Origin of the sequence: Herbidospora cretacea, from assembly GCF_001570605.1 — a bacterium.
Lineage (GTDB): Bacteria > Actinomycetota > Actinomycetes > Streptosporangiales > Streptosporangiaceae > Herbidospora > Herbidospora cretacea.
The window spans coordinates 113,002-217,099 of the sequence record NZ_BBXG01000012.1 but is presented as its reverse complement, the minus strand read 5'-3'; the positions used below and the strand labels follow the sequence as shown (position 1 = coordinate 217,099).

89 protein-coding genes (1 of these 89 cut by a window edge) are annotated in these 104,098 nt (G+C 71.4%); 38 read left to right on the top strand and 51 right to left on the bottom strand.

Going from position 1 to position 104,098, the window contains the following annotated elements; genetic code table 11:
- Positions 1 to 67: 67 nt before the first annotated feature.
- The gene (locus AW270_RS24035) at positions 68 to 1,651 is read left to right on the top strand and encodes an IS1182 family transposase (protein ID WP_061297594.1); all 1,584 of its coding nucleotides are present in this window, start codon (positions 68 to 70) and stop codon (positions 1,649 to 1,651) included.
- 54 nt (positions 1,652 to 1,705) lie between these two features.
- On the opposite strand, the gene AW270_RS24030 is transcribed toward AW270_RS24035, so the two are convergent.
- The 7 genes from AW270_RS24030 to AW270_RS24005 all read right to left on the bottom strand — a co-directional run bounded on the left by AW270_RS24030 (position 1,706) and on the right by AW270_RS24005 (position 9,328).
- Positions 1,706 to 2,992: a GH1 family beta-glucosidase gene (locus AW270_RS24030; RefSeq protein ID WP_061297592.1), complete on the bottom strand. Its 1,287-nt coding sequence runs from the start codon at positions 2,990 to 2,992 to the stop codon at positions 1,706 to 1,708.
- Positions 2,989 to 3,972 carry a LacI family DNA-binding transcriptional regulator gene (locus tag AW270_RS24025; RefSeq protein ID WP_218009321.1) on the bottom strand — a complete coding sequence of 328 codons (984 nt, stop codon included), beginning with the start codon at positions 3,970 to 3,972 and terminating at the stop codon, positions 2,989 to 2,991. The genes AW270_RS24030 and AW270_RS24025 overlap by 4 nt, the downstream gene beginning before the upstream one ends.
- A gap of 5 nt (positions 3,973 to 3,977) precedes the next feature.
- Positions 3,978 to 6,746, bottom strand: a complete 2,769-nt coding sequence (locus tag AW270_RS24020) for a glycoside hydrolase family 3 protein (RefSeq protein ID WP_061297586.1) — start codon at positions 6,744 to 6,746, stop codon at positions 3,978 to 3,980.
- 171 nt (positions 6,747 to 6,917) lie between these two features.
- Positions 6,918 to 7,127 carry a hypothetical protein gene (locus AW270_RS38975; RefSeq protein ID WP_157522491.1) on the bottom strand — a complete coding sequence of 70 codons (210 nt, stop codon included), beginning with the start codon at positions 7,125 to 7,127 and terminating at the stop codon, positions 6,918 to 6,920.
- Positions 7,128 to 7,180: 53 nt separating this feature from the next.
- Entirely contained in the window at positions 7,181 to 7,630 is a 450-nt protein-coding gene (locus tag AW270_RS24015; RefSeq protein WP_061297584.1) for a nuclear transport factor 2 family protein, read from the bottom strand.
- A 23-nt stretch (positions 7,631 to 7,653) separates the two neighbouring features.
- The gene (locus AW270_RS24010) at positions 7,654 to 8,106 is read right to left on the bottom strand and encodes a hypothetical protein (protein ID WP_061297583.1); all 453 of its coding nucleotides are present in this window, start codon (positions 8,104 to 8,106) and stop codon (positions 7,654 to 7,656) included.
- 61 nt (positions 8,107 to 8,167) lie between these two features.
- Positions 8,168 to 9,328, bottom strand: coding sequence for an FAD-dependent monooxygenase (locus AW270_RS24005; protein ID WP_061297581.1), 1,161 nt, complete (start codon positions 9,326 to 9,328; stop codon positions 8,168 to 8,170).
- A gap of 119 nt (positions 9,329 to 9,447) precedes the next feature.
- Here AW270_RS24005 and AW270_RS24000 point away from each other — a divergent pair, with 119 nt between their 5' ends.
- Both AW270_RS24000 and AW270_RS23995 read left to right on the top strand, forming a co-directional pair.
- Positions 9,448 to 9,933, top strand: a complete 486-nt coding sequence (locus AW270_RS24000) for a MarR family winged helix-turn-helix transcriptional regulator (protein WP_061297579.1) — start codon at positions 9,448 to 9,450, stop codon at positions 9,931 to 9,933.
- Between the two features lie 70 nt (positions 9,934 to 10,003).
- A complete protein-coding gene (locus AW270_RS23995; RefSeq protein WP_061297577.1) occupies positions 10,004 to 11,539 on the top strand; it encodes a trypsin-like serine protease in 1,536 nt (511 codons plus the stop codon).
- Here the strand turns inward: AW270_RS23995 and AW270_RS23990 are convergent.
- Positions 11,536 to 12,747, bottom strand: a complete 1,212-nt coding sequence (locus AW270_RS23990; RefSeq protein ID WP_061297574.1) for an ROK family transcriptional regulator — start codon at positions 12,745 to 12,747, stop codon at positions 11,536 to 11,538. The two genes, AW270_RS23995 and AW270_RS23990, sit on opposite strands and share 4 nt — an antisense overlap.
- Positions 12,748 to 12,858: 111 nt before the next feature.
- On the opposite strand from AW270_RS23990, the gene AW270_RS23985 reads away from it, so the two are divergent.
- From AW270_RS23985 to AW270_RS23970, 4 genes are read left to right on the top strand one after another with little or no spacing between them, the layout of a single operon-like run.
- Positions 12,859 to 14,505 (top strand): type 2 periplasmic-binding domain-containing protein, encoded by a 1,647-nt coding sequence (locus AW270_RS23985; protein WP_061297572.1) that lies wholly within the window; start codon positions 12,859 to 12,861, stop codon positions 14,503 to 14,505.
- Positions 14,498 to 15,463, top strand: a complete 966-nt coding sequence (locus AW270_RS23980) for an ABC transporter permease (RefSeq protein ID WP_061297570.1) — start codon at positions 14,498 to 14,500, stop codon at positions 15,461 to 15,463. The genes AW270_RS23985 and AW270_RS23980 overlap by 8 nt, the downstream gene beginning before the upstream one ends.
- On the top strand, positions 15,460 to 16,359 hold the full coding sequence (locus AW270_RS23975; protein WP_061297567.1) for a carbohydrate ABC transporter permease: 900 nt from the start codon (positions 15,460 to 15,462) through the stop codon (positions 16,357 to 16,359). Before AW270_RS23980 ends, AW270_RS23975 begins: the two co-directional genes overlap by 4 nt.
- Positions 16,360 to 16,393: 34 nt before the next feature.
- The gene (locus AW270_RS23970) at positions 16,394 to 17,725 is read left to right on the top strand and encodes a glucose/sorbosone family PQQ-dependent dehydrogenase (RefSeq protein ID WP_082801790.1); all 1,332 of its coding nucleotides are present in this window, start codon (positions 16,394 to 16,396) and stop codon (positions 17,723 to 17,725) included.
- Between the two features lie 20 nt (positions 17,726 to 17,745).
- On the opposite strand, the gene sthA is transcribed toward AW270_RS23970, so the two are convergent.
- Positions 17,746 to 19,149 (bottom strand): Si-specific NAD(P)(+) transhydrogenase, encoded by a 1,404-nt coding sequence (gene sthA / locus AW270_RS23965; RefSeq protein ID WP_061297632.1) that lies wholly within the window; start codon positions 19,147 to 19,149, stop codon positions 17,746 to 17,748.
- A gap of 159 nt (positions 19,150 to 19,308) precedes the next feature.
- Here sthA and AW270_RS23960 point away from each other — a divergent pair, with 159 nt between their 5' ends.
- From AW270_RS23960 to AW270_RS23935, 6 genes are all read left to right on the top strand, one after another.
- Positions 19,309 to 19,656, top strand: a complete 348-nt coding sequence (locus tag AW270_RS23960; protein WP_061297565.1) for a peptidylprolyl isomerase — start codon at positions 19,309 to 19,311, stop codon at positions 19,654 to 19,656.
- Between the two features lie 71 nt (positions 19,657 to 19,727).
- Positions 19,728 to 21,701, top strand: a complete 1,974-nt coding sequence (locus AW270_RS23955; RefSeq protein ID WP_061297563.1) for a protein kinase domain-containing protein — start codon at positions 19,728 to 19,730, stop codon at positions 21,699 to 21,701.
- A 6-nt stretch (positions 21,702 to 21,707) separates the two neighbouring features.
- Positions 21,708 to 23,612, top strand: a complete 1,905-nt coding sequence (locus AW270_RS23950) for a PD40 domain-containing protein (protein WP_061297561.1) — start codon at positions 21,708 to 21,710, stop codon at positions 23,610 to 23,612.
- A 6-nt stretch (positions 23,613 to 23,618) separates the two neighbouring features.
- The gene (locus AW270_RS23945; protein ID WP_061297559.1) at positions 23,619 to 25,286 is read left to right on the top strand and encodes a serine/threonine-protein kinase; all 1,668 of its coding nucleotides are present in this window, start codon (positions 23,619 to 23,621) and stop codon (positions 25,284 to 25,286) included.
- 70 nt (positions 25,287 to 25,356) lie between these two features.
- Positions 25,357 to 26,037: a hypothetical protein gene (locus tag AW270_RS23940; RefSeq protein ID WP_157522488.1), complete on the top strand. Its 681-nt coding sequence runs from the start codon at positions 25,357 to 25,359 to the stop codon at positions 26,035 to 26,037.
- A complete protein-coding gene (locus AW270_RS23935; RefSeq protein ID WP_061297554.1) occupies positions 26,034 to 28,034 on the top strand; it encodes a hypothetical protein in 2,001 nt (666 codons plus the stop codon). Before AW270_RS23940 ends, AW270_RS23935 begins: the two co-directional genes overlap by 4 nt.
- A 3-nt stretch (positions 28,035 to 28,037) precedes the next feature.
- On the opposite strand, the gene AW270_RS23930 is transcribed toward AW270_RS23935, so the two are convergent.
- From AW270_RS23930 to AW270_RS23920, 3 genes are read right to left on the bottom strand one after another with little or no spacing between them, the layout of a single operon-like run.
- Complete coding sequence (locus AW270_RS23930; RefSeq protein ID WP_082801788.1) at positions 28,038 to 28,277, bottom strand: metallothionein; 240 nt, start codon at positions 28,275 to 28,277, stop codon at positions 28,038 to 28,040.
- 53 nt (positions 28,278 to 28,330) lie between these two features.
- The gene (locus AW270_RS23925) at positions 28,331 to 31,246 is read right to left on the bottom strand and encodes a hypothetical protein (RefSeq protein ID WP_157522485.1); all 2,916 of its coding nucleotides are present in this window, start codon (positions 31,244 to 31,246) and stop codon (positions 28,331 to 28,333) included.
- Positions 31,243 to 31,527, bottom strand: coding sequence for a hypothetical protein (locus tag AW270_RS23920; protein ID WP_157522482.1), 285 nt, complete (start codon positions 31,525 to 31,527; stop codon positions 31,243 to 31,245). The genes AW270_RS23925 and AW270_RS23920 overlap by 4 nt, the downstream gene beginning before the upstream one ends.
- A gap of 278 nt (positions 31,528 to 31,805) precedes the next feature.
- Here AW270_RS23920 and AW270_RS41860 point away from each other — a divergent pair, with 278 nt between their 5' ends.
- Positions 31,806 to 31,937 carry a hypothetical protein gene (locus tag AW270_RS41860; protein ID WP_275477769.1) on the top strand — a complete coding sequence of 44 codons (132 nt, stop codon included), beginning with the start codon at positions 31,806 to 31,808 and terminating at the stop codon, positions 31,935 to 31,937.
- A gap of 140 nt (positions 31,938 to 32,077) precedes the next feature.
- On the opposite strand, the gene AW270_RS23915 is transcribed toward AW270_RS41860, so the two are convergent.
- The 4 genes from AW270_RS23915 to AW270_RS23900 form a co-directional block, all read right to left on the bottom strand.
- Positions 32,078 to 33,349 carry a serine/threonine-protein kinase gene (locus AW270_RS23915; RefSeq protein WP_061297544.1) on the bottom strand — a complete coding sequence of 424 codons (1,272 nt, stop codon included), beginning with the start codon at positions 33,347 to 33,349 and terminating at the stop codon, positions 32,078 to 32,080.
- Positions 33,346 to 34,836: a serine/threonine-protein kinase gene (locus AW270_RS23910; protein ID WP_061297542.1), complete on the bottom strand. Its 1,491-nt coding sequence runs from the start codon at positions 34,834 to 34,836 to the stop codon at positions 33,346 to 33,348. Before AW270_RS23910 ends, AW270_RS23915 begins: the two co-directional genes overlap by 4 nt.
- Positions 34,837 to 34,897: 61 nt before the next feature.
- Positions 34,898 to 35,275, bottom strand: a complete 378-nt coding sequence (locus AW270_RS23905; RefSeq protein WP_061297540.1) for a hypothetical protein — start codon at positions 35,273 to 35,275, stop codon at positions 34,898 to 34,900.
- Between the two features lie 50 nt (positions 35,276 to 35,325).
- On the bottom strand, positions 35,326 to 37,605 hold the full coding sequence (locus AW270_RS23900; RefSeq protein ID WP_061297538.1) for a TIM-barrel domain-containing protein: 2,280 nt from the start codon (positions 37,603 to 37,605) through the stop codon (positions 35,326 to 35,328).
- Positions 37,606 to 37,717: 112 nt separating this feature from the next.
- Here AW270_RS23900 and AW270_RS23895 point away from each other — a divergent pair, with 112 nt between their 5' ends.
- Positions 37,718 to 39,430: a beta-galactosidase gene (locus AW270_RS23895; RefSeq protein WP_061297536.1), complete on the top strand. Its 1,713-nt coding sequence runs from the start codon at positions 37,718 to 37,720 to the stop codon at positions 39,428 to 39,430.
- A 339-nt stretch (positions 39,431 to 39,769) separates the two neighbouring features.
- Here AW270_RS23895 and AW270_RS23890 read toward each other — a convergent pair whose 3' ends face one another.
- Genes AW270_RS23890 through AW270_RS23865 form a run of 6 tightly spaced genes read right to left on the bottom strand, consistent with a single transcriptional unit; the run spans position 39,770 to position 45,677 of the window.
- On the bottom strand, positions 39,770 to 40,531 hold the full coding sequence (locus AW270_RS23890; RefSeq protein ID WP_061297534.1) for an HpcH/HpaI aldolase/citrate lyase family protein: 762 nt from the start codon (positions 40,529 to 40,531) through the stop codon (positions 39,770 to 39,772).
- A complete protein-coding gene (locus AW270_RS23885; RefSeq protein WP_061297531.1) occupies positions 40,531 to 42,243 on the bottom strand; it encodes a CocE/NonD family hydrolase in 1,713 nt (570 codons plus the stop codon). Before AW270_RS23885 ends, AW270_RS23890 begins: the two co-directional genes overlap by 1 nt.
- Positions 42,244 to 42,255: 12 nt before the next feature.
- A complete protein-coding gene (locus AW270_RS23880; protein WP_061297527.1) occupies positions 42,256 to 43,056 on the bottom strand; it encodes an ABC transporter permease in 801 nt (266 codons plus the stop codon).
- Complete coding sequence (locus tag AW270_RS23875) at positions 43,053 to 43,826, bottom strand: ABC transporter permease (protein ID WP_061297525.1); 774 nt, start codon at positions 43,824 to 43,826, stop codon at positions 43,053 to 43,055. Before AW270_RS23875 ends, AW270_RS23880 begins: the two co-directional genes overlap by 4 nt.
- Positions 43,807 to 44,820, bottom strand: a complete 1,014-nt coding sequence (locus tag AW270_RS23870; protein WP_061297523.1) for an ABC transporter substrate-binding protein — start codon at positions 44,818 to 44,820, stop codon at positions 43,807 to 43,809. Before AW270_RS23870 ends, AW270_RS23875 begins: the two co-directional genes overlap by 20 nt.
- A gap of 41 nt (positions 44,821 to 44,861) precedes the next feature.
- Positions 44,862 to 45,677, bottom strand: coding sequence for an ABC transporter ATP-binding protein (locus AW270_RS23865; protein WP_082801787.1), 816 nt, complete (start codon positions 45,675 to 45,677; stop codon positions 44,862 to 44,864).
- Between the two features lie 61 nt (positions 45,678 to 45,738).
- Here AW270_RS23865 and AW270_RS23860 point away from each other — a divergent pair, with 61 nt between their 5' ends.
- Both AW270_RS23860 and AW270_RS23855 read left to right on the top strand, forming a co-directional pair.
- Positions 45,739 to 46,437, top strand: a complete 699-nt coding sequence (locus AW270_RS23860; protein WP_061297521.1) for an alpha/beta fold hydrolase — start codon at positions 45,739 to 45,741, stop codon at positions 46,435 to 46,437.
- Positions 46,434 to 47,111 (top strand): GntR family transcriptional regulator, encoded by a 678-nt coding sequence (locus tag AW270_RS23855; protein WP_061297519.1) that lies wholly within the window; start codon positions 46,434 to 46,436, stop codon positions 47,109 to 47,111. Before AW270_RS23860 ends, AW270_RS23855 begins: the two co-directional genes overlap by 4 nt.
- On the opposite strand, the gene AW270_RS23850 is transcribed toward AW270_RS23855, so the two are convergent.
- The 3 genes from AW270_RS23850 to AW270_RS23840 form a co-directional block, all read right to left on the bottom strand.
- On the bottom strand, positions 47,072 to 48,289 hold the full coding sequence (locus AW270_RS23850; RefSeq protein WP_061297516.1) for a CaiB/BaiF CoA transferase family protein: 1,218 nt from the start codon (positions 48,287 to 48,289) through the stop codon (positions 47,072 to 47,074). The genes AW270_RS23855 and AW270_RS23850 overlap by 40 nt on opposite strands.
- Positions 48,283 to 49,248 (bottom strand): MBL fold metallo-hydrolase, encoded by a 966-nt coding sequence (locus AW270_RS23845; protein WP_061297514.1) that lies wholly within the window; start codon positions 49,246 to 49,248, stop codon positions 48,283 to 48,285. Before AW270_RS23845 ends, AW270_RS23850 begins: the two co-directional genes overlap by 7 nt.
- Positions 49,249 to 49,322: 74 nt before the next feature.
- Positions 49,323 to 50,087 (bottom strand): SDR family oxidoreductase, encoded by a 765-nt coding sequence (locus AW270_RS23840; protein ID WP_061297511.1) that lies wholly within the window; start codon positions 50,085 to 50,087, stop codon positions 49,323 to 49,325.
- Positions 50,088 to 50,202: 115 nt separating this feature from the next.
- On the opposite strand from AW270_RS23840, the gene AW270_RS23835 reads away from it, so the two are divergent.
- The gene (locus AW270_RS23835) at positions 50,203 to 50,646 is read left to right on the top strand and encodes a YbjN domain-containing protein (protein WP_169807364.1); all 444 of its coding nucleotides are present in this window, start codon (positions 50,203 to 50,205) and stop codon (positions 50,644 to 50,646) included.
- Here AW270_RS23835 and AW270_RS23830 read toward each other — a convergent pair.
- The 3 genes from AW270_RS23830 to AW270_RS23820 all read right to left on the bottom strand — a co-directional run bounded on the left by AW270_RS23830 (position 50,606) and on the right by AW270_RS23820 (position 52,964).
- Complete coding sequence (locus AW270_RS23830; RefSeq protein ID WP_061297503.1) at positions 50,606 to 51,382, bottom strand: MBL fold metallo-hydrolase; 777 nt, start codon at positions 51,380 to 51,382, stop codon at positions 50,606 to 50,608. The genes AW270_RS23835 and AW270_RS23830 overlap by 41 nt on opposite strands.
- A 104-nt stretch (positions 51,383 to 51,486) precedes the next feature.
- Positions 51,487 to 52,113 (bottom strand): NADPH-dependent F420 reductase, encoded by a 627-nt coding sequence (locus AW270_RS23825; RefSeq protein WP_061297500.1) that lies wholly within the window; start codon positions 52,111 to 52,113, stop codon positions 51,487 to 51,489.
- Positions 52,029 to 52,964 (bottom strand): outer membrane protein assembly factor BamB family protein, encoded by a 936-nt coding sequence (locus AW270_RS23820; RefSeq protein ID WP_061297498.1) that lies wholly within the window; start codon positions 52,962 to 52,964, stop codon positions 52,029 to 52,031. Before AW270_RS23820 ends, AW270_RS23825 begins: the two co-directional genes overlap by 85 nt.
- Before the next feature lie 123 nt (positions 52,965 to 53,087).
- Between AW270_RS23820 and AW270_RS23815 the strand changes: the two genes are divergently transcribed.
- Positions 53,088 to 53,465: a hypothetical protein gene (locus AW270_RS23815; protein ID WP_061297496.1), complete on the top strand. Its 378-nt coding sequence runs from the start codon at positions 53,088 to 53,090 to the stop codon at positions 53,463 to 53,465.
- Between the two features lie 32 nt (positions 53,466 to 53,497).
- A complete protein-coding gene (locus AW270_RS23810; protein WP_061297494.1) occupies positions 53,498 to 54,616 on the top strand; it encodes a serine hydrolase domain-containing protein in 1,119 nt (372 codons plus the stop codon).
- A gap of 148 nt (positions 54,617 to 54,764) precedes the next feature.
- Here the strand turns inward: AW270_RS23810 and AW270_RS23805 are convergent, their stop codons facing one another.
- The 3 genes from AW270_RS23805 to AW270_RS39695 all read right to left on the bottom strand — a co-directional run bounded on the left by AW270_RS23805 (position 54,765) and on the right by AW270_RS39695 (position 58,633).
- On the bottom strand, positions 54,765 to 57,590 hold the full coding sequence (locus AW270_RS23805) for a vitamin B12-dependent ribonucleotide reductase (protein ID WP_061297492.1): 2,826 nt from the start codon (positions 57,588 to 57,590) through the stop codon (positions 54,765 to 54,767).
- A complete protein-coding gene (gene nrdR, locus AW270_RS23800; RefSeq protein ID WP_061297490.1) occupies positions 57,587 to 58,045 on the bottom strand; it encodes a transcriptional regulator NrdR in 459 nt (152 codons plus the stop codon). The genes AW270_RS23805 and nrdR overlap by 4 nt, the downstream gene beginning before the upstream one ends.
- Positions 58,046 to 58,219: 174 nt before the next feature.
- The gene (locus AW270_RS39695) at positions 58,220 to 58,633 is read right to left on the bottom strand and encodes a LysM peptidoglycan-binding domain-containing protein (protein ID WP_169807363.1); all 414 of its coding nucleotides are present in this window, start codon (positions 58,631 to 58,633) and stop codon (positions 58,220 to 58,222) included.
- Positions 58,634 to 59,255: 622 nt separating this feature from the next.
- Here AW270_RS39695 and AW270_RS39690 point away from each other — a divergent pair.
- From AW270_RS39690 to AW270_RS23780, 4 genes are all read left to right on the top strand, one after another.
- The gene (locus tag AW270_RS39690) at positions 59,256 to 59,603 is read left to right on the top strand and encodes a hypothetical protein (protein ID WP_169807362.1); all 348 of its coding nucleotides are present in this window, start codon (positions 59,256 to 59,258) and stop codon (positions 59,601 to 59,603) included.
- An 82-nt stretch (positions 59,604 to 59,685) separates the two neighbouring features.
- Positions 59,686 to 60,390 carry a transcriptional repressor LexA gene (lexA, locus tag AW270_RS23790; protein WP_439649070.1) on the top strand — a complete coding sequence of 235 codons (705 nt, stop codon included), beginning with the start codon at positions 59,686 to 59,688 and terminating at the stop codon, positions 60,388 to 60,390.
- A 344-nt stretch (positions 60,391 to 60,734) separates the two neighbouring features.
- Entirely contained in the window at positions 60,735 to 61,838 is a 1,104-nt protein-coding gene (locus AW270_RS23785; RefSeq protein ID WP_061297484.1) for a MalY/PatB family protein, read from the top strand.
- Entirely contained in the window at positions 61,835 to 62,437 is a 603-nt protein-coding gene (locus AW270_RS23780) for a DUF6461 domain-containing protein (protein WP_061297483.1), read from the top strand. The genes AW270_RS23785 and AW270_RS23780 overlap by 4 nt, the downstream gene beginning before the upstream one ends.
- A gap of 398 nt (positions 62,438 to 62,835) precedes the next feature.
- On the opposite strand, the gene AW270_RS41395 is transcribed toward AW270_RS23780, so the two are convergent.
- Both AW270_RS41395 and leuS read right to left on the bottom strand, forming a co-directional pair.
- Positions 62,836 to 64,494: a cellulase family glycosylhydrolase gene (locus AW270_RS41395; protein WP_157522476.1), complete on the bottom strand. Its 1,659-nt coding sequence runs from the start codon at positions 64,492 to 64,494 to the stop codon at positions 62,836 to 62,838.
- Between the two features lie 128 nt (positions 64,495 to 64,622).
- The gene (leuS, locus tag AW270_RS23770) at positions 64,623 to 67,076 is read right to left on the bottom strand and encodes a leucine--tRNA ligase (RefSeq protein WP_157522473.1); all 2,454 of its coding nucleotides are present in this window, start codon (positions 67,074 to 67,076) and stop codon (positions 64,623 to 64,625) included.
- A 511-nt stretch (positions 67,077 to 67,587) separates the two neighbouring features.
- Here leuS and AW270_RS23765 point away from each other — a divergent pair.
- Positions 67,588 to 69,465 carry a hypothetical protein gene (locus AW270_RS23765; protein ID WP_157522470.1) on the top strand — a complete coding sequence of 626 codons (1,878 nt, stop codon included), beginning with the start codon at positions 67,588 to 67,590 and terminating at the stop codon, positions 69,463 to 69,465.
- Here AW270_RS23765 and AW270_RS23760 read toward each other — a convergent pair.
- Positions 69,462 to 70,712, bottom strand: a complete 1,251-nt coding sequence (locus AW270_RS23760) for a cytochrome P450 (RefSeq protein WP_082801798.1) — start codon at positions 70,710 to 70,712, stop codon at positions 69,462 to 69,464. The two genes, AW270_RS23765 and AW270_RS23760, sit on opposite strands and share 4 nt — an antisense overlap.
- 51 nt (positions 70,713 to 70,763) lie before the next feature.
- Complete coding sequence (locus AW270_RS23755) at positions 70,764 to 72,305, bottom strand: GMC family oxidoreductase (RefSeq protein ID WP_061297475.1); 1,542 nt, start codon at positions 72,303 to 72,305, stop codon at positions 70,764 to 70,766.
- A gap of 93 nt (positions 72,306 to 72,398) precedes the next feature.
- Here AW270_RS23755 and AW270_RS23750 point away from each other — a divergent pair, with 93 nt between their 5' ends.
- Positions 72,399 to 73,922 (top strand): long-chain-fatty-acid--CoA ligase, encoded by a 1,524-nt coding sequence (locus tag AW270_RS23750; protein ID WP_061297472.1) that lies wholly within the window; start codon positions 72,399 to 72,401, stop codon positions 73,920 to 73,922.
- Between the two features lie 250 nt (positions 73,923 to 74,172).
- The gene (locus AW270_RS40640) at positions 74,173 to 76,602 is read left to right on the top strand and encodes a PQQ-dependent sugar dehydrogenase (RefSeq protein WP_061297470.1); all 2,430 of its coding nucleotides are present in this window, start codon (positions 74,173 to 74,175) and stop codon (positions 76,600 to 76,602) included.
- A 55-nt stretch (positions 76,603 to 76,657) separates the two neighbouring features.
- Here AW270_RS40640 and AW270_RS23740 read toward each other — a convergent pair whose 3' ends face one another.
- The 3 genes from AW270_RS23740 to AW270_RS23730 all read right to left on the bottom strand — a co-directional run bounded on the left by AW270_RS23740 (position 76,658) and on the right by AW270_RS23730 (position 80,393).
- On the bottom strand, positions 76,658 to 77,917 hold the full coding sequence (locus tag AW270_RS23740) for an SAM-dependent methyltransferase (RefSeq protein ID WP_061297468.1): 1,260 nt from the start codon (positions 77,915 to 77,917) through the stop codon (positions 76,658 to 76,660).
- 7 nt (positions 77,918 to 77,924) lie between these two features.
- Entirely contained in the window at positions 77,925 to 79,295 is a 1,371-nt protein-coding gene (locus AW270_RS23735; RefSeq protein WP_245674826.1) for an FAD-binding oxidoreductase, read from the bottom strand.
- Between the two features lie 114 nt (positions 79,296 to 79,409).
- Positions 79,410 to 80,393, bottom strand: a complete 984-nt coding sequence (locus AW270_RS23730; RefSeq protein ID WP_061297466.1) for a 2-hydroxyacid dehydrogenase — start codon at positions 80,391 to 80,393, stop codon at positions 79,410 to 79,412.
- Between the two features lie 84 nt (positions 80,394 to 80,477).
- On the opposite strand from AW270_RS23730, the gene AW270_RS23725 reads away from it, so the two are divergent.
- Positions 80,478 to 81,584 carry a CaiB/BaiF CoA transferase family protein gene (locus tag AW270_RS23725; RefSeq protein ID WP_061297464.1) on the top strand — a complete coding sequence of 369 codons (1,107 nt, stop codon included), beginning with the start codon at positions 80,478 to 80,480 and terminating at the stop codon, positions 81,582 to 81,584.
- Positions 81,584 to 82,246 (top strand): nitroreductase family protein, encoded by a 663-nt coding sequence (locus AW270_RS23720; protein WP_061297461.1) that lies wholly within the window; start codon positions 81,584 to 81,586, stop codon positions 82,244 to 82,246. Before AW270_RS23725 ends, AW270_RS23720 begins: the two co-directional genes overlap by 1 nt.
- On the opposite strand, the gene AW270_RS23715 is transcribed toward AW270_RS23720, so the two are convergent.
- On the bottom strand, positions 82,225 to 82,689 hold the full coding sequence (locus AW270_RS23715) for a GyrI-like domain-containing protein (RefSeq protein WP_061297456.1): 465 nt from the start codon (positions 82,687 to 82,689) through the stop codon (positions 82,225 to 82,227). The two genes, AW270_RS23720 and AW270_RS23715, sit on opposite strands and share 22 nt — an antisense overlap.
- 65 nt (positions 82,690 to 82,754) lie before the next feature.
- Here AW270_RS23715 and AW270_RS23710 point away from each other — a divergent pair, with 65 nt between their 5' ends.
- The 4 genes from AW270_RS23710 to AW270_RS23695 all read left to right on the top strand — a co-directional run bounded on the left by AW270_RS23710 (position 82,755) and on the right by AW270_RS23695 (position 87,063).
- Positions 82,755 to 84,194 (top strand): GuaB1 family IMP dehydrogenase-related protein, encoded by a 1,440-nt coding sequence (locus AW270_RS23710; protein WP_061297454.1) that lies wholly within the window; start codon positions 82,755 to 82,757, stop codon positions 84,192 to 84,194.
- Between the two features lie 76 nt (positions 84,195 to 84,270).
- Complete coding sequence (locus AW270_RS23705) at positions 84,271 to 84,891, top strand: YflT domain-containing protein (protein ID WP_063819311.1); 621 nt, start codon at positions 84,271 to 84,273, stop codon at positions 84,889 to 84,891.
- A gap of 194 nt (positions 84,892 to 85,085) precedes the next feature.
- Positions 85,086 to 85,460 carry an FKBP-type peptidyl-prolyl cis-trans isomerase gene (locus AW270_RS23700; protein WP_061297452.1) on the top strand — a complete coding sequence of 125 codons (375 nt, stop codon included), beginning with the start codon at positions 85,086 to 85,088 and terminating at the stop codon, positions 85,458 to 85,460.
- Positions 85,461 to 85,542: 82 nt separating this feature from the next.
- Positions 85,543 to 87,063: an ATP-dependent DNA ligase gene (locus AW270_RS23695; RefSeq protein ID WP_061297450.1), complete on the top strand. Its 1,521-nt coding sequence runs from the start codon at positions 85,543 to 85,545 to the stop codon at positions 87,061 to 87,063.
- Between the two features lie 233 nt (positions 87,064 to 87,296).
- Here the strand turns inward: AW270_RS23695 and AW270_RS23690 are convergent, their stop codons facing one another.
- The gene (locus AW270_RS23690) at positions 87,297 to 87,905 is read right to left on the bottom strand and encodes a DUF1707 and DUF4870 domain-containing protein (RefSeq protein ID WP_061297448.1); all 609 of its coding nucleotides are present in this window, start codon (positions 87,903 to 87,905) and stop codon (positions 87,297 to 87,299) included.
- 156 nt (positions 87,906 to 88,061) lie between these two features.
- Here AW270_RS23690 and AW270_RS23685 point away from each other — a divergent pair, with 156 nt between their 5' ends.
- Positions 88,062 to 88,403, top strand: a complete 342-nt coding sequence (locus tag AW270_RS23685) for a hypothetical protein (RefSeq protein ID WP_061297445.1) — start codon at positions 88,062 to 88,064, stop codon at positions 88,401 to 88,403.
- Positions 88,404 to 88,412: 9 nt separating this feature from the next.
- On the opposite strand, the gene AW270_RS23680 is transcribed toward AW270_RS23685, so the two are convergent.
- Complete coding sequence (locus AW270_RS23680; protein ID WP_245674825.1) at positions 88,413 to 89,477, bottom strand: DUF4192 domain-containing protein; 1,065 nt, start codon at positions 89,475 to 89,477, stop codon at positions 88,413 to 88,415.
- A 109-nt stretch (positions 89,478 to 89,586) separates the two neighbouring features.
- On the opposite strand from AW270_RS23680, the gene AW270_RS40635 reads away from it, so the two are divergent.
- Positions 89,587 to 90,360 carry a DUF4326 domain-containing protein gene (locus AW270_RS40635; RefSeq protein ID WP_218009320.1) on the top strand — a complete coding sequence of 258 codons (774 nt, stop codon included), beginning with the start codon at positions 89,587 to 89,589 and terminating at the stop codon, positions 90,358 to 90,360.
- Here the strand turns inward: AW270_RS40635 and AW270_RS23670 are convergent.
- Positions 90,307 to 91,113: an EI24 domain-containing protein gene (locus AW270_RS23670; RefSeq protein WP_061297440.1), complete on the bottom strand. Its 807-nt coding sequence runs from the start codon at positions 91,111 to 91,113 to the stop codon at positions 90,307 to 90,309. The two genes, AW270_RS40635 and AW270_RS23670, sit on opposite strands and share 54 nt — an antisense overlap.
- 53 nt (positions 91,114 to 91,166) lie before the next feature.
- A complete protein-coding gene (locus AW270_RS23665) occupies positions 91,167 to 91,763 on the bottom strand; it encodes a Maf family protein (protein WP_218009319.1) in 597 nt (198 codons plus the stop codon).
- Between the two features lie 108 nt (positions 91,764 to 91,871).
- Between AW270_RS23665 and AW270_RS23660 the strand changes: the two genes are divergently transcribed.
- Positions 91,872 to 93,725 (top strand): CASTOR/POLLUX-related putative ion channel, encoded by a 1,854-nt coding sequence (locus tag AW270_RS23660; protein WP_061297436.1) that lies wholly within the window; start codon positions 91,872 to 91,874, stop codon positions 93,723 to 93,725.
- Here the strand turns inward: AW270_RS23660 and AW270_RS23655 are convergent.
- The 3 genes from AW270_RS23655 to AW270_RS23645 form a co-directional block, all read right to left on the bottom strand.
- Positions 93,722 to 94,291, bottom strand: coding sequence for a DUF937 domain-containing protein (locus AW270_RS23655; protein ID WP_061297435.1), 570 nt, complete (start codon positions 94,289 to 94,291; stop codon positions 93,722 to 93,724). The two genes, AW270_RS23660 and AW270_RS23655, sit on opposite strands and share 4 nt — an antisense overlap.
- 113 nt (positions 94,292 to 94,404) lie before the next feature.
- Positions 94,405 to 95,034, bottom strand: coding sequence for a response regulator (locus tag AW270_RS23650; RefSeq protein ID WP_061297433.1), 630 nt, complete (start codon positions 95,032 to 95,034; stop codon positions 94,405 to 94,407).
- Positions 95,031 to 96,935 (bottom strand): sensor histidine kinase, encoded by a 1,905-nt coding sequence (locus AW270_RS23645; RefSeq protein WP_061297430.1) that lies wholly within the window; start codon positions 96,933 to 96,935, stop codon positions 95,031 to 95,033. The genes AW270_RS23650 and AW270_RS23645 overlap by 4 nt, the downstream gene beginning before the upstream one ends.
- Positions 96,936 to 97,071: 136 nt before the next feature.
- Here AW270_RS23645 and AW270_RS23640 point away from each other — a divergent pair, with 136 nt between their 5' ends.
- Positions 97,072 to 97,905 carry a CPBP family intramembrane glutamic endopeptidase gene (locus AW270_RS23640; protein WP_061297429.1) on the top strand — a complete coding sequence of 278 codons (834 nt, stop codon included), beginning with the start codon at positions 97,072 to 97,074 and terminating at the stop codon, positions 97,903 to 97,905.
- Here the strand turns inward: AW270_RS23640 and ftsH are convergent.
- From ftsH to AW270_RS23625, 3 genes are read right to left on the bottom strand one after another with little or no spacing between them, the layout of a single operon-like run.
- Entirely contained in the window at positions 97,875 to 99,821 is a 1,947-nt protein-coding gene (ftsH, locus tag AW270_RS23635) for an ATP-dependent zinc metalloprotease FtsH (protein ID WP_061297426.1), read from the bottom strand. The two genes, AW270_RS23640 and ftsH, sit on opposite strands and share 31 nt — an antisense overlap.
- Before the next feature lie 27 nt (positions 99,822 to 99,848).
- A complete protein-coding gene (locus AW270_RS23630; protein ID WP_061297423.1) occupies positions 99,849 to 100,343 on the bottom strand; it encodes a DUF1269 domain-containing protein in 495 nt (164 codons plus the stop codon).
- A 56-nt stretch (positions 100,344 to 100,399) separates the two neighbouring features.
- The gene (locus tag AW270_RS23625) at positions 100,400 to 101,308 is read right to left on the bottom strand and encodes a hypothetical protein (RefSeq protein ID WP_157522467.1); all 909 of its coding nucleotides are present in this window, start codon (positions 101,306 to 101,308) and stop codon (positions 100,400 to 100,402) included.
- 86 nt (positions 101,309 to 101,394) lie between these two features.
- On the opposite strand from AW270_RS23625, the gene AW270_RS23620 reads away from it, so the two are divergent.
- On the top strand, positions 101,395 to 102,381 hold the full coding sequence (locus AW270_RS23620; RefSeq protein WP_061297417.1) for a DUF3616 domain-containing protein: 987 nt from the start codon (positions 101,395 to 101,397) through the stop codon (positions 102,379 to 102,381).
- On the opposite strand, the gene AW270_RS23615 is transcribed toward AW270_RS23620, so the two are convergent.
- Together AW270_RS23615 and AW270_RS23610 are read right to left on the bottom strand one after the other, a co-directional pair.
- Positions 102,378 to 103,070 carry an aminoacyl-tRNA hydrolase gene (locus AW270_RS23615; protein WP_061297414.1) on the bottom strand — a complete coding sequence of 231 codons (693 nt, stop codon included), beginning with the start codon at positions 103,068 to 103,070 and terminating at the stop codon, positions 102,378 to 102,380. The genes AW270_RS23620 and AW270_RS23615 overlap by 4 nt on opposite strands.
- Positions 103,067 to 104,098, bottom strand: the 3' portion of a protein-coding gene (locus AW270_RS23610) for an MFS transporter (RefSeq protein WP_082801781.1). The gene runs 252 nt beyond the window's last position; only the last 1,032 of its 1,284 coding nucleotides appear in the window; its start codon lies beyond the right edge, outside the window; it ends in the stop codon at positions 103,067 to 103,069. The genes AW270_RS23615 and AW270_RS23610 overlap by 4 nt, the downstream gene beginning before the upstream one ends.

Here is a 104,098-nt window from a genome sequence, read left to right as displayed (position 1 = left end):
CTAGAAGGCCGCTGAAGATCTTGTGTTCTGGCCTCGTTCTTTCGGGACTGAGGCCAGAGTGGTTGACATGCAGGGTGAGTGGGCCGGAGAGCTGGTCGGGCCGGATGTGTGGCAGACCTGCCGGGAACTGATCCCGGCCGGGAGCGTGTTCGCGTTCCTGGCCGAGCATCGCCAGGCGCTGTTCCCGGCGGAGATGTTCGCGGACATGTATCCCTCGCGCAACGGGCGTCCGAGCATGCCGCCGGACATCTTGGCGGCCGCGGTGGTGCTGCAGACCTTGCAAGGGTTGTCGGACGTCGACACCGTGCAGGCATTGCGGTGTGACCTGCGGTGGAAGGCGGCCTGTGGGCTGGGGTTGCATGACACCGCGTTCGATCCGTCACTGCTGACCTATTTCCGGCGGCGGCTGGCCCGCTCCCGCAAGCCGAACCGCCTGTTTGAGGCCGTCCGTGAGGTGGTCGCGGCGACCGGAGTACTCAAGGGCAGGCAGCGGCGGGCGCTGGATTCGGCGGTGCTGGATGACGCGGTGGCCACGCAGGACACCGTCACACAGTTGATCGCCGCGATCCGGCGGGTGATCCGTCACGTGCCCGGCGCCGCGCAGGTCGCGGGCATGTCCTGCACCGCGCATGACTACGACGATCCGGGCAAGCCGCGCATCGCCTGGGATGACGGGCAGGCCCGGGCCGCGCTGGTGGACGCGCTGGTCACCGACGCCATCCGCTTGCTGGCCGGCCTGCCCGAACAGCCGCTGGGCGAGCGGGCGGCCACCGCGGTGGGCCTGCTGGCCCTGGTCTGCGGCCAGGACGTCGAACCGGCCGACGACTCCAACGGCCGCGACGGGCGCTGGCGCATCGCCCAGCGCACCGTCCCGGACCGGGTGATCTCCACCGTCGACCCCGAATCACGGCACGTGCACAAGACCCGGACCCACCGCCAGGACGGCTTCAAGGCCCACGTCGCGGTCGAACCCGAGACCGGCCTGTTCACCGCCGTGGCGCTGCGACCCGGATCGGGCGCCGCCCATCACGAGGCCGCCCTCGCGCTGGACCTGCTCGCCGCCGAAGACGGCATCCTGGACGTCTTCGGCGATGCCGCCTACTCCACCGGGCCTTGCCGCCACGCGCTGACCTCGGCAGGGCATCGCGCGGTGATCAAACCCGCGCCGCTACGGCCGGCCGTGCCCGGCGGGTTCGACCTGGACGACTTCGCCATCGACACCAACGGCAACACCGTGACCTGCCCGGCCGGGCACCGGGTCCCGCTGTCGGCGCCCTCCGGCCGCCACCTGCAGCGCAAGGCGTTCTTCGCCAGCCGGTGCGTCGGCTGCCCGCTGCGCCCGCGCTGCACCACAGCCAAAGCCGGGCGCATCCTGACCATCCGCCCCCACCACGACGAACTGGCCGCCGCCCGCCGCCAAGCCGCCACCGATCCGGCCTGGCAGCAGGATTACCGGCGCTGGCGGCCCCCGGTCGAACGCGCCATCGCCTGGATCGTCGCCCGGGGCAACCGCCGATTACGGTATGTCGGCGCCATCAAGAACAACGCCTGGCTCCACACCCGCGCCGCCGCTCTCAACCTGCGAACCCTGATCAACCTCGGACTCACCCACACGAACGGGTCCTGGACGCTGGCCTCAACGACCATCTGAGAAATCGCGAACCGCGCAACGTCGCCGCACGCGAACAAGATTTTCAGTGGTCTTCTAGAGGCCGTTGCGGGCGATGACGTCGCGGTACCACAGGGCGCTCGACCTGGGCGTGCGCTCCAGGGTGTCGTAGTCGACCCGGACCAGGCCGAAGCGCTTGTGGTAGCCGCGGGCCCACTCGAAGTTGTCGAGCAGCGACCAGACGAGGTATCCGCGCAGGTCGGCGCCGCGTTCGATGGCGTTCGCGGCGGCCCTGAAGTGGCCGTCGAGGAAGGCGATGCGGTCCTGGTCGTCGACGGAGTCGGGGTAGGCCGCGCCGTTCTCGGTGATCAGCAACGGGACGCCGGGATACTCGGCCGACAGGCGGACCAGCAGGTCTTCGAGGCCCTGCGGGATGACCTCCCAGTTCATCTCGGTCGGCTCGCCGCGCGGCGGCAGCCAGGCGATGCCCTCGCAGCCGGGGTACTCGTCGTGGCCCTTGGACGCCGGGTCGGCCTCCAGCCGGGCGACGGTGTAGTAGTTCACGCCCAGCAGGTCGATCGGCTCGAAGGGCAGGTCGTCGAGGTCGGTGAACTTGGCGATGTGGGCGGCCACGTCGTCGGGGTAGCGGCCGTCCTTCAGCGCGGGGTCGAGGAACAGGCGGTTGGCCAGGCCGTCGGGGAGCGTGGTCACGTCGGGGTCGCCGACCATCGGGGTCAGGTTGAGCGTCAGGCTGACCTCCTGCGCGCCGCCCGCGCGCAGGGCGCGCACGCCCAGCATGTGGGCCTTGAGCAGGTGGTGGGCGACGGTGAAGGCGGCGGCCGGGTCGGTGACGCCGGGCGCGTGGCGGCCGGAGGCGTGGCCGACGAAGGCGGAGACCCACGGCTCGTTGAGGGTGGTCCAGGTCTGCACGCGGTCGCCGAGGCGGGCGTGCGTGATGGCGGCGTATTCGGCGAAGCGCTCGGGGGTCGCCGGGTCGCGCCAGTCGAGGGCGGCCGGCAGGTCCCAGTGGTAGAGGGTCGCGATCGGTTCGACGTCCCTGGTCAGGAGCTCGTCGACGAGGCGGTCGTAGAAGTCGAGCCCCGCCGGGTTCGCCGGGCCGGCGCCGCCGGGCTGGACGCGGGGCCACGCGATCGAGAAGCGGTAGGCCTTCAGGCCGAGGTCGGCCATGATCGCGACGTCGTCGCGGTAGCGGTGGTAGTGGTCGCAGGCGACGTCGCCGGTGTGGCCGTCGGCGGTCTTGCCGGGGGTGTGGGAGAAGACGTCCCAGATGGAAGGTCCCCGGCCGTCTTCGGTGACCGCCCCTTCGATCTGGTACGACGCCGTCGCCGCACCCCAGCGGAAGCCTTCCGGAAACGTGATCAACGTGTGCTCTCCCTGATCGTGAGACGTGGTTCCAGCAGGAGCGACCCCGCCGGCAGCCCGTCGAGCTTGGCCATCAGCAGGCGGACCGCCTCCCGGCCCAGCTCCTCGGCCGGGATGAGGACCGAGGTGAGCCGGGCCCGCTCGGCGATGTCGTCGGGGCAGATCGCGACGACCGACACGTCCTCCGGCACGGCCCGGCCGAGCGCGCGCAGCGCCCCCAGCACGTGGCCGACGGCCGCTTCGTTGTGCACGACCAGCCCGGTCAGGCCCGGGTGGGCGTCGAACAGCAGCTTCATCGCCGAGGCGACCTCGTCGTAGGTCTCCTCGCAGGGCACCGCTCGCGCGGACAGGTCATGCCGGGTCGCCTCCGCCAGGAACCCTGCCCTCGTCCGTTCGGCGAAACCCGTGCCGCGTTCGTAGACGACCTCGGGGGCGCCCAGCAGCGCGATCTCGCGGTGGCCGCGCTCGGCCAGGTGCTGCGCGCACAGCGCCCCGGCACGGTTGAAGTCGAGGTCGACGCAGGTCAGGCCCTCGGCGTCGGCGGGGAAGCCGATGAGCACGTTCGGCTCGGCCAGGTCTCGCAGCAGCGGGACGCGGGCGTCGTGGACCTCGACGTCCATGAGGAGCAGCCCGTCGACCATGGCGCTGGCGGCCACCCGGCGGATGCCGTCGGTGCCCTCGTCGGCGGTCATCAGCAGGACGTCGTGGTCGTACTGCCGCGCCGTGGCGACCACCGAGGTCGCGAACTGCATCAGGACCGGCAGGTTCATCCCGGCGCGCAGCGGCAGGACCAGGGCGATCACGTTGGCGCGCTTGCTGGCGAGGGCGCGGGCGCCCGCGTTCGGGTGGTAACCGAGCACCCGGACGCTGTCGAGCACCCGCTGCCGGGTGGTGGCCGAGATGGCCCGCTTGCCGCTCAGGACGTACGACACCGTGGACACCGCCACCCCGGCGTGCCGGGCGACGTCGGCGATCGTCACCGTCCTCACCCGCGGAACCCCAGCGTGGTCACGGTCACTCCCTCGTTCTCGCACACGACATAAACATCGCGCACTCCGGTCACCGGCGAAAGGTGCGCCCGGGTCTCGACTGGATCAAAACGCGAGGTCGTGCGGGGCACGGCCACCGTGGCGGCGATCTCGCCCAGCGGGTCGCCGAGCCGGACGGTGACCATCCCGCCGTCGTCGCTGGCCGCCGTCACCACGACCGTCGTCTCCTCGGTGAAGCCGACGTCGCGGAACAGGACCCAGGCCCCCGGCTCGGCCGACCTGACCGCGTCGCCGCTCTCCCTGGCGGCCTCGCAGAGGGTCATGGCGTCGTAGTCGTCGCAGGCCACGGCGTCGAGGCGGGCGGGGTCGCGGGGCGGGACGCTCTCCCCCGGCAGGTCGAACCGCTCGCACAGCCTGATCGCGCCGCTCGACGGGCCTACTTGGGCCTTGCACGGCGCGGCCTCGACGACGAAGCGGCCCCGCGTCACGTCCCAGAACGCGAGGTCGGCCAGCGGCACGGTGACCCCGACCCTGCGCGTCTCGCCGGGCGCGAGCCGGACCTTCGCGAAACCCCGCAGCGACCGCACGGGCTGCTTCACCCGCGACCGGCACTGGTGGGTGTAGAACTGCACGACCTCGACGCCCGGCCGCGACCCGGTGTTGGCGACGGTGACCTCCAGGCGCAGCGTGCCGTCGCCGACGACGGCCGTCAGGTTCGTGTAGCCGAACGTGGTGTAGCTCAGGCCGTGGCCGAACGGGTAGAGCGGCCTGCCGCGGAAGTAGAGGTAGGTCGCGTCGGTGGCGATGATGTCGTAGTCGAACAGCTCGGGCAGCTCGCTCGCCGACCGGTACCACGTCTGGGTGAGCCGCCCGCCCGGGTCGGCGTCGCCGAACAGGACGTCGGCCAGCGCGTGGCCGTACTCCTGGCCGCCGTGCGACGACCACAGGATCGCCGGCACGTGCGCGTCGGCCCAGTTCAGCGCGAACGGATAGCCGCTCGACACGACCAGGACGGTGCTGGGGTTGGCGGCGTGCACCGCCTTGAGCAGGTCCTCCTGGAGCGGCGGCAGGGCGAGGTCGGCGCGGTCCTCGGTCTCGCGGCCGTTGACCAGCGGATGGTCGCCCAGCACCACGATCGCGACGTCGGCCTCGGCGGCCAGCCGCGCGGCGGCGACCGCGCCGCTCTCGACGGTCTCCACGATGAAGACGGCGGCGTTCTCCGCGTCGTCGGCCAGGGTGAGCACGCCCTGACGATCACCCTGGCCGATCCCGACGTAGCGCCCGGTGGCGATGTGACGCAGGACCATGCCCCGGAAACGGTCCTCCATCCGGAAGGTCTGCCGGACCTCCCACCCGCTCGGCCCCGGCTGGTCGTTGACCAGCACGCCGTCGTCGTCGACGCCGACGTGGCGGCCGTTGGCGGCGCTGCGCAGCGCGATCGCGCCGCCGCCCCAGTCGAACAGGTCGAACTCGGCCGACGGCCCGGTGACCAGCGGCCCCCCGGTCGTCTCCGAGCTCGCCGACACGTAGCCCTCGTCGGCGCGCAGCACGATCCGGTCGGCGCCCTCGCAGTAAAGGGTCTCGACGCGGCCGGCCAGCCCGGCTCGGGCGGTGACCTGGTAGGGCAGCGTGCCGCTGTACCAGTCCTCCAGCAGCACGTCGGCCAGCGGGCCGACGACGGCCACCTTCCTGGACGTCAGCGGCAGCAGCCCGTCGTTCTTGAGCAGGGTCATCGACTCGGTGGCGGCCTCGCGGGCCAGCCTCTGGTGCTCGGGCCGGTTGACCACCGCCTCGGTGATCTCCAGGTAGGGCTCGACCGGGTCGAACTCGCCCAGCCGGACCCGGATCGACAGGGCGTGCCGGACGGCGGTCTCGATGTGGCTCTCGTCGATGAGCCCACGCCGGAGGGCGGCGGCGATGTGGCCGAGAGTGGCCTGCGGCGAGGCGTCGTCCTGGGTGAAGCTGTCGAGGCCGGCCCGCAGGGCGTGCGCGTAGGCCTCGGCCGGGTCGTCGTAGTAGGCCTGGAGGCCGAACAGGTTCGCGGGGGCGTAGGCGTCGCTGACCACCAGCAGGTCGTCGCGGGCCCACGCGCGCAGCACGTCGTTGATCAGCGGCGACAGGTGCGCCGGGCGGCCGTTCACCAGGTTGTAGCTGGGCATCACGGCCACCGCCGCGCCCGCCTCGATCGGGGCGCGGAAGGCGCGCAGCTCGTATTCGTGCAGGACGCGCGGCGGCAGGTTGCTGCTGGTCTGGCAGCGGTCGGTCTCGTTGTTGTACGCCAGGAAGTGCTTGAGCGTCGGGGCGGTCTTCATGACCCGGCCGTCGCCCTTGAGGCCCGAGGCGTAGGCGGTGCCGAAGACGCCGGTCAGCCACGGGTCCTCGCTGTAGCCCTCCTCGTTGCGGCCCCAGCGCGGGTCGCGCAGCGGGTTGACGACGGGGGCCCAGACGTTGCGCCCGGCGCCGGCCCGGTCCTTGCGGTGGAAGGCGATCACCTCGTCGGCGGTGGCCGCGCCGACGCGCCGGACCAGCTCGGGGTTCCAGGTGCTGGCCAGGCCGATCGCCTGTGGGAACACCGTCGCCGGGCCCAGCCAGGCCAGGCCGTGGAGGGCCTCGGTGCCGGTGCGGAACGGCTCCAGGCCCAGCCGCTCGACGGGGGCCTGGTACTGGTGCAGCAGGCCGATCCTCTCGTCGATGGTGAGCCGGGCCAGCAGGTCGGCGACGCGTTCGGCGACCGGGAGCCCGGGGTCGCGGAAGGGTTCGCTCATGGGCACGTCCTCGGTCGAAGCGCTTCGAATTGGGGTGAGAGAAAGGGCGCGCGAAGGCGCCCTGAGAAGCGCTTGGAGGTCAGGTGTCGAAGCGCTTCGAAATCGTTTCATCCACGTAAAGTCGGACTTATCCGAAGAGTGCCGCTTAACCGGTTCGGGGTCAAGACCCAATCACTCGGCCCGCAACGTCCCCATCGGGACGTGCCCGAGCGGGGGGCTTCCGGCCACCGGCCGCGACAACGCGCGACCGGCACCGCGGGCGTCGCGGAGCAGGGCGAGCTGCGGCGGCAGCGGCCCCGACGGCGACCAGCAGCACGAGCGCGCACAGCTCCCGCCGCCGCCGGCGGGCTCGACGCCGAACCAGACGGTCAGAAGTCCCACACTGGCGACTCTCGGCTACCGGCCGCGCGCCCCAAAGGGGGTTTGTCCCTCTCTTACAGGCCCAGGTCGCTCAGCCCCGGATGGTCGTCCGGGCGGCGGCCGAGCGGCCAGTGGTACTTACGGTCCGACTCCTCGATCGGCAGGTCGTTGATGGAGGCGTGGCGGTGGGCCATCAGGCCCTCCTCGTCGAACTCCCACTGCTCGTTGCCGTAGGAGCGGTACCACTGGCCGGAGTCGTCGTGGCACTCGTACGCGAACCGGACCGCGATCCGGTTGCCGGTGAACGCCCACAACTCCTTGATGAGGCGGTATTCGAGTTCCCGGCGCCACTTGCGGGTCAGGAACGCGACGATGTCGGCGCGGCCGGTGAGGAACTCGGCGCGGTTGCGCCAGTGGCTGTCGAGGGAGTAGCCGCGCGACACCCTCTCGGGGTCGCGGCTGTTCCACGCGTCCTCGGCCAGGCGAACCCGTTCGAGCGCGCTTTCCCTGGTGAACGATGTCATGCCCTCGGTCGTACCCGGCCGGGCTAGTTGAATGGGTTGTCGTAGAACCCGGAATTGGTGTGGTAGGTGCTGTTCGGCGGGTTGAACTTCACGCCGTCGACCGTGAGCGTCACGTTGGCGACGGCGCCGCCGGGGGTCGCCTCGCCGGAGACGAGCCAGGCCTGGCCGGTGCACTGCGGGATCGTCACGGGGGTGCCGGGCGTGCCGGGCAGGGGGCTGCGCCAGGCTCCGTTGACGGAGGCGTACAGGGTGGGGCGGCTGTAGCTGGACTGCCAGCAGACCGTGATCGAGTAGCGGTACTTGGCGTTCCCGTCGTCGAACGCGATCGACCCGTAGGCGCCGGACAGTTTGACGCCCTGGCCGTACACGTCGATGGACACCGGGAGGTCGGCCCCGTAGGCGGCCCGCGCCGGGGCGGCCGGCGTGACGAGCACGGCCAGCAGAGCGAGGACGAGGATGCGTGATATTCGGCCCATGGGGCGAATATGCGTACGGGCGAGACCTGCGTCAAGGGCTATTCCACGCCTTAAAACAAGCCTAGTCGAGCGTGATCGCCGAGTGCTCCGGGCGTCCGCCGGAGGACAGGGCGGTCAGGCCGCGCAGCATCCCGTCGCGCCGGGCCAGCGCCTCGGGGGTTCTCGGGAAGAGCGCGGCGTCCCCCGCCGATACGAGCGCCTGGTTCATCTCGACGAAGCCGCGCGTCCGCCGTTCGTAGGCCTCGAACGCGGCCACGTGGTCCCGGCCGGCCGCCAGTTCCCGCGCCAGCGTGTAGGCGCCGACGAGCGCGAGACTGGTCCCCTGCCCGGTCAGGAACGAGGGCGCGTGCGCGGCGTCGCCGACGAGCGCGACCCGGCCGGACGACCACCGGGGCATCCGGATCTGGCTGACCACGTCGAAGAACAGGTCGTCGGCGCTGCGCATGGCCGCCACCAGGCGAGGGACCTCCCACCCGTCTCCGGCGAAGACCGACGCGACGAGGTCGCGCTGCGCGGCGGGCTCGCGGAAGGCGTGGAAGGGCGGTTCGTCCCGGCTGAAGTTGAGGAACCCGTGCACCGTCGCGCCGTCGCCCACGGCGTAGAGGGCGGCCGCGCGGCCCGGGACGTTCCACATGACCGCCTCGTGGGAGAGCCCGAGGTGGTTGGGCATGGTGAACCCGGCGAAGCAGTAGCCGAGGTAGCGGTGGAACCGCTCCTCGGGCCCGAAGACGAGCCCCCGGGTGTGGGAGTGCAGCCCGTCGGCCCCGACGACCAGGTCGAACACGCGCCGCGTCCCGCCGCGGAGGGTCACCTCGACGCCGTCGGCCCGGTCGTCGAGGGTGGCGATGCTGTCTCCGAACAGGAACTCGACGTCGTCGCGGACGGTTCCGTAGAGGATCTCGGTGAGGTCGCCCCGGCGCACCTCCAGATCCCGGCCCTCGACCCCGCCGGTCAGGGTCTGCGGGTCGAGGGCGCGGATCAGGCCGCCGTCGGGGCCGAGGAAGCTGATCCGCCGCGAGTCGACGTGGGCCTTGGCCAGGGCGTCGCGCACCCCCATCCGCCGCACGACCTCCAGCGCGGTCCCCCGGATGTCGATCGGGTAGCCGCCGCCGCGGATCGCGGCCGCCTTCTCCACGACCGTGACCTCGAAGCCGTGCCGGTTCAGCCAGTAGGCCAGCGCGGGACCGGCGATGCTCGCCCCCGAGATCAGCACTCTGCTCATGCGCTCCTCCTTCAGGATGGATACCTAACATAGGTATCCTTTTTGCGGGTACGGCGACCCGCTAATCTGGGGCCGCCCCGGCTAAGAATATACCTAACTTAGGTATCTAATGGAGTGTGATGACTGACACCTTCGGCGACGGCGACCTCGACCTGCTGGAGGTGCTGCCCCGCCTGACCCGGCTCAGCACGGTGCTGCAGCGCAGCCGCCTGATCGAGCGCGCCACCGAGAGCGCCGGGATCACCGTCGACCGTCCCGGCATGTCGGTCCTGGTCATCCTCTACACGTCCGGCCAGCCGCTGCGCGTGGGCGAGGTCGCCAGGCGCATGCAGGTCGTCGGCCCCCACGTGACCCGCCAGGTGCACGAACTGGAGCGGCGCGGCCTCGCCCGACGGATCGCCGACCCGCACGACCAGCGCGCCCGGCTGATCGAACTCACCCCCGGCGGAGCCGAGGCCGCCGAGAGGTACGTGCGGACCCTGCTCGGCTGGTTCGCCGACGCGCTGGCCGAGTGGTCCGCCGACGACCGCCGGACCTTCGGCCGCCTGCTCGAACGCTTCGCCACCGACCTCACCACCCGGCTGGCCGCCCTCGACGACGATTGAGCCCTCCCGGCGGCCCGGCTGATACACGCCGGAGCGGGCCCCGACACCTCGCGCGCCCAGGGTGGGGCGCATGCGAAAACGATCCCTGCTGTTCGGCGCCGCGCTCGTGCTGGCCCCGTTCCTGACGACCGTCTCCCCCGCGCAGGCCGTCGTGGGCGGCCACGAGTCGACCCGCGCCTACTCGTTCATGGGCTCCTTCCAGCCCGCCTATCCCGCGCCGCCCCGCCCCGACGGGCACGGCTGCGGAGTGGAGGTCCTCGCGCCGCAGTGGGTGCTCACCGCGAGCCACTGCGCCGGCAAGAACCCGACCGTCGCCAAGGTCGGCGTCCCCCGCGGCTGGAAGGTCCGGGTCGGGTCGCTGGACACCGGCTCCGGCGAGGTCGCGGAGGTGGACCACTACTACCGGCTGTCCAACTACCAGGAGGAGGGCGGCATCTGGGGCCGTGACCTCGCCCTGATGCACCTGCGGACCCCCGTCCGGGCCAAGCCCGTGCGCATCGCCTCGGCGACGCCCCGTCCCGGCACCCCCGTCCGCATCGTCGGCTGGGGCATGACCTGCGACGACATCGCCGACCTCACGTGTTTCCCGACCAGGCTGCGGGAGGCCGACACCGTGGTGCAGCCGCTCTCGGCCTGCCCGTCGGCCGCGAAGACCGGGGAGCTGTGCGTCGGCAGCCGGGACGGCGGCGTCGCCGCGAGCAACATGGACTCCGGCGGGCCCGTGCTGGTCCGCGAGGGCGGCCGGTGGGCGGTGGCCGGTGTGGTCAGCGGCCCCGGCGGCGACAGGGCCCCGACGCTGTACACCGACGCCACCCGGCACGCCGCCTGGATCAACGGCATCATCTCCGGCCGGAAGGTGCCGCCGGACGACCGGATCCCCAACGTGGAGGGCGCGGTGAACCTGGGCGACTGCGTCGGGTCCGTGGTCCGCACCGCCGTCTCCCGCCCGGACGACCCGGCGCTGCTGCTGACCAACGGCCACTGCGTGCAGGGGACGCGGCCCGCGCCCGGAACCGCGCTGGCCGACCGGCCCGCCGACCGCCTGGCGCCCATCGCCGACCGCCAGGGCTACCCCCGGGTCACCGCCCTCGCGACCCGGCTCGTGTACGCGACCATGACCGGCACCGACATCGCCCTGTACCGCCTGAACAGGACCTACGCGCAGTTGGCGGCCAGGGGCGCGAAGGTCTTCCGGCTCGCCACCGCCCCGGTGCGCGCGGGCGACCGGCTGACGCTGGCCTACACCACCCGGCGGATGAAGTGCACGGCCGAGGCCGTCGTCGGGCACCTGAGCGAGGGCGGCTACCGGCAGGACGACGCGATCCGCTACGCCACCGCGAAGGACTGCGCGCCCGTCCACGGCATGTCCGGTTCCGCGCTGCTGACCCGCGACGGCACCACGGTCGCGGGGATCCACAACACCCACAACGAGGCCGGCGAGCGCTGCACCGACGACAACCCGTGCGAGGTGAGCCCGAACGGCGCCGTCACCTCGGTGAAGGGCCGCTCCTACGGCCAGCAGGTCCACCTCATCGGAGCCTGCCTGAGCCGGGGCTCGCGGCTGGACCTGTCGCGCAAGGGCTGCACTCTTCCGAAGCCGAACTAGACGCCGGGCAGCCGCCCGGAGTCGACCGAGTCGAGGACCCGCGCCGCCGCGCCCAGCGCCGCGGCGCCGTAGCCCAGGCCCGACACCACGAGCCGGCAGCCGCCCCCGCCGGGCGCTATCGACCGGCTGAGCATCTCCTGCTCGGCGCGCGCCACGATCCACGGCGCGAGCTTCACGTAGTAGCCGCCCAGCACGACGACCTCGGGGTTGAGCAGGTTCGCGACGATCCCGAGGCCCCGGCCCAGGTTCCCGGCCAGGGTGTCGAGCTGGGCGAGCACGGCCTCGTCGCCCGTCTCGGCCCGCTGCACCACCTCGTCGATCTCCGACTCCACCTCGGCCGGGGACACGCTGTGGCCGAGGAGGACGCCGAGCCCGGCCACGACCTCCAGGCAGCCGTGCCGCCCGCAGTGGCACGGCGGCCCGCCGGGGACGATCTCGATGTGCCCGATCTCGCCGCCGAACCCGGCCCCGCCGCGCCGCAGCCTCCCGTCGAGCACGACGCCCGCGCCGACCCCGATCTCCCCCGTCAGGTAGACGAGGTTCTGCGCGCCCCCGTGGGAGCCGAACCGCAGCTCGGCCAGCGCGCCCAGGTTGGCGTCGTTGTCGGCCGAGACCGGGAAGCCCGGGTCGCGCAGCGCCTTGGCCAGGTCGCCAGCCAGGTCGACGTCGCGCCAGCCCATGTTGGGGGCGAGCCGGACCGAACCGTTCAGGTCGACGAGGCCCGGCACGGCCACGGTGAGGCCGAGCACCTGCCGGGCCTCCTTGGTCATCCGGTTCACCACCCGGCGGGCGACCCCCGCGATCCCGGCCACCGCCTGGCCCGCCGACGTCGAGCCGCCCGGGAACGCCCGCCGCCACGACAGCAGCTCCTCGCCCTTGAGGTCGACGGCGACCGCCGTCAGGTAGTCGACGTTCACCTCGATGCCGACCGCGGCGTAGGGCGAGCCGTCGAGCACGAGCATGGTCGCCGGACGTCCGACCCGGTTCTCGGTCAGGCCCGTCTCGCGCAGCAGCCGCCGGTCGATCAGGTCGGCCACCAGGCTCGACACCGTGGCCTTGTTGAGGCCGGTGGAGGCGGCGATGTCGGCGCGCGAGCAGGGGGCGTTCTCCCGGACGAACCGCAGCACGACGGCGAGGTTGGTGGCCCGCACATCGGTGAAGTCGGCCGGCTGTGGGCCGGATGCGCTTCCCTGCGTGTTGGTGATCAATTGAGCCCCGTTCCGTGTCGGCCCCATCATCCCGCACTTGTGGCGACTTGGGTTCTGGACTAGTTTGTTTGGTCGTTAGACGAACTAACTCTACCAGGAAGGGGGCGCTCTGTGAGAACCACCACGAGACGGGGATTCCTCGGTCTCGCCGGGCTGAGCGTGCTCGCCGCCTGCTCCGCCCCGCCGGGTCCGAAACCCGGCGCCAAGGCCACCGCCGCCGCGATGGACAAACTCGCCGCGCTCGTGCCCAAATACGTGCCGCGCACGGTGCTGACACCGGACATCGCGGCCACCCTGCCCGGCTTCGGACGCGACGGATACCTGACCTATCCGCCGAGCGAGAAGCTGGTCGACCTGGTCACCGCCGTCCCCGGCAAGGGCGGGTCGTACAAGGCGATGGTGCCGACGTGGAGCCCGCTGCCCGCGCCGCTCGGCCAGAACGCCTACTACGACGCCGTCAACAAGGACCTCGGGGCCACCATCGAGTTCAACTACCTCGACGGCCTGACCATCAACGACAAGCTGCCGACCCTGCTGGCCGGCGGCGACGTGGCCGACGTGACCACGCTGCCCGGCTGGGCGCTGGCCGCGGTGCCCGACTACTCGCGCGCCGTCGACGGCCTGTTCGAGGACCTCACGCCCTATCTCTCCGGTGACGTCTCCGCGAAGTACCCCAGCCTGTCGGCGATCCCGACCACGGCCTGGCAGTACTCCGTCTTCGGCGGCAAGCTGAAGGCGGTGCCCGCCTGGCCCGCCCCGCAGTTCGGCTGGGTGCTCTTCCACCGCAAGGACCTGTGGGACAAGCTCGGCCAGGGCGCCCCGAAGAACGCCGACGAACTGCTCGCGATGGGCAAGGCGGTCACCGACGCGTCCAAGGACCGCTGGGCCTTCAGCGACATCCACCCGATGATCGAGGAGATCTACCGGGCGCCCAGGAAGTGGCGCAAGGAGGGCGGCACGCTCGTCCACCGCTACGAGACCCCCGAGTACGCCGCCTCCGTCGAGTGGATGCGCAAGGCCGTGGACGCCGGGCTGGTGCACCCCAACGTCCTGTCGGCCAAGTCGGCCGCCGACGACAAGGAGCTCTTCAAGTCGGGCCAGATCCTGGTGAAGAGCGACGGCTTCTCGTTCTGGGCCGAGACGCTCATCCAGATCGGCAAGGAGAAGCCCGACTTCTGGATGGAGCCCCTGCCCGTGTTCGGGGCCGACGGCGGCAAGCCCGAATACCGGATGAACCAGGACCCGTCGTACACCTTCATCAAGAAGGGCACCCCCAAGGAGAAGATCGAGGAACTGCTCGCGATCTTCGACTACCTCTCCTCGCCGTTCGGCAGCCAGGAGCAGCTGCTGTTCAACAACGGCGTCGAGGGCGTCCACTTCACCCGCGACTCCGCCGGCGCGCCCCAGGTCACCGAGCTCGGGCCGAAGGAGATCGTGGGCAGCTACGTCTGGCTCGGCGGCCGGGTCGACCCCATCTTCGAGTCGCAGGCCCACCCCGACTACGTGCAGACCGCCACGACCTGGTGGAACACCGCCGCGACCATGCGGCACCAGGACCCCTTCGACGGCATCCGCGTCGAGGAGCCCGGCGACTTCACCGCCGCCGCCAAGCCGTTCGAGGACAAGGTCGTCGACATCATCCGGGGACGCCGCGGGCTGGACACCCTCCAGCAGGCGATCACCGAGTGGAAGACGGGCGGCGGCGACGCCGGCCGCGAGTTCTACATGAAGGTCCTCACGGAGAACGGCCGTGCTTAGAAAGTCTCCGCCGGCGGATGCCCTGACCTCATCCGCCGGCCTGGGGAAACCTCCGTTACGGGCCAGGCTGCGGCGCGACTGGCAGCTCCTGGCCATGACGATCCCGGCGGTCGGGCTCCTGGTGGTCTTCCACTACGTCCCGACCCTGGGCAACGTCATCGCCTTCCAGGACTACTCGCCCTACGACGGCCTCACCGGCAGCCCGTGGGTCGGGCTCTACAACTTCCAGTGGCTGCTGTCGGACCCCGAGTTCTGGAACGCGCTGCGCAACACCGTGACCATCACGGCGTTCCAGCTCGTGTTCTACTTCCCCGTCCCGATCGCGCTGGCGATCCTGCTCGACAGCGTGCTGTCGCGGCGGCTGCGCCTGTTCATCCAGGGCATCGTCTACATGCCCCACTTCTTCTCATGGGTGCTGGTCGTGGCGCTGTTCCAGCAGATCCTCGGCGGCGCGGGGCTGCTCGCCCAGACGCTCCGGCAGGCCGGGCATGAGCCGTGGAACGTCATGACCGACCCCGACGCCTTCATCGTGCTGGTCACCGCCCAGGCGGTCTGGAAGGACGCGGGCTGGGGCACGATCATCTTCCTGGCGGCCCTCGCCGCGATCAACACCCATCTGTACGAGGCCGCGGCGGTCGACGGGGCCTCCCGGTGGCGTCGCCTGTGGCACATCACGCTGCCCGGACTGCGGCCGGTGATCCTGCTGCTGCTGATCCTGCGCCTGGGCGACGCGCTGAACGTCGGCTTCGAGCAGTTCTTCCTCCAGCGCGACGCCGTGGGGGCCGAGGCGGCCGAGGTGCTCGACACCTTCGTCTACTGGCGGACCCTGATGACCGGCGCGTGGAGCTACGGCGCGGCGGCCGGCCTGTTCAAGGGCCTGGTCGGCCTCATCCTCATCGTGGTGGCCAACAAGGTCGCCCACCGGTTCGGCGAGCAGGGAATCTACAAACGATCATGAGTACTCGTCCCGTCTGGCAGGAACGGCCGACCGTTTTCGGGTTGACGGTGAAGACCGTGGTGCTGGCGCTGATCGTGCTGGCCATGGTGTATCCGATCTACGTCGTGGTGCTGACCAGCCTGTCGACCGCCGCCACGGTCACGGCGGCGGGCGGGCTGGTGACGCTGCCGGGTGAGCTGTCGCTCGACGCCTACCGGGAGCTGTTCGGCGGCGGCGTGGTGACGCGGGCGGTGCTCGTGTCGACCGGGGTGACGACGGTGGGCACGCTGCTGAGCCTGGGGCTGACGATCCTGGCGGCCTACGGGCTGTCGCGGCCCGGGTCGGTGCTGCACCGGCCGCTGCTGTTCCTGTTCCTGCTGACGTTCCTGTTCACGCCGGGCATGATCCCCAGCTATCTGATCGTGCGGGAGCTCGGGCTGATCGACAGCTACTGGTCGCTGATCCTGCCGACCGCCGTGTCGGCGTTCAACCTGGTCGTGATGCGGGCGTTCTTCATGAACATCCCCGGGGAGGTGCTCGACAGCGCCCGGATCGACGGGGCGTCGGACTTCCGGATCCTGTGGCGGATCGTGCTGCCGATGTCGAAGGGCGTCACGGCGGTGATCGGGCTGTTCTACGCGGTGGGCTACTGGAACGCCTTCTTCAACGCCGTCCTCTACATCAACGACAACGCGAAGTGGCCGCTCCAGCTGATCCTGCGGCAGTACGTGCAGCAGGGCATGAACCTGGTGCCGAACCAGCGGGCGATCGACACGGCCGCCGGGTACGCCCTGCCGCCCAACCTGGCGATCAAGATGGCGATCATCGTGGTGGCGCTGGTGCCGGTGCTGCTGATCTATCCGTTCGTCCAGCGCCACTTCACGAAGGGCGTGATCATCGGCGCGGTCAAGGGGTAGTCCCCGCCGGTTTTCTGTGCTCCCATCTAGCCCCATGAAGGGCATCTCATGGGTCGTGGCGGTGGCCTGTCTGCTCGCCGGGTGCGCCTCCCCCGAAGCGCCGCAGGAAGGGGTCCGCGTGGTCGCCACCGGGCTCGGCGATCCCTACGAGATGGTGTGGGGGCCCGACGACGTCCTCTGGGTGACCGAGAAGTCGGGCCTGCGGGTCACCCGCGTCGACCCGGCGACCGGGAGGAAGACCGTGGCGCTCACGGTCGAGGACGCCGTGCACACCGAGGGCGGCCAGGACGGCGTCCTCGGCCTGGCCCTCCACCCCGACCTGCTGCGCGGCAAGGGCCGCGACTGGGTCTACCTCGCCCACACCTACGCCGGCGGCACGAAGATCGTCCGGTACACCTACGACCCGGCCGGGCAGGTCCTCACCGGTCCGGTCGACGTCCTGACCGGCCTGGTCTCCGGCGTCGACCACCAGTCGGGGAAGCTGCGGTTCGGGCCCGACGGCAGGCTCTACTACACGATCGGCGACCAGGGGGCCAACCAGTTCGGCCTCTACTGCGAGACCATCCAGGCGCAGACGCTCCCCACGGCGGCGCAGGTGAAGGCCCGCGACTGGAGCGCCTACCAGGGCAAGGTCCTGCGGCTGAACCCCGACGGCTCGATCCCGGACGACAACCCGGAGTTCGGCGGCGTCCGCAGCCACGTCTACGCGGTGGGCTTCCGCAACGCCCAGGGCCTGACCTTCACCCCTTCGGGTCTGCTGTACGCCACCGACCAGGGCCCGAAATCCGACGACGAGGTCGATCTGGTCCGGGCCGGAAAGAACTACGGCTGGCCCCACGTGGCCGGATACCGGGACGGCAAGGCCTACGTCTACGCCCGGTGGGCCGAGGCGGAGAACGGCTGCGCGGCTGAAAGGTTCAACGACTACGACATCCCCGCGACCGTCCCGTACGAGGAGGAGACCGACTGGGACGACCCGGGTTTCACCCCGCCGCTCGTCACCTTCGACACCGTGGACGACGACTACGACTTCCGCGCGGGCGCGGGCTGCGACCCCTCGACGGCGTTCGTCTGCTGGCCGACCCTGGCCCTGTCGAGCCTGGAACCCGGCCCGGCCGGGACGCTCCTGGCGACCTCCCTCAAGGACGGCGCCGTCTACCGCGTCCCGCTCGCCTCCGGCGGCGAGAAGGCCGGGCCCGCCGAGAGGATCGCCGACACCGTCAACCGCTACCGGGACACCGCCCTGGATCCCGCCGGCGGAACCCTCTACATCGCCACCGACGTGGGCGGCCTCACCCGGGACGCCGGCGGGAAGCCGACGCGGGACCTGCGGAACCCCGGCGCCATCCTCGCGTACGAGCTCTGATCACCGGGGTCCCGGCCGCCTCAGCGGGAGAAGCGCTGGACCCGGCGCAGTTTGTTCATCGCGTCGAGGGCCGCGACCTTGTAGCTCTCGGACAGGGTCGGGTAGTTGAAGACGGCGTCGACCAGGTAGTCGATGGTGCCGCCGCAGCCCATGACGGCCTGGCCGATGTGGACGAGCTCGGTCGCCTGGGTACCGAAGACGTGCACGCCCAGGAGCTTGCGGTCCTCGGGCGAGACCAGGAGCTTGAGCATGCCGTGGGTGTCGCCGATGATCTGGCCCCTGGCCAGTTCCCGGTAGCGCGACAGGCCCGTCTCGAACGGCACGTGGGCGTCGGTGAGCTCGTCTTCGGTCGCCCCGACGAAGCTGATCTCGGGGATCGTGTAGATGCCGATCGGCTGGAGGCGGCTCATGTCGGAGACCGGCTCGTCGCACGCGTGGTAGGCGGCCAGGCGGCCCTGCTCCATCGACGTGGCGGCCAGGGCGGGGAAGCCGATGACGTCGCCGACGGCGTAGATGTGGGGCACGTTGGTGCGGTAGTGCTCGTCGACCGTGATGCGGCCCCGGGCGTCGGCCTCCAGGCCCGCGGTGTGGAGGGCGAGCGACTCGGTCATGCCCTGGCGGCCCGCCGAGTACATGACCGTGGCGGCCGGGATCTTCTTGCCGCTCTCCAGGATGGTCAGCGCGCCGCGCTCGTGGCGCTCCACGGCGGCCACGCTCTCGCCGAACCGGAAGGTGACGGCCAGGTCGCGCAGGTGGTATTTGAGCGCCTCGATGATCTCCAGGTCGCAGAACTCCAGCATCCGGTCGCGGCGCTCGACCACGGTGACCTTGGTGCCGAGGGCGGCGAACATGGAGGCGTACTCGATGCCGATGACACCGGCGCCGACCACGACCATCGAGTCGGGGACGTGGGCGAGGTCGAGGATGCCGTCGGAGTCGACGATGGTCGACCCGTCGAACTCGACGCTGTCGGGCCGGGCCGGGCGGGTGCCCGTGGCGATGATGATCTTGTCGGCGGTGACCTTGGTCTCGCGGCCGAGGTCGTCGACCACCGCGACGGTGTGGGGGTCGAGGAACTGGCCCGAGCCGGTCAGCACGGTCACGTGGTTGCGGTTGAGCTGGTTGCGGACCACCTCGACCTCGCGGCCCACGACGTGCTGGGTGCGGGCGGTGAGGTCGTGGATGCCGATCTCTTCCTTGACGCGGTAGTTGCGGCCGTACATCTCGCGCTGGCTGAGTCCGGTCAGGTAGAGCACGGCCTCGCGCATGGTCTTGGAGGGGATCGTGCCGGTGTTGATGCACACCCCGCCGATCATGTTGCGCCGTTCGACGATGGCTACCCGGCGCTCCAGCTTGGCGGCCGCGATGGCGGCCTTCTGCCCACCCGGCCCGGATCCCAGGACGAGTACATCAAAGTCGCTCACACCTAGCAGTGTGGTCGCTGCGACCAGCGACGAGAAGACCTTGGGCCGCTTCACCGGACAATTGGCCGCGTTGTGCGGTCACCGCAACGTGGCGGCCACTAGAGCGGTGCAATCGGGAGACAAGCCGACGGCAAGCGGGCTCGGCCAGGATCGGGCGTCATGTGGAAGGACACCCCTCAGTACCTGGGCGAACTGCTCATCTGGGAGATCGAGGACTACCTCATCGCCCAGTCCCAACGGCCCGAGCGGGCCAAGGTCGCCTTCATCCGGCTCGCGGACGCCTGGGGCGCCGCCTCGATCGCCGCCGAACTCGACGACGGCGGCAGCTTCTACTCGGCGGCCAAGCGGGCCGACGCCCTGGGCATGACCCTGCCGGGCGACATGTTCGGTACGGTGACCCGCGAGCAGATGCCGCACGTCTTCGCGGCGGTGCCCGGCACGACGTTCCCGCCGATGCCCGACGGGGACGGGTGGGTCATCGTCCGATTGGTCGCTTTCGAATCCTGATATTTCGGGATTCACAGTAGGCTGGTCGCCATAATGATCCACCGACGCGTAATCGGAGGATCCACTTGGCAGTGCCCCAGCCGCTCCGCGATCCCCGCCGGCTCGGCGGTCACACGCTCACCGCCGCGTACCCGCCGGGCGATCGGTCTGCCTCCTTCGACACCGCCGACGGCGCCCTGCTGACGCTGTTCCACACCCGCCTGGCCGACCCCGACGCGTTCCTGGAGCGGATCGACCTGCTGCAACGCGCGGGCGGCTATCCGTGGCTCGGACTGATCGACGCGGGCACCTCCGGCGGCGAGCCCTACGTGGTCGTGGAGAAGGTCGAGGGCGCCCACCTGGCGAAGGCCCTGCCGGAGAGCGAGCTGCGGCGGCTGGCCGTCGCGTCGATGACGGGCCTGGCGGGGCTGCACCGCGAGGGCGTGGCGCACGGCGCGTTCACCCCGTGGTCGGTGATCCTCACCGGCGCCGGACCGAGGCTCGCCTTACTCGACCTCGACGCCTTGGTGGCAGAGGGGGTCACCAAGGTGTCGGAGACCGTGGCCACCTGGTCGGCCGGCGATCCCGACGCGACCGCCCGGGTGCGCACGTCCGCCCGCCCCGGCCTGCTCGACGAGACCCGCCCGATCGGGTCGCTCGCCTACCTGCCGCCCGAGGTCCTGCGCCCCGAGCCCGCCGCGCCCGCGCCGCCCGGCGACCTGTTCGCCTGGGCCGCCGTCATGGTCTTCGCCGGCACCGGCCGGCCGCCGTTCGAGCGCGACTCCCACGCCGCGACGATCAACGCCATCCTGCACGACGACCCCGACCTCGACGGCCTGCCCGAGGGGCTGACCGGGGTCGTCGCGGCCTGCCTGGCCAAGGACCCCGGCCAGCGGCCGACCGCGCAGGAGGCCCTCGAACGGCTGATCGGCGAGGCCCAGCTCACCGTCGAGCGGGCCGCCCTCGAAGCGGTCACCACGACCCCGCCGCCCGCCGAGGAGACCGAGCCCGCCCCCGCTCCCCCGGCCCGCCGGACCACGCGCCGGACCACCCGCTGGGCCGCGCTCATCGCGGCGGCCGTGGCGATCGTGCTGGTCGCGGGCCTGGGCGGCTATGTGCTGGGCCGCAACCGGACCGGCCCGGCCACCGCCACGGTGAACGCCACCGGCGTCCCGTCGACCTCGGTCAGCACGCTGGCCGCCGCCGACGACCCGTCGCCGCCGCCGCTCGCGGCCGGGAACTTCACCGCCCCCGGCCCGGCCATCACGCTGCTGGAGAACCCGGCCGACCCGGCCAGGCTGACCGGCTACCGCAAGGGCGCCGACACGTGGGTGCGGACCGAGGGCCAGACCTTCACCAAGCTCCCGGCCGAGGACGCCGAACCGGCCCGCTCCCCCGGCGGCAGGTGGCTGGCGGCGGTCGGCCCCGAGACGATCACCTTCACCGGGGCCGGGGAGCCGTTCACGGTCACGCCGGGGGTGCCGTACACGCGGCCGACGTGGTCGCGCGACGGGACGAGACTGATGCTGACGACGACCGCGGGGAAGGACGACCGGCCGTCCGGGTTCGTCGTGGTCGACGTCGCCACCCGGGCGGTCTCCACGGTCGACACCGACGACGAGACGACCGGCGGGGAGTCCCACTTCGCCTGGCTCCCGGACGGCTCCGGGGTCGCCGTCGGCTACCGGACCGAGACCGAGCACGGCGTCAGGTTCCGCGACCTGACCGGCCGTCAGACCAAGGCCTTCCACTGGGTCGGCGAGACCTACGGCCGCCGGATGTTCTCCCCCTCGGGGAAGACGTTCGTGACGTACTGCCCGAGCGGCGGGACCTACTGTGTCTGGGACACCGCGACCGGCGTGCGGCTGGCGTCGGTCGCCCTGTTCTACGACGACGGCCTGCTCTACGGCTGGTACGACGACGCCCACCTGATCGTGGCCGACCCGCGCGGCGACCCCCACCGGGTCGTGGCCATGGACCTGCGGGGCCGTCCGCAGCGGGTGCTGGCCGAGATCCCGGCCGAGGACGACACGACCGACCTGCTCCTCTACTACACGGGGAACTGAACCCAGATGCCTCCCGTCGAGCCGCTCACCTCGAACGACCCGGCCTCGCTCGGCCCCTATTCCCTGGTCGGGCGGCTGGGCGGCGACGTCTACCTCGCCACCGCGCCCGGCGGCGGACAGGTGGCGGCGCGCAGACTGCCCCGGCCGCTCGACGGGCCGGGACGCGAGGCGCTGGCCCGCGTCTGGGAGGCCGCCGCCGTCGGCACCCCGCACATCCTGGACACCGGGCGCGACTACATCGTGTCGGAGTACGTGCCGGGGCCGACCCTGGCCGAGGAGGTCGCCGGCCGGGGCGCGCTGCCGGGGCCCGCGGTCCACCGGCTCGCGGTGACGACGGCGACCGCGCTGGCCTCGCTCCACCGGGCCGGGCTGATCCACGGGGCGATCGCGCCCGAACGGGTGCTGCTCGGCCCCGACGGGCCCCGGCTCATCGGGGCGGAGCGGCCGGTCACGCCCGTCTGGCACGCCGAGGAACGCGAACTGTGGCAGGACCCCGACGAGCCACCGTCGGCGGCCGTCGACGTGTTCGCGTGGGCGGCGGTGATCGCGTTCGCGGCCACCGGACGGCCGCCGTTCGGGGAGAACCCGACGCGGGTGTCGTACGGGGCGGCCGACCTCGGGCCGCTCTCGGGGGCGCTGCGGGACCTGGTCGCCGACTGCCTGGCCGACGAGCCGCAGGCCCGGCCGGGGGCCGAGGAGACGCTGCTCCGGCTGCTCGGCCACGCGGGGGCGCTGGACAGTGTGCTGCCGACGCCACCGGTGGTCGTGGCGCCTCAGGCGGGCGTGAGCCGTACACCCCCCAAGGAGCGGAGGAGGGGCGGCGCGGCCGGGCTCGCGGCGGGCGGGCTGGCGCTGGCGCTGGTGTCCGGCGCGGGCGGGTACCTGCTCGCGCCCGCTCCGGCGACGCAGGCGGCCAGGATCACACCCGGCGCGGCCCCGGCCTCGCACGCGCCCGCGTTCCCCTCGCCGGGGCCCTCGCCGATGGCGCTGGCCGGCGGGGTGCTGCGCGAGGAGCCGGGCGATCCGCTGCGGCTGGCCTCCTACCAGGCCAGTGTGTCTCCGGACGCCACCGCCGCGTTCACCCGCAGCCCGAACGGGGCCGGGTTCGCCCGGACCGGCGGCAACCGCCACGTCTCGGTCATCTCGCCCGACGGGCGCTGGACCGCCACGGTCGACCAGCTGTTCGTGGCGACCAAGGACCGGCTCGACGTCGAGTTCACCGACCGGGGCAGCGGCCGGCGGTTCACCGTGCCGACCATCACCGCCCCGCTGACCGCCCACCATCCCGCCTGGTCGCCCGACGGGACCCGGCTGCTGCTGTCGCTGTGGATCACCGAGGGGGCGGCCGAGGACACCGCGCCCTACGGGTTCCTGCTGGTCGACCCGGCCACCCGCGCGGCGACCGTCGTCGAGACGGCCAACGACGCCGACCGGGAGCAGTTCCTGGCCGCCGACGCGACCGCGCGGCTGGGGGCGCTGCCCGCGTTCCGGTGGACGCCCGACGGCCGCCAGGTCTCCACCGCCTACCTCACCCCGGAGGGCCGCTACGGCCTGCGCTTCCACGACCTCGGCGGACGGGTCGCGCGCAGTTTCCACTGGGTCGGCCTGCCGGCCGGATCGGCCTACTTCTCGCCCGACGGGCAGTCGTTCGCGACGACCCGGTGCGAGCGGCGGCACGTCTTCTGCGTCTGGGACACCGCGACCGGGGCCCGGCGGGGCGGCGTGCCCTCCTCCGAGGGGGACGGGCTGGTCGGCTGGTTCGACGCGACCCACCTGATGTTCTCCCGGGAGAAGAGGGGCGAGTACCGCGCCGACGTGATCGACTTCTCCGGCAGGACGACCCGGACGCTGGTCGAGCTCGACGTGCCGGGCAAGGACCCCACCGTGCAGTTGTTCTTCCTGCGGGGCTGACCCGTCGTGGAGGGGTCGCGCCTCGGCGGATACACGATCCTGCGGCGGCTGGGGGCCGGCGGGCAGGGGACGGTCTACCTCGCGGCCTCGCCCGAGGGCGCGCGGGTGGCGGTGAAGGTCCTGCACGCCGTGTCCGGCGAGGGGTCGGCCGAGCGGTTCCTCCGTGAGGCGGAGGTGCTGCCCGAGGTGGCGTCGTTCTGCGCGGCGCAGGTGCTGTCCTACGGGGTCGAGGACGGCGTCCCGTTCATCGCCAGCGAGTACGTCGAGGGGCCCACGTTGCAGGCGGCCGTCCGTGAGGGCGGGCCGCTGACCGGCGGGACGCTCCGGCGGGTGGCGGTCGGCACGATCACCGCGCTGTCGGCCGTCCACAGGGCCGGGGTGGCGCATCTCGACTTCAAGCCGGCGAACGTGATCCTCGGCCGCGACGGGCCCCGGGTGATCGACTTCGGCATCGCCCGCGCGGTCGACGCCGAGACGACCGGTCAGGGCGCGGTGGGCACCCCCACCTACATGGCCCCGGAGCAGCTCGGGGAGTCGCCGCCCGGCCCCGCCGCCGACGTGTTCACCTGGGCGGCGACGATGGTGTTCGCGGCGTCGGGGAAGCCGCCGTTCGGGGCCGACTCGGTGCCCGCGGTGCTGAACCGGCTGCTGCGCGGGGAGCCCGATCTCGGGCCGCTGTCCGGGGAGCTGCGCGAGGTCGTCGCGGCCTGCCTGGCCAGGGATCCGCAGGCCCGGCCGACCTCGGCCGAGGTGCTGCTGCGGCTGCTCGGGCCGCGTCCCGCGCCTGCCCGGAAGAGAGGGCGGCGGGTGTGGTTCGCGGGGGCGGCGCTGGCCCTGGCGGTGGCCGCCGCCGGGGTCGCCCTGCTGGTGTCCCGGCCGGAGCCGCCCCGGCTGTCGGGGCCGCCCTCCCCGGTGTTCGCCACGCGTCAGGTGGCCGAGCTGCCGGGGGTCGTCCGCGAGCACGCGTCCGACCCGGTGCGGCTCACCGCTTTCGTGGTCCGCACGTCGGCCTTCGGCATCCGGTCGTACGTGCGGGAGCGTGACTCCTTCGTCCCGATCGAGCTGCACCGCGACCCCGTCCCGTCGCCGGACGGGACCGTGGTGGCCGAGGTGAACTGGACGCCGCTCCAGGCGGCCGACGGGAACGTCGTCACGTTCACGCGGGACGGCGAGAGGTTCACGGTGCCGACCGTGGAGAAGCCGCTGGTGGTGAGCGCGCCGGTCTGGTCGGCCGACGGGTCGCGGCTGCTGCTGACCGTGGCGTCCCGGGAGAGCGCGAACCGGGTGGGGTTCGCCCTGGTCGACGTGGCCGCGCGGCGGACGGCGTATGTGGCGGTCGACGCGCCGCCGACGGAATTCCGGTTCGCGCCGGGCGGGGTGACCTCGGGTTCGGCCGTTTACGACTTCTCCGGCACCCAATTGCAGACATATGGCGATATGGAAACTCTGGTGTTCTCTCCGTCGGGACGCCGGTATGCCGGGGCCTGCGCCGAGGGGATCTGCGCACCCCGGCCGCTGCGCGCCACCGGCCAGGTCGTCGGGTGGTTCAACGAGGACACCCTGATCGTGCGGGACGGCCTCCGGGTGCTCGCCCTCGACGCCACGACGGGAACCGAGCGGCGGACGCTCGCCGAGATCCGCTCCGACCGGCCGACCGAAGTGCATTACTCCTAAAAGCCGCATACGGATTTGCAAAAAAGACGAACCGCCGCCGGTGGCGGCTTTTTTCACTTCAATGGGCGACATGGCAGCGCCCTCTCTTCGCGTCAGGCGGTTCCGCCTGCGCAGGAACCGGCCCCGGCGGGGCGACGAGACCGTGATCGCGATCCTGGTCGGCCTGGTCACCGTCACCGGCGCGGTCGCCTCCTACGCCGCCGTACGCGTGAAGTCGCAGGCCGTCGAGGCCGACCGGCAGGCGGTCGTGGAGACCGTGCAGACGCGCTCGACCCGGGTGTCGGCCTCGATCATGAGCGGCCACGGCGGCGGGCAGGTCACCCACTACCGCGTGCTGCACGCCCAGGCCGACGCGATCGAGGCCGCCGACCCCCGGGAGGCGCTGATCCTGCGCGGGCTGGCCGACGGGCTGCTGACCGACCAGTACCTCGACCGGCGCTACCTGACCGGCGAGGGCGTCGCGGCCCGCTGGCAGCACGACCGGAACCTGGCCGCGACGGTGAGCTACGACGAGGGCTTCATCGTCCCGGCCGACCAGCCCGGCCGCACCGCCGCCCGCGCCGACGCGCTGCACGCGCGGGTGGGGCACCTGACGCTGACCGCCGCCGCGATCCCGGCGCTGGTGCTGCTCCTCACGGTCGCGCGGCTCACCGCGCCCCGGCCGCGACGATGGCTGCTGCGGGCCGGCGCGGTGGCAGCGGGGCTGCTCACGGCGCTGGCGCTGTGGCTGGCGCTGGTCCCGGAGGCATGAGCGCGGAGGAGTTCGACACCCCGTTCAAGCGGCGGATGGCCTGGGTGACGGCCGCCGTCGGCCTGTTCGCCGCGATCCTGGCCTACCTCGGCGGCCAGGCCGGCAGCGAGGAGGACCGGCACGCCCGGCAGGCGCAGCGCGCCGCCGTCGCGGCCCTGGCGGCGCAGGCCGAGGGCACCGCCGCCGGCATGCGCGACCTGGGCAACCTGGCGGCCACCGGCACGGTCAAGCGCCGCCACGACATCGAGTCGCTCCGGGCCGGCCTGCTCGCCGAGACCACCCGCCGGGACACGGCCGAGGCCCTGGCCACCGCCTACGGCACCCTCGCCGGGACCAGCCCTCTCATGGACGCCGACCCGCAGCGCCACCTGGGCGGCCTGATGCGGGAGGCCAGGCGCGCGGCGCTGACCCAGGAGGCGGTCCAGGTAACCGCGACCGCCTGGGGCGACAAGAGCAACGCCTACGCGGCGGGCACCGCCCTGCTCGCGGTCGCGCTGACCCTGCTCGGCCTGTCCCTGACCGTCGGGGAGGACGTCCGCCGCCACCTGGTCCGGCCCGCCGCCGGCCTGGTCGGGCTGACCCTGGTCGGCGCGGTGGTCACGTGGGCGTCGCCCGCGCCGGTCCGGCCGCAGGCGGCGATCGACGCGGCCGTCGAGGGCGAGCGGCTCTTCGCCGAGCGCGACTTCGACGGCGCGGTCCGGCAGTACTCCCTGGCGATCGAGCGGGACGACGACTTCGCCCTGGCCTGGGAGCGCCGCGCCACCGCCCGGCTCGCCGCCGCGAGCCCCCAGCGCGACACCTCCCTGTACGTCGTCAACGTCGCCCCCCGCGAGGTCTACGAGGCGGCGCTCGCCGACCTGCGCGCGGCGCTGGACCGGGGCGGCGAGAGCTACCTGCCGCTGGCCGGGATGTCCGGCCATCTGGTGCGCCTGGGCGACTACCAGGAGGCGGAGCGGTACGCCCGGCGGGCCCTCGCGCTCAACCCCGGACCGCCGCTCCCCTGGGTCAACCTCACCCTCGCCCTGCTCGGCCAGGGCCGCGAGCAGGACGCGCGGAAGGCCGCCGCCGACCTGTCGGCCTTGGTCGCGGCGCGGCCGAACCCGGTGGAGCGGGGCGAGGTGCGGACCGCGATCCGCGTCGGGGCCGACCTGCTGGCCGCGCGGCACGGCCACGCCCGGCCCCTGGCCCGGGAGATCAAGGGCGCCATGGTCCGCGCCCACCTCGCCGAGACGCTGCCCGACGGCCGGGCCGCCCCCTCGGTGCGGTTCTCCACGCCCCGGCTGACCGTGCGGGGGTCGACGATCGAGGCCTCCGTGCCGTACGAGGGCATGATCGAGGGCGCCCGGCTGGGCGCGCTGGTCTCCTACCGGGAGAGCCCCGGCGGCGAGTGGCTCCAGCGAGCCGACCTGCTCGTCCCGCTGCGCTGGCCCGGCGACGCCGCGAGCGGCACCATGACCTGGCCGCTCGTGGACTTCGGCTGCCCCTCGAAGGGCGAGTACCGCGTCGAGTTCTACGCCGACGACCGCCTGCTGACCACGGCCGAGGTCACCCGCCCGGCCACCTCGGCCGGCCGATTGACCTTCCGCCCCGACTGGGCCGGCGGGCTGACGCTGTGCCACCCGGCGGGCTGGACCTACTCCCACCCGCTCGGCGGCGCGGCCGACCTGGTCTCCCCCGACGCCCGCCACCGGCTCACGGTCCGGGTCGTCACCATCGGCCCCCCGGCCGAAGAGGCCCGCCCCGCCCTGCTGGAGACCGTGAAGGACCAGCTCATCGCCACTCTGGGGGTGAAACCCACCCGCGTCGAGCCGCCGCTCGCCGCCGTCCACAGCGGGGTGCCGGGCACCCGCTGGTGGGCCCACCTCCCGGACGGCGGCCGGGCCTACGTCTGGGCCGGCGTCGGCGCGGACGGCTGGGTGCGGACCTTCGTGGCCCGCTTCCCGGACGCCGCGCTCGAACCCCTCACCGACGTCGTCGACTACCTGCGGTTCCTCTGACGGTTACGCCATCACCCGGTCGACGATCTGGGACGCGCCCATCGAGCGGGCGCAGTGGGCGCCGCAGAACCACCGGCGGTCGGCCTCCACGCCGTGGCCGATGATCCGGCAGCCGCAGTGCTCGCAGACCGGAGCCATCCTGGTGATCGCGCACTCGAAGCTGTCGAAGGTGTGCACGGCCCCCTGGGCGTGCACCTCGAACGTCATGTCGTACTCGTTACCGCACACTTCGCAAGCGGCCATGATTCCCCCCGAATAGGTCGTTTCATGACGTACCTACCCAGGGGGAACCCGCCTCACAGCGTGCCGAGCAGACCGGTGGCCATCGCCTTGGCTCCGGCGGCGGCCTCCGTCAGCGGCATCAGCACCGCGCCGGTGTTGTTGATCTCCGTCCCGGCCGGGCGGTCCGCGCCGCCGAACAGGACCGTCACGACGTACTTGTCCTGCATGACCTTGATCTCATAGGCCCCGCTGTAGGCGGTCTCGGTCTGCTGCTTGACCGCCTGGCCGTAGTTGTCGGTGCCCATGCCGGGCAGCTTCTGGACCTTGCCCCACTGGATGCCGCCGATCTTCGAGCCGGCCGTGCCCCGGCTCTTGCCGCGCTCGTCGACCAGGTAGAAGCGGGCCATCTCGGCGTTCGGGAACTCCCGGATGCCGATCCGCAGGTTCCGCCAGCGGACCTTGCCGCCCTCGACCGGCATCGCGTCGTTCCACCACTGGCACTCGGTCACCTTCGCCTTGCCCTGGGTGAGCGACTGCGCCAGACCCTCGGTGTTGGGGACCAGGGTCGCGGCCGTCGCGTTCATCGCCACACAGTTGGGCGGCAGGGCGATCTTGACCGGCGACGGGGTCGCGCTCGGCGCGGCCGACGGCCTGGCCTTGCCCGCGAACGGCAGCGGCTTCCCGGCGTACCAGGCCCCCGCCGACTGGGCGAGCTGGGTCAGCAGGCCCTTGATCTCGCGCAGGGCGTTGGGCTCGGTGATCGACTGCTTGGTGTCGTTGGTGAGGACGTCGGCTTCCTTGTGCTGCTGGCTGGCCTCGTACTTCACCTCGAAGGTGATGTTGCCGACCCGGCCGAAGCCGGTGCCGAAGGCGTAGCGGTAGTCGTCGTCCCGCGTCCACTGGTACTGGGCGATGGCGGCGTCGCCGATGCCCGAGTAGACCTGGGGCTTGGAGTAGTAGCGCTCGTCGTTGGAGACCGAGGCGGTGTAGTCCCACTGGCGCTTCTGGCCGTCGTACTGGATCGTGGCCGCCTTGTCGGCGGTGGTGTCGCCGATGGCCTCGTAGCGTGCCACGTTCACCGTGATCTGCCGCTGGCGGTTCACTTCGCCGTACGAGATGTTGCGGTTCGTCCACTCACACGTCCACCTGACGTAGCTGACCAGGCTGTCGTCGCGGTTGTCGTTCATCCGCATGTCGATCTTGGCGGCCGGGACGAGCCGTTCGGTCTGCTCCGGGTCGAGCATCGCGCAGACGTCGAAGTCGGTCGACTTGGGGTCGCCGTTCGGCACGGCCGGAGCCGCGCCCGTCGCCCCCGGGGAGGCCCCCGTCCTGGGCGGCGCGGCCTGCGGGGTCTCGCCCCCCGTGGTCTGGAAGAAGACGAACGTGCCGCCCGCCACGACCAGCACCACCACAGCCGCGACCAGCGGCCAGAGCCACCTGTTCTTGCGCGGCGGACCGGGCGGCTGCGCCCAGCCGGGCTGGGTGGTGCCCTGCCACGGCCCGGAGTTCTGCTGCCACCCGCTCTGCGCCTGCCACGGCTCCCCGCCCCCACCGGCCGGGGGCTGGCCCAGGACAGCCGTGCCCTCGGGCCCCGACCCGTTGAGCGAGCTCTGCGGGGCCGAGGGCGACCACGGGCCCTGCGGCGGCCGGTTCCCCTCGGAGGGGGCGCGCCAGCGCTCACTGCCCCGGGGGACGTGACCGTGCGGGCCGGGCGCCTCGGACGCGGCCCGCGCCTCCTCGGCGGAGGGTGGCCAGGCGGTGCCCTCGGAGGGCGTGGACCACGCCGACCCCGGGGCGGTCAGCCCGGACCCCTCCTGACGGGACTCGGAACGGCTGTCCTGTCCGGGTCTGGCCTCGGCCCCGGGCCACGGGTGGTCGCCCGACGACTCCGCACCGGGCCACTGGGCGCCGGGGGGCGAACCCGCTCCGCGAAGCTGCGCGTCGGGCCGCGACTCGGCCCCGGGCCAGGGGGCGTCGGCCTTGGACTCGGCCCCGGGCCACTGCCCACCGGCCCGCCGCGTCTCCCCCTGAGGCTCGGCCCCGGGCCACTGCGCGGCGGGAGGCTCGGCCTTCGACTCACTCCCAGGCCACTGCGCGCCAGGACGCTGACCGTCGCCCGGGGATTCGCTCCCGGGCCACTGCGCGGCGGACCGCTGACCGTCGCTCGGGGATTCGCTCCCGGGCCACTGCGCGCCGGGGCGCTGGGCGTCGCCGACGGGCTCGATGCCGGGCCACTGCGTGACGGCGTGCGCGTCCGCGTCGGGCCACTGGGGGTCGGCCTTGGGCACCATGCCCGCCCAGGGGGCGTCGGCCTGCGGGTCGGTCCGGGAGGCCGGGTCCGGCCAGCCGTGGTCCTGCGCGGGGGGCCAGCCAGAAGCCGCGGGCTGCTGCGGCGGGGTGACGGGCGGGGGCGGCGGGGACTGGCGCGGGTCGGCGGGCGGCTCGGGCATGCCGGGCCATTGGGGGCCGGCGGCTGGCCAGGGCTGGTTACCGGGAGGCTGGGGGGACCGGTGGGCGGTGAAGGCGTCGAAGTTCGGGCCGGACTCGGGCCTCTCCCCTACCGGGGAGACGCCGTTGGCGCCCGGCGCGTGCTGGTCCGAGGGGTGGTGGGGCACCGGGCCGCCGCCGCGTCCGGGGGCGGCCGGGCGGCCGAAGTCACGGAAGTCGGACCGGCCGCCGGGTGGCGGCTCGGGGACGGGCGAACCGAACAGCGCGGGCGGGCGGATCTGACCGGGCGGAGGCTGCGGGAGGTCCGGCTGACGCGGCTGGCCCGACGGGGTCTCGAACCAGCCCGGCCGGTCGGACGGGGACGAAGGGGGCGGCGCCTCCTGCCGCTTGGCCGACTTCGGGATGCGGCGGGGCAACTCGGAGGCGCTGTCGCGTAACTGCGTGGTCGCGGGCTCGTTGCCGGCGGGCTCGCCGCCCTGCGGCCGAGCGGGCGACTCCCCGGGCTTGGACTGGGCGGCATCCCCACCACGGGGCTGACTCACGGAGCCGCCGTCTCCCAGCCGGGAACCGGCAGCGCGATCACCCTGACGGTCACCCGATCCACTGCCGCCCGGACGGCCGGCCGAACCGCTGTCACCGAAACGGGCAGCAGGTCCGCCATCAACCTGACGGTCAGCCGGACCACCTGGGCCCAGACGTCGAGTCGCGCCGGCGTCGCCCTGACGGTCGGAAGGGCCACCATCACCCAGACCTGAAGCGCCTCCCCCACCCTGGCGGTCGCCCGAGCCGCCACCGCCCAGACGGCCGGTCGACCCAGCGTCACTCCGGCGGTCGGCCGGGCCGCCGCCGCTCAGACGGTTCGCGGGGCCGCCGTCGCTCGGTCGGCCCGGCGCGCCATCGCTTGTGCGGCCTGGGGTCTCAGCCTGGTCGCCGTCCTTGGCGGACGCGGTCTTGTCGAGGTCGCGGAGCATCGCGCCGAAGGGGTCGGCCTCGTCGGGGGCCGGGCCGGAGCCCTTCGGTCCCCGGCCCGGTCGTTGTGGGGGTTCCGCTGGGAAGGGGGTCTCGGAGGGCTTCTCGGAGGCGGGTCTCTCCGGAGGCTGGGTGGGTGAGCGCCAGGACGCGACCCTGGTCGGGTCGCCGATTCTCGGGGCGCCGGGTTCCCCCGTCCGGCGCGGGAAGGGCATGCCGGTCGCCCTGGGGAGTTCGCCCGTGGCGGGGTCGTCCTCGTCGTAGGCGGGGCGCGCATCCCGTACAGGAGAGCCGAAGGCCTCGCCCGGGGGGTCCGCTGGGGGCGTGTCCTCCGGGGGCGTGGGGACCGCGCGCAGGTGGTTCCGGGGCTTCTGGGGGTCTTCGGACATTGGGGGACTCCTTGGTCAGCCGATTCCGGCTGCGACGAGCTGGGCGGCCTGGCGGGCGCGCTCCGTGGTGTCGTCGCCGGGCGACTTGTAGGTGACCTGGGCGGACAGGTTGCTTCTCCGGAACCAGACGGTGGCGCCGCCGTCGGCGGGGGCCACGTATGCCTCGTCGGCGACGCCCGTCACGTTCTCGGCGCCTTCGGGGCGGTTCTGGGCGGCTGCGGTGGTCAGGCGGTAGCCGACGACGACTTCGGCGCCGCCGGTGCGGTTGATCCAGCGGCAGCCGCCGTCGGACGTCGGTTCGGCGTCGGCCTGGGTGCCGAGCAGGCGGGTGATCTGCGCGGAGGTGAGGCTCTGGCAGGCGTCGGGGGCGGCGGTGAACCGGCCGGGGACCTCGGCCGGGCCCGAGGTGAACTGGGAGGCGGCCCATCCGGCGGCGACGCCGACGCCGATCGTGAGGGCGGCGGCGAGGGCCCATTTGCCGGTCCGGCGGGGGCGGGCGGGGACGGCGGCGACGGCGTCCCGGAGCAGGTGACGGGTGGTGGCCGCCGGTGGGCGGTGGGCGGGGTCCTTGGCGAGGAGCGCGCCGACCGCGCGGGCCAGGGCCGGGCTGGCCTGCGCCATCGGGGGCGGGTCGTGCATGACGACGGCCGCCACGACGGCGGCGGGCAGGTTGCGGTGGAAGGGGCCCCGGCCCTCCACGGCCGCGTAGAGGGTCGCGCCGAGCGACCACAGGTCCGAGGGCGGCCCGGCGGGCAGGCCGCGGAACCGCTCCGGGGCCATGTACGCCGGCGACCCCGACCCGTCGGCCGGGTCGGCGCCGAAGGGGGCGGCGATGCCGAAGTCGGCCAGCATGGCCCGCCCGTCGTCGCCGACGAGCACGTTGGCCGGTTTCACGTCCCGGTGCAGGATGCCGTGGGCGTGGGCGAGCTCCAGGGCGTCGAGGACGGCCAGGCCGATCTCGGCGACCCGTTCGCTCGGCAGCGGCAGCAGCTTGTCGAGGGAGGTGCCAGGCACGAGGTCCATCACGATCCACGGCGCGCCCTCGTGGGGCACCACGTCGTGGATCTTCACGATCGACGGGTGGTTGAGCTTCCCGGCGGCGCGCGCCTCCCCGATCGCCCGGGAGGTGTATTCGGCCAGCTCACCGGGGCCGAGGTCGCTGGGGGTCCGCATCTGCTTGACCGCGACCTCGCGCCGCAGCAGCTCGTCGTGGGCGCGCCAGACCGTGCCCGCGCCGCCCTTTCCGAGGGGTTCGGCGAGCCGGTAGCGGCCGGCGATCAGCGTCACGCCAGGTCCCAGAGGGAGTCGGCGGCGGTGCGGGCGGCGGTCTCGGCGCCCGTGCGCATCTGGTCGGCGGTGCGCTCGCCCAGGTCGGCGTATTCGAGCAGGCCGACGAAGTCGCCGACGCGGAAGTAGACGTCGACGCCGATGATCCGGCCTTCGGCCGAGGTGACGTCCCAGGTGAACGCCTCCTCGCCGACGCCGGTCAGCGGCCGGACCGCCGAGGCGACGGTGGGGAGGCGGCGGTTGGCGCCGATCTCGTACCAGATGAGGGAGCCGTCACGGGGCTGGTTGGCGACGCGGCGCTGGATGCCCCCGTAGAGGGCGCGGGCCGCCTCCGGGGTGAGGTCCCACCAGTCGGGGGTGTCGGAGTCGGTGGCGGGCTCCAGGCGCAGGCCGGTGCCCTTGATCGTCCACTGGCAGCCGCCGTCGATCTCCTGCGGGCGGGCGTCCTGCCCGAGCAGCGTCTTGACCTGGGCGGCGGGGACCACCCGGCATAAGTCCACGGCCTGCCCGAACACCGGCGCCGGGCCGCGCTGACGCGCCACGGCCGGCTCCTCGCCGGATTCCCACGGAACGACGACCACCACGGCCGCCACCACGACGGCGGCGAGCCCGGCGGCCAGCGCGATCCACGGGACAGTGTGGCGCTTCGGCGGGGCGATCTGCGGGTTGCCGCCCTTGACGATCTCCTGGAACAGCCGCCCGGCGGTCGCCGCGTCGGGCCGGTCGGCCGGGTCGCGCGCCATCAGCCAGGCGATCAGCGTGGCCAGCGGCCCGGTCGTGCGCGGCAGGGGCACCGGCGAGGTCAGCGTGTCCTGGATGACCTGCACGTGGTTCCCCCGGAACGGCGGCACCCCCTCCAGCGCGGTGTAGAGGGTCGCCCCGAGCGACCACAGGTCGGAGGCGGGCCCGCCCGGGTCGCCTTCCAGCCGCTCGGGCGCGATGTAGCCCGGCGAGCCGATCAGCATCCCGTCGCCGGTGAGGTTGGTCGTGTCGGCCTGCCGCGCGATGCCGAAGTCGGTCAGCACCACCCGCCCGTCGACCGTCAGGAACACGTTCCCCGGCTTGACGTCGCGGTGCTGCACGCCGTGGGCGTGCGCCGCCGCGAGCGCGTCGACCATCCGGGCCCCGACCTCGGCCACCGCGCCCGCCTGCATGCCGCCGTGGGCGGCGATCTCTGCGGAGAGAGAGCGCCCGTTGAGCCGCTCCATCACGATCCACGGACGGCCGTCCTCGACCAGGACGTCGTGCACGCTGACGACGGCCGGGTGCCGCAGCCGTGCGGTCACCTCGGCCTCGCGCATCACCCGGGTGACGAGCTCCGCCCGCTCCCGATCCCCCATGCCCTCGGGAACCCGCAGTTCCTTGACGGCGACCTCGCGGTCGAGCATCTCGTCCCGCGCCAGCCAGACGGTGCCCATGCCGCCGGCGCCGAGGGGGCGCAGCAGGAGGTATCGGGAGGCCAGTCGTTCCCCGATCGATTCGGCCATAGCGGGAGAATAGCGAAACCGGACCCGCCCGATTTGACCATTCGTCAACCCCGCGCCGGCTCTAGGGCCAGAACCTGATCACCAGATAGGTGAGCATCGGCAGTTCGGCCAGCACATGCCGGTCGACGCGCATGGACCACACGGCACCGGGTTCTGCCAGGTCGAACGCCCAGCCAGGCATATCCATGCTGAAACCGCCGCGCAGCTCGATCACCCCGGAGGGCACCGCGAGCCGCCTCTGGTCGAGGAGTGCGCAGGCTTCGTCACGCGGCGGGCGGCCGTCCCACCGCTCCCAGCGAACGTAACCCGATCGTGAGCCTCCGCCGCCCGGGAGCGGCTCGACGCCCAGCTCCTCCCCGCTCCCGGCGTCGACGAGGAAGAGGCCGCCGTAGAAGTCGTGGATCTCCGCGACCTCGGTCGCCAGGCGTTCTGCGGGCACCAGCGGGACCCTACTCGACCATGATCTCGAAGCGGCCCTGATCGCCGGGCCTACTCGATGGCGATCTCCGCCGCGCCGCCCACGATCTCCACCTGGACGACCGTCTTGGGCCCCTCCGTCCGCACGACGAGCCGTTCTCGGTCGTGGACGGCCGTCACGACCGTCTCCCCGTCGTCGTCGCGGACGACGGTCCGGCTCTCGCCGTCGGGGAGGCCGTACACGAGCAGGGAGATCTCCGGGCCGTCGGTCACGGTCACGCCGGGGGTCGTGGTGGGGATGAGGGCGCCGAGGCGTCCGTACAGGGGGATGCGGTCCAGGGGCGGGGAGACGCGGATGTGGCGGCCGCCCGCGTGGTGTTCGCCGGTCCAGTGGTCGACCCAGGTCCCGGCCGGGAGGTAGACGTCCCTGGTGCCGTCGGCGGAGGTCATCGGGGCGACGAGGAGGTCGCGGCCGAGGAGGTACTGGAGGTCGGCCTGCCAGCTCACCGGGTCGTGCGGCTGGTCGACACAGAGGGCGCGCATGATCGGCAGGCCCGTCTCGACCGCCTCGACGGCCGTCGAGTAGAGGTAGGGCATCAGCCGGTAGCGCAGCCGCAGGGCGGCGACCACCGCGCGTTCGGCGTTCTCGGGGAACTCCCACGGCTCGCGGCTGGTGGTGCCGTGGAAGCGCACCAGCGGAGACAGCGCCCCGAACTGGGCCCACCGGACGAACAGGTCGGGCGTCGGCGTCCCGGTGAAACCGCCCGCGTCGTGGCTCCAGAACGCGATGCCGGACAGACCGTGCGACAGGCCGCCCCGGATGGTGCTGCCCATCGCCGGGTAGGTCGCGTCGACGTCGCCGCTCCACTGCGCCGGGTGGCGCTGGCCGCCCAGGTAGGACGAGCGGGCCCAGACCAGGCCGTGCCCGGCGACCTCGCGGGTCACCTCGGCGACCAGGTCGTTGAACAGCAGCGAGTAGACGTTGTGCAGTTCCGTCCCGGACATCCCGTTGTAGGCGACCGCGTTGGCCGGAACCCCCTCGGCGAAGTCGGTCTTGAAGACCTGCACGCCCTGCTCCAGCAGCCCTTTCAGCAGGCCGCGGAACCAGGTCCGGGCGGCGGGGTTGGTGAAGTCGACGATGCCGCAGGCCGGGTAGGAGCCGTGCCAGGCGTCGGCCACGTAGGCCTCGCCGTCGCGGGTCAGCAGGAGGTAGCCGCTGCTCGCCGCCTCCTCGAAGGAGGGGCTCAGATGGGAGATGTACGGGTTCATCCAGAGACAGACCTTGAAGCCCTGCCTGTCCAGCTCCGCCAGCATTCCCTCCGGATCGGGGAAGGCCGCCCGGTCCCACCGCAGATCGGACCAGTGTCCGTCGATCTGCCAGAACGTGTCGAGATGCAGCACGTCGCACGGGATGCCCCGATCGCGGATCTTGCGCGCCCGGTCGAGCACCCGCTCCTGGCTGTCCCGGAAGAACCCCGAGGAGATCCACGCCCCGAACGCCCACTTGGGCGGCAGCACCGCCGGACCGGTGAGCGCGTGGAGCCGTCGCAGCACGTCGGCGGGCTCGGGGCCGCCCAGGACGTAGTAGTCGATCAGGTCGTCGGGCACCACGATCTGCACGTCGCTGTGGGTCGACTGGCACATGTCGAACTCGACCGGCATCCCGCTGTCGACGACGATCCCGTATCCCCGGCTGGACAGGTAGAAGGGCACGTTCTTGTACGCCCGCTGCGACTCCGCCCCGAAGGCGTCGAAGTTCCACATCAGCGGCCGCTGCCCGCGTTTGTCGAGCGGCGTGAACGACTCCCCGAACCCGGTGAACGCCTCGTCGGCCGGGACCAGGAACGTCTCGTGGTAGGCCAGGGTGACCCCGTCGACCTGGGAGCGGCCGAAGGGGAGAGTGCGGAGGCGTCCGGAAATATCGGGACGGCCGGGGTCCTGCTCCGTCAGGGTCCGTCCGCCGGGGTCGGTGAAGCGCAGGTTCCAGGGGTTCAGGCGGATCTCCGCCCGTACGGCCCCCGCGTCCACGACGACCCTCTCGTCCCCGACGGTGACCTCGGCGGCCGACTCCACCGGCCGGGTCAGCCGCAGGGCCCGCGCCGACCGGGTCCTGGCGTCGGCCTGCTCGCTCAGCTTGACCCGGATGATCCCCTCGCCCGCCGCGCTCACCTGGACGACGAGCGTCTCCTCGGTCGAGGTGACCCCCTTGAGGGTGACGCCGCTCCCGTCGGAGGCCACCACCTCGGCCCGCGCCAGCTTCGCGAGCCCACCTTCGCCGTGCCGCCGCAGGGGCAGCTCGGGAGGGTCGGCGACGAAGTACTCGCGCGCGATCAACGGGGGGCGGTACGGCATCGCTGCACTCCAACGGTGTGAGGACTGTCCGAGAATTAGTTTGCCGTCCATCCCAACAAACGTCAACGCGGTTTTAGTTTGAGGAGCAAACAAACGGGAGAGTCAACGGGGCATGTTCTTCGGCGGCGACTACAACCCGGAGCAGTGGCCCGAGCACGTCTGGCTGGAGGACGTCGCCCTCATGCGCCGGGCCCGGGTCAACCTCGTCACGCTCGGCGTCTTCGCGTGGAGCAGCCTCCAGCCCGAGCCGGGACGCTGGGAGTTCGGCTGGCTCGACCGCGTCTTCGACCTGCTCCACGACAACGGCGTCCAGGTCGACCTGGCCACGCCGACGGCGTCCCCGCCGCCCTGGTTCGGCCGCGAGCATCCGGACACGCTGACGGTCGCCGCCGACGGCACCCGGCTCAGCCACGGCAGCCGGGACACCTACTGTGTGAGCGCACCGGCGTACAGAGCGGCTTCGAGGGAACTGGCGGCGGTGCTGGCCGACCGCTACGGCGGCCACCCGGCGCTGGCGATGTGGCACGTCCACAACGAGTACGGCACCTGGTGCCACTGCGACCACGCGGCCCGCGCCTTCCGCGCCTGGCTGCGCGCCCGCCACGGCGACCTGGCCACCCTGAACGACCGCTGGACCACCGCGTTCTGGTCGCAGGGCTACGCGGACTGGGACGAGATCCTGCCGCCCAGAGCCACCCAATGGCTGCCGAACCCGGCGCAGGCGCTCGACTGGCGCAGGTTCCTCTCCGACGAGATGCTCGCCCACTTCACCGAACAGCGCGACATCCTGCGCCCCACGGGCAGGCCGATCACCACGAACTTCGCCTTCGGCTCCTGGGTGCCCGTCGACCACTGGAAATGGGCCCGCGAGGTCGACCTGGTGGCCGTCGACGACTATCCCACCGGCGACCTGGCCGAGGAGTCGGCCTTCACCGCCGACCTGGCCCGCTCATGGGCCGGCGACAAGCCGTGGATCCTGATGGAACAGGCGGCGGCGGTCGAGTACACCCGAGACCGCACACTCCCCCGCCCACCTGGCGACCTCGCCCGGACCACCCTGATCCACGTCGAACGTGGATCGATCGGCGCGATGTTCTTCCAGTGGCGCGCCTCCCGGGGCGGCGCGGAACAGTGGCACCACGGCATGCTCCCCCACGCAGGCCCCGACACCCGGACGTTCCGGGAGATCGTCGCCCTGGGCGAAACCCTCGCATCCAGGGCCCCCGCCGGCCGTGAGCAGAGGCGTGACGTCGCGATCGTGTGGGACGACGAGGCGTGGTGGGCGCTCCAGAATCGCGGTCTCCCCTCCCGGGACCTCGACTACCTGGAAGCGGTCAAACAGCCCCATCGGCTCCTCTACCGGGCCGGGCACCACGTCGCCTTCGTCCACCCGGAACAGGATCTCTCGCCGTTCAGGCTGGTCGTCGTCCCCAGCCTGCTCCCGGTCACCGACGCCGCCCTGGCCAACCTCGCCGCCTTCGAGGGCACCCTGCTGATGTCGTACTTCTCCGCCGTCACCGACGAGCACCTCCGGGTGCGCCTCGGCGGCCGGCTCCCCGCCTTCGGGATCACGATCAAGGAGCACCGCCCCCTCGCCGCGCCCCTCATCCTCTCGGACGGCACGGAAGCCTCCCTCTGGAGCGAGGAGATCGCCCTCGACGGCGCGGAGGCCGTCGTCGCCTACCCGGACGGAAGCCCGGCGATCACCCGCTTCGGTAACGCCTGGTACTTGTCCACCCGATTGACCGACAAAGCCCATGAAAAGCTTCTGACCTGCCTTTTACACCCCTCTTACGATTCAACCGGTACACATGGTGAGAGGTAAGGGAACCATCACGGCGGGGGAGAACGATGCTCAAGGTGGTGCCGTCGCTAGCGAAGGTCAGAGACATCACGTCGGCTCTACGCCGCCGCGCGTCTCACCGCGAGATCAGGGGCGATTCAACGGTCATCGACCTGCGAGCGTACCGCGACGCCAAAATCATCAGATTTCCCCGTACGAATGGCCCGACCACGGTCGCCTGAACGGCCGTATCAACCCGTGAGAGCCGCGCGGCAATCGGCGCGCCGCGCGGCAGCACCACGGTGACGGGGTGCCGGCCGTGCCTGAACACGGTCGGCCACCCCGTCACTTGTCCTGACGAACGACGCCGGCCCACCGCTCTCAGCCACCGGCTGTCCGGAGCATCCGCCGGGCCCGGTCCACCACGGGTTTGTCCACCATCTGGCCTCGCACCACCGCCACCCCGCCGGTCGAGGCGGCCATGACCTCCCTGGCCCACGCCAGGTCCTCGGCCGAGGGCGTGAACGCCGCCAGCACCGGCGCGACCTGTTCCGGGTGAACGCACAGCTTGCCGCCGAACCCCAGCGACGCCGCATGCGCCGCGTCCTCACGTAGCGTCTCCGGCGAGGTCAGGTCGGTGGTGACGCCGTCCAGCGGCGGTCCGACGCCGGCCGACGCCGCCGCCAGGACGAGCAGGGATCGGGCGTGCCACAGGGCCGTCCGGTCGGCCGGGTCGACGCCCAGTTGGGCCGCCAGGTCGACGCTTCCGAACGCCGGGCGCACCACGCCCGGCGCCGCGCAGATCTCCCGGGCGTGGAGCAGTCCCGTGGCGGTCTCGATCAAGGGGTAGGCAGTTCCGAAGACGTCCGCCGCCGCCTCGGCCTTGGGGATCATCACCGGGCAGCCGAACTCCCGCACCAAAGCCACGTCGCCGGCGTGCCAGGCGGTCCCGCGCGCGTTGATCCGTACGATCCCGGAACCGCCGCCCGACAGCCACGCCCGGACCTCCTCGCGGGCGGCCGTCTTGGCGGCGGGGGCGACGGCGTCCTCCAGGTCGAGGATGATCTCGTCCGCCCCGGCGGCGGCCGCTTTGGCGAAGCGGTCGGGGCGGTCGCCGGGGACGAACAGGGCCGCCCGGACCATCAGGCGGGAACCACGGGAAGCAGCAGGTGGGAGGCGTGGTCGCCGCCCGTGTGGAGGGTCACCTCGTTGTGGAAGACCTCGGCCGGGCGGTCGCGGGGGTCGTCGTGCAGGAACGGGCCGCAGCCCTTGAGCGGGTTGCGGAGGTTCGACAGGTGACCGGCCGGTTTGTCGTGTTCGTAGTCGCGGCCGCGGACCTCCAGCACGATCCGGTAGCCGGCGGGCACCGCCAGGCAGGTCGGCAGGATCTCCACGTCGAGTTCGTAGATCTCGCCGGGGACCAGGAGCTCCGGGTTCGTGTGGGTGTGGACGGGCAGCCAGGGCTGCGACAGCTCCGCGTCGAGCTCGCGGTGGGAGGCCCGCAGCCAGCCCTGCGCGACGGGGGTGTGCGGGTCGAGCGCCCCCTGGAAGGCGACCTCCTCCCCCGCCGGGTCGAACACCCGGACCACCAGGAACAGGTCGGCGTCGGAGGTCGACGACGACACGAACAGCTTCGCCGCCAGCGGGCCGGTGATCTCGGTCTCCTCGGTCAGCGCGGGCAGCTCGAATTGCACTCCCCGGCCGGTCGCCTCATACGTGACCTGCGCGGGCGCCGACGGCTCGCCCAGTGACTCGCCCAGTGACAGGTCGGCCGCGTCCAGGAAGAGGCGGGTCCATCTCGTCCGGGGAATCGGCCACCCCTCCTCGAAGCGGGGCGTGAACGTCGCGTCGACGTGGCGGACCTGGAGCTGCACGGGAGGCTGCTTCGCCCACCCCGTGTCCTGCCCGGCCAGGAAGTGGCCGAAGAACCGTTTCTGCAGGTCGACGCCGTAGTCGGCGTAGAAGAGGGACCAGTGGGTGTCGCCGTGCATCTCCAGCCACTTGTGCTCCGAGGCCGCGCGCAGGTAGCCGTAGGTGTTGCCGCGCAGGTGCAGCCCCTGGCCGCCCCAGTTGCCCGCCGACAGCACCGGCACCGTCACCCGGTCCCACACCGGCGAGCGGTCGCGGTGGTAGGCGTCGTCGAGGGGGTGGGCCTGGATGCTCCCGCCCAGGTCGGCCCGGTTGGCCGCCAGCTCCTCCTCGGTGAGGGTGGCGGAGCCGGTGGCCAGGGCCCCAGTCACCGGGTTGCGCGGGCCGTTCTCGCCCAGTCCGTGCTGGACGGTCGTGACCTGCATCCCGTACCAGTTGTCCCAGAACGTGGTGCGGATGCCGCCGTGGTGGGTGGCGTCGCGGTACCAGTCTGCCGCGCCCTCCCAGACGATGATCGCGGCCAGGTGGGGCGGCTGGAGCGAGGCGACATGCCACTGGTTCATGGCGAAGTAGGAGATGCCGTTCAGGCCGACCTTCCCGTTGCTCCACTCCTGGGTCCCGGCCCACTCGACGCACTCGTAGTAGTCGCGGGTCTCCCGCGGCGAGAAGCAGTCGATCACGCCCGGGGACGCGCCCGCGCCGCGGGAGTCCACCCGCACGCAGACGTAGCCGTCGGGGACCCACTTCTCCGGGTCGACGACCTCCCACGCCTGGTAGACGTTGGAGGAGCCCTCCAGCGCGTCAGGGTGTTCGGCGGCCATCTTGTTCCACGCGCTCGGATAGCCCTCCTGGAAGGACAGGCCCTTCGCGTAGGGGCCGTAGGTGAGCACGACCGGGTATCGGCCGGGGGTGTCGGGCCGGAAGACGTCCGCGCGCAGGACGACTCCGTCGTCGGTCTCGATCGGCACGTCCCATTCGACGATCATCAGACAGGGCTCCTAGTCCTGGTGGGTCTGCTGCCACGGCGCGACGCGCCGGATCAGCCGTTCGGTTCCGGCGCGGGCCAGGACGCCGAGGAGTGCCAGCACGAGGACGCCTGCGAACGCCTGGTTCTGGGCGAACGACCGCGCGTTGGTCAGGATGAACGTGCCCAGCCCGTCGATGTTGGCCAGGAACTCGACGGCGGCGGCCCCGACGAGGGCGCGGCCGACGGCGATGTGCACCCCGGCCACCGCGAACGGCAGCGCCGAGGGCAGCACGAAGTCGAGCACGAACCGGCCGCGCGGCACGTTGAGCACCCGGGCCACGTCGCCCAGGTTGGCCGGCAGCGACCGGGCCCCGTCGGCGGTGGAGACCGCGCACGGCAGGAACGCCGACAGCGCGATCACGATCACCCGGGTGAGGTTGTTGTAGCCGAACCAGATCGTCGCCATCGGCACGATCGCCAGCATCGGCATGGCGTACAGCCCGCTGATGTACGGGGTGCTGAGCTGCCGCAGCCAGCCGACCCGGCCGATGAGCAGCCCGGCGGCGGTCCCGGGCACACATCCCAGCACCAGCCCGAGCAGCACCGCGCCGACGGTCTCCCCCAGCGCGGTGAGGAACGCCGAGGAGGTCAGCGTGGGGATCAGCTCGGTGATCACGCCCAAGGGGGTCGGCAGGTAGTCGGGCAGGAACGCCGATCCGGCCGCCTGCCACACCCCGAGGAGGACCACGACCGCGACGACCTTGCCCAGCAGATCCCCGGGCGGCGCGAACGACTTCTCTCGCGAATTCCTCCGCGAGGCCAGGGCGGTCATTCGGTGCTCCCCTGACGCCAGGGCGCGAACGCCTTCTCCAGCCGCCGCCCGAGGCCCATCAGCAGGGCGGCGATCACCGACACCAGGACGGTCAGCCCGAGCACGGTCGCCGAGTCGAACCGGGCCGAGGCCGACAGCAGCAGCCCGCCGATCCCGGTGGCCTGGAGGAAGAACTCGGCGATGAACGTCCCGACGAACGCCATCGCGATGCCCTGCCGGATCCCGCTCATCGCGTAGGGGAGGGTGTGCGGGATGAGCACGTCCCGCCACAGCGGCCATTCGCCGCTGCGGTGGACCTTCGCGACCTCCAGCAGGGTCTTCGGCGCGTGCCTGGCGCCCTCGACCGTGTTGATCAGGATCGGGAAGACCGCGCTCAGGAAGACCACCAGCGTCTTGGCCCCGAACCCGAACCCGAACGCCGCCAGGATCAGCGGCGCGAGCGCCACGATCGGCACCGACTGCAGCGCGAACACCAGCCATCCGGTGCTCCCGCGCAGCACCCTCGACCGCGACAGGACCAGGCCGTAGCCGACCCCGCCCGCGATCGCGGCGGCCAGGCCGACCAGGAACAGCAGGCCGGTGTCGAGCAGCGCGGCCGGCAGGGTCCCGTCGGCCACCATCCCGGCCAGCGCCTCGAACGACCTGACCGGGGTGGCGAGCAGGACCGGGTCACGCTGACCGGCGACCTGCCAGGCGATCAGCCCGAGCGCCAGGCCGGCCAGCGAGACCGCGACCCCACGGGGCCGTGAGTCACTTCCCGAGTGCTTCATCGAACACCGTGAGGTCGACGAAGTCGTCGTACTCGGGCGCCTTGTCGGCGGCCACGTTCCCGGCCTTGACCTGGTCGGCGACGGCCTTGTCGACCCGCTCGCGGGCCAGCCCGGCGTCGGCCGGCCAGAACTTGATGCCGACGAACTCGGCCAGCGCCGTCTTGGAGATCTCCGGCGTGCGCTTGGTCATCGTCGCGGCGATCTGCGCGACGTCGTCGGCGTTGGCCGGGTCGTTGATGTACGCGATCGACTTGTGCAGCGCCGCCACGGCCTTCACCCATGCGGGGCGCTTGCCGCCGTCGGCCAGTTCGTCCTCGCGGGTGACGAGCATCGTGTAGTGGGAGACCGGGTCGACCTTGGCCAGCGCGACCACCTCGTGGGCCTTGGCCTTCTGGTTGACGGCGGCGAGCTCGTCGGGGTGCAGCACGGCGGTGTCGACCTGCCCGGCGATCAGCGCGTCGACCGACTGGGGGCCGCCGACGTTGACGGTGGTGATGTCGGCGGCCGTCAGCCCGCAGGATGCGATCATCGTGTTGACCGACAGGGCCTTGGGTGCCCCCGCGCCGTCGACGGCGATGGTCCGGCCCTTGAGCGAGGCGCAGTCGGTGACCGCCGGGTCGGAGGAGGCGATGAGGAACGACGGATTCTCGTTGCCGAGGATGGCGACCACGTTGCCCCCGGAGGCGCGCAGCGCGACCGCGCCGGAGGTGCCGACGATGCCTCCGTCGAGCTCCTTGCTCTGGATGGCGCGGCCGACGTCGGCCCCGGTGGGGAGCGGGCGCAGGGTGACGGTCACGCCGCCGTCCTTGAAGTAGCCCTTCTGCTCGGCGACGTAGGCCATGAGGTTGACGAAGACCGGGGGGATGCCCGGGACGCCGACGCTCAGTGTGGTGGCGTCGCCCTCGTCGCCGGAGGCTCCCCCGCCGCAGGCGGCGAGGGCGGTGAGGGAGGCCATGGCCAGCGCGGCCACTCCCAGGCGCTTGATCGACAACATCTGCCGTCCTTCCCAGGTGCCCGAGGGGCACCGTTGTGCTTCTAGCCCGCCTGACCGGCGTCGGGGGACATGACGAGAGACCAGACGCGTTCCCGCAGCGCGGCGAACGCCTCCGACCTCGCCACCGCACGGTCGCGCGGGTGTGGCAGCGCGACGTCGATGACCTCGTGCACCCTGCCGGGACGGCCCTTCAGCACGACCACCCGGTCGCCGAACAGCACCGCCTCGTCGATCGAGTGCGTGACGAACAGCATCGTGATCGGGCGCTCCTCCCACATGCGGAGCAGCTCGAAGCGCAGCACCTCGGCGGTCTGCGCGTCGAGCGCCCCGAAGGGCTCGTCCATGAGGAGCACCCGGGGCCGCACGGCCAGCGCGCGGGCCAGGCCCGTGCGCTGCTGCATGCCGCCGGAGAGCTGGTGCGGGTAGGACTTCTCGAATCCGGAGAGGCCCACCATGCCGATCAGCTCGCGCGTGCGGGCCGCGATCTCCTCTTTGGGGAGGCCGCGCAGCCGCAGCGGGTAGGCGACGTTGGCCTCGACGGTCTTCCACGGGAACAGCCCGAAGTGCTGGAAGACCATCCCGACCCCGTCGGGGGTGCCGTCGACGGCCTCGCCGTCGACCTTCACGCTCCCTTCGGACGGGGTGAGCAGCCCGGCCACCGCACGGAGCAGCGTCGTCTTGCCGCAGCCCGAGGGGCCGACGACGGAGACGATCTCGCCGGGCGCGACGTCGACCCGGATGTCCGACGCCGCGACACGGTCCCCGAACCGCATCGTGACGCCGTCGATGGTGACGGCCGCGCCGCCCCTGCCGGGGCTGGTCAGCGTGGCGTTCTTGCGCCGGTCGTGCAGTGACATGCGACGTACTGTTGCATAATGATGCCTCCTATACAAGAGTGATGTGTCATGAGAGTTAATAATGCATGATCTGAGGCATCCTGTACTGCTGCTGCACACGCTCGGCGCCTCCGGGGAGACCTGGGCCGACGTCATCGCCGCAGATCAGAGCCGGTTTTCCGCCCCCGACCTCCCCGGTCACGGTACGCGGGGGGACGAGGTGTTCGACACCTCGGAAGCGGTCGCGACCTGCCTGGAAACCGGGCCGCGATTCCACGTCGCGGGCTCGGGGCTGGGCGCCTTCGTGGCGCTGGAAGTCCTCCGGGCGGCGCCGGAACGGGTCGCGTCCCTGTTTCTGGCGGGTTTCCCCGCGACGGGAGGCCCGGAGCGCGTGACGGCCACCGCGAGGGCGATCGACACGCAGGGCATGACGGGGTTCGCCACCTCTTATGTGCGGGCGACCCTGCATCGTGAGAGCGCGGCTCGGCAGGTCTTCGCGCGGGCGATGGCCGGGATGCGGCCCGCCGGACTGCTGAGCGCCCTGGAAGCGGCGCTGAGCTGGAGTGTTCCCGACGCGCGGGTCCCCGCCGCCGTCCTCCGGGGGGAGCACGACGGGAGGGTGCCGGAGGAGGCGGCGCGATCACTGGCGGCCACCCTCGGGGCGGATTACGTTACTCTTCCCGTGGCCGGGCACGTCGCCTACGTCGACGACCCTCGCGGCTTCCGCGGGATTCTCGACGCCTTTCACCGCGCCGCCGAAGCGCAGGAGGAACCCTCATGACCGGCAGTCCGCGCACCAAGCGCGACATCATCGTCGCGGAGCTGCGCCGCATGATCTCCGCGGGCGAGCTCGCGCGGGGCAGCCGGATCCGGCAGGACGTGCTGGCCTCCCAGTTCAAGACGAGCATCACCCCGGTCCGCGAGGCGCTGCGCCTGCTGGAGGCCGAGGGCATGCTCATCAGCGAGCCCCATCGCGGGGTCCGGGTCGCCGACGCCGACTACGACCGCGTCAAGACCGTCTACCTGCTGCGCATGGCGGTCGAGCCCTACGCCATGCGCCGGGCCTCGCGCCGCCTGTCGCCGAAGGACCTCGACCTCGCCCAGCGGCTGGTCGAGGAGATGGAGGCGGCGCTCACAGCGGGCGACCGCACGACGCTCAACGAGAGGAACCGCCAGTTCCACTTCCTCTTCTACGACCGCTGCGGCAACGACGGCCTGCGCGAGGAGGTGGCGCTGCTCTGGCAACGGTTCCCGTGGGACATGCTCCAGGTGGTGGAGAGCCGGGGCGAGGAGGCCGCCCGCGAGCACCGCACGATCCTGGAAGCGGCCCGCGCGGGCGACACCGAGGCGCTCGCCCGCGCCACCGAGGTGCACCTGACCAACAGCTTCCTCGCGCTGGCCAGGCACCTCGTCGGTCATGACGTCCCCGATCCCTTCGAGATCGACAACGACTGACGGGCCACTCCGGCCGCGACCAGGCCGGCCACCTCTTCCCGCGACATCCCGAGCTCGCCGAGCACCTCGGCGGTGTGCTCGCCGACGGCCGGGACAGCCCTGAGCTCCTCCTCCGCGCCGCCCGGGTGGAAGGGCGAGGTCACGACGGTGGCCTTCCCGCCGTCCGGCAGCAGCACCGGCGACCATCGGCCCGTGGCCCGCGCCTGCGGGTGTTCCAGCACGTCGGGCAGCCGGTTGAGGCGCGCGTTGGGCACGTCGGCCCGCTCCAGCCGGTCGGTCAGCTCCTGGGTCGGCAGCGCCCGGAGCGCGGCCTCGACGACCGCTTCGAGGCGCTCCCGGTTCCGCAGCCGGTCGGTGTTGAGCGCGAACTCCGGGTCGGCCGCCAGCCCGGGGTCCCCCACGACGACCTCGCAGAGCCGCCGCCACTGGCCCTCGTTCTGGACCGCGATCAGCACCAGGTCGCCGTCGGCCGACACGTAGGGGCCGTAGGGCGCGATGCTCGCGTGGCTCAGCCCGGCCGGCTCCGGCGCGGTCCCGGCGTGCGACTGGGCCAGCAGCAGGGGGCTCATCCACTCCAGGAGCACGTCGAACATGGCCACGTCGATGCGCTGCCCCCGCCCGGTCCTCTCGCGTGAGAACAGCGCCGCCGTGATGGCCGACAGGGCGTAGGCGCCGCCGCTCAGGTCGGCCAGCGAGACGCCCGGTTTGGCCGGCTGCGCGGGGGTGCCGGTCGCGGTCACGACCCCGGCCTCGCCCTGGATGAGCATGTCGTAGGCCTTGCGGTCGGCGTAGGGGCCGCGGGTGCCGTAGCCCGAAAGGAAGCACCTGATCAGGCGGGGGTTCAGGGCCAGGAGGTCGTCGTCGGTGAAGATCCGGTCGAACGCGCCCGGCGCGAGGTTGCAGACCAGCACGTCGGCGGTGCGGAGCAGCTCGCCCAGCACCCGCCGCCCCTCGGAGGTCTTCAGGTCGAGCGCGACGCTGCGCTTGCCCCGGTTCAGCCAGACGAAGTGGCTGGACATGCCGGCCACGAAGTCGTCGTAGTCGCGGGCGAAGTCGCCGGAGAGCCGCTCGACCTTGATCACGTCGGCGCCCATGTCGGCCAGGTGCCGGGAGCAGAGCGGCACCGCGACCGCCTGCTCGACCGCGACGACCCGCACCCCCGCGAGGTCCTTCACCACGTGAACACGCTCCCGACGGAGGGTTGCACGTAACGGCCGGCCAGCACGGAGGACATGTGGGCGTGGCTGCGCAGGCCGGAGCAGTGCATCGGGACGACCGTCCTCACGTCCAGATCGGCGAAGGCCTCGGCGGTGAGCTCGACGTTCTTCGCCGGCGTGGTCGGGAACCCCAGGTGGAAGCCGCCGAGCACGGCCCGGATCGGCTTGTCCCCCGCGATCGCCTTCGCCTGGTTGAGCGTGTTGATCACCCCGGCGTGCGCGCAGCCCGTGAGGACCACCAGGCCCTGGTCCTTGACGTCGATGATCAGGCCCATCTCGTCCATGACCTCGTCGCGGCGCACCTCGCCGGTCCCGGAGACCTGGTAGAGCCCCGGCGCGCCGCGCTCGAACGGCGGCGCGGCCGCCTCGAACGGGACGTTCCGCGGAATCTCGCCGGTGGTCCAGACGCCCCAGCCGAGGTCGAGCGGGTCGCGGGTGAGCACGGGCGCGCCGCCGCTGGCCTCGACCTGGCCGAACGTGAAGGCGGTGTTGTAGACCGGCGAGACCCGGCCGTCGCCCATCACGGCGTAGCGCGGCAGCTCGGCGTCGTGGTGGGTGGCCACCGGGACCCGGCGCCCGGCCAGTCCGAGGAAGGTGTGCACGCCGCCGAAGTGGTCGGGGTGGCCGTGGCTGATCACCAGGTGGTCGATCGAGCCCGGGTCCACCCCGAGGACCCTCATGTTGTGCGCGAGCACGGTGCCGGTGAGGCCGGCGTCGAAGAGCACCCGGGTGGTGTGGCGTCCCCGGGTGGCCTCGACGAGCATGCTGATCCCGTTCTCGGCCTGCGGCGGCACCTTCTTGCCGTCGAAGTGCTCGATCAGCCCGTAGCGGCTGACGCAGTGGTCGTCCACGTCGGGCAGCAGCATGTCCACCCAGTTCTCGACCAGGACTGTGACCGTGACCGAATCGGCCTGGAACATCCGGCGGCTCCTTCCATCGCACAATTAGGAAGGAACATTACATGATCGATACAAATGATGCATCATTTGTTCCGTCATGCCTTTCGGAAGTAGGACGTCGAGGGCACACCGCCCTTCAGGAACTCCTCGAAGGTGATCCGCCCGACGGCGTGCTGCGGCGCGAGCTGGTAGCCGGCCCGGAAGGCCGCGCTCACCTTGCCCGGGACGTTCAGCTCGACGATCGGCTTGTGCCTGCCCTCCGCCGTCAGGTAGAGCTCGACGATCTCCCGCAGGGTGAGCACCTGCGGCCCGCCCATGTCGGCGACCAGCCCCGCCGGGTCGCCCATCGCCAGAGCGGCGAGCTGGGCGGCGACCTCCGGGATCGCGATGGGCTGCGACGCCCATCCGGCCGGGACCGGCACGATCGGCGACCGGGCCACCGACCGCGCGAGCGAGGCCATGAAGTCGTGGAACTGGGTCGTCCGCAGGATCGTGTACGGCAGCCCGGAGGCCTCGACCAGATCCTCGCAGGCGCGCTTGACCTGGTAGTAGGAGTAGGGATGCCGGTCGACCCCCACGATCGAGATGTAGACCACGTGGGTGCCGGGCTTGAGAGCCTTGAGCAGGTTGCGGGTCGCCTGGACGTCGGTCTTCCCCGGCGGCTTGCTGGCCAGGTGGACGACCGTGCCCGCCCCCTCGGCGGCCCGGGTCACCCCTTCGCCGGTGACGAGGTCGCCCCGATAGGGACCCTGGGTGCTCCGGGACAGGTCGCGGACCTCCTGATCGGTCCGCTGCAGTTCCGCGATGACCTGGCGGCCCAGCAGTCCGGTGCCGCCGGTGACGAGAATCGTACCGTTCATGATGATTTCCCACCTTTTGGGGCCTTTCCAGGTCCCATACCCTCATCACGACGCGCTGAGCGAACTCACCCCGCAGGCTCATGAATCCGGGGCCCAGGTCTGTCAGGATGGGGGGGTGAGCCATTCCCCGGCCGTGGTCCAGCCCGACCAGGAACTGATCATCGAGATCCTCAACGAGCTCGACATCGACTTCACCTTCGACGCAGACGGCGACCTCGCGATCTCCACCGAGGCGCTCACCGTCTTCTTCCTGTTCGGGTCAGAAGGCGACCTGTTCACGATCCGCACCTTCTACGACCGCCACTACTCCGTCGACGAGAAGCCGCTTCTGCTCACCGCGCTCAACGAGTGGAACGCCGACACCATGTGGCCCAAGGTCTACGCCTTCACGCCCGACAACGGCGTGATCCGCGTGATCGGCGACGCCCAGCTCTACATCGGCGCCGGGGTCACCTACGAACACCTCATGACCATCGTCGCCCACTGGGTCAGGTCGGCGATCAAGTTCCACCGCTGGCTCAGCGACCGTCTGGCCTTCGAAGAGGACGCCGCCGAATAGTCCTGGCCAGCGCCTCCTCCAGCGTCTTGCGCGGATAGGGCGATCGCGAGACGGCCCCTTCGAGGTCGATCTCACCACGGTTGAGCCGCTCACACAGCGTGACGATCTCGGTGATCTCGGTGCGCTGCCGCTCCACGAAGTCAGGCGTCACGGGGTCGCCGTGGCCGGGCACGACCAGGCCGGGACCGGCGTCGAGGATCTTCTCCAGCGCCATCGGCCACGCGACCGGATAGGAGTCGCCGAACTGCGGCGGCGCGCCCTGCTCCACGAGGTCACCGGCGAAGACCACCTTCACGTCCGGGACCTGGACGACCAGGTCATGCCCGGTGTGCCCCGGCCCGGGGTGGCTGAGCAGGACCTCGCGCCCGCCCAGATCCACGCTGAAGGGGGCAGGCAGCGGCAGCACCAGCGGCGCCGTGGCGACCCCGGGGAACTGGGCCGACCACTCGGCGGCCTGCTGGTGGGCGGTCTCGACGAGCGCCTCCCGGCACCCCTCGGAGGCGAAGCACCCGCCGAAGGCGGCGGTGCCGAAGGCGTGGTCGAAGTGCCCGTGGGTCAGCACGACCGTCCAGGGCAGATCGGTGATCTCCCGGATCGCGTTCGCCCAGGCCTGCCCGAAGGCCTCGTCGATGCCGGTGTCCACGACCAGGCAGCCGGTGTCGCCCACGATGAGCCCCAGGGTGAGGTCGAGCTCGGCGTGCCGCCGGATCCAGACCCCGTCCGCAACTTCGATCATGGTTCAGTCTGTACCACAGGACGCGCCGAAAGCTGTGATATCCGTGCACATCCGGCGCGTCCCGAATAGATATTTCCGGCCCTGCGGATTTTGGAACGTATCGGTCACGCCTTGGCGAGCGCGGCCCTCAGTTCGTCGGCGTTGAAGCGGTCGACGTAGGCCGGCTTGTCGCGGTCGTGCCGCCAGCCCTCGGACAGCGGGCCGACGTCCACGACGTCAAACCCGAAGGAGTCGATCAGGTCGGCGACCAGCTTCTTGGCCTCCGCGTCGTCACCCGCGATCGGCAGGGCCCGGCGGTTCGGCGTGCCCGGCGGGGTCCCGTCGGACAGCAGGTGCGCCGCCATGATGTTGTTGAAGCCCTTGACGATCTTCGAGGTCGGCAGGTGCTCCTGGAGCAGCCCCGACGGGGTCTTCTCGCCGGAGTCGATGTCCGGGAACCGCCCGTCCCGCTCGAAGTAGTAGTTGTTGGTGTCGATCACGATCTTCCCCGCGAGCGGCGCCACCGGCACCTTCTTGTACGCGTGGAACGGCACCGTGACGACCACGATGTCCCCCGCCTCGGCCGCGCCCTCGGCGGTCGACGCGGAAGCGGCCGGGCCGAGCGACGCGACCAGGTCCGCCAGGGTCTCGGGCCCGCGCGAGTTGCTCATGACGACGGTGTGACCGGCGTCGACGGCCAGCCGCGCCACTGCGGAACCGATGTGCCCACTGCCAATGAATCCGATCTCCATACTTCGGGCAACCCTCCCGAATGTGACGACATTCCCGGCGCCGTTTCGAACGCGACCACCCGGAGGGCCCCCTTCGTGACCATCAGCACCCGGCCACCGCCCAGGTCGTGGATCGCGTAGATGCGCCGCTCCCCCGTGGCGACCCGTCCCGCCGCACCGATCACCCCGCCCAAGGGCTCCGCGACGAGAAACGGCAGGATCCTCGGCCAGTCGAACGGGCACTCGGCGTACCGGACCTCGGGGGTAGACAGCCGCAGCTCCACGACTTGCCGCGACTCTGTCCTGGCCAGGCATCGAACGGGGTCGGCGACCCGGAACACCTCCGACAGGTCCTCACCGTAGAGCGGCTCCGGCAGCCGCCAGCCGTGCGCTTCGGCCCCGGTGCGCGGGTCGGCCAGCCAGGCCCGGTCGCCGTGCCCGAACACGACGCGGTCACCCCAGGCGGCCGGTCTCACCGTGGCCGACCTGGCCTCGGCCCGCCACACCACCGCCCCCGTCTCCAGATCCGCCGCCCCGACCGGGGTGTAGCCACGCCATCCCCCGAAGACGACCAAGGAGCCGCACACCACGGCATGCGCACTCCACTCCCGCATCGACGTACGCCAGACGCACGCCCCCGTGGCCAGATCAAGGCAGCGCAGATCAGAGCCGCCGAGCAGTACCCGCTCTCCCGCCAGGACGATCTCGCGGGGCCACCGCTCGGTCGGGACGTCCCACCGCACCGAGCCGTCACGGGGGTCCAGGCACACCAGCCGGGTGTGGCGCTCGTACACGACGATCACGTCGGGACGCACCGCCGGCCTCGCTGCGTGTCCGCCGATGTGGAGCGATCTCTCCCAGACGTGACGCACCGGCCGATCATACAAAACGTTGTCTCCTACAGAGACGTTGTACTACATTGTCTCTCCAGGAGACGATGTTCTGTCGTGGTAGAAAGTGACCCACCAGGAGGCGGACGGACGAGTTGAGGCACCATGACCGAGCGATACCTCGGCGTTCTCGGCATCGGCGAGGCGCTGGGGGTGAGCCGTCACGCGGTGCACAAATGGCGGGCCCGCTATCCGGGCGACTCCGCCCACCCCTTCCCCGACCCTGACGTCGAGATCGACGGCGCCCCCGGCTGGCGCCCCGACCGCCTCGGCGAGATCGTCCGCTGGCGCGAGGGCCTGCCCGGCCGCGGCGCCGGCGGCGGACGCCCCCCGGCGGCCCGCCAGGACTACCTGAAAGCGGCCGCCGACCACGGCCTCGACCGCGACGAGGCGCTCCGCGCGCTGGCGACGTTCGGCGAGGAGTTCCCCGAGATGACCGAGCCGGAGATCTGCGCCTGGCTCATCGAGACCTGGCGCCGCTGACCTTTCCCTCCCTGGCCGGAAGGCGATGACGCATGCCCGTTCACGGCACGACAGCACCCGGATTCGAACGCGTCCACGAGGCGTTCGCCGGCAACTTCACCCACTGCTCCGAGATCGGCGCGGCCGTCTGCGCGTACGTCGACGGCGAGAAGGTCGTGGACCTGTGGGGCGGCGACGCCGCGGAAGGCCGCCCCTGGACCGAGGACACCCTCCAGGTCGTCTTCTCCACCACCAAGGCGATCACCGCCGCCTGCGCCCTGCACCTCGTCGACAGAGGCGTCCTGGACCTGGACGCGCCCGTCACGGACTACTGGCCGGAGTTCGGAAAACCCGACATTCCCGTACGTTGGCTGCTCACCCACCAGGCGGGCCTGGCCGCCCTGGACACCCCCGTCACCCCGGCCGAGGCCGTGGCCTGGCAGCCGATGATCGCCGCCCTGGAGGCGCAGCGGCCGTTGTGGGAACCCGGAACGGAGTCGGGTTACCACGCCCACACCTTCGGCTTCCTGGTCGGCGAGGTGGTGCGCCGGGTGTCGGGGCGCTCCCTGGGGACGTATCTGCGGGAGGAGATCACCGGGCCGCTCGGGCTGGACTTCCGGATCGGGCTCCCGGTCGCCGAACACCGTCGGGCCGCCCGGATCGTCTCCCCCAAGATCGACCTGTCGGTCGACCCGGCGACCCTGCCCGAGGCGCTGCGTCCCTACTTCGACCCCACGTCGCTGACGATGCGGGCGTCGATGGCCGTGACGCCGTTCCTCGACCACAACGACCCGGCCCAGCTGGCGGCGGAGTTCCCGTCGTCGAACGGCACGGGCACCGCCCGGGGGCTGGCGGGCTTCTACGCGGCCCTGCTCGACGGGCGGATCCTCAGCCCCGGGACCCTGGCGCTGGCGACGGCCGAGCAGGTCAGCGGGGTGGACAAGGTGCTGCGGGTGCCGGTGAGGATCGGGCTGGGGTTCGGGCTGCCGACTCCGGACCTGTTCTGGCACAGCCCGGGGGCGTTCGGGTTCTCCGGCTACGGAGGGTCGCTGGGCTTCGCCGACCCGGCGCGCGGCCTGGCGTTCGGGTACGTGATGAACCACGTGCAGGACCCGGTCAGCGACAGGCGGGCGGCCAACCTGGTCGAGGCGGTGCTCGAAGTTCTGTCGTGACGGCGCGCGGGCGGCGCGGCCGGTTGGCGCCGGACGCGGCGAGCGCCCTGGGCGGCGGGCGGCGCCGTGGTGGGCGGAGCCGTGACGGAAGAATGGAATCCCGGGCTGACCCGCCCTGTTCAGGCAGGTCAGCCCGGGAAGTCTCCGGCTAGCTGCAGCCGCTGGTGCTGCCGCAGCCCTCGCAGACGTAGCAGCTACCGGCAGGGCGCATCTTGATCCCGCAGGTCATGCAGAGCGGGGCGTCGGCCGTGAAGCCCTGGTGGCCCTCCAGGTGGCCTTCCTTCGGGGCGCGGACCGGCTCGGCGACCGGGACCGGCTTGGTCACCGGCGGCTCTATCGGGGCCGACTGGGCCAGGGCGGCGGTGTCGATCTGGGCCGCCGGGTCCTCTCCGCGCTGCTGCGCCGCCCGCTCCGACGCCGAGAAGATGCCCAGGGCCGCCCGGTCTTCGTAGGCCAGGTGGTCGAGGGCCAGGCGGCGGAAGATGTAGTCCATCACCGACTGCGCCATGCGGACATCCGGGTCGTCGGTCATGCCGGCCGGCTCGAAGCGCATGTTGACGAACTTCTGCACGTAGGTGTCGAGCGGCACGCCGTACTGGAGGCCGATCGAGATCGCCACGGAGAAGGCGTCCATGACGCCCGCGAGGGTCGAGCCCTGCTTGGACATCTTCAGGAAGACCTCGCCGAGACCGTCGTCGGGGTAGGACGAGGCGGTCATGTAGCCCTTCGCGCCGCCGACCGTGAAGCGGGTCGTGATGCTCGGGCGGCTGTTCGGCATGCGGCGGCGGGTCGGCCGGGAGACCTCGATGACCCTGGTCTCCGGCTCGGCGACGACCGCGGCCTCCTCGGTCTTCTTGGTGTTGTTGCCGGCCGACAGCGGCTGGCCGACCTTGCAGTTGTCGCGGTAGACGGCCAGGGCCTTGAGGCCGAGCCGCCAGCCCTCCAGGTAGACCTGCTCGATGTCGTCGATCGTGGCCGACTCGGGCAGGTTGACCGTCTTGGAGATCGCACCCGACAGGAACGGCTGGGTCGCGGCCATCATCCGGACGTGGCCCATCGGCGCGATCGCCCGCTCGCCCATCGCGCAGTCGAACACCTCGTAGTGTTCGCGCCTGAGGCCGGGGGCGTCGACGACGTGGGAGTTCTGGGCGATGTACTCGACGATCGCCTCGACCTGCTCCTCCTGGTAGCCCAGCTGACGCAGGGCGCGCGGGATGGTCTGGTTGACGATCTGCATCGAGCCGCCGCCGACGAGCTTCTTGAACTTGACCAGGGCCAGGTCGGGCTCGATGCCGGTGGTGTCGCAGTCCATCATCAGGCCGATGGTGCCGGTCGGGGCGAGCAGCGACGCCTGGGCGTTGCGCCAGCCGTTCTTCTCGCCCAGCTTGAGGCACTCCTGCCACTGCTTGGTCGCCTCGGCGTGGATCGCCTTGTCCATCGCGTCGATGGTGCGGACCGCGTCGTTGGCCGCGGCGTGCTTGCGCATGACCCGCTTGTGCGGCTCGGCGTTGCGCTCGTAGCCGTCGTACGCCCCCACGATGCCCGCCAGCTCCGCGCTGCGGCGGTAGGACGCACCGGTCATCAGCGACGTGATCGCCGCCGCGATGGCCCGGCCGCCGTCGGAGTCGTAGGCGTGGCCCGTGGCCATCAGCAGCGCGCCCAGGTTGGCGTAGCCGATGCCGAGCTGCCGGTAGGCGCGGGTGGTCTCGCCGATCTTCTCGGTCGGGAAGTCGGCAAAGGTGATCGAGATGTCCATCGCGGTGATGATCAGCTCGGTCAGCTTGACGAACCGCGCGATGTCGAACGTGTCGTCGTCGGTGAGGAACTTCAGCAGGTTGATCGACGCCAGGTTGCACGAGGAGTTGTCGAGGTGGACGTACTCAGAACACGGGTTGGACGCGGTGATCCGGCCGGTCTCGGGGCAGGTGTGCCAGTCGTTGATCGTGTCGTCGTACTGCACGCCCGGGTCGGCGCACTCCCACGCCGCCTTGGCCATCTTGCGGAACAGGTCCTTGGCGTCGATCTCCTCGATGACCTCGTGGGTGAGGCGGGCGCGGAGGCCGAACTTGCCGCCGGTCTCGACCTGGCGCATGAACTCGTCGCTGACGCGGACCGAGTTGTTGGCGTTCTGGTACTGCACCGACACGATGTCCTTGCCGCCGAGGTCCATGTCGAACCCGGCGTCGCGGAGGGCGCGGATCTTGTCCTCCTCACGCGCCTTCGTCTCGATGAACTCCTCGATGTCGGGGTGGTCGACGTCGAGCACGACCATCTTGGCCGCCCGGCGGGTGGCGCCGCCCGACTTGATGGTCCCGGCCGAGGCGTCGGCGCCGCGCATGAAGGAGACGGGGCCGCTGGCCGTGCCGCCCGAGGAGAGCAGTTCCTTGGAGGAGCGGATGCGGGACAGGTTCACACCCGAGCCCGAACCACCCTTGAAGATCACGCCCTCTTCCTTGTACCAATCGAGGATCGACTCCATGGTGTCGTCGACGGCCAGGATGAAACAGGCGCTGACCTGCTGCGGCGAGAGGGTGCCGACGTTGAACCACACGGGCGAGTTGAACGCGAAGAGCTGGTGGACCAGGGCGTGCTTCAGCTCGTGGTCGAAGATCTCCGCGTCTTCGTCGGAGGCGAAATAGCCGTGCTCGACGCCGGTGCGCGTGTAGACACCCGTCACCCGGTCGACCAGCTGCTTCAGGCTCCACTCGCGCTGCGGCGTGCCGAGCGCGCCGCGGAAGTACTTGGTGGTCACGATGTTGGCCGCGTTGACCGACCAGGCCGCCGGGAACTCGACCCCGCGCTGCTCGAAGTTGACCGAACCGTCGCGCCAGTTGGTCATGACGACGTCACGACGCTCCCACTCGACCGCGTCATAGGGGTGGACGCCCTCGGTGGTGAAGATCCGCTTCACCTTCAACCCCTTGGCCCGTCCACGCCGGGTGCGCGTGGATGTGCCGTTGACCGTCTCCGTCATGACTCCCCCTTGGCATGTGCCTTGAGTTGCTGAATCTCGACCTCGAAGTCGGCGAGGGTCTCAAACCCCCGGTAGACCGAGGCGAACCGTAGATAAGCCACCTCATCGAGATCGCGCAGCGGCCCCAGAACCGCGACGCCGACCTCGTGGGCGGGGATCTCCGCGACCCCGGAGGCGCGGATGCTCTCTTCCACCCTCTGCCCGAGCTGCGCGAGTGAGTCCTCACTGACGGGACGCCCCTGGCAGGCCCGCCGGACCCCGGCGATGACCTTCTCCCTGGAGAACGCCTCGGTCACCCCGCTGCGTTTGCTCACCATCAGCAGGACCGTCTCCTGCGTGGTGAACCGTCTCCCGCATTCGGAACAGGTGCGCCGGCGGCGGATCGCCCCGCCGTCTTCCGTCGACCGGCTGTCGACGACCCTGGTGTCGGGATGACGGCAGAACGGGCAATGCACGCCGTCGCCTCCTCACTGACCAGACGCTCGCGCACGCCCCCACATGTCATGAGGTGCGGCAAAGGAAACACAATTTATGGTGAGCTCAATGAGCACGACCACTAGATGTTGTGGTCCCCAACCCTAGAAGCGAGTCCCCTAGATCGCAACTCGAACCCCACGCCTCTCAGGGGCCTACTGACCTGGGACGTCACGGGGCAGATAGAGCGTCGTGCCTGGCCGGATGAGGGGATCGGGTAACCCGTTGAGATCCATGATCTCGCGAACTCTGACCGCCGGGTCGCCCTCTCCGGGGTTGGCCGCGGCGATCTCCCAGAGGGTGTCGCCCTCCTGGACCGTGACAGAGGTCAACCCCTCGACCGAAGGGCCGGCGGAGGCGGTCACGGCGGCCCGCGTGCCCAGCCACCCGACGGCCAGACTAAGCGCGGCGATGAGGGCGACGAGGACTATCCGGCCCCGGCGGGTGAGCCGGATCGGCGGAGCGCCGGCCTTCCGGGCCTGCGCCCCCACCGGACCGGCGCCTGCGGCAGCGGGGCGCTGGACATCACCCCACCGCGGCCGCGCCGCCTTGCCGGGCACCGCACTCATGCCGACGGGGCTGTTCCCGCGTGGCCGCGCGGCCCTGCCGGCGACGAGGCGATCAGCGGGCCCCCTGACTGCGCTCCCGGCGCGAGCACCGCCTTGCTGGGACGCCGCGTCTCGAGTGCGTGCCGTGGCGACAGCCCTCGGGCCTTGGCCCGCATCATTGCCCGCACGCCGCCCCGGACGACGATTCGACCTGGATTGCCCTGATGGTTCCTTGTCCCGACTCGTCCGCGCCTGGCCGTTATCCGGCAGAGCCGGGACCAGGGCGAGATGGCGTCGCTTCATATGGGTGCGCTCAGCCGGCTCCGTGGCCGTCAGCGGCTGAATGTTCGAAGACGCGGATCGCGAAGGGGAATGCTCCGCCGGACGGAAATCAGCCACTCTCGGCAGCCGAATGCTCGAAGGAACTGACTGCAGAGGAATAAGCTCCGCCCGGTTCGAATCCGCGGCCCTCGGCGGCCGGATACCCGACCGAGCCGGTTCCGAAGTGGCATGCGCCACCGAGCCCGAATCTGCGACTCTCTGAGGCCGGATATCAGAAGGCGTGGGTTGCGACAGAACGTGCTCCGCCGGACCTGGATCCCCGGCCTTCGGCGGCCAGATATCCGACCGAGCCGGTTCCGAAGTGGCGCGCACCACCGAGCCCGAATCTGCGACTCTCGGCGGCCGGACGTTCGAAAGCGTGGATTGCGAAGCAACCCGCTCCCCCGGACCCGGATCCGCAGCCCTCGGCGGCCGGATGCGGGAAGGAGATGCGGACACCCCAGGGGTGGACTTCGGAGGAGTCGGCTTCGAGGGTGTGGATGAGGTCGGAGTGGCGTTGTTCTGCGTGGGCTTCATCGTGAACCTCCTCGACTGCCCCTGCAGGACGGAAGAAAGATCGCGTGAATCGAACACGATGTCGATCGAACTCCCGTACGATGTTGTACACCACGCCACCGACGTTTTCGAGGGCAATCGAACAACTGTTTGATATTGATCTTGAATCGCGGTAGCGTCGCTCTGTGCGACGTGAGGAACACGGATTGGGAGGTGCCCAGGTGAACAACGACGGGCTGGCCAGCCAGCGCGACGAGAGCGTGAGCGATCTGGCGGTGCGCCGCCGCGACTCGCTCGGGCTCACCCCCAGGCAGCGCAAGATCCTGGAGGTGATCCGCGACTCGGTCCAGCAGCGGGGCTACCCACCGTCGATGCGCGAGATCGGTGAGGCGGTGCAGCTCACGAGCACGTCGAGTGTGTCCCACCAGCTCACCGCCCTTCAGCGCAAGGGCTACCTGCGCCGCGACCCCCATCGCCCGCGCGCCCTCGAGGTGCGTCTGCCCGGGGAGCCGGTCCTCTGGGTCGATCCCGACGCCGCCGAGGAAGACTCCGGCTTCAACCGCCCGACGGCGGCCTATGTTCCCCTCGTGGGGCGCATCGCCGCAGGTGGGCCGATCCTGGCCGAGCAGAACCTCGAAGACGTCTTCGCGCTGCCCAAGCAGCTCGTCGGCGAGGGCACCCTGTTCCTCCTCCAGGTCTCCGGCGACTCGATGATCGAGGCGGCCATCGCCGACGGCGACTGGGTGGTCGTCCGTCAGCAGCCTGTCGCCGACAACGGCGACATCGTGGCCGCGATGATCGACGGCGAGGCCACCGTGAAGACCTTCAAGCGCAAAGACGGCCACGTGTGGCTGGTCCCCCACAACCCCAACTACGAGCCGATCCCGGGCGACGAGGCAACCGTCCTCGGCAAGGTGACGGCGGTCCTCCGCAAGCTTTAGGCACACGGCGCAGATCTGCGGCTGCACCCCTTCAGCCGCAGATCCGCCCCGGGCGGAGCGCTCTGTCCGTTGATCAAATGGGGGCCGTTCTCGGCGTCCGTTGATCAGACAGCAGCCGTTCACCGCGTCCGTTGATCAAGTGGCAGCCGTTACCCGGCCGCATTCAGTCTGTTTCTCGAGCTGGCAGCTGACGTGTCGGTTCATGGCAAAGGTCCGCGATAGCTGGTGTGCCCTGGGCCGGGAAAGCTTCCGCAGAGTATGTCGCTCTCCTTGCCTGCACCAGGTGACTGCTGGGGTCCGGTAGATCCCTATGCGACGTTTTCGTCACGTCATACGCTGTTTGCGTGGAACTTGATCGATTGACCGTGGAGCAGGCCCGTAGGCGTGACGGGACCAAATGGGTGCAGGCCGCGCCCGACGTGATCCCCGCGTGGGTGGCCGACATGGACTTTCCCGTGGCGCAGCCCATCCGGGACGCGGTCATGCACCGGGTCTCCACCGATCTCGGCTACCCCGACTGGCCCTGGGAGCAGCCCGGTCTGCCGCTGCCCGAGACGTTCGCCGAACGGATGGCCGCCCGCTACGGCTTCCACCCCGATCCCGCCCACGTCAAGGCCTTCACCGACCTCAACCAGTCGCTCCAGGCGCTCCTCGACGTGCTGACCGTGCCGGGCGAGGGCGTGCTCGTGCACACCCCGACCTACAACGCCTTCCTGATGACCCTGGAGGCGATGAACCGGCCGCCGGTCCCGATCCCGCTGGTCCCCGACGGGGAGACCTGGCGGGCCGAGCTGCCCGCCGACCCCGGTGGCGCGCGGGTGCTGCTTCTGGTGAACCCGCACAATCCGACGGGGCGGTGCTTCACGCGTACGGAGCTGGAGGAACTGGCCGACTACGCCGACCGGCACGACCTGACGGTGATCTCCGACGAGATCCACGCCGACCTGACCTTCGCCCCGAACGAGCACATCCCGTTCGGCCTGCTCCGGCCCGGCCGGACGGTCACGATCACGTCGGCCAGCAAGGCCTTCAACATGGGGGGCGTGCACTGCGCGGTCGCCCACATCGGCTCCGCGCGAGCCCGTGCGGCGCTGGCCACCCGGCCGCCGAACCTGTACGGCAACCCGAGCGTCCTGGCCGTCGCCGCCACCGACGCGGCCTGGCGGCAGTGTGACGCGTGGCTCGAAGAGGTCCTCGCCATCCTCGACCGTAACCGCAAGACCGTGGCCCAGCGGCTGCCGGCCGGCTGGACCTACCGGATCCCGGAGGCCACCTATCTGGCCTGGATCGACACGGGCATTCCCGACGCCGCGGCCGTCCTGCAACGCGACGCCCGGGTCATGGTCGCCGCCGGCACGATCTACGGCGCTCCGGACACCTGGATCCGGCTCAATTTCGGCACGTCGGGCCCCATCCTGGACGAGATCCTCGACAGAATACGTAGGTGACCGACGTTTCTCACTATCTCGGGCTGCTTGAAGACAAGCGGGCGCTGTCCCACTGGGGCACCATCACCTGGATCTCCGGCCTGGAGTCCGAGACGGCCCTCGACATTCTCGGCGGCGACCCCGATTCAGAGCTCTCCCTCTCGTTCGACGACTGCCATTCCGCGGCTTTCAAGGATTTCCAGCTGCGGGGCCATTCCGGCAGCGAGATCCTGCTCGCCAAGGCGGGTCCGTGGCTCGTCTGCGTCGAGCCGTTCGGGGACGGCGGAGCCCGCACCGGCACGCTTCTCGCGCTCTCCAAGAAGGGGACCGCCTTCTCGCTCCTGCTCCACCCTCACGACTCTCACACCTTCACCTACGCCGCCGACGCGGAGGCCCTGCTGGTCGTCCACCGGAACGACGAGCCGTGGGTCGAGGGGCCGATCTCCCTTGAGGAGATCGTGGGAGAACCTCCGCTGCTGGCGCGAGGCGCCGAGCCCGTCACCTGGGCGGCCAACGCCCTGGCCATCGCCGAACGTCTCACCGGGTTCCGCCTCACGACCGAATGGCTGAACGCCGAACACCCCTGTTACATCAGCAAGCGGCCGATGCTCGCGATCTGAACGCATAACGGTGCGCTGAGGTACTCAACCGACTGAGTCCTGCCCATTCCAACCCGAAAGGGCCGAGGCGGGTCCGGTCGGGAACAGGTCCGTGCGGGCAGGGAGGACACCAGGCAGCGCCGATATGTCGGAGCGCACTTCCGGCCACGGATGAACGGTCGGCCCGGAGATCGGCCGCCTGACCAAGCTGAGCCGATTGTCGAACACGACAAGCGCGCCTTTGAAATGCGGTAATCCCGATGGGGATCGTGCTTGCCGAGCGCGGGGTTCCTGTCGTTCTCGGCCATTCGTCACGGCGATTTCCTCGCATCGCCCAGGCGCTTTTCGCAGCGGCGTCTTCCGTGCCCAGGGAATCGAACGTGCCCGCCACCCCCACAAAGGGTGGCGGGCCGTTCAGGCTAAATGGTGCAGGTGAGAGCAGGCACCGCGTTGGTGCCGTTCCAGGTCCCGTTGAAGCCGAACGTCGTCGAGCCGTTGGCCGCGATGGCGCCGTTGTAGGGCGCGTTGTTCACCGTGACCTGCGAGCCGGAGACGGTGTGCTGGCCGCTCCAGAGCTGGGTGATCGTCTGACCGTTGGCGAAGGTCCAGCGCACCGTCCACTTGCTGATCGCCGCCGACGACGGCCGCACGGTGACCTCACCCTGGAACCCACCCGGGTACTGGTTGATGATCTGGTACGTCGCCACACATCCCCCCGGAGAAGGCGAAGGCGAAGGCGAGGGAGACGGACTGGGCGAAGGCGAAGGCGAAGGCGAGGGTGAGGGTGAAGGCGAGGGCGAGGGCGACGGAGAAGGTGACGGGGAAGGCGAGGGAGAGGGCGACGGCGAGGGGGAAGGTGACGTGCCCGGCGGGACCGGGGCGATCAGGTACGGCGAGAGGATGTTCTGCTTGGCCGTCTGCACCGTCACCCAGTCGTCCAGGACGATGCCGCCCGTGTCGCCCGAGTTGGGGTTCCACGACCAGTACGTGAACGACATCCCGTTCACGCCCGTCCCCGTGTACTTCATCAGCTCCGTCAGCCAGATCCGGTCGACGTTCGACGTCATCGTGGTGCCGAACTCGCCCATCATGATGGGCGCGATGTTCTGCTTGTACAGGTAGCCCCAGTACCGGTCCCAGATGGCCGGCATGTTGGCCGGGTAGCTCGGGTCGGAGAACCAGGCCTGGTTGTAGACGGACGTCGCGTACTCGTGCGGCGAGTACACGAGCCGGTTGGCCACGTTGAGCCGAACCGGGAACTGTCCGGCCTTGGAGAGGTTGCCGCCCCACCAGCCGCAGTCCTCGTCGTTGGAGGTGTCGTTGTCCCACACGTTGGACAGGCCCCCGGAAGGACACGACACGCCCTCGACGAAGATCAGCCAGTTGGGCTGGACGGCGAGGATGGCGTTTCCGGCGCGTTCGGCGGCCAGGCGCCAGTCGCGGGTCTCGACGCCGCAGCCCCAGCAGGCGCCGGTGGCGTTGGGGTTGGTGCCGTCGGCGTGGGGTTCGTTGTGCAGGTCGGCGCCGATGACGGTGGTGTTGCCGGCGTAGCGCTGGGCGAGCATCCGCCAGTCGGCGATCCAGGTCGCCTCGGAGACGGTGGGGGTGTACCAGAGGGCCGACTGGCCGGCCGAGGTGGGGCGGTGGCGGTCGAGGATGACGCGCATGCCCTTGGTGCCGACGTAGGCGATGACCTTGTCGAGGATCTGGAGCGGTGACAGGCCGACCAGGTCGGGGTTGGTGAAGTCGTTGATGCCGGTCGCGACCGCGCCGGGCTTGAGGGCGTCGTTCGAGAACGGGATGCGGAGCGTGTTGTAGCCGAGCTGGGCCATGTGGTCGAGCTGCGAGCGCCACGTCACGCTGGCCCAGAGCCCGTGGAAGGTCTTGTTGTCGGTCTCCATGCCGAACCAGTTGATCCCCGTCAGCCGGACGGTCGCGCCGGTGCTGTCGACGATCTTGTTGCCGTTGGTCCGCAGGTAGCCGGTCCCCGTGCCGGCCGCGTTGGCGGGGGCGCTGATGCCCACGAGTAAGCCCGTGAGGAGCGCGGTTCCCGCCAACAGGGCGGTGAATCTGGACAAAAGTGCCTCCAAAGCGGGGGCACGCCTGATCGTCGAGCCGCTACGGGTTCAGGCATGCCCCGCCGAGGCATGCCCGGACCGCACGCCCGACGATGTTCGAGATATCGGCTCGGGCGTCAATGCTGCTCCTACGGAACGATGTTGACCAGCTTGGGAGCCCGCACGATGACCTTGCGGGGGGTTCCGTCGAGGTGCGCCCTGACCTTCTCGGAGCTCAGAGCCAGCGCCTCCAGATCGGTGTCCGAAATGTCCGGTGAAACTTCCAAGCGGTCGCGCACCTTGCCGGCCACCTGGACGACGGCCGTGACCGACTCCTGCACCAGCAGCGCGGGGTCGGCGACCGGCCACGTGGCGCGGGCAACCGACGGCTGGTGGCCCAGCCGCTCCCAGCCCTCCTCCGCCGTGTACGGCGCCACGATCGACAGCATGACCGCCAGCGCCTCGGCCGCCTCGCGCACGGCGGGGTCGGCGGCGCCGGGGCCGGAGTCGATGGCCTTGCGGGTGGCCGAGGTCAGCTCCATCAGCCTGGCCACCGCCACGTTGAAGCGGTGGGTGTCGACCAGCTTGGTGACCTCGTCGACGGTCCGGTGGGTGACCTTGCGCAGTTCCAGGTCGCCGGCCGCGACGTCGCTGCCGCCCGCCGACGCGTCGGTCATCACGCGCAGCGCGCGGGCCAGGAACTTCAGCGACGCGGCCGGGGAGACGTCGGCCCAGTCGATGTCGTCTTCCGGCGGGCCGGCGAAGACCATGGTCAGCCGGACCGCGTCGACGCCGAAGTCGTCGATCTGGACGCCCAGGTCGACGCCGTTGCCCAGGGTCTTGGACATGGCCTTGCCGCCGTTGATGACCTGGCCCTGGTTCAGCAGCCGGGTGAAGGGCTCGTCCCAGCTGATCATGCCCATGTCGTACAGGACCTTGGTGAAGAAGCGGCTGTACAGCAGGTGCAGCACGGCGTGCTCGACGCCGCCGACGTACTGGTCGATGGGGCCCCACTTCTCGGCCCGCTCCAGGTCGAAGGGCCCGTCTTCGAACTTCGGGTCCAGGTAACGCAGGAAGTACCACGAGCTGTCGACGAAGGTGTCCATCGTGTCGGTGTCGCGCTTGGCCGCGCCGCCGCACGACGGGCACGGCACGTTGACCCAGTCGGTGGCCGAGGCCAGCGGCGAGACGCCCTTGGGCGACAGGGCCTCGCCGCGCAGGTCGGGCAGCACGACCGGCAGGTCCTTGTCGGGGACGGGGACCTCGCCGCACTCGCCGCAGTGGATGATCGGGATCGGCGTGCCCCAGAAGCGCTGGCGGGACAGCAGCCAGTCGCGCAGCCGGTAGTTGACCGTGGCCTTGCCGGTGCCGCGCTCGGCCAGGATCTCGATGATCTTCTCGATGCCCTCGGCCTTGGTCAGGCCGTCGAGGGGACCGGAGTTCACCAGCTTGCCCTCGCCGGGCGTGGCCTTGCCGGTCTCGCCGGGGTCGGCCATGCCGGTGTGCACGACGACCTTGACCGGCAGGTCGAACTTGCGGGCGAAGTCGAGGTCGCGCTGGTCGTGGGCGGGCACGGCCATGATCGCGCCGTGGCCGTAGTCGGCCAGGACGTAGTCGGCGGCCCAGACCGGGATGCGCTCCCCGTTGACCGGGTTGATCGCGTGGACGCCCAGGAAGACGCCGGTCTTCTCCTTCTCGGTCGACATGCGCTCGATGTCCGACAGCTTGGCGACCTCGGCGCGGTAGGCCTCCAGGGCCGGGCGCTGCGCCTCGGTGACGATCTCGGCGGCCAGCGGGGCGTCGGCGGCCACGACGAAGAAGGTCGCGCCGTACAGGGTGTCGGGGCGGGTCGTGTAGACCGTGACCGGGTCCTTGCGGCCCTCGATCTCGAAGTCGACGTCGGCGCCGGTGCTGCGGCCGATCCAGTTGCGCTGCATGGTCAGCACGCGGTCGGGCCAGCCGCCCTCCAGGCGGGCCATGTCGTCGACCAGGCGGTCGGCGTAGTCAGTGATCTTGAAGTACCACTGGGTCAGCTCACGCCGGACGACGACGGCGTCGCACCGCTCGCACCTGCCCCCGACGACCTGCTCGTTGGCCAGCACCGTCTGGTCGTTGGGGCACCAGTTGACCAGGCCGCCCTTGCGGTAGGCCAGGCCGCGCTCGAAGAAGCGGGTGAACAGCCACTGGTTCCACTTGTAGTAGTCGGCGTCGCTGGTGTGCAGGCGGCGGGACCAGTCGAAGGAGATCGCGTAGCGGTGGAAGCTGGCGGCCTGCGTGTCGATGTTGCTGTACGTCCACTCGGCCGGGTGGGCGTTGCGCTTGATGGCCGCGTTCTCGGCGGGCAGGCCGAAGGAGTCCCACCCGATCGGGTGCAGGACGTTGTAACCCTTCAGGAACCAGTAGCGCGCCACGACGTCGCCGATGGCGAACACCTCGGCGTGGCCCATGTGCAGGTCACCGGAGGGGTAGGGGAACATGTCGAGCATGTAGCGCCGCGGCCGTGGATCGGCGTCGTCCTCGACGACGGCGAAGGGCTTCAGCTCCTCCCAGCGGGGCTGCCACTTGGCCTGGATCGCCTGGGGGTCGTATACCTGCTCGTCCACGTTTGATCTCCTGATTTATCGACACCTGCTTCTTGGGGCAGATTCGCGGGGCGAGCCACGTCCGCCCTTCGGTCGTCCGCGTCTCGCCCATAAAGAAACCCCCCGGGCTCAAGCACGAGGGGCGGCCGCGTCGAGGCTGCTCGATCAGCTCGCTCGACGCGGCCCGGTAAGAAGCAGGTTCGCGGCACGCATAGGCCAAGCGTAGCGCAGTTCGCAAGGGGCGCTGACGAATAAGTGTCGATCTTACACGCTGAGTAAAGGGCCGATATCGGATGGTGATAGATCCATTGTGACCTCGGTTGTCCCTTTCGTTTACCCTCATCTCGTGAACTCTGTCGACCCGAGGCGCGACCCGGACTTCCCGCAGGCGGACCTTCCGATGCAGGATCCGCCGACCGACCCCACGGGCGAGACGTTCAGAGGGGGCTTTTCCAGTTTCGCCGCCCCGGCCCCTGGCGCGCATGAGATCATGCCAAGCACGTCTAATTCGGGCATGATCTCGGGAGGTTCCATGCCCTCGGAGCACAGCGATCCTCGGCGCGGCCCGGCCTGGCCGGAAGTCCCGCCGGCGTGGCCCGAGGTGCCGCCGCCCGCCGCCTCGTATCCGCCGAACCCTGTCGGCACACCCCAGGGCGCACCTCAGGGCATGCCCCAGGGCGCACCGCACGGCCGCCACACCGGCCCGCAGACCCCGCCCGGCGGCTCGTTCCCGCCTCACCCGGTCGCCGCCCCGCCCGGCCGGCACCAGTCCCCCGGGTTCGACGACCGGTTCGAGGAGCGCCCGGAGCACCAGACCGGCCCGCAGAGCCCGCCGATCCAGGCCCCTATGCAGGAGCATCCACCGTTCCCGGTGCCGCCACCGGTGCGGCCCCCGGCGAGCCCCTTCGGCCCGGCCGAGGACTACCCCGCCTTCCCGCCGCCCGCCGGCGCCGCTCCTCCCGTACGCCCCGGGCCCCCCGCCCCCGACTTCCCGCCGCCCGTCAGGGCCGGCAGTGGACCGGTGTTCCCTCCTCCGATGAACTTCCCCGAACCCCCGCCCCGGCCGGCCCAGCAGACCGGCCCCGGCTTCCCCGAGCTCCCCCCGCAGGAGGGGCCCTGGGCCTCGGCGCCCAACGTGTTCCCCCGGACCGAGGAGCGGAGCCCGTCGTTCCCGCCCCGCCCGGTCGAGAACGGGGCGCAGCCGCCGTTCTCCTACCAGGAACCGGCGACCGTGTTCGGCACCCCGCGCGGCCCGTTCGACCCCCGCGTGCCCCACCCGGTCGACGAGCAGCACCAGAACTACCAGACCGCCCAGGCGCAGGCCGCCACCCAGGCCGCGATGCAGGCGCAGGCCGCCCCGGCCACCGACCGCACGGTCACCATGGGCCCGCCCGGCCACGCCGCCCCGCCGCAGCCGCCGGCGCCCCCGCAGCAGCCGGCCCAGCAGACGGCCCCGCCGCAGATGCCCCAGCAGCAGATGCCCCCGCAGCCGTCGCCGCAGGCCCAGCACTACGGCCCCACCACGGGCGAGCACCTGGTCCAGCAGCTCCCCCACGACGACCCCTACAAGCCGTTCGTCACGGCGGGCCAGATCAGCGGCCCGAAGACGCCCCCGGCCGCCCGCCAGCAGGAGCTGTGGAACACCGTCTGGGGCGACGGCCAGCACACCACCGACGACGACGAGGACGACGAGAAGGGCAAGCCGGTCTGGCTGTTCGCGCTCGTCGGCTCGGTGCTCGTCGCGCTGATCGTGGCGCTGCTGTGGGCGTTCCTGGCCGGGCCGCTCAGCTCGGCCGCCGAGACCACGGCGCAGCCCGTCTCCTCGGGCAAGCCGTCGGCCAAGCCGGCCGCGTCGGCGCCCGCCCAGGGGAACGGCATCCCGCAGTACGAGGGCGAGAAGTCGGCCGTGAAGGGCGACGTCACCGACGAGGCGGCCGGGATCACGATCGCGATGCTCGGCGGCCAGTGGAAGACCGACGCCGACACCCAGACGGTGAAGGCGACCTACGGCTACACGACCCGCCAGTTCGTCAGCGCCGGGCTCACCTCCAAGGGCAAGCCCTGGTTCGCCACGGTCATGACCGGTCAGCTCCCGGCCGACCTCGCCTCGCAGTACAAGTCGCCGACCGACATGCGGCCGGTGCTGAACGGCGTGGTGGTCCGGGCCCGCAACACGATCTTCCCCAAGCCCAACAAGGTCGCCAAGGTCGGCGCGCAGAAGCTACCGGGCGGATTGGGCCAGGCCGCCGCCTACAAGGTGACCGACGACGGCGGCGGGACCCTGGTCGTGGTGGCCGCGGTGAACACCGGCGCCGAGGTCCCGTCGATCGTCTACATGCAGATCCCGGACCTGCGCGACGACCTGCTCCCGGACGTCAACACGATCCTCGACTCGATCAAGAAGTCCTAGAACTCGCAGGTCATGTGCTTGGTCCCGTTGATGAAGCTGGAGAACAGCCGCTCGGGTGAGCCGCCCTCGATGGCGGGCACCCGGGTGAGCAGCTCCCGGAACATCACGGTGATCTCGCGGCGGGCCAGGTGGGCCCCGAGGCAGAAGTGGGGGCCGGGGCCGCCGTAGCCGACGTGGGGGTTGGGGTTGCGGCCGATGTCGAACCTCAGCGGGTCGTCGAAGACGGCGGCGTCGCGGTTGCCCGACCAGTAGTAGAGGACGACCTTCTCGCCCTTCTTGTACTCGTTGCCGTTCATCACGTGGTCGCGGGTGACCTTGCGGCGCATGTAGTTGACCGGGCTGGCCAGCCGCACGATCTCCTCGACCGCCCCGGGGGCCAGGCCGTCGACGTCGGTGAGCCAGCGGGCCTTCTGGTCGGGGTTGACGGTGAGCAGGCGCAGGCCGTACGAGATGGCGTTCCTGGTGGTCTCGTTGCCGGCCACCACGAGCAGGATGAAGAACGAGCCGAGCTCCTGGAGCGTCAGCCGCTCGCCGTCGATGTTGGCGTTGACCAGCGACGAGATCAGGTCGGTGGTGGGGTTCTTCTCCCGGTGGGCGGCCAGGTCCTGGACGAGCTGCTGCAGCTCCATGCCGGCGGTGAGCAGCGCCGTGGCGATGGCCTCGGGGTCGCTGACGTACTCGGGGTCCTGTGCGCCGAGGATCATGTTCGAGCGGTCGAAGACGAACCGGTAGTCCTTCTCCGGGATGCCCATCATGTCGCAGATGATCTTCAGGGGCAGCCGGGCCGCGACCTCCTCGACGAAGTCGCAGCCGGAGCCCTTCTCCAGCAGATCGTCGACGATCTTCGTGGCGGCCACCGCGACGTCGTCCTCGAACTGCTTGATCATCTTGGGCGTGAAGGCCCGGGAGACGATCCGGCGCAGGCGGGCGTGGCGGGGGTCGTCCATGCTGATCATCGAGCCGAAGTACTCGACGAACTCCGGCGGCATGTCGACGATGTTCGTCGCGCCGCCGTCACCGGAGCAGAAGACGTCGGGGGTGCGGCTGGCCTCCAGGATGTCCGCGTGCCGCACCAGGGCGTGATAGCCGAGGCCCTGGCTGGCGAAGGAGACCACGGGCTCCTCGAAGAAGGCGGGGCGGTCGAGGTCACGCAGCAGCTGGAAGGAGTGTTCCCGATCGGCCATCGGCCGCTTCCAGAACTCCCAGTCCGACAGGTCGACATCGGCGGCCGAGGTGATCGGCGGCATCGTCATGAGTGTGGAGCCTCCGAGGGAGGGGGACCAGAACGACATTCGGTATCAATGCTGCCATATCAGGTCGGCCGCGCGCTCGGCGATCATCACAACGGGCGCGTGGGTGTGCCCCCGGTTCAGCGTCGGCATGACCGACGCGTCGACGACGCGCAGCCCCTCGACGCCGCGCACCCGCAGCTCCGGGTCGACCACCGACGCGTCGTCGGCGCCCATCCGGCAGGTCCCGACCGGGTGGTAGAGCGTCTCGGCCCGGTCGCGCACCCACTGGGCCATCTCGTCGTCGGTCTTCGGATCGGTGTACGGCTCGATCGTGCCGCTGACGTAGGGCCGCAGCGCCTCGGTGGCCCCGACGTCGAGACAGGCCTTCAGCCCGTCGACGAGCCGCCGCAGGTCGGCCGGGGCGCTCAGGTAGCCGGGGTCGATGACGGGCTCGCGGCCGTCGAGGGTCACCCGGCCCCGGGACTCCGGCTGGAGCAGGACCGCCGCGACGGTCAGGCCGTGCCCGGCGGGCGGGGTGCGGCCGTGGTCGACGAACACGGCGGGCGCGAAGATGAGCTCGACGTCCGGGGCCGGTTCGGCCTCCGAGGTGCGGATGAACGCCACCGCCTCGGCGACGTTCGAGGTCAGGATGCCCTTGCGGCCGACCAGGTAGCTGAGCAGGTTGGGCACGCTCTCCGCGCCGGACATCGTGATGGGCTTCGGGCAGCGGAAGTAGGCGCCGGTGGCCAGGTGGTCCATCAGGTTCGCGCCGACCTCGGGCGACTCCCGCACCACGGGGATGTCGTTGCGGGCGAGCACATCGGGGTCGCCGATGCCCGACAGCATGAGTAACTGCGGCGAGCCGATCGCGCCCGCGCAGACGATGACCTCCTTCCTGGCCACCACCCGCTCCCCCGACCCGTAGTCGACGGCGACCGCGCGGCCGTCCTCGACCACGACGCGGTGGGCCTGCGCGGCGGTCAGCACCGTCAGGTTGCCGCGGGCCATCGCCGGGCGGAGGTAGGCGTCGGCGCAGCTCCAGCGGTGGCCCCGGTCCTGGGTGACGGGGGTCGGGCCGAAGCCCTCGGTGGCGGCGCCGTTGAGTTCGTCGAGCCTGGTCATGCCGAGTTCGGCACACGCCCGCAGGAACGCGCCGGTCGCCTCGTTCTGGGTGCGCAGCTCCGAGATGTGGATCGGGCCGCTGGTGCCGTAGACGCCGCCGGTGTTGGAGCCGACGCGGTGTTCGGCGCGGCGGAAGTAGGGCTCGACCTCGTCGTACGACCATCCCGGCACGTCCCACTGGTCGTAGTCGAGCGGGGTGCCGCGCAGCCACATCATGGCGTTCATCGAGGAGCTGCCGCCGAGCATGCGGCCCCTGGGCCAGTAGATGCCCCGGCCGCCGAGCTCCGCCTGGGGGGCGGTGGTGTAGTTCCAGTCGTAGCTCGTGCCGAACAGTTTGCTGAAGGCCGCCGGCATGCGGACCTCCAGCTTGCGGTCGCTGCCGCCGGCCTCGATGAGGGCCACCGTGGTGGCGGCGTGCTCCGACAGGCGGGCGGCCAGGACGCATCCGGCCGATCCGGCGCCGACGATGACGTAGTCGAACTCCATTCCTCGTGCTTACTCCTCACACATGGGCGCGTCCACCTTTTAAGGTGACCTACGTACCGGTAGGTATGTCGATCCCCCCGAAGGATGTGGCCCATGCTCAATCTGTCGATCGTGCTGGAGGACAGCGCCCGTGAGGCGCCCGACCGCACCGCCCTCGTGTTCGGTGACCTGCGGTTGTCCTACTCGTTCGTGAACACCGTGGCCAACCAGGTGGCCAATCTGCTGGTGTCGCGGGGCATCGGCGGGGGGGACAAGGTCGCCCTCGCGTGCCCGAACTCGCCCTACTTCCCCTTCGTCTACTTCGGCATCCTGAAGGCGGGCGCGACGGTCGTCCCGCTGAACGTGCTGCTGCAGGGGCGGGAGATCGCCTACCACCTCGACGACTCGCAGTCGAAGGCGTTCTTCTGCTTCGAGGGCACCCCCGAGCTGCCCCTCGGCGAGCGCGGGAAGGCGGGCTTCGAGGCGTCGTCGGCCGAGCAGTTCTACGTGCTGCCCGCCACTCCGCTGGCCACCGAGTCGGAGTTCGGCGAGACCCTGTGGGCGGCGCTGGGCGGGATGAGCGGGGAGTTCGAGGCCGCGCAGACCGACCCGTCGGACACCGCCGTGATCCTCTACACGAGCGGCACCACCGGGCAGCCCAAGGGCGCCGAGCTCAGCCACCAGAACATGCTGATGAACGCCCTGGTCAACGACACGATGTTCGAGTCGGCCGGCGACGACGTCTATCTGGCGACGCTGCCGCTGTTCCACTCGTTCGGCCAGACCGTCGTCATGAACGGCGGGTTCCGGCGGCGCGCGACGCTGGTGCTGCTGCCCCGGTTCGAGCCGGTCGAGGCGCTGCGGCTGATGAACGCCGAGAACATCACCCTGTTCGCCGGGGTGCCGACGATGTACTGGGCGCTGCTCACCACCGTCCACGCCGGTGGCGGGCAGGTGCCGACCACGCTGAAGACCGCCGTCTCCGGCGGCGCGGCGCTGCCCGTCGAGGTGCTGAAGGACTTCGAGACCACCTTCTCCACGCCCATCCTGGAGGGCTACGGGCTGTCGGAGACCTCCCCCGTCGCCTCGTTCAACCAGCCCGGCCGGGTCGCCAAGGCCGGTTCGATCGGCACCCCGATCTGGGGCGTGGAGATGAAGCTCATCGACGCCGGCTGGAACACCGCCACGGAGATCGGCGAGATCGCCATCCGCGGCCACAACATCATGAAGGGCTACTACAACCGGCCCGAGGCCACCGCCGAGGTGATGAACGACGGCTGGTTCCGCACCGGCGACATCGCCACCCGCGACGAGGACGGCTACTACTTCATCGTCGACCGCGCCAAAGACATGATCATCCGGGGTGGGTTCAACGTCTATCCGCGCGAGATCGAGGAGGTGCTGATGACCCACGAGGCCGTTTCGCTGGCCGCCGTCGTCGGCGTCGCCCACCCCTCGCACGGCGAGGAGATCAAGGCCTACGTGATCCTCAAGCCCGGCGCGACGATCACCGAGGAGGCGCTGGTGGAGTGGGGCAAGGAGATGATGGCGCAGTACAAGTACCCGCGCGTCGTCGAGTTCCGCGACGAACTCCCGATGACCGCGACCGGCAAGATCCTGAAGCGCGAACTGCGCTGAGACGCGGTCGGGGCCGCGCCGGTTCCGTCCCGGCGCGGTCTTTTATTGCCGGATTTTGGATGATTCCGGGGTGGGGAAGCGGGTAGGGAGGCGCGAGTGCCGCCGTAGTCGATGTCGGGGAGACAACTCCATGCGCGCGCTCACCGGTTCGTTATTGCTGCTCGTGACCGGAGCACTCATCACTGGATCAGTGATGGTGCCCGTGTCCACGGCCAGCACGACCACACCAGACAGACGCACGACACCATATGTGAAGGGAATCCGGTACGAGGCCGAGACGGCCGCCATATCGCGAGGCGTGGTCCAGAAGCGCTTCTGGGGATACACCGGGCGCGGTTACGTCAACGGCGCCGACCGGCGCGGCAACTTCGTCGAGTGGACGGTCACCCCTCTTGGCGCCGGCCCCAACCGGATCCACATCCGCTATGTGACCAGCCGCACCCTCCAGGCCGACGTGCTCGTCAACGACGAGGTCGTCGCCGAGGACGTGCGCTTCCGGGCCTCCCGTTACTGGCGCAGCGTCGCCGTCGAGGCCGACCTGCCCGAGGGCGAGTCCACCGTCAAGGTCGTGGCCACCACGCGGCGGGGCAACCCCCATCTCGACAGCATCACGCTGTTCCCGGTCACCACCCCGCCCCGGACGCCGGCCCCGAGCCCGTCCGTGAGCGCGGAACCGACCCTGGAACCGACCGGGGAACCCACGCAGGAGCCCACGCAGGAGCCCACGCCGGTGCCCTGCGTCAGCCCGATGCCGCCCGGCGAGACCCCGCCCGACCCGCCGGAGCTCACCCCGCCGGACGTCGGCTGCGTCGTCCCGGAACCGTGCCCGACGTGGACCCCCGGACCGACCCCGCCGGTGACCCCGCCGGTGACCCCGTCGGAGACGGTCACCCCTTCGGAGACGCCCCTTGCGGACGTGGCCGCGCGGACGCAGACCGAGGCCACCACCGGCCCGCTGCCGACGCCGAGCGAGAGCGTCCCGCCGGTCCCCGAGCCCACGCCGACCGTGACCTGCTCACCGCCGCCGCCCTGTGACCTGGAGCCCATCCCGCTCGCCGACTCGGTGCCCGGCTTCCCTGAGGACACGACCCCGCAGCCGACGCCCCCGGGCTCCCCGGAGACGCCCGCTCCCACGCCGACCGTCACGGCCGACCCGTCGGGCACTCCGCTCCCGACGCCGACCAGCGGTCCCGGCACCCCGGAGCCGTCGCCCACCCTGACGGACACCCCCGAACCGACGCCGACCTGCACGCCGTCGCCGCCGACGACCCCGCCGACGACCCCGCCGACGACCCCGTGCCCGGTCATCCCGGCGGAGTCCACCGAACCGGAGCCGGTGGTGACCGTGACGGTCACGGTCACCCCCACGGCGAGGCCGACCCCCGTCCCCACGCCGACCGCGACCCCCAGCGAGACCCCGAGCGCGACGCCGACCGTCTCCGGGACGCCGACCGACCCGGTTCCCACGCCGACCCCGACCTGCACCCCGCCGGTCGAGACCCCTCCGGCGACCCCGACGGTCGAACCCACCGTGGACCCGACCGTAGACCCGACGCCAACCCTCGACCCGACGCCGACTGTGGACCCGACCGTGGACCCGACTGTGGACCCGACGCCGACCGTCGACCCGACGCCGACCGTCGAGCCCACTCCGGAGCCCAGTCCGACTCCCACTCCCACCACGCCCGGGGTGCCCGGGGTGCCCGGTGCGCCGGCCGTGATCTCGGAGCAGTGGACCGTCCCGTGGGACGTGACGTGGTCGCCGGCCGGTGACTTCGCGCTGGTCACCGAGCGGGACAGCTTCAAGGTGTTCCGCGTCGCCAAGGACGGCGCGAAGACCGAGGCGGGGGCCGTGCCGGAGTCGACGGGCACCGGTGGTGAGGGCGGCCTGATGGGCGCGGCCTTCTCCCCCGGCTGGAACGGGACCTCCGACCAGGACGTGTTCTTCATGCACTCCTCGTCGGACGGCAACCGCGTCGCGAAGATGACCTACGACGGCACCACCCTGTCGGGGTACACCCCGATCCTGACCGGGATCAGGAAGAGCACCTTCCACAACGGCGGCCGGCTGAAGTTCGGCCCCGACGGCTTCCTCTACGTCTCCACCGGGGACGCGCAGGAGACCAGCCTGTCGCAGGACCCGGAATCGCTGAACGGCAAGATCCTGCGGATCACCAAGACCGGCGAGGCGGCCCCGGGCAACCCGGACGGCTCGCGGGTCTACTCCCTCGGCCACCGCAACGCGCAGGGTCTCGCCTGGGACTCCGCGGGCCGCCTCTGGTCGGCCGAGCTGGGCGCGAGCACGACCGACGAGCTCAACCTGATCGAGCCGGGCAGGAACTACGGCTGGCCGAAGTGCGAGGGCCCGTGTGACGAGGCCGGCATGACCAACCCGAAGAAGACCTGGCCGACCGCCGACGCGTCCCCGAGCGGCATCGCGATCGTCGACGACGTCGTCTACATGGCGGCGCTGCGCGGCAAGCGGCTCTACGCGATCCCCCTCACCGGCACCGAGGCGGGCGACCCGGTCGCCTACTACTCCGGCGCCTACGGCCGCCTGCGCGCGGTCGAGAAGGTGCCCGACGAGCAGGCGATCTGGGTCACCACCAGCAACGCCGACGACAACGGCGGCCAGCCCGACGGCTCCGACCGCATCGTCAAGGTGAGCCTGAACTCGTAACCGGACAACAGAAAGGGACCCCGGTCACCCGGGGTCCCTTTCTCGTGCGAGACGGTCAGGGCCAGTCGCGCGAGGGCCGCAGCGGGACGCCGGACCTCTGCTCCTTGCCCAGCTTGACGCCGAGGACCTGGTGGAGCTGGACCTTGTTGCGTTCGAAGCCGACGATGCAGCCGGCCATGTAGAGACGCCACACGCGGGCGGTGCCCTGGCCGACCTCGGCCACGGCCTCGTCCCAGTGGGCGTCGAGGTTCCTGCACCAGTCGCGGAGGGTCAGCGCGTAGTGCTCGCGCAGGTTCTCCTCGTGGCGGACCTCGTAGCCGACGTCCTCCATCTCGCGGATCAGCGTGCCGGCCGATTCGAGCTCCCCGTCGGGGAACACGTAGCGGTTGATGAAGCCGGTCTTGTTGATGGTGCGGTCTTTGGAGGAGGGCCGGGTGATGCAGTGGTTGAGCAGCCGGCCGCCCGGCTTGAGTTTGTCGTACAGGAAAGTGAAGTAGCTCTTCAGCTGGTTGGCGCCGATGTGCTCCGTCAGGCCGATGGAGCTCACCACGTCGAAGTCGCCTTCTGTGACGTCGCGGTAGTCGGAGAATCGCACTTCAGCGAGGTCTCCGAGGCCTTCTTCCGCGATGGCCTTCTGCGCCCATTCGGCCTGCTGCTTGGACAGCGTGACGCCGAGCGCCTTCACTCCGTACTCCTTGGCCGCGTGGCGGACCATGCTGCCCCAGCCGCAGCCCACGTCGAGCAGCCGCATGCCGGGCTTCAGGTCGAGCTTCTTGGCGACCAGGTCGAACTTGGCGAACTGGGCCTCTTCCAGCGTGCTGTCCTGCTCGGGGTAGACCGCGCAGGTGTACGCCATCGAGGGGCCCAGCACCCACTCGTAGAAGCGGTTGGACACGTCGTAGTGGTGGTGGATCGCCTCGGCGTCGCGCTGTTTGGCGTGGCGGCTGCCGAGCCGCGCCATCGCCGACTGCCGGACCTCCTGCGGGGGCAGCGGCACCCGCATGAGCAGCGGCTTGGGCCCGAGGGCCCGGATGGCGGCGAGCTTCTCCGTCAGCGGCAGGTCGTGGAGCGTTATCGACCACATCCGGTCGAGCAGGTCATACATGTCGCCGTGCACGTCGAGGTGCCCGGAGACGTATGCCCTGGCGAGGCCCATCTCGCCGGGGGCCTGCGCGAGGTAGGCCACCGCGACGGGCGACTTGACCTCAAGCCGGATGTCGGCCATCGACGGACCGGCCTTGCTCCCGTCGTAGGCGTGGAACTCGATGCCGGCTCCCGTGCCGACGACCTTTTCGAAGATCTCGGCGAGTGTCATGCGTGCATCACCTTCCCCGTACACACTTCTCATACAGGTCAAGCAGCCGACCTCCGGGGTCGTACGACCGCTTGACCGGCCAGTAGGCCTCCCCGTTGTAGAACGCCCAGAACTCGTCGCGCTCGTAGTAGGACGACGAGTAGAGGGATTTGTGTCCTTCGAGCTGGTGGACGGCCTGCTCGATCGCGCGGTTGTAGTAGCCGTCCTGCTGTCCCCGGGGGAGAGGCACCATGCCCCAGAATCCGAAGTTCACATAGAGCCGACCGGTCTCCAGTGGATAGAGCGACCAGTCGCGTGTCGCCCTGAGCGGGCACATCCACACGGGGGTCATCCCGACGTGGTTGACATAGAAGTCCAGGAACTCGGCGCCCCGATCGATGGGCACCTCGATGTCCTGGATCACCGACTCCTGCGGGGGGTTGCCCCGCCAGCGGTCGACGCGGGCGGTGAGCCCGTAACGCTGGTCGAGCCCGACGAGCTTGCGGTACACGTCGGAGCGCATCCAGCGTTTCGGCATCAGGGAACGTACCAGCGGCTGCTGGACGCCGAACGCGCGGGAGCACCAGAACCAGTCGGTGTCCCAGCGCCAGAGGTAGTCGCGGATGGAGAGCCAGTCGCGGCTGCGGCTGCGCATCGACTGCCAGTAGATGCGCATGCCGGTGTAGTCGGACGCGTAGGGCGCCCGGTCGGCGAAGGTGCCGACGGTGACGTACATCTCGTCGGGCGAGTGGTAGGTGCCGTCGACGAAGTCGACCTTCTCCCCCTCGTGCTCCCGGCGCTCGCAGATCTCCTGCATGGCCAGCATGCACTTGGCGGCGTCGGAGAAGCGCAGGTGCGTCAGTTTGACGTAGGGCTTGACCGGCGCCAGTTTGATCTTGATGCGCAGGGCGTAGCCGAGGGTTCCGTAGGAGTTCGGGAAGGCATTGAAGAGGTCGGCGTACTCGTTGTCGGCGCGGGCGACGAGGATGCGCCCGTCGCCGGTCAGGATCTCCAGCTCCTCCACCGACTCGTGGGGCAGGCCGTCCTTGAAGCTCGTCGACTCGATGCCGAGCCCGGTGACCGCGCCCCCCAGCGTGATCGTCTTGAGCTGCGGCACCACGAAGGGCATCAGACCGTGCGGCAGGGTGGCGTCGACGAGGTCCTCGTACGTCGTCATGCCCTGGACTTCGGCGGTCATCGTCTCCGGGTCGACGGCGATGACCTGGTCGAGGTCGCGCGCCGAGAGCTTCGCGCCGTTGGCCGGTTCGCGGAAGCGGAAGAGATTCGTGGTGGCTTTGGCCAGGCGCGGGGCCGAGCCGTCGGGAATCGCCGCGTAGGAGTCGCGAATCTGCTCGACCGCTCTCCTATGGGTGGTCATACTGGTCATGCGCTCGGGCATGACGCCACCCCCATGTGTAGTCGTGATAGAGATCTTCCCAAGCGCACCATATCCCCCTAAACCCCCGCATACCAGACTCGACACGTTAAGCCCGGGAAAACTGTCCGGACCTGGTCAGCGACGTCTGACCACGGGGTTTACTCCGTTCACGACGTTGATCACCGGCGCCCCGCCGACGGCCGCCGCGAGGTTCCCGACCACACACTGGATGAGCCGCGTCGTCGACTGCGGGGTCACCCCGGCGGCGTGCGGCGACAGCAGGATCCGGTCGCTCGACCGGAGCGGGTCGCCGGGCGGCAGCGGCTCGGTGACGAACACGTCGAGCGCCGCCCCGGCGAGGTTCTCCGCCTCCAGCAGGGCCTTCTCGTCGACGACGCCGCCGCGGGCCGCGTTCACCAGGAACGAGCCGGGCTTCATCGTCGCCAGCCGGGCCGCGTCGAACATCCCCCGCGTCTCGCCGGTGAGCGCGACGACGATCACCACGACGTCGCTGGTGCGGGTGAGCTCGTCGAGGTCCTCGTAGACCGCGCCGTAGGTCTCCCTCTTGGGAGAGCGCGACCAGTAGGCCACCTCGCAGCCCATCGCCGTGAACATCCGGGCGCAGGCCGCTCCTATCGGGCCGAACCCCACCAGCCCGATCCGGCACGACGAGAGCTCCCTCGGCTGGAGGGTGAGCTGCGGCCAGTTCCCCGCCCGCACCTCGGCGTCGCCCTGGACGAGCCGCCGGACCAGCGCGAACGCCGCCGCGACACACCACTCGGCGACCGCGACGGCGTTCACCCCGGCCGTGTTGGCGAGCGGCACCCCCGCGTCGGCGAGCGCGCCGAGGTCGTGCCCGTCGACCCCGACGGCGGGCTGCTGGACGAACGCCAGCCTCGGCGCGCGGGCCACCGCCTCGGCGTCGAGGACGAGCTGGGAACTCCAGTCGCCGACGACGATCTCGGCCTCGGGCAGCAGGTCGAGCACGGCGGCCCGGTCACGGGTCCGCGGGGTGACGACATCGATCCGGTCGCCCAGACCGGACAGCAGCCCGCGCACGGCGTCGGCGGGCAACGGCGGCAGGGCCAGCAACCGCCAGGGACGCCCTAAGTCGGTCATGCGCTCAGACTGCCATGCCTGGTTCGACACGCTGCGACCGGGTTGCGAGTCGTTGCCGAATGTTGTTCTACTGAGCCCGTGACCATGGAAACGCGTGGCCCGCTGGCGGGGATCAAGGTGCTGGAACTGGCCGGTCTCGCCCCGGGACCGTTCGCCGGGATGATGCTGGCCGACCACGGGGCCGAGGTCCTGCGGGTCGACCGGGTCGCCGCGGTGACCGACAAGCCACGCAAGGACGTCATGGACCGGGGCAAGCGCTCCATCGGCCTGGACCTGAAGTCGCCCGAGGGCGCGGCCGCCTTCCGCGAGCTGGCCGCCCACGCCGACGCGGTGATCGAGGTCTTCCGCCCCGGCGTGGCCGAACGCCTCGGCATCGGCCCCGCCGACCTGCACGCCGTCAACGAGCGCCTGGTCTACGGCCGCCTCACCGGCTGGGGCCAGGACGGCCCGCTGGCCCCCAGGGCCGGCCACGACATCGACTACCTCGCGATCTCCGGGGTGCTCTCCCAGCTCGGCCGGGCCGGCGAGAGGCCGACGCCGCCGATCAACCTCCTGGCCGACTTCGCGGGCGGGGGCCTGATGCTCGCGTACGGGATCCTGCTCGCCCTGCTCGAACGCGAGCGGACCGGCCGGGGCCGCGTGGTCGACGCCGCCATGGTCGACGGGGCGGCCGTGCTGTTCTCCATGTTCTACTCGCTGACCCGGTCGGGCTTCTGGGGTCCCCGGGGGACCAACCTGCTCGACGGCGGGGCGCCGATGTACGACACGTACGAGACCAAGGACGGGAAGTTCATGGCGGTCGGCGCCCTGGAACCCCAGTTCTACGCGGAACTGGTCCGGGGACTGGAGCTGGCCGATCCCCCCGACCAGAACGACTGGCCCGCGCTCCGCGACCGCCTCACCGAGGCGTTCCGCACGCGGACCCGCGCCGAGTGGGAGGCCGTCTTCGACGGTTCCGACGCCTGCGTCTCCCCCGTCCTGGACCTGGCCGAGGCCCCCGGCCACCCCCACAACGCCGCGCGGGGCACCTTCGTCGAGATCGGCGGGATCCCCCAGGCGGCCCCCGCGCCCCGCCTGCTCGGCGCCGGGACCGGCGACCTCGCCCCCGCCACCCGCCTCGACGACCTGACCGCGTGGGGTCTGTCCGAGGAGACGGCGACCAGTCTTCGATCGAAAGGACTCATGGCCTGATGGACCTGCTGGAGGCCCTCTACACGACCCGCGCGATGCGCCGGGTCAAGCCCGACCCCATCCCCCTCGACGTGCAGCGTCAGATCCTGGACGCCGCCGTGCGCGCCCCCAGCGGCGGCAACGCCCAGGGCTGGCGGTTCCTGCTGGTCGACGACCAGTCGGTCAAGGACCGGCTCGCGCCCCTCTACCAGGACGCGCTCGGCCGCCTCTACTCCGGCCACTACAAGGAGCGGCGCGAGACCGCCGAGGCCACCGGCGACCAGCGGACCCTCAGCGTGCTGAAGTCGTCGCAGCACCTGGCCGACCACTTCGCCGAGTATCCGCTGCTGCTGTTCGCCTTCACCCGCAACGACCCCAGCGGCGGCTCGATCTTCCCCTCGGTCTGGAACGCCCAGCTCGCCGCGCGCGGCCACGGCGTCGGCACCGCCCTCACCACGGTCATGGGCCTGTTCCACGGCGCGGAGGCGATGAAGATCCTCGGCGTCCCGGAGGGCAAGGGCTGGGAACTGGCCTGTACGGTCACCTTCGGCTACCCCACCGGCAGGTGGGGCGTGGCGCCCAGGCGCCCGGTCCACGAGGTGAGCTACCGCAACCAGTGGGGCGAGCCGGTCGGCTTCGAGACCGGCGAGCCGCTCTGGGACTACCCGGCGACCTCGGAGTAGTTGGGCCGGGCCGCGATGTAGAGGTCGACGCCGGCCTGGTGGTGGACCTCCAGGTCGGTCGTGAACGACCGCCGGCCGGGGTGTTGGGCGAGGTACTGCCAGGCCTCGAGCAGCGTCTGCGGCAGCGGGCCGCGCACCTCCAGGTGGAGGCAGGGCACTCCCGGCACCCGGACCGCCACCATGGCCTCGGGTAGCCTTGCCGCCGTGTGCACCGCGATGCCGACGATCTGGGTATATGCCCCGTTATGGTCGCTCTCGTAGTCGGTCAGCACCGCGTAGATGTTCTCGTCGACCCGTCCCGGCACGTGGGCGAAGGCGCCCGGCGCACCGGCGCGCTGCCAGAGCCCCGGGAGCCGGGCGCGGTCGGGGTCCTCCTCGGCGTCGCTGGTGGTGCGGATGGCGTAGCCCACGACGAGCAACTCCGGCCGGTCGGCAATGATCAAGATCGTTCCCCTCGACGAATGGTGATCAGCCGCAATCCTATGTAAGCCAACTAGTCTGGACAGACGTGCGATTCCTCAACGACATGACCCCGCCGTACGATCTCACCTACAGCGACGTCTTCATGGTCCCATCGAGATCCGACGTCGGCTCGCGACTCGCCGTCGACCTGTCCTCCCCTGACGGGACCGGCACCACCATCCCCATCGTGGTGGCCAACATGACCGCCGTGGCGGGCCGCCGGATGGCCGAGACGGTCGCCCGGCGCGGCGGCATCACCGTCATCCCGCAGGACATCCCCATCGACGTCGTCTCCGACGTGATCTCGTGGGTGAAGAGCCGCGACCTCGTCCACGACACGCCGATCACGCTGACCGCCCACGACACCGTCGGCGAGGCGCTCACCCTGCTGTCGAAGCGGGCCCACGGCGCGGTCATCGTGGTCGACCTCGACAACCGCCCCGTCGGCGTGGCGACCGAGGCCGACTGCCAGGGCGTCGACATGTTCACCCAGCTCGGCGAGGTGATGACCCCCTCGCCGCAGACCGTCCCGGCGGGCGTCGACCCGCAGGTGGCCTTCGACCTGCTGCACGACCGGCGGCACAAGCTCGCCCCCGTCGTCGACGGCGAGGGACGTCTCGTGGGGGTCCTCACCCGCACGGGCGCGCTGCGCGCGACGCTCTACCAGCCCGCCGTCGACGCCTCGGGCCGGCTGCGGATCGCGGCGGCCGTCGGCATCAACGGCGACGTCGCCGCCAAGGCCAAGGAACTCGTCGACGCCGGCGCCGACGTGCTCGTCGTGGACACCGCCCACGGCCACCAGGAGAAGATGCTCGCCGCGCTGCGCGCCGTCCGCGCGCTGGAGCCCGGCGTGCCCATCGCGGCCGGGAACGTGGTGACCGCCGAGGGGGTCCGCGACCTGGTGGAGGCGGGGGCCGACATCATCAAGGTCGGCGTCGGGCCGGGCGCGATGTGCACGACCCGGATGATGACCGGCGTCGGGCGTCCGCAGTTCTCCGCCGTCCTCGACTGCTCCCGCGAGGCGCGCCGCCTGGGCCGCCACGTGTGGGCCGACGGCGGCGTGCGGCACCCCCGCGACGTCGCGCTCGCGCTGGCCGCCGGGGCGTCGAACGTGATGATCGGCTCCTGGTTCGCCGGGACGTACGAATCGCCCGGAGACACCCGCACCGCCGCCGACGGACGCCGCTACAAGGAGAACTTCGGCATGGCCTCGGCCCGCGCGGTCAAGCTGCGCACCGCCGAGGACACCCCGTTCGACCGGGCCCGCAAGGCGCTGTTCGAAGAGGGCATCTCCACCTCGCGCATGTACCTCGACCCGGCCCGCCCGGGTGTGGAGGACCAGATCGACGCCATCGTGGCGGGCCTCCGGTCCTCCTGCACGTACGCCGGCGCGACCAGCCTGGAGGAGTTCCACGAGCGGGCGGTCGTGGGCGTGCAGAGCGCGTCGGGCTACAGCGAGGGAATGCCGCTCCACCAGAGCTGGTGACCGTGTTCGCGTGATTGGCCGGGCCGTGCGGGTAGGGGCGGGGGTCTTCCACCAAAGCGATATCGAGGAGGCCCTGATGTACGAAACGCCCACGCACGGCCCGGCCATGCCCCAGGCGGACCGGCGCCTGCTCGTCAGCTTCGACCGCTACGCCGCGGCCCAGAAGACCGTGGACACGCTGTCGGACGCCGGGTTCCCGGTCCAGGAACTCGCCATCGTCGGCACCGACCTCCGCATGGAGGAGAAGGTCACCGGCCGCCTGACCAACGGCCGCGCGGCCTTAACGGGGGCCGTCAGCGGCGGGGTGTTCGGCCTCGTCGTCGGCCTGTTCCTGGGCCTGTTCACCACCACCACGACCTCGTTCGTGGGGCTGGTCCTCTGGTCGATCCTGTGGGGCGCCGTGGCCGGGGCGGCCTTCGGCTTCACCAGCCACATGTTCCAGGGTGGCGTGCGCGACTTCACCAGCCGCAACTCGATCGTGGCCGGACGCTACGACGTCCTGGTGACGGCCGGGGTCTGGGAGCGCGCGCAGACGATCATCCAGGGCGGCCTCGCCCCGGCCGAGACGGTCGTCGTGGCGCGTCCCCCGAGCGCCGGCACGCTGCCGCCCATGACCTCCGACGGCATGACCGCCGAGCACGAGATCCCCGCCCAGCGCCGCGCCGAGGAGTCGGACGCCACCGCGAAGGGCCGATGAGGCATCCGCCTTGTCCCGAAATATCGTGACCAGACCCTCGCCGGGGCCCGCACGTACCGGATGTCCGGGCAGGTGGGCCCGGCTTCGGGGGTGAGGCCGCGACACGCCCGACGAGCCGTGCGGAGGTGCCGGTAGAGTCGTGCGGTCCGGCCCGCGGAGTGGCCGGCGGAACGCCATGAAACAAGGAGACCCACGTGGCACTCGAGAAGCCCGAGATCGACTTTCCCGAGGGTTCGGCGCCCGCCGACCTGGAGATCGTCGACATCTGGGAAGGCGACGGCCCTGAGGCCAAGCCCGGGCACACCGTGAGCGTGCACTACGTCGGCGTCGCGTTCTCCACCGGCGAGGAGTTCGACGCGTCGTGGAACCGCGGCGACACGTTCCAGTTCCCCCTCGGCGGCGGCCGGGTCATCGCCGGCTGGGACCAGGGTGTGGCCGGCATGAAGGTCGGCGGACGCCGCCGCCTCACGATCCCCCCGCACCTGGGCTACGGCAACCGGGGCGCCGGCGCGGCCATCAAGCCCGGCGAGACCCTCATCTTCGTCGTCGACCTGCTCGGCGTGAACTGACGTTCGCCTGCCCGTCACGGCCCGGTCCCCGAGAGGCGGCCGGGCCGTGGCATTGGAAGGGCCGGTACGGCAGGATTACGGTGTGTTGCTGATCGATCTTGCCAGGACCTCCGCGGCCGTCGCCGCCGACTCGGCCCGGCTGGCGAAGATCCGCCATCTGGCCGAACTGCTCGCCCGGGTGGGGCCCGAGGAGGCCGAGATCGCCATCGCCTACCTGTCGGGCGAGCTCCCGCAGCGGCAGATCGGCGTCGGCTGGCGCTCCCTCCAGGACCTCCCCGAACCCCGGCTGGCCGCGACCGCCACCCTCACCCAGATCGACGCCCTCCTCGAACGCGTCAAGGCCCAGTCGGGCCCCGGCTCCCAGGCCGCCCGCCGCGCCCTCGTCGGGGAGCTGTTCGGCGCCGCGACCCGCCAGGAACAGACCTTCCTCGGGCGGCTCCTGACGGGCGAGCTCCGCCAGGGCGCCCTCGACGGCGTCATGATCGAGGCCATCGCCAAGGCGGCCGACGTGCCCTCGGCCGAGGTGCGCCGCGCGCTCATGCTCCGGGGCTGGCTGCCCGCCGTGGGGGCGGCGGCGCTGGCCGGTGGCGTGGAGGCGCTGCGCGACTTCCACCTGGAGGTCGGGCGGCCGGTGGCCCCCATGCTGGCCCAGAGCGCGCCGACGGTGACCGCCGCGCTGGAGAAGATCGGCGGCCCGGCCGCGATCGAGTGGAAGCTCGACGGGATCCGCATCCAGGCCCACCGGTCGGGCGACGAGGTGCGCGTGTTCACCCGGACCCTCGACGACATCACCGAGCAGGTCCAGGAGGTGGCCGAGGCGGTCCGCGGCCTGGCGGCGACCGACATCGTCCTCGACGGCGAGGTCATCGCGCTGCGGGAGGACGCCAGCCCGCTGCCGTTCCAGGTGACCTCCAGCCGGGTCGCGACCAAGGTCGGCCCGCGCGAGGTCCCGCTGAGCGTGTTCTTCTTCGACGCCCTGCGCGTCGACGGCGCCGACCTGCTCGACCTCCCCGACGCCGACCGCCACGCGGCCCTCACCGCCGCCGTCCCCGCCGAGCTGATCACCCCGAGGCTGGTCACCTCGGACGCCGAGGAGGGCGAGGAGTTCTTCGCCGAGGCCGTCCGCCAGGGCCACGAGGGCGTGGTGGTCAAGGCGCCCGCGACGGTCTACGCAGCCGGGCGGCGCGGCGCGGGCTGGATCAAGGTCAAGCCCCGCCACACCCTCGACCTGGTCGTCCTGGCGGCCGAGTGGGGCCACGGGCGGCGCGAGGGGAAACTCTCCAACCTGCACCTGGGCGCCTACGACCCGGAGACCGGCGGCTTCGTCATGCTCGGCAAGACCTTCAAGGGCCTGACCGACGAACTCCTCGCCTGGCAGACGGCCCGCTTCCTGGAACTCGCCGACGGCCCCACCACGGAGTGGACCGTCCCCCTCAAGCCGGAACTGGTCGTCGAGATCGCCTTCGACGGCGTGCAGCGGTCGACCCGCTACGAGGGCGGCATGGCCCTCCGCTTCGCCCGGGTCCTGCGCTACCGCCCCGACAAACGCGCCGAAGACGCCGACCAGATCGCAGCGGTACGCGCCCTGCTCCCCCCGGCCTGACCCCACGAGTAAGCCGGTGTGCCTGACTTTCGCCGGCGTGAGCCGCCAGCCTGGCTTCGGCGCTGCTCAGCCTGTCGCACCGGCACAAGTGATCGTTCATGGCTGCTCGTTGCCAGGTGGGATGGAGCGGCCGGTTGGCGCCGGTTGCGGGGCGCGCTGGAAGCGGCGGGCGGTGCCCTAGTAGGCGGAGCCGTAACGGAAAGAAGGCGTTTGGGCTTGGAAAACCGGCCCGGCTACTTGATGAGGCGGATGGTGAGCGGGTACCGGAAGTCGCCGTCGGCCAGGGCGGAGACGCCGCCGACGATCGACAGGACGATGCCGAGGACCCAGAACAGCGGAACCAGCACGATGCCGACGACGGTGAACGGGAGCAGGATCGTGGCGCCGAAGACCGTCAGGTGGAAGTTGAGCGCCTCCATGGCGTGGCGGCGCACGTAGGGCGAGGTGCGGCCGGCGGTGAGGAGCATGATGAGGGGGCCGACGACGAACAGGCCCGTCAGGGTGATGAGGTGGGCGGCGGCGCCGGCCACGCGGTCGGTGGCGTCGGCGGCGCGGTCGGTGGCGTCGGCGGCGCGGGCCGGGCGGTCGCAGGGCTTGGGGTAGGCCGTCGCCGTGGGCACGCGGCCGTAGAGGTCGGCCATGATGGGCATCAGGTCGGCGTGGGTCTGCGCGGTCATCGCGTGGTCGAGGCGGAGATCCATCTCGTCCTTGTCGAGGCGGCCCTCGGCGTAGGCCGCCTTGACGTGTTCGACGACCTGGTCGCGGTCGGCGTCGCTGACGCGGAGCTGAGCCGGCGGGGTGGGTCCGCGGCCCGGCACTGGTGGTGAGAACGAGGCCGCCATGTAACCCTGCCTTCCGCTGTGAGACACGTCTCTTCGAGTCTGCCTCTTCCCATCGTCGCCGAGGCCATGACGAAGAAGAATCGGGGATGTCCCCGACCCGCCCCGGAGATGGGCCAGAGGGGCGCGCGGCGCCCGATCGGACGGTATACAAGGGGTATGAGATGGCGTGACCGCTACGGACTCCGTCGTAACCGTGGTCCGAAAGTGCAGCGTTTCGACCGGGAAGCGACCGATCAGGACATCGAGGCATTGATCGAGTTCGCGAAGTCCCGCGTCGGCGTGGAGTTCTACGTCGAGCCGGAGACCTTCGCCACCGACACCACCGCCGTCGCGGTCGCCCATGACGGTGAGTGGACCCGGCGCCGGGTCGGCTCCCCCGCCGTCATCAAGAAGGTGGCCCGCGATCTGCGGCTGCCCGCTTATGACGTGCAGCTCACCGGATATCCGGCGCGCATGCGGGCCTACAACGAACGCCGCCGCCAGGCGGACGGGGTCTGACGCCCCTCCTCATCCGGCGATTCGCGCCACCATCGGAGTGAACCAGCTCATCGACGGCGGTCCCATCTCACGGTCGAGCTGCTCCGGTGTCGGCATGCGGTCGCCGACGTCTTCGGGCGTCAGCAGCCGGGCGATGGCCTCGGTCAGGATCAGCGCCATCGTGTAGCGCGGCTCGGCCGTGAGCGCCCGGTCGAGCGCCATCGACGCGAGCGCGCAGTCGCCCGTCCGCCATGCCGCGGCGGCCAGCAGCGACGCCGCCGGGGTGACCAGGCGGGGCGGCAGGCGGCGGGTCAGGTCGCGCCACAGCGCCAGGTGGGCGGGGCGGTCGTCGATGAGGGTCCAGGCCTCGTCGCGGACCCGGATCATCCACAGCGCCAGGCCGAGCCGGGCGGCGTCGTCGTCGGACAGCCGGCCGCCGCGCTCGTGGACCTCGACGGCCGACCGCACCCGGGCGATGCCGTCGGCCAGGTAGGCGGCCGGGTCGGCCTTCTCCACCCACTTCCACACCTCGCGTTCGGCGCGCCCGGCCGCGAGGTCCATCGCCGTGCGCGCGGGGCCGGTCACGGGGGCGACCGTGCGTTCGAGCGCCTGGCGGTCCGGCAGGGCGACCATGCCGCGCACGACGGCCTCGGCGGCGACGGGGTGGGCGGCGGTGTCGTAGTGGACGCCGCCGGGCGGGCAGTCGTGGAGGTGGGACCAGTAGCGGCCCTCGTGGGTGCGGAGCGCGTCGTGGACGCCGACGCCGGTGGCCGACAGGAAGCGCAGCGCGTCGTCGAGGGCGGGCGCGGTCAGCGCGGCGTCGCCGAAGGCGGCCAGGACGGTCGCGTCGGCCTTCTCGCGGGCGAGCAGGGGCGGCAGGTCGCCGAGGGCGCCGGGGGCGAGCGGGAGGTCCCAGCGGGTCGCCAGGCGGACGGCGGCGTGTTGGACGCCGATGACGACGAGACTGTCGGCAGGGTGGAACCCGAGCAGGTAGGGGATGGCGGCCAGGACGTCGGCCGGGGACGACAGGCGGAGCCGGTGGTCGATGGGCATGGGGGCGATCGTGGCGGCGTACGGGAGGAAGGAAACGGGCATCGGCGCGGCTGTGGAAAACCGCGTTCGCTGTGGGCATAGCTCTGGAAACCGCAAATGGAACCGCGCGGCATGGGACGGTTGTGCGTCGAGGGGAGCAGCGTTGACGGGCATGCGAGACGTTCCGGTCACCGATGGATGGTCCGGCCACGAGCGGGCCCGGTTGGAGAGCCTGCTGGCCGGAGAGACGGTCATCGTCAGCATGAACCGCCGCCGAGGGCATCCCAACCTGATCGCGTGGGCGCGGACCGCGGGGCTCTACGTCCGCATCGACACCCGCAGCGACTGGGCCAACCCCCACGAGAAGGACGACGCGCTGCGCGGCGAGCAGTTGCGCCGCTACGAGTCCTACCTGACGGGGCGGCCCGAGCTGCTCGCGCGGGTGCCCGAGCTGCGCGGCAAGGTGCTGGGATGCTGGTGCGTCCCGGGGCCGTGCCACGGGCAGGTGCTCAAGCGGCTCGCGGGGGGCGTGGTCGCCCGGCCGGCGCTGTCCCGTGAGGAGCAGGCCGCCCTGGCGGAGGCCGAGGCGGAGATCGAGTCGGCCGGGACCGGCGGGCTGGGCCGGACCGGCCAGGCGCTGACCCGCATCCGCGACCTGCGGCTCTACCGCGCCGCCTACGCCGGGTTCGACGACTACTGCCGCCAGCGCTGGGGCTTCACCCGCCACCACGCCGACCGCCAGATCGCGACCGCCGGTCTGATGGCCAACCTGGGCCGCAAGCCGGAGCCCCGCCTGACGGCCGTCCGCGACCTGATGGGCGAACTCGACGGCGAGCCCACCCCGGAGGCGATCCGGCGCTGGATCGGCCTGGTCGACGCCGGGATCGCGGAGCTACAGGCGGTGCGGCGGCGGCTGGAAGGCCGGCTGCCCCGGCCCCTGAACTAGCATCCGGTCGCGCACCATCATCGCGGCCCCCGCGACGGCGCACGGCATCGCCACGATGGCCAGGAACGGCACCAGGAACGTCACGAAGACGCCCACTCCGAAGCCGAGCGACATGCCGCGATTGTCCTTGATCACCGCGAAGCGGTGTCTCCGCCGGATCCCGCGGCGCTCCATGGCGAGCGCGGTGAGCTCGACGGTCAGGAAATATCCTGACACGAGAGCGCCGATGACCGGCACGACCGTCTGCCCGACGAACGGGATGAACCCGAGGACGAACAGCGGGATCGTGAACATCAGGACATAGCAGAGGGTGACCAGGCTGTCCTTGATCGACCGGGCGATGCCGAGCAGGAGCGGCGTGTCGTCGTGGTGGACGGGCCCGCCGAGGCTCTCCTCGACCTGCTCGGAGACCTTCTCGTAGAACGGCTCGCCGATCGCCAGCGACACGGCCGTGAACAGCACGATCGAGAGCGCGACGCCGACGATGACGAGCAGGACCCCGACGAGGCCGCGGAAGAACTCCCGCCATCCCCAGTCGTCGGCGAACGGCGTCATCCAGGCGGCGATCTCACCGGCGTTGGTCCCGAGCAGCACCAGCAGCACCGCGAACAGCGCGAACGCGATGAGCGCCGGGATCAGCCCGAACAGCCACCACCGCGGATGCCGGGCCATCCACCCGATCCCCCGCAGATAGAACCCGACCCCGTCGAAAAACCCACCGGCCTGCTTCCGCACCGGCCCACCACCGACCATGAGGGCGAGGCTAGCGAATCAACGCCTCACCCGCGATCCACGGGCTTGCACCGTTACGCCCGGCTCCACAGCGAGGTGACTTCGACCCCCAGCTCACCCAGCAGACGGCGGACCAGCGGGAGCGAGATGCCCAGCACGTTGCCGTGGTCCCCCTCGATGCCGTCGACGAACCAGCCGCCGAGGCCGTCGAGGGTGAAGGCCCCGGCCACGGCCAGCGGTTCGCCGCTCGCCACGTAGGCCGCGATCTCCGCGTCGGACGGGGTCCCGAAATGGACCGTCGTCGCGCACGTCTCGCCCACCTCACGCCCCGAGGCCACGTCGATGACACTGTGACCGGTCAGCAGTCGTCCGGTATGTCCGCGCAGCGACAGCCACCGTTCCGTGGCCTCCTCGGCCGACGCGGGTTTCCCGTAGGCCACCCCGCCGAACTCCAGCACCGAGTCGCAGCCGATCACCAGCACGTCGCCGGAAAGTGTGTCGGCGACCGCTCTGGCCTTGGCTTTCGCCAGGACGAGGGCGAGGTCGGCGGGGGTCGGCGCGGTGACGGCGGACTCGTCGACACCGCTGACGATGACTTTGGGCTCCAGCCCGGCGGCGCGGAGAACGCCCAGGCGAGCGGGGGACGCGGAGGCGAGAATGAGCTCGGTCACGTCAGCCCACCTTAGTCCCGAAGTCGTTTTCATCGTTTGTCAACCGATATGCGGGCTGATGGTCATGAGGAGTACCTTGTCCGGGTTGAGCGGCGGCGGGGAGGCCCTGTGGCACAGGCGAAAATGCGCGAGAGAGTGCGGTACTGGTTCGACAACACCATGTCGAGGGGGACCGGCGCGCTCATCGGGTGGCTGGCGGCGTTCTGCGCGACCCTGATCGTCGGGGTCGGCGCGCTCGCGGTCCTGCTCACACCCGGCGAGATCGAGAACGGGTTCTCCGGGGCGCTGTGGGCGTCGCTGATGCGCACGCTCAGCCCGGGGAAGATCGCGTCCGACGACGGCACCGCGCCCTATCTGGCGATCATGCTGATCGCCTCGCTCGGCGGGCTGTTCTTCGTGTCGCTGTTCGTCGGCCTGCTGTCGGCCGGGCTCAAGACCAAGGTCGAGGACCTGCGCAAGGGCCGGTCGCGCATCATCGAGACGCAGCACACCGTCATCCTCGGCTGGTCCGACCAGGTGTTCACGATCGTCGCGGAGCTCGTGAAGGCCAGGGACCACAAGTCGGTCATCGCGATCCTGGCCGACAGGGACAAGGTCGCCATGGAGGACGACCTGCGCGACCGCATCCCCGACACCCGGCACACCCGCATCGTCTGCCGGACCGGCCGCCCCACCGAGTGGGCCGCCCTCGACCTGATGAACCTCAGCGCGGCCCGGTCGATCGTGGTGCTGTCGCCGTCCGGCGACGACCCCGACGCCCACGTCATCAAGACCCTGCTCGCCCTGGCCAAGCGCCGGGGCGACCACCCGCCGGTCGTGGCCGCCATCGCCGATTCGGGCAACATGGCCGCCGCGCGGCTCGCGGGCGGGCCGGGCGTGCACCTGGTCGACTCCGACGACACGTCGGCGCGGCTCATCGTGCAGTCGTCGCGGCAGTCGGGCATGTCGGTCGTCTGCATGGACCTGCTGAACTTCGACGACGGTGAGATCTATCTCCGCAGGGTGCCGTCGCTGAGCGGCAAGACGTACAGCCAGGCTCTGACCGCTTTCGAGACGGCCACCGTCATCGGCCTGCGGCGGGCCGGCGGCGTGGAGCTGAACCCGCCGATGGACACGCCGATCGCGGAGGGCGACGAGGTCATCGTCATCGCCCAGGACGACACCACGATCCGGCTCGCCTCGCAGAGCGCGGGCATCGACGAGGACGCGATCGTGCGCGCGGACCGCGCCAGGCTGGAACCCGAACGCACGCTGGTGCTCGGGTGGAACGGCCGCGCGGGCACGATCGTGCGGTATCTCGACGGATACGTGGCGCCGGGCTCGGTGCTCGACGTGGCGGCGGGACACCCGGACGCGGGCGGGAACCTGGGCGGGCTGCGCAACCTCACGCTGAACGTGAAGGACTGCGAGACCACCGACCGCTATGCCCTGGAGTCCCTCGGCGTGGGCCTCTACCAGCACGTCATCGTCCTGTCGGACGACCGCTACGAGCCGCACCACGCCGACACGCGCACGCTGATGTCGCTGCTGCAGCTGCGCGACATGCAGACGGTCATGCACGAGCGTTACTCGATCGTCAGTGAGATGCACGACGAGAACAACAGGGAACTCGCCGAGGTCACCGAGGCCGACGACATCGTCATCAGCGACACCGTCATCGGCCTGCTGCTCGCGCAGCTCGCCGAGAACCGTCACCTGTCCGACGTCTTCGGCTATCTCTTCGACTCGCGCGGCTCGGAGATCTATCCGAGACCGGCGAGCGACTACGTCACCGAGGGCCGCCCCGTCACGTTCGCGACGGTCATCGAATCGGCCCGCCGCAGGGGCGAGACGGCCATCGGCTACCGGCGGGCGGCCCGCGTCAGCGAACCGCCCCACTTCGGCGTCGTGCTCAATCCGGCCAAATCAGCCGAGCTCGTCTTCGAAGCCGGTGACAAGGTGATAGTGCTGGCGGAGCGTTAGACGCGCTGGCCCCGCTGCGGCTTCGACTTCGGCTTGGCGCCGCCCTGCTGCGCGCCACCGAAGATCCCGCCGAGGACGCCGCTGAGCATGTCGCCGAAGCTCGTCGTGCTCATCGCCGACTCCTGGCGGCGCAGCTCACGCGCCATGGCGGTCGCGTCCATGTGGTTCTGGTCGATCCGGTGGGCCATCATGGCCATCGCCATCGGCGCGACCATCGCCATCATCTTCATGACGGCGCCCGAGTTCATGCCCATGAACTGGGCGATGCCCTCGGCGGCCTGACGGCTGCCCGGGACCCCGAGGACGTGGGCCAGGATGCGCTGCCCCTCCTGGTCGTTCGCCAGGGCGGCGATGTCCCGGAAGGGGTCGGCGGCCGAGTGGTCGTCCATGGCGGACCGCAGCGACTGGGCCCCCTTGGGCTCGCCGCAGTTGCGGGCCATGCCGCAGATGACGGTGGCCAGACAGGCCTGGATGGCCGGCTTGGCCGACTCGGCGTCCGTTCCCAGCAGGGACGCCATCTGCTGGATCCCCTGCGGGCCCAGCTTGCTGATGATCTCTTCGTGCATCGACTGACTCGACTGACTCACGGTCGGTCTCCCCCGTTTCAGAAGTGTTCCGCGATCAATCTGCCCCGCCCGATTTAGGGGTAATGCCTGCTTTGCACCAAATCACCGCTCGGTCACTCGCCCAGGCCCGCCTGGCGGGCGCGGACCACCGCCTGGGCGCGGTCGGCCACCTGGAGTTTGGCGAAGACGCTGGTCAGGTGGTTCTTCACGGTCTTCAGGCTGAGGTACAGCGTGCGGGCTATCTCGGCGTTGGTCCTGCCGTTGGCGAGCAGGTCGAGGATCTCGCGCTCGCGCTGCGTCAGCTCGGGGAACGGGCCGGTGCCGGGGCCGCTGGTGAGGAACCGGCGGATGCGGCGGGCGACCGCGGGGCCGTACACGGCCTCGCCCTTGGAGACGGCGGTGACGGCGGCGAGGAAGTCGCCGCCGCCGGTTCCCTTGAGGACGTAGCCGCGCGCGCCCGCGCGCAGGGCGGCGAAGACCGACGCGTCGTCCTCGGACATGGTGAGGACCAGGATGCCCAGGTCGGGGCGCTGGTCGATGAGGCGGCGGGTCGCCTCCAGGCCGCCGACTCCCGGCATCACCAGGTCCATGACGACGACGTCGGGGTTCAGGGAGAGGGCCATCGCGACGGCCTCCTCGCCGTCGCCCGCCTCGCCGACGACCTCGGCGCCGCCGACCTGTTCGAGCAGGGCCCGCAGCCCGTGCCTCAGCAGGGGGTGGTCGTCGGCGAGGAGTACCTTCACAGCGGAAGCACCGCCTTCACGATCGTGCCGTTCTCGGATGTTCGGGTGAGGGTGCCGCCGAGTTCGGCGGCGCGGTCGCGCATGCTGCCGCTGCCGACGCCCTCGACGAGCGGGTCGGGCAGGCCCCGGCCGTCGTCGGTGACGGTGACGGTCAGGCGGCCGTTCCCGGCGGTGGCGGCGATCTCGACGCGGGTCGCCTCGGCGTGCTTCAGGGCGTTCGACAGCGCCTCCTGCGCGATCCGGTAGGCCGCCACCTCCACGGCGGCGGGCAGGTCGGGCAGGGCGGTCAGGGAGACGGTCACCCGCGGGCCGGTCGCGTCGAGGGCGAGGTCTTCGAGCGCTCCGGCGAGGCCGAGTTCGTCGAGGGCCGGGGGGCGCAGGTCGTGCACGATCCTGCGCACGTCGGCCACCAGCGTCTGGGTCAGCTCGCGCACGTTGCGGACCGTCTCGGTCGGCGACGTCGCCTCGATGAGGTCCAGGCCCAGCCCGATGGCGGCCAGGCCCGGTCCGAGGCCGTCGTGCAGGTCGCGGCGCAGGCGGCGGCGTTCCTCCTCGCGGGCCTTGACCAGGTGTTCGCGCGACTCCTGGACCTCCCGGGCCAGCCGCGCCGCCGCCAGCGCGACCGCCAGGTGCCGCGCCAGGTCGGTGAGGATGGCCAGGTCGGCGCGGGACAGCGGCTCCCCCGGCGAGCGCGGGGCCGCTCTCAGCTCGCCTTCGTGCCGCCCGCTCGCCGTCAGCGGGAGCCGTACGGCTTCGCCCCCCGTCCGGCCGATCTCGGAGACGGTCACACCGTCCGCCGACACCACCGCGACAGCGGGCAGCCGCAGGGTGGAGGCGACCGTCTCGGCCGCCCCGTCGAGCAGCCGGGTGGGGTCGGCGGCGGCCTCAAGCCGTACCCCCAGCTGGTTGAGCGCCGTGGCGGGGTCGCCGCGATGGCCGAACAGCCACCGGCCCACCGCCTTCTGCAGCGCGGCCCGCAGCGGCGCGAACGCGACCGCGACCACAGCGGTGGCGACCAGCGTCTCGGTCGAGGCCATCAGCGCGTGGGCGGTGGCCACGACGCCGAGGTAGACGGCCAGCAGCAGGCCGGTGAGCAGCGTGTAGACGACGGTCCGGCGGAGCAGCACCTCGATGTCGAACAGCCGGTAGCGGAAGATGGAGACCGCCGTCGCGACCGGGACCAGCGGCAGCGTGACCGCCAGCAGCGGCACGCCGAGCGTCGACTCCGACGGGAACTGCGCGTCGACGGCCACGGCCACCGCGAGCGCCACCACGGCGGCGAAGACGGGCAGCAGCCGCCTGCGGTCGTGCCGCAACCGGGTGGCCAGGGCGACCGCGCCTGTCACGCCGACGACGGTCGCGACGACCGCGAACGCGGTGGCGGCGTGCGGCTCGGTCGGGACGAACCCGATCGGGTTCGGGCGCTCGTCCCCCCACACCCAGATGCGGTCCCGCAGCATGAGCAGGACGTGCAGGCCGGCCAGCGCGGCGATCATGACGGCGGCGGGCACGCGCCAGCGCCTCGACGGGAGCCGGCCGTCGGGGAGGTAGAGCGGGAGCAGCAGGAGCGGCCCGAACCCGGCCAGGAACACCCAGTTGGTGACCCAGCCGGCCGCCAGGGTGCCGGGCCAGCCGTGGGCCTCGCCGAAAGCGGCGTAGCCACCGGCGAGCGCCTGGAGGGCCAGCCCCGCGCCGCCGAGGCAGAACAGCCAGCCGACCGGATGGCGGGGCCGGGCGGTGACGATGAGGGCGCCGGTCACCGGGTAGGTCAGGCCGACGATGGCGTCCAGCACGAGATAGTCGGTGTCGGCGTGCTCGACCCCGGCGGTCAGGACGACGCCGACGACGACGGCGGCCGCGCAGAGCACCGGCACCACCCAGGGCCATCGGACGGTCGGCATGGGCCCATTGTCGGGGCTGTCCGCAGGCGAGGGAATGGGACCGGAGTCCCGGCGCGACCGGGACCCCGGCGGGCCGGGACGCCGACGGGACTCCTCGTTCATGCGGGCGGGACCGCCCGCCCCGTCGACTGGTCCCGTGAAGACCGACACCTCCCGGCAGCTCACCACGTTCGCCGTCGTGCTGCCCGTTCTCGTGCTCCCCGCCGTCGCCTACGCCGTCTCCCGGGGGGTCGACCTCGACCGCGTCGGGGACGCGCCCGTTCCCGCGCAGCTCGCCCTCTACGGTCAGGCCCTCGCGCCGGCCGTCGCCGCCGCCGTGGCCTTCCGGGCGCGCGGCTTTCCGTGGGGGTTCCGGAAGGTCCCCCTCGCGACGCTGCTGCACGCGTGGGCGATCCCCGTCGCGGGGCTCGCGCTCGCCTACGGCGTCGGATGGCTCACCGGGCTGGCCTCCTTCAGCCCCGACGGGCTGCCGATGCCGCCGCCGCTCATGGTCGCCGTGGGGCTCGTCCCGGGGCTGGCGCCGTATCTCGTCCTCGCGCTCGGCGAGCAGCTCGGGTGGAGTTCGTTCCTGGCGACCCGGCTCGGGGAGCGGCACTCGGCCGACGTCGTCGCGCTCGTCGTCGGCCTGGCGTGGGCGCTGTTCCACGTGCCGCTGATGCTGTTCGTGCCGGGGGCGGTCGATCCCGGCGTGCCGACGGCCTACGCGCTGCTGTGGTTCGCGATCCAGTCGGTCGTGCTGGCCTTCCCGCTGGTGTGGTTCCGGCTGCGGACGGGGTCGATCTGGCCGGTTCTCGTCGTGCACGCCACGCTCAACGCCGGGATCTACTTCGTCGGGCAGGCCATGACGCGGCCGCAGGCCCCCTGGCTGCTGGGCGAGGGCGGCGTGCTGACCACCGCCGGGCTGGCCGTCGCGGTCGCGCTGACCGCCCGGTGGTGGCGTCAGTCGCGGGTCAGCCCGGCCGCGGCGTAGGCGTCGGCCTCGTCGAGGGTCTCCTGGTCGAGCAGCGCGGAGACGATGCCCTCCAGGCGGTGGCGGTTGTCGGTGATGAGGCGCTGCGCCTCCGCGTAGCACTCGTCGACGATGCGCCTGGCCTCGTCGTCGACCGAGGCCAGCGTCGCGGACGCGGCCTGCGGCGGGCCCTCCGTCGGCAGGATGGTCAGCGGGCCGATCAGCGGGGACATGCCCCAGCGGCCGACCATGCCGCGGGCGATCGAGGTGACCTGCTCCAGGTCGTTCTCCGCGCCTGTGGTGACGATGCCGAACACCACCTGCTCGGCGGCCATGCCCCCCAGCGCGCCGGTGATCCGGCCGCGCAGGTAGCGCTCGTCGTAGGCGTACCTGTCGTCGTCGGGGGTCGACAGGGTCACGCCGAGGGCGCGCCCCCGGGGGATGATGGAGATCTTCCTGACCGGGTCGGCGCCGGGCAGCAGCATCCCCAGGAGGGCGTGGCCCGCCTCGTGGTAGGCGGTACGGGTGCGCTCCTCCTCCGGCATCACGATGGCGCGGGCCGTGCCGAGCTGGAGTTTCTCCAGGGCGTCGGCGAAGTCGGCCGGGCTGACCGAGGTGTGGCCACGGCGGGCGGCCAGCAGGGCCGCCTCGTTGACGAGGTTGGCGAGGTCGGCGCCGGTCATGCCCGGCGTGCTCTTCGCGATGGCCGGAATCTGCACCGCCGGGGACAGCGGCACGCCCCGGGTGTGCACGCGCAGGATCGCCACCCGGCCCTGCTGGTCGGGCGGCGCTACGACGATGTTGCGGTCGAAGCGGCCCGGCCGCAGCAGCGCGGCGTCGAGGACCTCGGGACGGTTGGTGGCGGCGATGACGATGACGCCCTCGTTGCCGGTGAAGCCGTCCATCTCGGTCAGGACCTGGTTGAGAGTCTGCTCGCGTTCGTCGTGACCCCCTATGGTCGAGGCTCCCCGGGTGCGGCCGATCGCGTCGATCTCGTCGATGAAGACGATCGACGGGGCGACCTTCCTGGCCTCGTCGAACAGCTCCCTGACCCGGGACGCGCCGACGCCGACGATCATCTCGATGAACTCCGAGGCGCTGGCCGAGAAGAACGGCACGCTCGCCTCACCCGCGACCGCCCGCGCCAGCAGCGTCTTGCCGGTGCCGGGCGGTCCGGTCAGCAGCACGCCCTTGGGGAGCTTGGCCCCCAGGCGGCGGTACTTCCCGGGCTCCTTCAGGTAGTCGACGATCTCGATGAGCTCGTTCTCGACCTCGTCGATGCCGGCCACGTCGGAGAAGTCGACCCGGACCTTGCCGCTCTCCACCGGCTTGGCCGCGCGGTTGCGGCCGATGCCGCCGATGCCGCCACCGCCGCCGCCCATCATGCCGCCGGCCCTGCGCATCAGCCAGATCCACACGGCCGCGAGCAGCAGGATGGGCAGCAGCGAGAGCACCAGGTTCCAGAAGGTGCCGCGCTGGTCGCCGACGGGCTCGGCCTGGATGGTCACGTTCTGCCGGCTGAGCTGCTGGTAGATCTGCTGCTCGTCGGCGAAGACCGGGATCACCGTGGAGAACTTGGTGAAGGTGTCCTTCTCCTTGTCGCCGGGGATCGGCTGCCCCTTCTTCAGGTCGCCCTGGATGGACATGCCGGTCGCGTAGATGTCCTTCACGTTCCCGCCGTTCACCTGACGGGTGAACTCGGTGTAGGAGATGGTCTGCCGCGGCTCGCCGTCGAAGAACGAGCTGATGATGAAGAAGGCCGCGTAGGTGAGCGCCATGGTCAGCGCGAACCGCCACCAGTTGATCCTGGGGCGGTTCGGCTGAGGCGGGGGCAGTCCTTCGGACCGCCAGGGCTTCGGCTCGTCCCCGTTCTTCTCGGGACGGCTGTCCGGGCGGTCTCGGTCCCCCTCCCGGAAATCGTTCGGCGGCTCACCCACGTCGGCTCCTCGGCTCGGTGGCAGGCGTCAGTGGTGCCGGGCCGCCTCGATGGCCTCCTTGAGCTGGTTCTCCGCCTCCTGCGACAGGGACGTGTGGATGACGCGCCCGCCCATGGGCGCGATCCGCGGCAGGACCTTGTCCCGGGTGCTGTCCTCGACCAGCAGGAACAGCGCGGCGCCGCCCGGCTTGAGGCCCTCGGCGACGTCCTTCATGAACTTGTCGTCGACGCCGATGTCGGTCTTGGAGCCGACCAGGGCGCCGGTCGCGGCGCCGACGGCCGCGCCGACGAGCGGCATGAAGAAGATCAGCCCGATCAGGCCGCCCCACAGGGCGCCGCCCGCCGCTCCGGTCGCCGCGAGGTTCACGGCCGGCTTCATCTTGATCTTGCCTTCGGCCGTGTGTTCCACGATCGCGGCGTCGGTGAGTGTGATCAGGTGCTCGTTCTGCAGCTCGAACAGCTTGTCCCTGACCTGTACGGCGGTGCCGAGGTCGTCGTAGGCGACAGCGATCAACGTAGCCATGATGGAGCTCCCCCCGAAGTCCAGATAGGAGGATATTTCCCCAGATGAGACTAGGTCTAAAGCACCTTGATCTGGTCCATCACGGTGTTGATGTCGCGGTAGCTCTTCTTCTGAGTGTCCGGGATGGTGACGAACACCAGCGCGGGCTTGGACGCGGGGACGTCCACCAGCGCCACCGCCGCCGTCGACTTCCGCTTGTCGCCCTTGATCGTGTAGCTGACCTCGTAGCCGAGCACCCAGGCCGGACGGTCGTCGATGTCGGTGTAGTCGGCGGAGGTCCACTTGATCGTGGCGCCGGCCGGGTGGTGGTTGAGCGTCCACCGGGCGGCCAGGAAGGCGGTGTCCTTCAGGTCGTCCTGCACCTCGATCGGCACCGGGCAGGAGACCAGCATGCCCCGGTAGGCCGAGCCCTTGACCTTGGGCAGTTGCTGGCGGGAGGCGAACGGCGAGGGCGAGGCGAGGTCCCAGTCACCGGCGAAGCGGGGGAACGAGACGCCCGACCGCTCGTCCTTGATCAGGCCGCGCGTCTTCGTGCTCTTGCCCGCGAACTTCCGCAGCTTGGCCTGGTCGCCGGGGAGTTCGGGGACCCGGGGGTCGTCGAGCGCGTCGGTCATCGCGGTCGAGAGGGGACTGACCGAGGGCGACGGGGAGGGCGCGGCGCTCGTCGCGGCCGGGGCGGGCGTGGAGGCCGCCGTCACGGGGACGGCCTTGGGGGCGGGCGCCGCGGCGGCCTGGCCGGGGTCGTTCCGGGTGACCACGACGGCGGCGGTCACCACTCCCACGGCGGCGATCACGGTGACGACCGCGGCGGTCCGGTAGACCAGCCGCATGGGCAGATCGCTCAGGCCCTTCGTCGACGGAGGCGGCGGAGGCTCCTGGATCGTGATCTTCGGTAACGGACTGGTCTCCGCTTCCGCCGCGACGTACGAAGGAACGGCCTTCGTCCCATAGTCCCCTGGTGACACGTCGGTGAGCGTACGGCAAATCACGGCAATTCGGGTGCGATAGCCATCACACTTCGAGAACGAGGTTTGCGGCGCATAATGACCGGGTGCAGGTAGAGCTCCGGTTCGCCCCGGGATCGGCGATCCATCACGATCTTTCCGCTGTCCGCCAGGACGGCCGGTGTCTCTGGGTCGCCGGGGACGAGTGGGCGGGGGTCGAACGCCTCACGTGGCGCGACGGCGCCTACCAGGATCACCGGACCTTCCGGCTGGCCGATTTCGTCGGCCTCCCGGCCGGCCCCGACGAGGAGGCCGACATCGAGGGCCTCGCCCGGACGGGCGGCTGGCTCTGGGCCGTCGGCTCCCACAGCCTCAAGCGCAAACGCGTCAAACCCGGCCAGAACGGCGAGAAGGCCCGCAAGCGCCTGGCCACCGTCGTCCGCGAGGAGAACCGCTTCGTCCTCGTCCGCCTCCCGCTGGTCGAGCGCGACGGCCTGCCCGTCCCCGTGCGGGACGACGGCCGCCGCCACGCCGCGATCCTGTGCGGCCCCGGCCGGAACCTGTCCGACATGCTGGAGCACGACCCCCATCTGGCCCCGTTCCTGCGCCTGCCCGGCAAGGACAACGGCTTCGACATCGAGGGCATCGCCGTCGTCGGCGAGCGGGTCTTCGTCGGCCTGCGCGGCCCGGTCCTGCGCGGCTGGGCGGTCATCCTGGAGATCCGCCCCGAGCCCGACCCCCACGACGAGGGCCGCCTGCGCTTCGCCCCGGTCGGCGACGCCCGCTACCGCACCCACTTCGTCGACCTGGAGGGCCTGGGCATCCGCGACCTGTGCCCGGTGGGCGAGGAGATCCTGATCCTGGCCGGCCCGACCATGACCCACGACGGGCCGGTGAAGATCGTCCGCTGGACCCCGGGCCACGGCTTCAGCGACCCGCCCATCCACGTCGCCGACCTCCAGACGGGCGTCCGCGACGACCGTCCCGAGGGCCTGGCCCTGCTGAGCGACGGGCGGCTCATGATCGTCCACGACAGCCCGTCACCCCAGCGGCTCACGCCCGAAGGGGTCTGGGCCGACGTGCTGACCGTCTAGGGGTTGCGCAGCGGCCCGCCGCCGGGCGGGCGGTAGCCGCCCTCGGCCAGCCACGGGGCAGTGGCGATCACGGTCACCGAGCCCGGTTCGATCTCGGTGAAGCCCGCGTCGCGGACCGACGGGAGGTCGGCCTCGATCAGCTTGGCCCAGTCGTAGGGGCTCGCCGTCCGGACCGACACGGCCAGGCCCGTGTCCACCCACGCCGCCCGGTCGCGGGGCGAGGTCGCCCACCAGGCCAGCTGGGCCGCGTGGCCCGCCTGGGCCATCGCCTTGCCCGCCGTCATCTCCAGGTGGGGGTTGATCCAGAGCACGCACGCCGCGCCCGCCGGGCCCGGCGGCTCGGGGTCGTCCAGGTCGGTGCCGGAGACCTGGAGGCGCGACAGGTCCTTGGGCCAGGCGTCGAGCGGGACGGGCGGGTGGACGCGGACCAGAGCGCTCCCGGCCGTCACCGTCTCACCCGGCAGGGCGAGCACGCGGGTCCACTCGGCGCCGCGCGCCCGGCGGACGACCTTGCGGATGCCGTGGCGTTCCCAGCCGCGGACCGCCTCGGCCCATTCGCCCTCGCCGCCCGAGCGGTGGTCGTCAACCATGCGCAGGACCGCTAGGGCGGCGGCTTCCAGCGCGTCGGTACGCCGTGGCGGGGTCGCCCGCTCGATGCGGACCACCAGCGGCAGCACGTATTGGCTCACCTGCCAATACTGCCAGCCCCGCGGGCGATCCGGAGCGACATGACGGCGGCGAGTGCGCAGAGACCGCCCGACACGTACCAGGCCAGGTCGTAGGTGCCGAGATGGTCGCGGGTCACCCCGGCCAGGGTGGCCGCGAAGGCCGCGCCGATCTGGTGGGAGGCGAAGACCCAGCCGAACACGATCGGGCCGTCGTCGCCGTAGATCTTGCGGCAGAGCGCCACCGTCGGCGGGACCGTGGCCACCCAGTCGAGGCCGTAGAAGACGATGAACACGATCATGCTCGGGTGGGCGGAGTCGCTGAACAGCTGCGGCAGGATCAGCAGCGACGCGCCCCGCAGGGCGTAGTAGACGCCCAGCAGCACCCGCGCGTCGATGCGGTCGCTCAGCCAGCCGGAGAAGATCGTCCCGGCGATGTCGAAGACGCCGATGACGGCCAGCAGCGACGCCGCGACCGGTTCGGCCATGCCGTGGTCGTGGGCGGCCGGGATGAAGTGGGTGCCGACCAGGCCGTTGGTGGACGCGCCGCAGATGGCGAACCCGCCGGCCAGGTACCAGAACGAGCGGGTGCGGGCGGCGTCGCGCAGCGCCCGCACCGCGCGGGTGGCCGGTCCGACCGTGGCGGGGGCGGCGGGCGGCAGGGGTTCGGTGGCGCCGTACGGGAGGAGGCCGACGTCGGCCGGGTGGTCGCGGATCAGGAACCAGACCAGCGGCACGACCGCCAGCGCGCAGGCCGCCACGACCAGCGAGGCGGCCCGCCAGCCGGTCGACTCGACGAGCAGCGCCAGCACCGGCAGGAAGATGAGCTGCCCGGTCGCGCCTCCGGCGGTCAGGATCCCGGTCACCAGGCCCCGGCTGCGCACGAACCACCGCTGGGTGAGCGTGGCGGCGAAGACCAGCGCCATCGACCCGGTGCCCAGCCCGACGAGCACGCCCCAGCACAGGACGAGCTGCCAGCTCGCGTCCATGAAGACGGTCACGCCGCTGCCGATCGCGACCAGCGCGAGCGCGAGGGTGACGACCCGGCGCAT

What these genes read in the sequence shown, in the direction of transcription:
- AW270_RS24035 (WP_061297594.1), top strand. Translation starts at nt 68, where the DNA reads ATGCAGGGTGAGTGGGCCGGAGAGCTGGTCGGGCCGGATGTGTGGCAG.
- AW270_RS24020 (WP_061297586.1), bottom strand. Translation starts at nt 6,746, where the DNA reads ATGAGCGAACCCTTCCGCGACCCCGGGCTCCCGGTCGCCGAACGCGTC.
- AW270_RS24015 (WP_061297584.1), bottom strand. Translation starts at nt 7,630, where the DNA reads ATGACATCGTTCACCAGGGAAAGCGCGCTCGAACGGGTTCGCCTGGCC.
- AW270_RS24010 (WP_061297583.1), bottom strand. Translation starts at nt 8,106, where the DNA reads ATGGGCCGAATATCACGCATCCTCGTCCTCGCTCTGCTGGCCGTGCTC.
- AW270_RS24005 (WP_061297581.1), bottom strand. Translation starts at nt 9,328, where the DNA reads ATGAGCAGAGTGCTGATCTCGGGGGCGAGCATCGCCGGTCCCGCGCTG.
- AW270_RS24000 (WP_061297579.1), top strand. Translation starts at nt 9,448, where the DNA reads ATGACTGACACCTTCGGCGACGGCGACCTCGACCTGCTGGAGGTGCTG.
- AW270_RS23995 (WP_061297577.1), top strand. Translation starts at nt 10,004, where the DNA reads ATGCGAAAACGATCCCTGCTGTTCGGCGCCGCGCTCGTGCTGGCCCCG.
- AW270_RS23975 (WP_061297567.1), top strand. Translation starts at nt 15,460, where the DNA reads ATGAGTACTCGTCCCGTCTGGCAGGAACGGCCGACCGTTTTCGGGTTG.
- AW270_RS23970 (WP_082801790.1), top strand. Translation starts at nt 16,394, where the DNA reads ATGAAGGGCATCTCATGGGTCGTGGCGGTGGCCTGTCTGCTCGCCGGG.
- AW270_RS23960 (WP_061297565.1), top strand. Translation starts at nt 19,309, where the DNA reads ATGTGGAAGGACACCCCTCAGTACCTGGGCGAACTGCTCATCTGGGAG.
- AW270_RS23950 (WP_061297561.1), top strand. Translation starts at nt 21,708, where the DNA reads ATGCCTCCCGTCGAGCCGCTCACCTCGAACGACCCGGCCTCGCTCGGC.
- AW270_RS23940 (WP_157522488.1), top strand. Translation starts at nt 25,357, where the DNA reads ATGGCAGCGCCCTCTCTTCGCGTCAGGCGGTTCCGCCTGCGCAGGAAC.
- AW270_RS23935 (WP_061297554.1), top strand. Translation starts at nt 26,034, where the DNA reads ATGAGCGCGGAGGAGTTCGACACCCCGTTCAAGCGGCGGATGGCCTGG.
- AW270_RS23930 (WP_082801788.1), bottom strand. Translation starts at nt 28,277, where the DNA reads ATGGCCGCTTGCGAAGTGTGCGGTAACGAGTACGACATGACGTTCGAG.
- AW270_RS23910 (WP_061297542.1), bottom strand. Translation starts at nt 34,836, where the DNA reads ATGGCCGAATCGATCGGGGAACGACTGGCCTCCCGATACCTCCTGCTG.
- AW270_RS23900 (WP_061297538.1), bottom strand. Translation starts at nt 37,605, where the DNA reads ATGCCGTACCGCCCCCCGTTGATCGCGCGCGAGTACTTCGTCGCCGAC.
- AW270_RS23895 (WP_061297536.1), top strand. Translation starts at nt 37,718, where the DNA reads ATGTTCTTCGGCGGCGACTACAACCCGGAGCAGTGGCCCGAGCACGTC.
- AW270_RS23890 (WP_061297534.1), bottom strand. Translation starts at nt 40,531, where the DNA reads ATGGTCCGGGCGGCCCTGTTCGTCCCCGGCGACCGCCCCGACCGCTTC.
- AW270_RS23885 (WP_061297531.1), bottom strand. Translation starts at nt 42,243, where the DNA reads ATGATCGTCGAATGGGACGTGCCGATCGAGACCGACGACGGAGTCGTC.
- AW270_RS23880 (WP_061297527.1), bottom strand. Translation starts at nt 43,056, where the DNA reads ATGACCGCCCTGGCCTCGCGGAGGAATTCGCGAGAGAAGTCGTTCGCG.
- AW270_RS23875 (WP_061297525.1), bottom strand. Translation starts at nt 43,826, where the DNA reads ATGAAGCACTCGGGAAGTGACTCACGGCCCCGTGGGGTCGCGGTCTCG.
- AW270_RS23870 (WP_061297523.1), bottom strand. Translation starts at nt 44,820, where the DNA reads ATGTTGTCGATCAAGCGCCTGGGAGTGGCCGCGCTGGCCATGGCCTCC.
- AW270_RS23865 (WP_082801787.1), bottom strand. Translation starts at nt 45,677, where the DNA reads ATGTCACTGCACGACCGGCGCAAGAACGCCACGCTGACCAGCCCCGGC.
- AW270_RS23860 (WP_061297521.1), top strand. Translation starts at nt 45,739, where the DNA reads ATGCATGATCTGAGGCATCCTGTACTGCTGCTGCACACGCTCGGCGCC.
- AW270_RS23855 (WP_061297519.1), top strand. Translation starts at nt 46,434, where the DNA reads ATGACCGGCAGTCCGCGCACCAAGCGCGACATCATCGTCGCGGAGCTG.
- AW270_RS23845 (WP_061297514.1), bottom strand. Translation starts at nt 49,248, where the DNA reads ATGTTCCAGGCCGATTCGGTCACGGTCACAGTCCTGGTCGAGAACTGG.
- AW270_RS23840 (WP_061297511.1), bottom strand. Translation starts at nt 50,087, where the DNA reads ATGAACGGTACGATTCTCGTCACCGGCGGCACCGGACTGCTGGGCCGC.
- AW270_RS23830 (WP_061297503.1), bottom strand. Translation starts at nt 51,382, where the DNA reads ATGATCGAAGTTGCGGACGGGGTCTGGATCCGGCGGCACGCCGAGCTC.
- AW270_RS23825 (WP_061297500.1), bottom strand. Translation starts at nt 52,113, where the DNA reads ATGGAGATCGGATTCATTGGCAGTGGGCACATCGGTTCCGCAGTGGCG.
- AW270_RS23815 (WP_061297496.1), top strand. Translation starts at nt 53,088, where the DNA reads ATGACCGAGCGATACCTCGGCGTTCTCGGCATCGGCGAGGCGCTGGGG.
- AW270_RS23810 (WP_061297494.1), top strand. Translation starts at nt 53,498, where the DNA reads ATGCCCGTTCACGGCACGACAGCACCCGGATTCGAACGCGTCCACGAG.
- AW270_RS23805 (WP_061297492.1), bottom strand. Translation starts at nt 57,590, where the DNA reads ATGACGGAGACGGTCAACGGCACATCCACGCGCACCCGGCGTGGACGG.
- AW270_RS39695 (WP_169807363.1), bottom strand. Translation starts at nt 58,633, where the DNA reads ATGAGTGCGGTGCCCGGCAAGGCGGCGCGGCCGCGGTGGGGTGATGTC.
- AW270_RS23765 (WP_157522470.1), top strand. Translation starts at nt 67,588, where the DNA reads ATGCCCTCGGAGCACAGCGATCCTCGGCGCGGCCCGGCCTGGCCGGAA.
- AW270_RS23760 (WP_082801798.1), bottom strand. Translation starts at nt 70,712, where the DNA reads ATGCCGCCGATCACCTCGGCCGCCGATGTCGACCTGTCGGACTGGGAG.
- AW270_RS23755 (WP_061297475.1), bottom strand. Translation starts at nt 72,305, where the DNA reads ATGGAGTTCGACTACGTCATCGTCGGCGCCGGATCGGCCGGATGCGTC.
- AW270_RS23750 (WP_061297472.1), top strand. Translation starts at nt 72,399, where the DNA reads ATGCTCAATCTGTCGATCGTGCTGGAGGACAGCGCCCGTGAGGCGCCC.
- AW270_RS23740 (WP_061297468.1), bottom strand. Translation starts at nt 77,917, where the DNA reads ATGACACTCGCCGAGATCTTCGAAAAGGTCGTCGGCACGGGAGCCGGC.
- AW270_RS23735 (WP_245674826.1), bottom strand. Translation starts at nt 79,295, where the DNA reads ATGCCCGAGCGCATGACCAGTATGACCACCCATAGGAGAGCGGTCGAG.
- AW270_RS23730 (WP_061297466.1), bottom strand. Translation starts at nt 80,393, where the DNA reads ATGACCGACTTAGGGCGTCCCTGGCGGTTGCTGGCCCTGCCGCCGTTG.
- AW270_RS23725 (WP_061297464.1), top strand. Translation starts at nt 80,478, where the DNA reads ATGGAAACGCGTGGCCCGCTGGCGGGGATCAAGGTGCTGGAACTGGCC.
- AW270_RS23720 (WP_061297461.1), top strand. Translation starts at nt 81,584, where the DNA reads ATGGACCTGCTGGAGGCCCTCTACACGACCCGCGCGATGCGCCGGGTC.
- AW270_RS23705 (WP_063819311.1), top strand. Translation starts at nt 84,271, where the DNA reads ATGTACGAAACGCCCACGCACGGCCCGGCCATGCCCCAGGCGGACCGG.
- AW270_RS23690 (WP_061297448.1), bottom strand. Translation starts at nt 87,905, where the DNA reads ATGGCGGCCTCGTTCTCACCACCAGTGCCGGGCCGCGGACCCACCCCG.
- AW270_RS23685 (WP_061297445.1), top strand. Translation starts at nt 88,062, where the DNA reads ATGAGATGGCGTGACCGCTACGGACTCCGTCGTAACCGTGGTCCGAAA.
- AW270_RS23680 (WP_245674825.1), bottom strand. Translation starts at nt 89,477, where the DNA reads ATGCCCGTTTCCTTCCTCCCGTACGCCGCCACGATCGCCCCCATGCCC.
- AW270_RS40635 (WP_218009320.1), top strand. Translation starts at nt 89,587, where the DNA reads ATGCGAGACGTTCCGGTCACCGATGGATGGTCCGGCCACGAGCGGGCC.
- AW270_RS23670 (WP_061297440.1), bottom strand. Translation starts at nt 91,113, where the DNA reads ATGGTCGGTGGTGGGCCGGTGCGGAAGCAGGCCGGTGGGTTTTTCGAC.
- AW270_RS23655 (WP_061297435.1), bottom strand. Translation starts at nt 94,291, where the DNA reads ATGCACGAAGAGATCATCAGCAAGCTGGGCCCGCAGGGGATCCAGCAG.
- AW270_RS23645 (WP_061297430.1), bottom strand. Translation starts at nt 96,935, where the DNA reads ATGCCGACCGTCCGATGGCCCTGGGTGGTGCCGGTGCTCTGCGCGGCC.
- AW270_RS23630 (WP_061297423.1), bottom strand. Translation starts at nt 100,343, where the DNA reads ATGGCTACGTTGATCGCTGTCGCCTACGACGACCTCGGCACCGCCGTA.